The sequence below is a fragment of the Legionella pneumophila subsp. fraseri genome, from assembly GCF_000586315.1.
In the GTDB taxonomy this organism is placed as follows: domain Bacteria; phylum Pseudomonadota; class Gammaproteobacteria; order Legionellales; family Legionellaceae; genus Legionella; species Legionella pneumophila_B.
On sequence record NZ_KK074226.1, the window covers coordinates 1 to 115,343 of the forward strand.

Genomic DNA, 115,343 nt, shown 5'->3' on the forward strand with positions numbered 1-115,343 from the left:
ATGCCTAACGGAATTAGTGATCAAGTCCTCCGGAATACGCACCCCCAATCTCTTTGTTAAAAACATTTTTTGCCTTGACCTTGAGATTTTTCGTAAGCCCTGACTATTTAATTATGGCAAAACCCAGCAATTGTTCAAGTTTCATACATGAAAAGCCTTGAAACACTGAAAAGCCTCCACATCAGCTTACTTCATTTTTTCTATGCCAAAGACTGAATAGAATACAAAAAACCAGAGTTGCGATAACAATACCTAAAGCAATGAAAATCGGTATCTTGAACCAAGGAGCGATAAGCATCTTAAAGCCCACAAATACTAAAATAAAGGCAAGCCCATATTTGAGAAAATAAAAGCGTTTGTGCATGTTCACAAGTAGAAAATATAAAGCGCGTAACCCTAAGATTGCAAATATATTAGAAGTAAATACGATAAAAGGATCATTGGTTATGGCAAAGATTGCTGGAATGCTATCCACAGCAAAAATCAGATCACTGACCTCAATAAGAATCAGAACCATAAAAAGAGGGGTCACATAGACAAGTTGATTTTTCCTGAGAAAAAATCGCTCACCATGTAATTCCTCAGTAATCCGCAAATGGTTTCGCATCCATTGCAGTATGGGATTTTTTGCGAGCTCTGGTTTCTTATCAGCAAAAATAAACATCTTGATTCCCGTTATCATCAGGAAAAAACCAAAAATATAAAGAATCCAATGAAATTGATTAACTATCCATATCCCTAACAAAATAAGGATTAAACGCATAACAATAGCGCCAATAACGCCATAGATTAGAACTCGATGTTGATATTTGGCCGGTATTGCAAAATATTCAAAGAGAATAAGAAAAACAAAAATATTATCAAACGATAAAGACTTCTCTATCAGATAACCCGTAAAAAATTCAAGGGCTTTTTCATTGGCTACAGAATAGGTGAAATTCTCGATAAGATACCACCATAGAAGAAAATTGAAAATAATAGCTAAAGTAAACCATAATATGGTCCAGGATAAAGCCTCTTTCGTAGAAATACGATGCGCCTTTCTCCCACCAAACACAAACAAATCAACAAACAGCATAATGAGCACAAATGCTAAAAAACCCAACCACATCCACCACTCACTGATTGAAGTCATTGATTCCTACCATGTCTTTTCTATGGTTTTAATATTTCATCGATATGTTTTCATTATAGTCATAGTAATAGAAATTATGCGCTTCAAAAATATTTGTATTCATTTGAAAGAAATCTAGGGAGGAGGAGAAGAAGAAGGATCCAGAGTAGCTATCAATTGCATTACCCCCAACTCACCATTGGTTTTCCTGCCTACAGTTAATTGAAGATTCAGCAATTGGGAAACTCGCATGGTATCGTTTTTATAAGTTACTTTTAAGGGCAATGCTATAATCCAATGGTTCTCTCTGGTTTCAATGAACTCTGCTACCCCATTAACTTCACTAGTCATAGTGAGTCTTTGCATTTTAATTGCCTCGATATTCCCTGATTTCATCATAGCAGAATTAAACTCAACCCATCCATTTTCCGTGTAGCATGATTGCAGTCTACTTAGCTGAGACTCAATGGAAGTAAAATCAAAAGCAAAAGATTGTGTTGCGGCATATTCAACCCATCTTAAAATAATACTCTTGTCTGTTTTTATAGTTGCTGCAGGGATTTTATAGTGACAAGAAACCGTTTCTTTTGATTGTGATTGCTCAGGTTGTTTGAGTTGACTGTTCTGAGAATCGAGGAACAATTGAGGCGATAGCTGAAGAGAAGAAGATGCCAGTATCGATTTTAAAGATTGTAATACCCTATTAGAATCAACCCGCTTATTCTTAACCATCAAATTATTTATCATCTCTTGATCTAATGCTAAATTCACATCAAGGCGTTGAATTATTCTCTCATTGTCTTTTTGATAAACAACTTTTATAGGTAATTTAACATCCCATTGATTTTCTTTCACCTCTATAAACTGGGGCTCTCCTTCTATCTGAGCACTTAAAATCGGCTTTTGCTTATTGATTGCCTCAATATTATCTGATTTGTCTCTTATGGATTGTTTATATTGAGAAAAAGCACGCCATAAAGGCAAGGGATTAATTCGAGTAATCAATGAATTAAGTTGTAATTTAGAAGAATACAAACCGATCTGGCTTAACCAGTTTGGATAGAGTTTTCGACTTTTGTTGCCTAAATCACTCAGAGTGATCTTGTTATAATCAGAATCGTTAACAAGGGATCTCTGTTGAGATAAAGCAAAATATGGAGTTTTTGCAGATTCAGGCATATCAAATGATTGCATTCTCACAAGATTATGAGTGGGATTTAAGTTTGGCATTGGTTGAATAATTGCCACTCTTTGCGAAACCCTGTTACTCAAAGCAAGATTTCTTTTAGAATATTCTCCATGATTTGAAAATAAAGGCACAAAAAAGGAATCTGTTATTTTTCTTGCACTATCTAAACTGGCCTTTTTTCTCTCAGCCAGGATTATACCGATATTTTTAATTACTTCACCAGCTGGCGTCACCTTTTGAGCAAGTGGTGCCAAACGCGGAATAGCGATCATTTGCATAATTCCTAAACTATCTTTATTTTTCCAGCCTATGGTCAGATAAATATTAAGAAAATGAGTCACTCTTTTTTTATCATTTTCATAAATAACTTTTAAGGGTAATATAATTTTCCATCGATTATCCAAAGCTTCTATTATTTGAGCCTCCCCATCTCTATAGGCTTTTACTGCCAATTTCTCTGCTTTAATAGTTTCTATGTTATTTGACTTGCGTAAAGCATTTTGCAGTTGCCCCCATCCCTTTTCAGTATAACAAGAGTGTAATTGATTTAATTGGGATTCTATGGACGCAAAATTCAAATTAAAAGACAGAATAGTCGCATATTCAGCCCAATTTAAAATGATATCCGAATCAATATGAGAAATTTCAGGCGAGATTTTATAATCACAATCGATAATATTGTGATAGGTAATATCCTTTTTTTCAAAGGTTTCAGTTCGCGTTGCAGTATCTCTATTAACAACATCCTGAGAATAGGCTTTCATACTCAATAAAATAAGTAATACTCCATAGAATAGATGTTTTGACATAAAACAGATTCCTTATTCTGTATCTACAAATCCCTTACGAACGTGAAAACTTGTCGAATATTTTAATTTATTCTACTGTGTAATAGTTTGGTGGTAACTAGTTAATTTTTCAAATACTTTAATATTGTAATTGCAACATAACCGCAAAAATCATTATTCAGCTCTGGAAATTTTTTCTTTTTAGATTGAAAAAAACTGTCATTTTGCTACTTGAAATTTTGTCAATCGACCCTATTTAAACTTACAACAAACGTATGTTTTTTACAAATCAACTGTGAGACGTGGAGCAGCCTGTAAGGTGCTCGGGTAATATTAATCTTGGCCTCAAAGTTAAGGAGATATATTATGAACACTACCTCATTATCACTAACCCCGTTACTACGACATTCCGTTGGCTTTGAACGATTCAATGATTTGTTTGAATCAATGCGAAATGCCGATGATTCAACCTATGCCTATCCGGCCTATGACATTGAGAAACATGGAGAAGACAGCTACACGATCACAATGGCTGTTCCAGGATTTCAGGAGAGTGATCTGAATATCATGGTGCAAAATGATCAGTTAACGGTTAGCGGTCGCATTCAAGAAAAAAAAGACGAGGGGTCTGAATACTTACACCGAGGCATTATGACACGTGCCTTTGAACACACCTTTCGACTTGCAGATCATATGAAAGTAACTGGTGCACAAATAAAAAATGGACTATTGTCTATTAGCTTGATTCGTGAAATACCGGAAGAAGCGAAACCACGCATCATTCCAATTAAGAGTATTTCTGATCAAGAAAGCAGTAAAAAAGGTAAGACACTCGAACCGGAAAGCAAGAAAAAAATTTCCAATTAAAATAATGTGCCGGGGGATATGGAAAATCCGGCACGGGTTTTAGATGAAATGCCCAGATTTCTCCTGGCAATAATTGATTCAATGTTAACCAGATAAATCTAATAACAGCAATAACTCAATTGACTTAACCCAAATTTAATGGAGGTTACGACTATGGACATTAAAAAACTTGCTCCCTGGAATTGGTTTAAAGAGGAAGAAACTCAGAATAAGAGTGTACCGATTAGCAGCACCACTGGACAAAACTATATTTCTCCTCTGAGCCAACTGCATCAAGAAATAGACAGGATATTTGATAATGTCTTACGAAGCGTTGGGATTCCTAATCTGGATATAGACAAAACACTCCCTCAATCAGCCCAAAATCTGTTGCTTAAACCCTGTATCGATATTGCAGCAACGGATAAGGAATATACCATCACCGTGGAAGTGCCTGGCGTAGAAGAAGATCATATTAAATTAGAATTAAGCAATGACACCTTGATCATCAAAGGTGAAAAGAAACATGAGTCAGAAAAAAAAGACAAAAACATTTATAGAGTTGAACGTGCTTATGGCTCATTTCAACGCGTGTTATCACTTCCCGAAGATGCTAATCAAGAAGACATCAAGGCTCAGATTAAAAATGGGGTACTCACTATTACAATGCCACGTAAGGAGGTATCCAAACCCAAAGGTAAATTAATAGACATAAAAAAAGCAAGTTGATTTATTGCCAAAAATCTATGAGCAATGTGCGCCTTTAGCATCCTCTTTACCTCCGTAGTAAAGAGAGTTGCAAAGGAAAATTTAGAGTTGGATACAAAATCCACTCTGACCTCAGAGATTGCGGTATGTCATTGCAAATTATTAAATTAAGACGATGTTTTACAAAAAAATGACCAGATAAACTATACTTTCAATTTAGAAAGTACATTAGCATTACAGGAGCTTAAGCAAATCACTGAATATGAGGCCATTATGAAGCGCGGTTTATTTGTTCATCTCAAACATGACTTACCAGCATCGATTGTTGTTTTCTTTGTGGCTTTACCTTTATGTCTGGGCATAGCATTAGCTTCACATGCTCCTCTTTTTTCAGGAATTATTGCTGGTGTTATTGGTGGAGTAGTCGTAGGGTTTATCAGCGGCTCAGCGCTTGGAGTGAGCGGGCCAGCAGCAGGACTTGTAGCAATAGTCATTTCCTCTGTAGAGACATTAGGCAGCTGGGAAGCTTTTTTGTTAGCTGGTGTGATTGCTGGAATATTGCAATTAATTGCAGGTTTTCTGCGTGGTGGAATTATTGCTTACTATTTTCCCTCCTCCGTAATCAAAGGCATGCTCACAGGAATCGGTATCATTATTGTTTTAAAACAAATTCCTCACTTGTTAGGGCACGACGTCACGCCACTCCTAATGAGTATGGAAGATGGTGAGTTGGATATCAATGACATTAAAGATGCTCTGGGTGATATTAACCCTGAGGTTGTTCTTATCAGTGTTGTTTCTCTTTTAACCCTGATTTTTTGGGATAAAGTGCTGGTAAAAAAGCACAAACTGTTTGAAATGATACAAGGCCCCCTTGTCGTGGTCATCCTGGGAATTGCTTTGAACTTGTTTTATGAACACCGACTAACAAGTTTTTCCCTTGATCCATCGGAACTGGTTCAACTGCCGAAATTTAACAAAGCATCCGAATTATTTAATTATTTAACACTGCCTGATTTTTCGCTAATTACCAATTTGAAAATATACAAAATAGCAATCCTCATTGCCCTAATCGCCAGTTTGGAAACACTGCTCTGCGTAGAAGCTGTTGATAAACTGGATCCCTACAAGAGAGTAACGTCTACAGACCGTGAATTAAAAGCCCAGGGGGTAGGAAATATACTCTCTTGCTTGATTGGCGGACTACCGATTACACAGGTTATTGTGCGTAGTAGCGCCAATGTCGCTTTTGGAGCAAAATCCAAGCTGTCCGCCATTTTACATGGCTTATTACTTTTTATTTGTGTCATCAGCATACCAGAAATACTCAATGAAATTCCACTTGCATCATTAGCTAGCATCCTGATTCTCATAGGCTACAAACTGGCCAAACCCGCTTTATTCAAACAAATGTATAAAATGGGATGGGAACAGTTCGTACCATTTATGATTACAATTATTGGAATTATTTTTAGTGACTTGCTTTTCGGGATTACTTTAGGCTTTTCAGTAGCTATTTTTATTATCTTGCGCCATCACTTTCTTAATTCACATGATATTATTAAAATCCGTGGCAAAAACAAAACTCACTACTGTCTGAAACTGGCGGAAGAGGTAACTTTTTTAAATAAAGGAAGTATAATCAACGAATTAAAGAATATACCAGAAGGTGCAGAGGTAATTATTGATGGGTCTCGATCCAAAATTATTGATCATGATATTAAAGAAGTCTTTCAAAATTTCATTTTGAATTCAAAAACTAAAAATATTCAAGTTAAATTAATAGGAATTTAAATCATGTGGACTTTAACCAAAGAACAACAACAAGCAATTACTCCAGAGAAAGCTATTGAGCTCTTAAAAGAAGGCAATAAGCGTTTCGTTAGTAACCTTAAGTTAAATCGCAACTTGATCCAGCAAGTCAATGAAACATCTCAAGGGCAATTTCCATTTGCTGTTATTTTAAGTTGTATGGATTCACGCACTCCAGCAGAGCTGATTTTTGACCAAGGTCTTGGAGATATTTTCAGTATTCGCGTTGCTGGTAATATTTTAAATGATGATATTTTGGGCAGCATTGAATTTGCATGTCAGGTAGTAGGTGTCAAACTGATTGCTGTTGTAGGCCATACTCAATGTGGGGCAATTAAAGGAGCCTGTGATGGTGTAAAGCTGGGTAACCTGACGAATCTGCTGAATAAAATCAATCCAGTGATTCAGGAAGCTAAAAAACTGGATTCAAAACACGATGTTCATAGCCCAGAGTTTTTGAATTGCGTTACCAGTCTGAATGTAAAACATACCATGAATGAAATTACACAACGCAGTGACATCGTACATCAATTGCTTGATGAAAAAAGAATTGCACTGGTTGGTGGTTTATATCAGCTTGAGACAGGAGAAGTTCAATTTTTTGATGAGTGATTTCAAGACATCAATAACTTTCAATAATCAGTCCTTTTCAACAATGCCACTGTTTTGAGTCATGGATCAGTGCCTCAATGTTGAAGTATTCTTTAATGATCTGATTTTAGTTCAAGATGAAACAAATACAGGGGCTGCTCTCTTGCCGTTTTGATGTCTAAAGCTTTTACAAGAAATGGATGCGGACTTTAGGCTTGTAGTCCGCCTCCATGAATCAATGATATTTTTTATTCAGGTAATAAAACCAAAATAAAATTCCGAAATAGAGAAAAAGTGGCTTGATAATAAAATTAACAACTAATATAAAACGTAAAAAAAACTCATTAGACAACCACAAGACGCTGCACACAGACAGAAGTGGAAGCGTTGAATAATCAGAAGAAATATACAATATTACTGTTACTGTCTTAATCAAATAAATACCAACCAACATAACCAATAGAGCAATCAAATGCCGTAAGGAATATAAAACCGAGAAAAATGCATTCTTTTTTACAGGATAACTCATTTATGGTTACTCTTGTACCTTGTACCCTTGCTAACTTATAGAAAACATCTCACCCAGATTATTCTTCAATGCATTTTGATAAACTGCTTCAGCAACACTTAAATCCTGTATTGCCAAACCAACGGATTTAAACACCGTGAGTTTATCTTTATAGTCAGTATTCTTTTGTAACAACCATTGGCCAATTTCAATAATGGATTCCTTTTTTAAATGATTGTGCTCGATTGCGCTAATGATTTCACCTGATTCTGCCAAAACAGCGTCTAACTGATCAGCAATCACCACTGCCCGGCCTAAAACATCATCACCAATTTCCTTCATTGAAGGATGATGAGAGCCTATGGCATTAATATGGACATGTGGCGAAATGTCTCCAAAATGAATTAGTGGCTCTGTACTATTGGTTGCTGTACAAACAATATCGGCATCTTTCACTGCCAAGGCAACAGAAGAGCAAATTGTCATATCAAATTGATCTTCAAATTCTTTAGCAAATTTTTCGGCATTTTTAGTATTGCGCGACCAAACAAAAACCTGTTGTATATCTCGTACAGAAGCAACCGCCTCAAGTTGTGTTTTCGCTTGAGCACCTGACCCAATGATTGCGACCCGAGTTGCGCTATCGCCTGCAAAATATTGTGTTGCCAACCCTGAAACAGCGCCTGTTCTTAAGGAAGTGAGGTAAGCAGCATCCATTAATACTTTCGCTTCACCCGTCGTTGCGTCAAGCAACATAATAAAACCGGTGATAGTAGGCTTGTTTTTAGCCAAATTTTCAGGAAAAATGGATACTACTTTTAAGCCTAAGCTTTTTTCCTGGGCAAGATAACCTGGCATAGTCAACATTAATCCATTCTCTTCTTCAATGGCAACACCTGTTCTCAGGGGCAATTTCACCCTGTTATTTGCCAATTGAATAAAAGCACTTTCCAAAGCATTGATGGCTTGCTTCATTGTAATGCTCTGCTTCACGTCTGCTAAAGATAATATCCTGAGACTCATATCAATAAACCTTATACTTTATGTTAATTACGCTATGACTGAATACAATCACATCTTATGGTTTTAAATCAAATAAGGTATTTCCTGTTTTCATGTCAAAGGGAACAGAATAATGCTCATGAATAATTTTCCATTTTCCATTCATTTTGCGGTGTACCATTGTACCTCGCATCCACCCTCCTTGTGTTTCACCCTTTTCGTTAGTTCCTCCGCAATAAGTCAAATAACAGGAAACCGCCAAATTGCCATCTACCACGGTTTCTAATTCATGCACTTCAAATACTGTCGACCCCGGACAGAATGAAAGGCAGGTTTCCCAATGCCTTCTATAATCATCAACTCCCTTAAACTGAAGCTGGGAAACCGCATCAAAAGAACGAATATCTGGTGCATAGTGAGACATAATTTTATTGATGTCTTTGTCACGTGCCGCATTGGCGTAATCTTCAATGAGCTTATGAATTATTGCCACCTCATTTTCCTTATGAGCATTAGAGTTCATGGTTATCTCCTGTAATTGGCTTCTTTACAAGTCTTATTGTAGCAAATCCAGCAAAAAATCTAATGAATTGTTGACCTATAACAGAAACTGCTGATTTTTCAACTCAAGCCAGTTGAAACGTCAAGCAACCCAAGTATAGTCCAAATTATCCACTATGATTAATTACAATAGCAGCAAGCTACATTCTTGAAGACAACTGATTAATAATGGTAAAGTCAATTCTTATAAAATCAGCCTAAAAGTTTCATGATTAAAATAATTCGGGAAATGCCAGGCGGAGTTGCTGCACTTTGCTTAATCCAGGCATTTTCGACTTTTTCATACGCTGTTCAATATTCTTCACTCGCACTTTTTATTACCAAACAACTTGGAATTGAAAATTCATCAGCCAATAGCATAGTGGGCCTATTTTTAAGTTTTAGTTATATTTTTCAACTAATCGGCGGTGTCATCGGGAGTCGTTTTATAAGTAACAGACTGCTATTTATTACAACTATTCTTATTCAAAACATGGGGTTATTCTTTTTAGCCCAAGCACACCCCTCCACGCTTAATATCGGCTTAAGTTTGTTTATGGTAGGTTCAGGTTTGAATGTTACTTCCAGCAACAGCATGCTTACTCAATGTTTTTTACCGCAGGATGATCGCAGAGAAAGCGCATTTTTTCTCAGTTATGCTGGCATGAATATCGGTTATTGCGTAGGCTATATAGCCTGCGGTTTTTTTGATTACTCCAACCAGTATCAATATTTGTTCTATGCAAGCATCCTGACCAATTCCATTGCTTTATTGATTATTATAAAAAATTGGGCATACCTTGGCGATAAAAAGTCACCATCATCCAATCTCAATCAACAAAACCGGTTTTTCATAAAAAATATTCTGGCAATAGCATTCATTACGCTTCTTATTCCCTTTATGTGGGTATGTTTTGAATTTGCAAACTTTAGTAATGGATTGGTAATAATTACCTGTTTATTCATGTTTCTTATCATCTTTATCCTGGGACTAAAACAAAAATCCTCTTCCGATAGGAAAAAAATGATGGCCTATTTGATTTTGGCAATCAGTTCGGTTTTATTTTGGATGATTTATCTAACTGGGCCAATGGGCGTGACTCTTTTTGTCAAAAATAATGTGGATAAACATCTTTTCACATTTGAATTGGCTACTCAATGGATAAAAAACATTAATCCCGTGGTCATTATTTTAGGAGCGCCAATGATGGCCATGCTTGTTAATAAATTAAAAGCCAAAGGTTTTCGCGTCTCTGTTCCCATACAATTTTCTTGTTCCTTCGTGTTTTTAGCCTTGTCCTTTTTATGTCTTATATCTGGAATTATTTGTTCAAATTCCTATGGGTACATCAGCGTATACTGGATTATAAGCCATCATATTTTGCAGGGAATATCTGAGTTGCTTCTTGGCCCCGTTGGTTATGCATTAATTGGAAGAATAGCTCCCCCAAATTTACAAGGGATTTTAATGGGTACCTGGATGTTGGTTACCGGTGTCGCAGCCTCTTTTTCCCAGTATTTCTCCAATGCCATGGTGCAATCAGAATCTGTAGACCCCCTAATTACAAATCAGGATTTTCTAACTGTATTTAAGCAATTGGGACTTTGGTCTTTACTCTGCGCTATCTTGTTATATTTTGTTTCAGGCAAATTAACCCGGATAATAAATGGTACACAAGACAATAAGCCTGTTAATGAGAGCAAGGTTCTTCCAATACCTCACTCCAACTAATCTTTTAATAATCCAAAGTATAGCTTTGCTCATCAGTTTCTTCCAAACGAGCAGAAACATCCATGTAAATTTTTGGATTGTACTGATACAAACGCAAGAATATACTTTGGGAAAATTTTTCCTTTGCCTGTTTCCGCCTGTCATCCTCTTGAATAGAACATACTTCATCAAGCAGCGACCAAAACTCGGCGTAATCCAAATGCTTTACTTCACTTGCTGACAAACTTTTTATATGTTCGTCTACTTTGCCCGCATAGTCACTAATTCGCTGGAGCAAAAGCACATGGCTATTCATAAGCTGCGTATCAAGTGGTGTTAATACATTGTACGACAGGGCTAAAAGCTTATAAAGTTCATTATAAAACACAGCCAAACCCAGGGTATTCTTATCAATCTCAAAGGATAAAATAGTATCTCGAATCTCACATAATCCATTTAAAAAATCGGGAGGAATCTCTGGCTGAGGCGTAATTTCTTTTAACCAGAGTGGAGTTTTTTTCCATTGCGTAATTTGATTGCAAACTAATTGTTTCTCTTTTAACTGGTTTTTAATTTCCTCAAATTTTTCTCTATTAATAGTTAGCATGTTTTTTCTCTTATGAACAATGCAAGCCATACCCAAGAAATTTGGGTATGGCTTCCAGAATTGGGAATATTTGATAAAACTTAAGTTTTTTTCAGGCCAAATGATATATTATTTAACAACTAACATCAAAAAAAGATATCATGATTTTTATTTGACATAAGAGAGTAAACAATCATAAAAAGATTATCGGCATTGAATCCGATTTAAAGCAAAGCAGATTACAACTGCATTCCCATTTTAGGATCTTCTCTTTCAGGCATTTTAAAGCTGGTGAACTCTTCTTTTGACGCCTTGAAGTCACCGCCTTGGTAAACACTTCCATTCCCATTGTATAGTTTTCCATCGCCATTAGAGTAAGCGAGCACTTTATTGGTTGCCCCATCGATAACTATAAAAGATCTGTTTTTCCCAGCCTGATCTTTAAAGAAGTTACCCGCTGCTTCCTGAGACGGGAAAGTTAAATGAGTTTTTCCGTCTTTCGTTTCAGGTTCTTTATACCAACTTTCCTTACTATAAAGCTTTTTGTAGTCTTCAATAATAGGATCAATATCCTTACCCTTCACATCAACTTCTTTTACAGGACCTCTTTTCTTTAATTCTTCTTCCATTTGCTGGCTGGTCATCTGCAAAAATTCCATATACTTTCTCTCAAGCTTTATTCTTTCTTGCATATCTTTCTCATTTAAAACTTGCAAGTCTTCCTGTTTTTTCTTTAATTCAAGTAATCTCTCAAGATCTTTCTGGTTGGTACTCATTCTGGATATCTCCTCGTACTTGTTGAACTAATTTTAGTCTAAAAATTTATTAAAAATTGTTTTGCGTTCATTTTTTTTACAGATTCCTTACAATTACAGGCTGTTCCATTCACCTCAATAGAACATGGATTTTTAACCTTTGACACAAATGACCGGAATTAATTTGGCAACTTTTTTTGCCAAGCCTGACATTTCAGCGGCATCAACAATAGAATGAACGTCTTTATAAGCTCCGGGAGCTTCCTCAGCAACCCCACGGTATGACCCACTGCGAATTAAAATCCCTTGTTGAGCCAATTTATCTACTATATCTTTCCCGTTCCATTTCTTCATGGCCTGATGACGACTCATAGCGCGACCTGCTCCATGACATGCCGAGCTAAAAGATTTTTGCTCAGAACCTTTGACGCCTGCTAATACATAGGAACTTGTTCCCATACTCCCTCCAATAATCACAGGTTGGCCTATATGAGAAACAGCTTTAGGTAGTTGTGGATGACCTGGACCCAAGGCACGAGTTGCACCTTTTCGATGAACAAACAAGCGCTTTTTCTTGCCATCTACCTCATGAAATTCTTCTTTACAAGTATTGTGAGAAACATCATAGATAAGATCAATCTGAGTGCCAGGTAAAATATCCTGAAACACATTGCGCATAAAATGGGTGATGATTTCTCTGTTGGCCAAAGCACAATTAATTCCAGCTCTCATTGCACCCATGTAATTTTCTCCTAGTTTTGAATGAATAGGAGCACAAGCCAATTCCCTATCCGCCAGCTTGATACCATAATGTTGTGACTCAATAACCATGGAACGGAGGTAATCTGTACCAATTTGATGACCCAATCCTCTGGAACCGCAATGGATACTCACTACAATATCTCCTTCATTCAAATTTAAAGCAGTCGCTGTATCGGAACAGTAGATTTGCCTAACTTCCTGTACCTCCAGATAATGATTACCTGAACCCAAGGTGCCCATTTCATTTTTCTGGCGCTTTTTAGCTTGCTCAGAGACACAATCAGGGATAGCTCCTTCGACACAACCACGATCTTCGATACGCTCTAAATCAGCAGCTTCACCATATCCTTGTTTTACTGCCCATTGTGCGCCCCCCCGCATCATATCATCGAGCTGTTTTATCGTTAAATGAATGCCGCTTCTACTGCCTACTCCCGCTGGAATATGTGCAAATAAAGCATCTGCAAGGCTGGCTTTGACAGACTCCAATTCATCTCGCTTCAATCCGGTCGATAAGAGCCTTACCCCGCATGAAATGTCAAAACCAACACCTCCTGCTGAAATGACCCCTCCCTCATCCGGATCAAAAGCAGCGACACCGCCAATCGGAAAACCATAACCCCAATGCGCGTCAGGCATCGCATAAGCGGCAGAAACAATTCCTGGCAAGGTAGCAACATTAGATAACTGTTCGTAAACCTTCATATCCATATCAAGGATCAGTTGTTCTGACGCAAAAATAACTCCTGGCACCAACATCTTTCCATGTTGAGGTATTTGCCATTCAAAATCGTTTATTTTTTTCAAGAGGCTTAAATCCATCACTGTTCACCACATTAATTCCTGTTAAGGAGTTTATACATCAACAACACACTGAGCTATCCAAATATTATTATTTTTGTATACTTTTAATTCAGTATAGGTGGCACCTTTGACCTCGACAACTGGTTGATGTTTTTTTTGATCAACCTTTTCACCCTTAATGACAGCATCCAAAGCGAATCGATTGAGTTTTACTTGAAACTCACGAAACAGCATATTATGAATTTGCATATTATAAATCACGGCATTTAGCCAATCGGTAAATAAAATTTCTTCATTGGGTGCTTCACAATGTATTTTTATTGATAGAGAAGGGTTGATTAGGCTTGCATCAGCAACTACATTCGTTAATGCCAAAGCCCCCATTTCAAAGGCATCTGGGAGAGTAGATCCGATGCCGCGAACTCCAATATCTGCCTCGTGAATGAAATGTTCCCAGTATTTATTTAATGGTAACGGGTTTTGTCTTTTGCTAATAATCGCAACTCCTTTTTAGCTTCCATTAAAATTTCTTTTTGCCTGGTAGCCAATTTGCTTCCAGCTCGATTATAAAAATCCCATCTAACTTAAAGTATAAGTGCCTGGAAGCTCAGTCTCGCCCGTCACCTTGCCGTTTACGACAATGAGTGATATTTTATATAGGCCAAGAGGCAAATCCTTACGCGAGATAGTTCCATTAAATCCCGACAAATCCAAGTGCTTACCATCCTGTTTAAAAGCAAGATTAACGCTTTGTTTTTGCATTTTGTTCATACTGTATAAATAAGTTTGATTTCCCATCGACAACTTTAAAAACACTTCCCCATTTCCAGCATCCAACTCGGGAATATAAGCCCAGCCATTGACTGAGATTGTATCTGGGCCAATCTTGAATTTATCGAGTCCTCCCCTGGCAGCTAAAACCTGTTTGGGTAGCTCAAGATTCACTTGATTTGCTGTCGTTTGAAAATTAACGAGTGGATAGAGCAAATCACGCTCGACTTTTTCATACACAATCAAATCAGGATGGTATTTGTGAATTAAATCAGACAAATTCCAGGAAGTATTCCCGGAGTGAATACGTACTGTATTATAAAAATCATTATGAAAATAAAAGCTTAGAGACTCCGAGAAGCTGTCTCCTATTAACAAACAGGTTTGTTTGTTTTGTAAGGCTTTATTAATATTCTCGTAAGGCGCAACAAGGATTACACCATTTGGGTTCCCTTGGAAAGCATCCAATTTAATCTCTTTTCCATAAATATCTCTACCAAACAAATCAATTTTTAAATGCGAAACATCGGGAAGAGGATTATTGGATTTGATATGCGTCAACTGAAGAAAATTGGTAAGATCAGAATAGGTGGTTTCTCGAGGTATGAAATTAAATTGTAATTGTCTGCTCTGTAATCCTTTTTGCTGCATGTAATCTGATATCGCCTGGTAAGCAACATAAGCGCCAACATAATTCCAGTGACTATCTCCCTTTAAATAAAGATCGCCATACTGTTTGCCAAGAGTATTTTTGGCTTCTATTTCCTTTTGTCTCAAATCGATAAAATCAATACCTCGAGCAAGCATGCCCTCTTGTAAAAGCTCAAGCCTGTTCTTGTTGGAACTTTTATGAATATTAGCCGGCAAATATTCCGGATAAATCTCATGTTTATCTGGAGCAATGACCACTAGAAAAGGAATGTTATTTTGGTTAGCCAGGTGATTCATCTGTTTTAAGACAGATAATTTCAAAAGAATTTCTTCCTCGGCAGGTTTATTTCTCCCTGTGTATTGATCGATAGAAGCCGCGTAATCATTGCCTAAAAACAGCCAATCCTCTTTCCCTAAAATGGCTTGCCCTGGTTTGATGCTAGCTCCTAACTGATATACGACATGACTCCAGAATTTACTCAACGAGGTCATGAACAAAGTATGATCAACGAACCAATTTTCTATGCCCTTGAAATCAGTACGGCCTATTTTTTTTATATTAATGGGTGGGAGTTGATGAGGTTCTCTATTTAACAGGGCTCTTACTTCATCCGCTTGTTTTTCAAAAAACATACCAATCCCTGGTACAAAAATAATTACCAAAAAAGCAAAGATGACCAGTCTGTCAGAAAACTTGGAAAAAATACGCATCGTCAAAACCTAAAATAAAGGAAAGGGTTATAGGAATTAGTGCTTAATAACAATATCGAAACCAGTAAAAGCAGTATTCCAAAGACCTTACTCGATTGTTTGTATGCCACAATCCAGTTTTTATTTCTGCCTAAGATTAGACTATCCTTTATTCTGCTGTTAAATCCTAACGCAAGCACAATACCCACAATATAAGCAAAAATAAGAATAATATTAATGCATGTTGCTATGGAATCGATATTGAACTCAGCAGGAACACACATCGTTTTAAGGAATGCCAGTGCCGACTGAATATTATCTTCCCTGAAAAATACCCATCCGATTGTCACAACAGATAGTACATAACCATGGCGAATGACCGTAGGTAATTTTTTCATCAAATAGCCAAAATGGGTTCTTTCCAGAATAAGGAAAAACCCATGAAATAAACCCCAAACAATAAAGGTATAATTAGCGCCATGCCATAAGCCACACAAGCCAAATACAATGATCAAGTTAATCTGCGTTCGAAATCTGGACTTGTAGCTCCCTCCGAGTGGTATATATAAATAATCTCGGAACCAGCTTGATAATGAGATGTGCCATTTCCGCCAAAACTCCTGTATAGATAAGGCATTATAGGGAAAATTAAAATTTTCCTTGTATTTAAACCCAAACATCAAGCCAAGACCTATGGCCATATCAGAATAGCCGGAAAAATCAAAGTAAATTTGCAAAGCATAGGCTATAGCTCCGAGCCAGGCTACCCAAAAAGTCAACTCATTGGCAGGCAAGTAAAATACATAATCAGCAAGCTTTGCCACTTCATTAGCGATAAGCACCTTTTTTGCCAAGCCAAAACAAAAACGCAGAATTCCATTACGTACCCCTGCACGAGTGATATATCTCTGATAAAAAGAATGTCTTATATCGGCATAGCGAACGATTGGTCCTGCCACCAATTGCGGGAAAAAGGATACGTAACATACGAAAGTAACAAAATTACGCTCTGCTGGTACTTTTTTCCAATACACATCAACAACATAACTTAAGGCATGAAAAGTATAAAAACTTATTCCAAGTGGCAACACAATTTTACTGATTCCCATAACATTTAAGTCAAAGACACTGTTCAGTGAATCAAGAAAAAAATTAAAGTACTTAAAATACATGAGCATGGCCAGTGATGCGCTCACTGAGGTGATCAAATAGATTTTTCGTTGTCCAGGTTTTTTGCTGTCCTCAATCAATAGGCCACATAGGTAATTTATCAAAATACACGCAAGCATAATAAAGATATGATCTTTCTCACCCCAATAATAAAAGGACAGGCTAAAGAGCATTAAAACAAAATTTTGCCACTTGATACTTTTAAAACAGACTAGATAAGTCAGGTTGAGGCACGGAAGAAATAAAAAAAGAAATATTAAAGATGAAAAAACCATTCTATCTCCGTGAAGGCATTTGCGGAATTAATTAAACTTGCATTAACTGCACAAGACGTTAGATTCATCGCGTGAAGCGCATTATAGGGAAGTGTTATCCGTTGTGCAAATAGAATACGATAAAAAGAACCATCTGCAAAATCTGAATTGAAGCTGCCATTATAACATTCATTAGCTATACTTAACCTAAGGCAGCATTCGTTGATGAATTAATAATGCAAGATTCCTTTTTCTCATTTTTATCAAGCCCTATCAATTTACTCTTTCTTTTTGTTGCATTTTTTTTGCTTTTTGTAACACCATGGCTCTGGAACATGGTGAACTCGACTCATAACATTCACAAGCTCTTTGACCTGCTTGGGATTAAGAAAAAAGAAAATTCACTGTTAGTAACAGGACTGTTATTTCTTCCACTGCTACTGATAACAATTTTCATTGAATGGTTTTGGCCTTTGGCAAATATCACGTTGTTTCCGATACTGGCCTCACCCTATATTAAATTTAATATTATTGCAGTCATTTCAGTAGTTATTCTTTTGATTTTAATCCAATTTGATAAAAAAAAATCAATAGGGCTTTGGGTGCTTGCCTATGCAGCTGTACTTTATTTATTGTATCTGATTATCATTATGGCGACTGTAGTGGTCGGGATGAATGCTTTTCCTGCAAGCCATTATATTTTTGCCCCTGAAAGTAATATGACAATCAATAAGACAATCATTTATGGTTTATTAATAACCCATTTAATTTTTGTCTGGTTAACCTTGTCGCTTAAATTCACATGGCGTTTATTGTTGATGATACTCTATACTCTGGCCCTGTCTTTTGCTTATTTCACTTTTATAGTCTCCTGAATAACCTGTTTCTTTCATTGTATTGCTGCGTTGCAAACGTTTCTGCAGTGCAAAAACTCCGCTCATCAAAACGTTTTCACTTTACCCTAACAGAACTTACGATAAACCCCAAGGTCGAGGCAAGTGGTCTACCATTGCTTTCATGAACAAACCAAGGTATACCTGGTTTACTAGATACGGTTATCGACACAGAACAATAAAAAATTTTTACAGGATGTAGCATTCATGAACCGCATGGCACTTTTCATCATTTTTATTATTCATTGTTATTTTTCTCAATCATTCGCCGAACAGGAAAAACCATACAATGAACTGTACGTCAAGCAAGCAAACCTGAAACAATATCCCAAGGAAATCAATAGTTATCCGCCTAGTGTAGAAATCACTATTGGTGATTTGCATGGAAATGCATTGAAATTGCTCTATTTTTTAATTCGCAATGATGTGATTAAAATGGATAAAGAGGACTATAAGTTATTTGTGACTATCTACCAAAAAAATCCTAATGAACTGACAACAAAAGATTTATCCTTTTTCCAAATCATAATCAATTCCGCTGAAATCAATACCCAACACAAGATACGTTTTCTGGGAGATGATCTATGTGATCGCGGTATGAATGACTATTACACTTTGGTTATTTATAAAAAGCTCGACCAGGCCAATGTCCCTTTTGATGTGATTCTATCCAACCACGGCAACTTTTTCTTAACAGCCTATGAAAGACCTGAACAATCTTTTAACTATAATCCTTACGGTGAAGGTGAAAACGAATCCACAGTCCAATCCATGCTGAATATGGGAAGGCTGATTGATAGGGGATTGATTGATAAACAGGACATTTTGGAAATGATTCAATATCATTACTTAAAGCATATAGTACTTCCCGGTTATACGCATAATAAAGATAAAAATGAGCTTACCATTTATACTCATGCGCCAATCGATTTAGGAATAATCTCAGCATTAGCCAATGATCTGCAAGTTCCTTTTAAAGACTCTAACTTGTATGAATTAACCAAAAGCCTTGACGCAATTAACTCCAAAATAAAACAATGGATACTCTCTAACACGTTCACTAGACATTACAAGGATCTTAACGAAGCACACAATCAGACCAACACGCCAAGCCCAATTAAGCAAATATTGTGGAATCGTGATTATTCTATCCTCGATCGCCACGCTAATCCCAATAAAAAACCCTATGGCATTAATTATGTTCATGGCCATGACTCTATGCCCAATGTGTTTGATCTGGATAACTTATTTGGAAAAGGTGAGGATTTTTACCAAGGGCCTTACGCTGTGCATATTACACACAGCTAGCTGTGAGTAAACTCAACCCTGTCATTAAACAGGGTAACAAATTGAAATTATAGCCCCAGCCACCGAATAAAGCGGTTTGTTGTTTTTAAATTGAGTGCTGGTTTTGATTCAAAATCTATTCTATAGCTTTTAGCAGGTTCCTGCGTAACACGAGACGTATCAGAATTGGGCTGAACGTCCTTAATCTTACCCATATTGACGATTTGCATTTGGGTTTCATAATACCCATGTTCCATAATAATGACAGGTATTACAAAATGGATTTCTCCCAAACCTTCCCTATTTCCCTGATGAACCAGTTTGTTAAACTCTTCTTTACTCAAAGCAATGTATTCTGCGTTGTTAATTTGACGTCTTAACATACGGGATAAAGGAGGTTGAGAATGAAAAATACGCTCATAAGCATCTGCTGACATAGTAATGATAGGTTCATTCTCTTCACGACTATTATTTTTATTAAGATCCACAAACAAAATATCTTCCCGTATTTCATCATCAACAGGAGTTTGGGTCTCAGAAAGCCTGTTAAAAATGACTTGATCAGATTTCTGTTTACCGCAATTTAAAAATTTTGACTTATTAAACCACTCATCGCTGGGATAATAAATAACCAGTAAAGAATTATCTTTTATAGTATCAATAACTTGCTTTTTAATTGGCAAAGGTAATGCAGGGCAACCCCAACTACGGCCAGGCCTCCCATATCTCTTGATGAATTGTTCATCCATATACCATCCGCCATGCATAACAATATAACGATTAAAGGCGTTATCATTAAACTTGGTATCCAAACCCACTAATCGTAAAGACAATCCTTCTCGACCATAATAGGCTTGTTCTGTTTTATAAACACCAATACTGCTGGCTTTACTATCAAATTTATTCGAAAATTTATCCGTTAAAAGAGTTCCTGATTTTATCCCATGTGATACATAAGTATGAAATAATAATTCTTTCTTATCCAAATCAAACACCCACAACCGTTTTTGATTCGAAGGCATGGAATAATCAATAATAGTCAATATATTATTTCTATCCACTTGATAAGCATTAGCGCATTGAATGGTCGTTATCACTTTATCAATAACGGCAGGTTGAAGAGAAGTTCCCTCTTTTTGTAGCATTGTTTTTATTTCATTCAAAGGCATCTTGATTGACGGTATTTCACTATATAAAAGATTCCCTTGAGGCTCGGCTTTTGACACTGCAATCGTAGACGTTGAAAAATTAAATGATGTTACTGCTAATAACCATAGCAGATAAATAATCATAGTTTTTCCTTGTGATTGAATTGATCTTATATTTTTATTCCCCGTACTAATTAATATAGAACACGATAAAACATCATGTCCAATTTTCAATTAAAAGATATTTTTTTAAGACAAATAGATTTGCGTAAAACTCTAAGGTCAAGGCAAAAAATATTTTTAATGAGGGGGTTAGATAAACTAAATGAGTGTTCCTCCGGGTACTGCTGCTTGTCAGCGATACCAACCAAGCGCTCTCTGGATGCCTCAGACAAGCTGAGGCACGTAGGCTACTTATAGAATCATTTAAAAATCAAGTGACTCTATCTATTTCATTCCAGGCATCGCCGCTGTTTCGAGAATAACTAAATTGACTTGAATCCATTCAAAACGATCTTGCCTCTGGAAGTACCACTTTCCAGTAAAGCATGCGCTCTTCTTAAGTTTTCAGCATTGATTGACCCCAGGCACTCGGCAATTGTTGTCTTGATTTTACCGGCATCCACCAATCTGGCCACCTCTGTTAAAATATCATGTTGCTTGATCATATCAGGGGTTTTAAACATAGAGCGCGTATACATCATTTCCCAGTGAATAGAAATACTCTTTAATTTAAATAGCTTAATATCCAAATCCTGAGGATCATCTATCAAAGCAAATTTACCTTGAGGTTTCAGGATATCAACCAAAGATTTGGCATGTTGATCGGTATGGGTCAAACTGATCACATAATCCACCTCAGAATAATGTAAATTCTGCAATTGAGCCTTCATGTCTTTAGTATGATCAATGACATGGTGAGCCCCGTTATCCATGATCCACTGAATTGATTCAGAACGTGCCCCTGTACCTATGATAGTTAACTGGGTAAGTTGCCTTGCCAGTTGTACCAAAATAGAACCCACACCCCCAGCCGCTCCTGTAATTAATAGAACCCCTTTATCTTCTGCTGATAATTGCAATCTATCAAATAAAAGTTCCCAAGCAGTTAAACTGGTTAATGGGAGTGCTGCAGCCTCTTGAAAGCTTAATGATTTCGGTTTTTTGGCCGCAATGCGTTCATCGACCAAATGAAACTCACAATTAGACCCTGGTCTGGTTAAGTCACCGGCATACCATACTTCGTCACCTGGTTTAAACATAGTCACTTCCGATCCAATTTCAGCGACTACCCCAGAAGCATCCCAACCTAATATTTTGGGTTGCTGAGACTCCGGCTGAACATTACGGCGCACCTTAGTATCTACCGGATTCACTGCAACGGCTTTGATTTCAACTAAAATATCGTGGCCAGTTGCTTTGGGGACAGAAACATCCAGGTCCATTAATGCGTTATTATCTGTAATGGGTAAAGACTGGTAGTAACCTATTGCTTTCATAGAAATTATTCCTTTAAAAATACCGGGAATTCATTATAGGGTCAGAAAATTTTCTAAACAACAGCACACGCCACTTCTCATATAAACAGGACTTATGAAAAACCCAAGGTCGAGGCAAAAAATGTTTTTAATGAGGGAGTCCAGATAAACTAAATGATCGAATTAAAAACTTTTTTCACAAAGAGATTGGGGGAGGGTCGTAAGTCCTGATGAAAAAGAAATCACAAGTGTATCAATCGTAATCTATAATTTAAGGGAGTTTGTGAAAAACCGGGGCTCTCAATAATCTTATTGCGAAGTCAACAATAGAAACAGGGAACATGATGGTCATATTAAAAAATCTCATCTTGACATTAATCAGCTCTGCATTACTTGTTACACCGTGTTTTTCTGCAGGATTAAGATTGGAAAGTACAGCATTTGCAGCAAATGCTGTCATTCCTCAAAAATTCACATGCAGCAGCTTAAATTATTCTCCTCCATTAATATGGCATGATCCGAATCTGGGCACTCAATCTTATGTGTTAATAGTGCATGATCCTGATGCCCCTACAGGTAATTGGATACATTGGGTCTTGTTTAATATCCCTGCTCAAGTGAAACAACTCGCTGAAGGCGCAGCAACTCCGGCTGGAGCAACCAGTGGGTTAAACAGCTGGAATACGACAGGTTACAGTGGTCCCTGCCCGCCTACAGGTACACACCGTTACTATTTTACACTCTACGCTTTGGACACTTACCTTAGTCTTGGCCCGGATGCCACTTCCCAAGATGTGGTGAATGCCATGAAAGGCGATATCATAGATACGGCTGAATTAGTAGGACATTATAGTAAGAATGCATCTCAATAACATTGCAACAATGCTTTCCTCGCTCGCTCCAGCAACAAATACAAGAAATGGCATAAAAAATATACCTGGGTGGTTATAGCCACCTGTCAAAAGCAGCCTTTATTAGTTATAGAAGTCTCATATGAGATTTATTATAAAGAGCTTATCGGCGATTGAGTTGATTTTGCCTGATTAATCATTGACAATAATTTCTTATCTTCTTCATTGAGCATGCGGTCTGAATAATCAGGATTTGGCACATACCACCATTTCTTGCTAAAGTATTCCTGTAAATCGGGTGATTGAAATGGACGCCCATATTGCGCATAAATAGTATTTCGTAAGAATCGTAATTCTTTATGACTTAATCTGGCTAGTTTGCTTAATGCGTCATCTGAATTCAGCCAAGGGTAAATCACCTTATAACGAACATAGCTAATCCCCGTAAATAAACAAAGTGACAAATCTGCTTGGGGTTGAAAATGCCGTAAATCCCATATGTATTTTCTATCCGCTCGTGAGCCTGAAATTTTCATTCCTGATGGAGCGGGATTGAGGTATTCTGCCTTTGGCTCTATCTCAGAGCATAAACGTGTTGGTGTATTGGGAATCACTTCAAGCCTTGTATGTCCAATGCTGCCATCCTGCCAAAGCGCACCTGTTTTTAAAACGTAACGAACCCAATGATACCCCATCACATCATAAGTAGCTCCTGTCGAATAATCATGATGAATATTGACTGTTGCTAACGGTGGAAATGTGGTTTTCCAGAAATAGGCATCCTCATAATACAGGCCTTTATTGTGATCTGGAGCGATATTACCGCGTTGTGCTGGAACTTGCCTGTCATTGACTGTAACTTGAAAATCATAAACCAATGCTTGACCAACATTGGTCTGTTGTCCTGCTGGTAAGGCAATTTCTGAATTGCCGTCGTTTATAGGAAATGGAAAAGCCATTGAAATAGTCACTTCTTTATTTAAGGTATTTTTAAACGTGAAATTACAATTATAATGCCAGGAACCATTCATCTGAGGCTCATTTAAATTCTTTCCACTGATCCTGATGAACTCACTGACCATTTTTATGTGCGGCTGAGAAACAGGAATTGGCAAAGAACCCTCCCCACCCACAGCAGTATCATTAGCCAACAAAACCTGATTTGGTAAAAATAGACAAGAGGCCACAGTGAACATCTTTTTCTTAGACAAGTAATGATCAGTCATCATGAGGCTGCCCTGGTTCCAAAATAATATAAAGTATAGTTAAAAATAGAAGGATTTTCTTACTTATGAGAGACAGGAAAATACCGGAGATAGCTCACATTGATTCAATCACTAGTATGGCTCAATCTTAGAATCCTAAATCAATTGGCTGACAACAATAGTTCTTGCCCCTGCTTGCTTTCTGAATTCCATTAAATAAATGCCTTGCCAAACACCTAATAGCAGCTTATTTTCCTGAAATGGGATGGTTAAAGAAGATCCACACAAAATGGACTTAATATGAGCGGGCATATCATCTGGCCCCTCTATATCATGATGATAATGCTGATGTTCAGGAACAAGTTGAGTAAAGAACTGGTTGAGATCAAGCAATACATCAGGAGAAGCATTTTCATTTAAAGCAAGTGCCGCGGAGGTATGCTGAATAAACAAATGCAATAATCCAGTACCTCTCAGAGTAATTTTTTGCATCACTTCATTAGTGATTAGATGAGCACCATAAGGTTTTGGAGGCAGTTGGATTATGTCATGTTGTACCATAGACCCTCGACTTAATTGGATAATGGAGAAATTGTATGAGTCAGGACTAAATGACACCCTATCCTGATCTCTACTTACATTATAAAGTAGTACCTTCTGTCTTGATAGTCACCAACTTAACAAATCTCTGGATTAAAATCTCCCACTCGCCTATTCTAAAATATAAGAAATGAAGCCAGTTATTTAGGAATGGATATGGCCAAGGATAAAGGATTTTTTAAGAAAGCAAAAATGGAGAAAAACAAAAGACTTGTCACTCCATACAGTGAAGAATGCGCTATCCAAATTCCCTCTGAAATAGACAATGAGCAAATGCAACGCATGCCAGCAGGCGGTGAAGAAGATCAATACTTACGTATAAAACATATGTCAGCGCTTATAAAAAAATATGGGGACTTACCTATTATTACAACTCAGGAAACCAGGTTACCATACTACTGGCTAGACTTATTTGCAGCGATAGATGAAGGGGATACACCAAAAGCTCACGCACTTTTTCATCTGCTGCCACAAGATGATATTATTTTACGCGCATTGCGAGCCGTTCATTCCGAAGATTATCTGTATCAACTCATTAAATACTGTATTCAGGCGAAACATTTTGGCTTTAAACAACTAAATGCGGATCTGGTTGTTACTCCAAAAACCTTTGAAATTTTAATTAGGGATTGCGCAACCACTCTATTCAATCCGGCAAAAGCTCATTTCTCTTTTGGTTTGCCAAGCCATCATGCCTACACCCAAATGGGAAGCGGTTTTTGTCTTATCAACAAAACAGCCATGCTGATGAAACAGGCTGAGTTGAGTTCAGCTCAACCACCCAAATTTGTCATTATAGGAACTGACGTTAATCGCGACAATGGCTTATGTGACATTTTAAGACACTCATTTTCGCATCTATCCATTTGCCACATCGATGTGTTTGATTCCAGAGTATACCCACAACAAGATTTTGCCTACATTAATAATGAATTCAACTCTGAAGGCGTAGATATAGGGAAAAATATCCATGTCTGGCATCACAATAATTTAAACTATTATGCCGTGGATCTCAGCTTAACATCCAGAAAATCAGTAGGCGTACATCCTGCTCTTCTTTTTGCTCTGGAGCAACTAAAAGAATCGATCAGGGAGGCTAAAGCAAAAGGGCAAAAAATTGCATTATATCTCCCTACCGGGTGGGACTCTCATGAAGATGAAACAGCGTATTGTGGTAAATTTGTTAATGGCCGGATGATGGGAAAAACTGCTGCCCATCAATTCCGCTTTAATGACGGTGATCTTGGCTACTTCTATGAATCCATATTCACTTTGTATAATGAGAATAAAGATTGCATTGACACCATCTATTGGGGGTTGGAAGGTGGATATGACAGAACCATGTATGAAAGAGAACTGAAAATCCTCTTGCAAGTCATTGAGAAACAATTGCTTCCTAAAGATTCTAACTCGCACAGCATGTCCTATTAATTGTTATTATTTTGAATTCTCACTCCATTTAATTCATACGAAGATTGAGAAAAAGGAATTTTTTCATTTAAAAATTGCATAAAAACACCCCTGAGAATAAGGCCAGTTTGTTTTCCGTTTACCCTCCAATCGCAAATTACAACATTATTGTAAATCTTCTAGGCAAATGATACTCTTTGCGCGGAATTAAAAACAACTCAGGAGTAAACAACATGATGTTTCAATCTAAATTAGCGACTTTTTTTGGCGCTTTAATTCTCGCCGGTTCTGCTTTTGCTTCTCAACAAGGTGCTTGCCCGGATATCAATGTAATCAAGGCGGAAGGTTTGCCTATGGTTGAAGAAATTGGCATGAATTACTATCTGGCTTATAATATCAGTGATTACAGCACCTCTTCTGTTTGGGGTTTTTTCATTGCTCCAATTGAAGCAGATTCCGATGAAGGCGCTTTGGAAGCATCGAATGAAGTGTTAAGCATGATGAATGCTCCTGGAGTTCCTCATCAACAAGACGAAGACATCATTTGCAGTTACGACACAGGCACTCCTAATTTAATTGCCGCTGCTATCAAAGATGGCTCTCAAATTTCTCCAATGAAATTAAAACAATACTTTAAAAGCGCTCGTTAATTAGTCACTATAAATACCCTGTAAGTTACTGAATACCTGGCAGGGTATTTAAATACCCCTCAGAAACATACAATCTATTAGAAAATGCTGATGCTATGCACTGGAATACTGATGCTTTAATGCCTTTTCAATGCTAGGCCATTTAAACTCAAAACCAGCTTCCAAAAGTCGCTTGGGTTTTACCTTTTGTCCATGATTGATTAAACAATCACCCATTTCACCAAATAAAAGATGAATTATAAAAGCAGGAGTCCACAATAGCAGTGGTCTATGCAGAGACTTGGCAAAAGCTTTAGCAAATTCTCTTTGCATGCAGGGATTTGGTGAAGTCACATTCACAGGCCCAGTAATTTCAGGATGATTTAACAAAAACTGATAGGCATTGACCAAATCCTCACTGTCTATCCAGGAAAGATACTGGCGACCATCTCCAATAGTACTCCCTAATCCGCAAATAAAACTGGGGTAGAGCTTCCCCAAAAAACCCTTTCCTTTTTTTAGAACAACCCCAAAACGTGTGGAAGTCACAGCGAGACCCGCTTCCTCTGCCCTTTTTAAAGTTTGTTGCCAACGAATTCCCACTTCACTTAGGTAATCCTTGGGGTGTTCCCAATTAATTTCTGTGTCTTCGGTCAAATCAGTCGCATCACCATTGTCCTGTAAGCCATAAATGCCAACCGCATTGGCACAATAAAAGTGAGGTTTTGCATTTTGCTGCAAAATCCAATGAAGCAATGTTTCTGTTGTTTGAACTCTTGAACTGATTATTTCTTCTTTTATTTTTGGCGTCCATCGTGAAATGGCAATATTGACACCACATAAATTAATTACAGCGTCAAAGCGACTGGCATCCTGGGTATTTAATTCATCCCAGGACAAAGAGGATGCTTTTGTTGTAAAAATCTTTTGTATTACGTCTTTATCACGCCCCAGCACGGTAAAATGGTGCTTCTCTCCCATTCCACGAACTAACTCTTGCCCTATTAATCCGGAACCTCCCGCCAGTAAGATATTCACAATGAACCAAGCTCCTTTCAGGTCATCTTATTTCATTAATATAAACTTATGAGTACTGTTTGTCATTAGTACTATGTCTTAATAAAGTTTGGGGATTTGTAATTTTTCAACTTCAACCAGACTTTTAGGGAGAGCAAAAAATGATTTTTTTACTCCATTATCTTCTGATCGATGGCAATGTATTCCGCAATCATTCAACAAGATTTCTTTAAGAAAATCAGTGAATTTACAAAGAAAAATACCTAGTATCAGTCTTAAACCGATAAGACGGTGTTCTTTTTGCTCAAAAGCAGCCTTTGACATACCTGAAAATGGAACCCCATAATTCTGTAACTGACGTAAAATATGCAGATTTGTTCTCTCAACAGCAGAGACACTCATATAGATTGTTTTTAAATGTTCCGGTGGAATATCTTTAATAAAATAAGCAACCATGTAGGATTGATTTTGCTTTATTGACTCCAGCAAATACTCCATCTTTTTTTTATCATCTAAAGGTTTTTTATTTTCATTTAATTGGTTAACCAGTAATTTGACACATTGGACACTTCCACTGGCAATTGCAGAAGGAATGGCATCCTTAAGATCTGAAAATCCGATATGATTTCTTTTAAAATAATTCATTACCTTTGCTAATAGAACAGAATTACCCCCTTTTGCTGCAGCTCGAATGGCTTGAATAGACGAATTAAATGGCAGAGCACCTTTCATGGAAAATAAGGTATCATAAGCCTCCTCTCTCCCGTTCTCCAAGGCCGCGTGAAATAGCCTTTGAAAGAGTTCTGTCTCTCTATTTTTTCCCAGTAAAGCTTTTAATGCGTCCACATTGTTGTACATAACAGCATTTCCAGCAGCCTGCTGCTCATTATCCTTTGCTCCTTTCTCAAGCAAATTTTTTATTACTTCGGCATGACTAACCATTGCAGCATGCTCTAAAGTATTAAATGTTCCACCATGAAATGAAACAGCGACGTCATTAATATTGTTTTCAGTTAAATAACGATCATAAAGCTGAGTCATTTGAGGAAAAGCTCTTGGCTTCTTATTGTCGGGATGACGGATAACATTAATCATCATCCCTAAAAGACCACCCTTAATATAAAATCCATTATGATAGCCGAACACATTGTAATGCAACTCGGAAATCAATTCGTGCTCATTGGAAAACTCTTTAGTACCAGAAGAGTAGTTAGGATCGTATACAATGTATTTATTATTTGTTCTTCTGACGGCTACAGCATGCACAGTACCACTAACACGGAGAATCTCATCCTCTTGCAGGGCCAGATTTTTAAAGATTTCCTCCCAGTTTTTATCATGAGTTGCAATTGCAAAATCAAAGGAAGAAACCAAGGGTTTATTGTTTATTGTCAAGGCACACATGGAATTAGCCTGACTTAGTTTTTTATTAAATTGATGTGGGAATAAAGTGAGAACGACATCATAGACAAACTGATTCACTGCAGACTCTATTGCTGTGTCTGGTTCCATTCTGACTATCTGATCAAGCAATTTAAAAAAGCGCTTTTCTTTACTTTCGAGAACGTATTTTGCATACACAGTAACCAAGCCATTGCAAATTCCTTCTTCATTCATGCTAACTGGCAAGTTATGCCATTTGAGATACCGATTTAATCGATCAATTACTTGACCTTGATCAACCGCTTGGCTCATATCATTGTTCTAATCCCTGATTAATTAAACGGACTGAATATTACCCCAGATGAGATCTCTTCATGTTCAGGCAACAGGTTAACAAGTACTTTATGAAGAGTTTCCTTGCTGAGATTTTTCTGTGGTTTCTGCTCCATTCCACCTGTTTTTTTTGTTTCGTCAAACTGATTTTTTAAAAAAACTTTCATCTCTGAGGATAATGAATCATTATTTTCAATTTTTGCTTTTTCAGTTTCAATCTCCGTTTGATACTGTCTTTCAAATTCTCCCAGTTTTTGTTGGGCTTTTCTAGCCTTATCAATCATCCGAGCCGTATCTGACTTAAATATTTCGTGGATATTCTCTGCAAGCCAGTTGGATAATTTTACTACCCAGGTGTCATTTTTCTCAATAAAATCAGACAATTGTCTTCGAACAATCTGATTTCCTTTAAGTTTTTCTACATTATCCTTAAGCTTAATCTCAATTTGATCATATTCATCAAGAACTTTGTTTGTTTCTTTTGTTGCTGTTGCAATTTGTTCCAGATGGTCTGAAGTGGCATTCATTATCAGCTTTTCCAATTCAGGACTATCACCGGATATTTGCCTATATCCCTGAACCAATTCATCACTTTTAATACCCAGTTGTTTTTTTAACTCCATTAACTGCTGTCTTGCCAATTCCTTCAAAAGAGCTTTTGCTTCACTGTCCTGTGTTGAAGGAACATAAGTTGCAACAGTATCCTGAACCGCTTGAGGAGTTACCTGGCGATAAATGACTGCTCCTAGAGAAGTGGCCCAGCTTGCTCCCCATAAAAGGGTCGAAGAAACAGTTTGATAAAAATCCGGGTTCTTGAGTTGTTCTATTTTTCCTGCCAACTGTTTTTTTAATTCCCCACCCTCAGTACTCATGAGAGCATTAAAGTGTTCTTTATGGCTGTCTAGCAAATCTAAAAAATATTGTCTTCCTGTTACTTTTCTATCGTTTTCTTCTACTGCTTTCAGTAAAGCTTCAATTTTTTTAATTTTTTCACTAATTTCTGCCTTTTCTTTCCTTAAAACCACAATATTTGATAGTCCTGCAGTCACCTCTTTGAGGCTAACCTTTAACTTATCCAGTTTTGTTCTTTGCTCTTCATCTTTACTTAAAATTTCTGTGAATCGCTCATTAAAATATTCCTGTATTGTTTTGTCTTCTTTACGAGCATCTGATGATTCACTTGGTTTCTCTGACAGGATTTTATCCAGGCTTTCGACTTTTGCTTCTGTCTTTTCTAATAATTCATTCAGTTTTTGATTGATTTCTTCAACATCGATGAACCACCCTGCCAGTATTGCATTTTTATTCAGTGATCGCTTTGCAATGCATAACAAAGCATACAGATCGGCGCATAATTCTTTAGCCAATTGTGGATCAGAATGATTTTCCATATCCAATAAGTGTTCTGTCGTTTCTATTAAAACTTTTACTCTGTTTTTGGCATCCGACTTGGGATTATCGTACACTTTACTTACAGTATTATTTAATTCAACTAATAAATCCTTTTCCTGACTATCAGAATCTGGAATTTTTTCCAAGACTTCATCCAATTTTAATTTGGCGTAGAGTAAAACGCCCAGAGTACGCCTTTTATGTGCGTCCATTTTTTTAATTTTTTCAGAATCAGGATTAGCCACATCATGTCTAAGCTGAGCTAAAGTATCAAATGATTTAATATATTCCTCCACTAATGGAACAGTTTTAATGTATGCCTGCTCTGCTTTCGCCTTTTCTTGGCGCCATTCATTAAATCGCTCTTCTTTACTCTTCATAATTAACCCTAATTGCCAGTTCGCATTCTTCCAAACAATAAATAGAGAAATACCCGCTTAATCTCAGCTCCAGTATATTCATCTATTATTATCTAAATATTATTCATAGAATTTATCATGGTGGAAATTATATCACCTAATTCATCAATATTCGGTTTATCTTGGCAAAAAAACCACATGGATAATTCATCCAAACTATTTTTTTCTTTGTTTATTTCAATTTATAAAAGTTATTTGATTATTTTATGAATTAAAAATAGGGGGAACTCATATAGTTTCACTTATTTATCTATAATTATAAATAATATCCAACAAAATGTATCTTGAGGTTTATAAACATGGCAATCAAAAATCTAACAAATAACCGAGGCATTGGTGAAATTTTAGCAAATATCCCCCAGGGTGATGTAGTAGTATTGAATATTAATGACATTCTAGTGCGTAACCCAGTGATGGAGCATGGTGACACTCCGCCAGCATTAACTGACAATAATCTTCCGGCCGTACTCAGGTATTTAAAAGAAACTAAACATCCAGTGATACTGCTTACCTCATACGATGAAAAATACAACGAGAAAACCATTGCGCAGTTAAAACATTTGGACTTAAGCTATGATGTTTTAATTCACTCCAAAGACAAAACAGGGACTCTGCTCGAGTACCTAAAGAAAACATCACGCTCTAAAAAGTTACATATTTTTGAGAATGACAAAAGTCAACTTGAGGCAATTGATAAAGCAATTACTGATGCTCAGTTAAATATAAAAACTACTTATTATCATTACAAACCGTGTACACAATTATTAACAGACTCAGACAAACCAGAAGGCTTTCCTGAGAATTTGTCATCTATTGAGCTTGGCGCATCACTTGGCGGTGGAACCTCAAGTACATATAAAGTTAGAGATACTAGTAACCAAAAAGCTTATGTTCTAAAGTTTGGCTCTAGTGAGGTGCAAATAAAAGTTGAAGCGTTGATGAATGTGCTTTATCAGCGTTTGAGAGTACCAGTTGCCCACGTGCAAGCGTATCGTTCTGTAAACCAGGTTTTAGCTAAATCACTAAATTTTGAACATGTTGAAAGAACGGTTCAACTTGCCGAACTGCTTAAACCACATCAAATCCAGGATGAGAAAGCTATTATTGCCCAAGCACGCAGGAATTTTATAGTTCATGCATTCATGGGGAATATTGATGTTGCCAAGTTGGATAACTTTATTCAAACAGAAGATGGTGAAGCAAGATTAATCGACTCAGGTGCCTGTTTTATATTTAGAGCCCTTGGTGATTTGCGCGAAGAGCTGTCAGCAGAAGTTAGTGAAATAGACTCGATGCGTAATCATGAAATCAATCTTTCTGGGGCTCTATGGTTTGGCGATTTAAGTCCCGAAGAAATTAAAAGACAGGTTCATGACTTGATAAATCAGCGTTCTACAATTGAGAAAACCATATGGGAAGTAAGCCAACAGCTTGAAATTACCTCTTTTGTTCAACGTCAATTACTTTCTGGTTTTTCCAATCGCCTTGATAACTTGGCTCAACGCTATGGATTTGCAACACAGCGTTTTGCCAAACGTGACAAAGCGGCTATAGCATGAAAAACTGCAGCAGGAGTCATGCATATCCAAAAGGATGAAAATGGTGAATTATTTGTTCTGTTATCAAAACGTGCACGTCATAATTGGTGTGATAATTTTGGCGGTAAGAGTGATATCGAGGATGTATCCCTTGCAAGAACTGCGCAAAGAGAGGCAAAGGAAGAGTCCAATGGGGTGCTAGATTATAGCGATAGAGAGCTAGCTGAGGCCCCGTTTCACGACATTATCACTCAAACCTCAAATAGTGAACAATACTTGTATCGAATGTATTTTATTGAAGGCATTAATCCGGTTGATACTACACAACTACTTGATAAAGAACACGAGTCATTTCATTGGGTTCCCTTAATAAATTTACAGAATGCATTAAAAGAAAACAGTGCTATTGTTGAAGAAGAACAGATAACCATTCAAGTTAAAGACATAAACAATCAGGATGTGATTATTTTTCCGCCTCTTTATGCTATGCTGCGTCAGGGACCGGTCAATGCCTTGATCGATGACCTATTATTAAATAGTAATTTTCGTACACAGAGCACGCAAGGCTTGGCTGAGGAACCAGATAGCTCTGAGCAAAGCAAGAAAAATACTTATCGACCAATTGCATCTCCTGAACAAGTTGAGACAGAGATAATAGCAACCTCTATCAAAAAAGCAAAAGTGCTCGATGAGATCAAAAAGAAAGGGCATGTTTCTTCAAAAAAACCTAAAACACTCATCAAAAAAGACTATCAACCAGCAAATACTGGCGAACGTATTCTTTCTCAAAGCGAATTACATCTTAAAGTAGTTATGGGAGATGATTTTCGTGTTCAAGAATCAACTGCAGAGAATATAAAAAAGTTTTTAGATAAACATAACAAGGGATTATCAGAAGAAGAAAAGCAGCAGCTAATTAATCAAACTGCCGAGATGATTCAGTATGAAAAAGACCATCCCGAGAGAGTCTTCTTCTATCATGGCACGAATAGCGATATTGCTTACGCTTACGCTGTCTACACAGCAATTTATCAAATTCTTGCTGCAAACAGCGGTATCGGTGCTTTACGTATGGATAATCCTCTTTTTCATAAATGCCTTACTATTGAAGAATTCATCAGTCACTTTAAAGACATTTCTGAAAGTGGAAAGGTTAGTAATTATGATAGTGGTTATATGGAATCTGCAATATCCGCTAATCTTTTTTTATTTGGAAGTCATAATGTGGAGGGCTCCAACACAATTGAATATTACACTAACAATGAATCAGCTACCAAAACTAATTTACAGAACATGCTGTCTGCAAGTATTCAATCAATGGGAGTGGGTGTGGGCATAATAAATCAACTAATAGCCTTGGCAAAAGAATTTCCATACCAAGGCCAAGGAGCTTTATATCAAGTGAGCTTACCTTTAGAGTTAGTAGATAAGTACGCCTATTTAGCAGCTCCAGGAGGACGTTTAAATCCTCTATTAACAGAAAGAGGTGAAACAACTAACATTTCGCAGTTATTGAATGAAATGACCAGAGGTCGAGTTGATAAACAATATATAGAAACTCTTCAGGCACGTTTGATGACACCACCTGATGCGCCTATTACCATGCGGGATTATCATTGGGGTAAACCCGGCAATCAGGAAATGCAAGATCACTTTAATCATAAAATTCAAAAACTGGCTGAAAATATTGTATTTGACATTATGAAGCATCAAAACCAATTGAATAAATTAAACTCAAAATTGCCTTTGATGCGTAATCTGCGTGATGTTTACGGACAAGCAGGATTAAATATTGGCAGCAACAAGATAACAGACGAACTTGTTATTCAATTGCTTGAATCCGGGGATTTAGAAAGTATTATAAGGATTACCGAAACTAACCCTGAATTTAAAGATAAGTTACTAAAATCAAATAAAATTTCTTATAGTGAGAAAACTTCCCATAAAAATGAAAACAAAACACTACTAGAAAGACTGTTGAAAATTCCTAATTGCCAGGAGACAGTGCGAGCTATCTATGGCGAACAATTTTACGAGGGAAGATTAGACAAACTACCCTTTATTTCAGTTTTTTTTGTGATAGAAAAAGATAAGAGAATGCAATTTGCCATTGACCATCAAGATAAAATCAAAGATGCGCAAACATTGGCTCATGTCTTAAAGGAACTGCCTGAAGAAAAAAAACTGGATTTTGCAGGGAAATGTAAAGATTTAATCGGTGATAGCAAAAGCCTTAACGCTGTGTTGGAGAATTTACCTCTTGATCAAAGGTTAGATTTTGCAAACCAGTGTAAAAAGAAAATTAGAGATGCACTTGATCTTGCTAATGTATTAACCAAGCTACCTGAAAACAAAAAGCTTAAGTTTGCAACCACATGTGAATATAAAATTGGAGACGCTACCGGACTTGCATCGGTTTTATTTCGTTTACCTGAAGGTGAAAGGTTTCAATTTGCAATCGATTGTGAAGATAGGATAAGAGATAGCTCTGAACTTTATGAAGTATCACTTAATTTACCTGATGAGCAACGGCTCGAATTTATAATGAGATCAGAAGATAAAATCAACGATGCCAAGGACATTAGGTCTGTTCTATTGGTGTTACCTTATTATCAAAGACTGAAGTTTGCAAGCAGACATGAGAATAAAATTAAAAATGGCTACGACTTAGGATCTTTTTTATATGGTTTGCTTCAGGATGACAAAATAGATTTTGTACTTAAACATGAAAATAAAATTAAGGATGCTCAAGGGCTTGCTTATATTTTGAATAATCTGCCCCAAGAAAATAAAATAAATTTTGCACACAGACACGAAGATAAAATTAAGGATGTCGCAGGGCTTGTCTCTGTTTTGATTGAACTACCGCAAGATGAAAAAATAAGTTTTGCAATTAAGCATGAAGATAAAATTAACAATGCGGCAGAGCTCGCTTCCGTTGTATATGAATTACCGTTGACTAATAGGCTCGATTTTGCAATCAAACATGAGAATAAAATTAAAGACGCTCAGGAGATAGCAATGGTTAAAGATGTGCTGCCTAAAGACAAAAAACTATACTTTACAGCTAGAAATGAAGATAGAATTAAAGCTAATGAAAAACAATTGTCTTTATCCAATAACGCAAAAATCCATATGAGTATTGTCAAGATACCTGCCGATGAAAGGAAAGAAAACATTTTGGCAGTCTACAGGGTATTAAAAAATGATGATTTTTTGAGAAATCAAGATGGCACAGTATCAACTATTATCAAACAGATAAAAGAAATTGTGAGAGAGATTGACTCGTCAGAAGAAGTAAATATAACCAATGCCATTATGGAAATCAAAAAAATGATAGTTAATAACAGAGATAATAATCACAGCGACAATGCTAATTGCATCATCAACGCATTTGCCAAACCAAGTTGTTGTGATTTTCGAAAAATCCGCGAAGTTTTGTCAACAAACCCTGCAATTTATGAAATAATGAATAGGAAAGAGTTTGTTGCGAAAAATGAATAGACTAATTCAGTCAGACCAAAATACCGCCTCACCAAATCCAGACAAACCTATAGATATAGCACTACCTTTGCAAAATCAAATTCACTATAAAGATTGAGCATATCCATTGACACTTCTCTAAAATTAAGAGCTAAACACAACCCCTTTAATATTTAAACCTCAAACTTCTGAGTTTAACATGGGTAATTTAAAATCAAGTTTTTATTTTTTCTTATTGAAAAGAGGTAAGAAATCCTGAATTAATTCCATTACTGAAAATACTTCACAAATTCATAATCATGACTCTGCAAATTATTACCGCTGCATACGGGACTTGCCCATTGGTCAGCACAAGGTTTATCCCGATTGAAAGACCACATGGATAATCCTCCCAACGAGTTTTTCTGTGCAAACTGTTTTAATTGGGCCGCATTAGATAAGGTAAATTGCTCTGTATTCACATCATTCACACCGATCATTGGCGTCACTTCAATCATATGCCATAAAGTCTCTGGCTTTTTATCCGGATAAATTTCCTGCAAAAATTGATGAAGATTCGTTGCCGCGGATATCGCATAATCTCCCATATCGCCACTATAAGCTGGTCCATAATCCATGGCCATTATGTTCACACTAAAATGAAGACCAAGAGTAGCCGCTGAGGTGATTATCTCTTTTCCAACAGAGGTTAATCCTTCTGGCATCACTGGGAGAGTAAAGCTTAACAAGACATCTGGATGCTCCTGTTGGAATAATTTCAAAGATTGTAACAAGTTAGGAATATTGGCTGTTCCATTTTCTATATCAAAATCCAGAACATTCGCATGATATTGATTAACCACTTGATTAAACGTATCAATTAATTGATTTTTATCACAATGATAGGAAATATCTGTGCCACTCGCCCCACCGAATGAAACGGTGAGTTGCATACCCTCTTTTGACAAAGTTTCGAACTGTTTTTTACCCCACCCTTTTGCCACACTATAATTTTGCTGGGCTCCCCAAGCAGGTTGGCATTGACCACTGTCTGTAATAAAAGCCAAATGATAAGCGTTGATCCCTAATTTTTTTGCTGGGGAAATCAAATCCATTGGCTCCATATCCTGTGATTGCGAATCCCAATGAGTATTAATCGTTAAATCAACATAAGGACTAAATATAGGGGCAGAGGGCGAAACCGCTGCAACATTACTGGATAATAACATGCCATTTAATAAACATAAAAACCGGCTATATCGCATTCAATAGTTCCTTAAAACCTAAATTGTGTTTATTTTTACATCATCAGGGCGATTAATCAATCATTTTGTTAATAAATAAACAAGTTGACAGGGTATAAAGGTTTGCACTACCTTTTATCAGACCTTAACCATCGCTTCATCCAAAGAAATGGTTAAAATTTTTATTCTCTTTTTTCAGGTTTTGCTCTTAACGGTAAGGAAATGTTCATGAAGAATCTCTATATAGATCCTGATATTACAAAAGCCTCCACAATCTCTTCTGAATTTTATACATCAACGGAATGGTTCGAAATTACAAAAGAAAAAATATTCAGTAAAACCTGGCAATTTTGTATCAGTACCGAAGAACTAAAAACCCATAGACAATTAATCCCTTTTACCTTGCTGCCTGGATTTCTTGAAGAACCCTTACTGTTTGCAAAAGATGAACTGGGTACTATTCGTTGTTTGAGTAATGTATGTACCCATCGAGGTAAAATTCTCATCGAAGAACCTTGCATGGCACATAAAATCAAATGCGCCTATCATGGCCGTCGGTTTAATTTTTGCGGCGAATTACTTCATATGCCTGAATTTGAACTCACAAAAGATTTTCCGTCAAGCAATGATAACTTAAGTCAAATTTCAACGGGTATTCTTGAGCCTTTTCTTTTTGCTTCGCTCTCACCCGTTATCTCATTTCATGAAGTTTTTGCAGAAATTAAAGAAAGGTTGTTTTGGCTCCCTATGGAAAAAATGCGATTAAGCAAAGAAAGATCCAGAGATTATCTGCTCAAAGCGCATTGGGCCTTATATTGTGAAAATTACCTGGAAGCATTGCATATCCCTTTTGTACATCCGTCACTAAGAAAAGTAATTGATTGCAACACCTACACCACAGAACTCTTCCGCTACTGTAATCTGCAATTGGCTTTGGCAAATCCTGACGAAGTCAGCTTTGATTTACCCAGAGGGGCACAAGATTATGGCAAACAAGTTGCCGCCTATTACTTTTGGATATTCCCCAATACCATGCTTAATTTTTATCCCTGGGGTTGTTCTGTTAATGTGGTCAAACCTCTCAGTCCTGAGTTAACACAGGTTTCTTTTTTATCTTTTGTTCTTGATGAATCCAAGCTTGGAAAAGGGGCTGGTGGAGAACTTGATCAGGTTGAACTAGAGGATGAAAGAGTAGTTGAATCTGTGCAAAAAGGGATAAAATCTCGCTATTATGATTCGGGGCGCTTCTCCCCAACAAAAGAACAAGGCACTCATCATTTTCAAAGATTACTTTGTGAGTTTCTAAATGAATGAGAGTAGGTCTGGCACAGGCGCAGATTGGGAACGAAAAAATATTTTTAATAAACAATTCAGATCAATTAAGTAACTGAGTTAGAATTATTTTTAGATAAAGATTAGGGCATTCTACTAAACTCTGAATCATGAATATAACCCCTAGTGGAGAAAGACAGGATGGTTGCTCAAAGACACCTTTATATTTTTACCCTGATTGGATTACTTCTAGGGGTAACAGTGGACATACTGACACGCAATCACAATACGACCGCATTTATATATAGTGTTGTCACCATCTTTGGTATTTTATTTGCGCTTACCTATAACAACGTCAATTTGTCTCGTCTGATTGGCACCAGCTTTCTGCTTGCTTTCTTTTTATCGATACCCTTGTTTCCATTGAAAATGGACTACTCTATGAGAGATTATTTCCATTTCTTTACCTTTTTTGTTGGCTTCCCATTTTTTATCTACGTCGCTCATTGCTTCCATTACGCGTTCCATCACGACAACACTTGGCGGGTAAGTTACAGCAGTTTATTTGCTGGGGTATGGAATACCATTCCCCTTTTGTTTATTGCCTTCGTGTTTTCCTCATTGGCCAATTTGCTGATTGTACTGGGATCTTTTGTATTTAAAACTGTTGGAAATAATTATTTGTGGGATTTGTATTTTTATAATCATCATTTCAAATTAATCAGTAATACAACCTTATTTTTTATGGGTTTAGGTGTTGGACAACAAAATCTCAACATCATTCATAACATGCGTTTTTTACTACTTAGAATCATGTATTACCTGTTTCCCCTCTTGGCAGCAATAAGCATCCTTTATTTTATATTATACGCATTTCATTCTTTTTCGAGCGGTCAGGAACACATCAATCCGTTAATAGTACTCATTCCACTAACTACAGCTGGTATCATATTCTTCAATGCCTATTTTCAGGATGGAACTATTAAATCAGACTACCCTTCCTGGTTAAAATTATCTTTAAGAGTCTATCGAGTCATTCTGTTCCTCCTGGCTTTAATGATGGCCTATAAAATCCTTTCCGATTTCTCGCTGGATACTAATACATTCATTTACTTACTAGTTGCCATACTATTCAGTTTGACTTACGCTATCACTGCATTCTTGAATGAAAACCAGGAAAAACAATGGATTTATATGGGGAATATAAGTACTGGAATATTTTTCATTGTCACTCTGTTTCTCTGTAACCTACCCTATATTCCGGTTGAATTCACAATTGGTGGAGGAAAGGCTATCAATTTCATCGTTTCAAATCCTTCATAGAAACTAATTCTCTGTACATGAAAAAAAAACACCAGTCATGTACAGAGAAAATAATACCAGACCTCTTGTCTACTGCTGACTTTCAGGAAAAATCACTCGAAATCCTGGTTCTAAAATTTGACCTAAGGGGTTTTGTGATAGTTCATTACTAAAAACAGCTTTTCGCAACTCGATTAACTGTTGAAAATGTTTCCTTAATCCTGATCGGGTTGATATAGACTGGTTAAGAAAATATTCATAAATTTTTATTTTTTTCATTAGATCTTTTGAATCCAATTGCCCATTACTCATATAATCAGCTAACTGACGTGCCCCTTTAAATTGATCCTCATTGTTTCTTAAGTTGACCAAAAATTGTTCCATCCATTCTTTGCCATTAGTTTGGCTGGATTCCGGTATTAATTTTAATAATTCACATCGTTTTGATGAAAACAAAGGATTGGTAAAATCGATCATCAGCACAGATTGTGCAAATTTCTTGGTAATTATATTGTGTTGGATAAGTTGCTTAATCGCGTTGAGATCAGCCTCCCCCTTGACTGGTGTAAGCCAGGCATGATCAGCGTCTTGTAAAGAAGTTTCTGGGAAACGAATGTTAAACTCTTTCAATAATTGATTATAATCTTCAATTGAAATAGTTAAATCAATATTGCCTAATAATGGATTCAGCCAAAAAGCTGATGGAATGGATACAACTGTTTCTGATGAGTCAGTACTGGACTGGAGATTTATTTCGGTAGTACAAAATAAAGGCCGTAACTGCTCCTGAAATGACAGTTTTCCTTGAAATACCTGCATTTTTTTACTATTAAGCAAATGCTGCATTCCTGTTATCACGTCACTGGCAAATAAACTGGCATCACTGACCTGTTCCAATAATTGCCCCACATCTCTATCAGGCTTATTGGGAAGCAAAATAAGCGGACGTTGATTAGTCCACCAATCATTATGAGGAAGGGCCTGTTCCTTAAGGATCGGCCCGCCGGAGTTGTGGCAAGCTGAACATCGCATACGACTGCCAAAATGATTTTCACCCTCTGGACTTATTCTATATAACCAGGTGTTATCTTTATAAGCATCCTTCGAGTTTCCTCGATAAAACCAACGTACCCCCCCATTTTCTATACCTCGCAATTCATAAAAATTATAAAGCGCCTTTCTAGTATCCCAGCTGATTGCTTCAATTAATAATTTACCTTTCCTGGGTTTTTGATCCAAAATGATTAGGCCATCTTTTAACCGAGTAAAATACCCCAGAAATAACTCCCCCTTTGCAATCAATTGGTCAGTAGCTAATGCACCATACACGGATTCAAAAAAACTGAAACTACCTTCAGTTGGATTATTTCTTCCTCGATTAGCGACCATTCCTATGACTTCTTTTAATCCCTTCAATCTCATAGAACTTCTTAATTCCTGTATGGATTGAGGGCAAATTTCAGCATTGGATAACAGAGAATACAAAGGATCGGATAACTTTTTATTAACAGGTTGTTCGTTAAAATAGATCACACAATTAGCATGAGCGAGTGAAGAAATAAGCAGCAAGACGTAAAAGATTTTTTTCATTCTGGAACATCCGTTTAATCAAAGAAATAATCAGCTGGGTTATAGCCTGATTGCAACAATCTGGATTCATTAAGTGATAACCAAGAAAACAATACACTAAATTCTGATTTTTATTAGTCCAAACTTGAGATAAAACATCTCATTCTATTCAGGAATAGGTCTAACATTGCCAATTTTTGCATTTTCCTCAATAATCTGGTTAACAAAAGCATTCCCATAACCTATCCAGGCCCCTTTTTTAATTGTTGTTCCTGGGCCAATTTTAGTCGTCATTCCAACAAAAACATTATCTTCTATCACCACAGGCGATAAAAAAAGATAATTTCCTACATCAGAATGGCAACTGATAGAAACTTGACTGGCGAGAGTGACATCCTTACCAATTGAAATGAGAGGGCAATCCACAAAATCGATATCAAATGAGTTCATAACGTAAAATGACACCTTAATTCCCAAAGCACGCCAATACAAATATTTAATAACATTAAAGGATTGTAATAAATGGACCAGACCAACGATTTTCGCTGCCCGAGAAAGTGCAAAATGACAAAACCAGGCGATCATGGTCTTGTTTAATTCCCGTTTATATCGACCTGGCTTAAGTTTTGGGAGGCTTATCCTGATAAGCGCAATGATAAGAATAAAAGAAAAAATTAATACAAACGGTGAACAAATTAAAACAAGCCAGGTTTTTGAAAAACCATAATACAAAAACAAACCAGTTAAGCTAAATGCTGCCACGCCTGGCATTAAACTAAGCAATATAGAAATCAAATCAATAAAAATCAATAAAGAAACAGTCAACTGGCTTTTTTTGACAGGTGCTTTTTTATTCTTGACTGTCGTTTTCTTGCGCTCTGTCATCACGTGATTTCCTTAAAAATAATAGACAATTCATTTGCCAGCTGTTGAGTCTGTTTTATTTAAACCTGGAGTTATACTAGCAAAAATAAACAAAAGATTGGAAGATACATTCTTAAATTCAAAGAGATCTCTTCATTCTGATAAAATTAATTTTATACTTTTCTATTTTTGGGGTTATCGAACCCGGGGTTATGCAAGAGTTCTTTCACATGCCCCCGGATAACTCACAACAGTTTCAGTATCCCAAGCTCTTGAAAACAGGTAACAACATTTATTTTTTGGCCTTGTAATTATCCGTATATTGTTGCCCTAAAGTTCTAGCCTTACTCAGATCCTCTGGATTCATAGATTTCTCAAGATCACTGGCATTGGTCGCTGCTTTTTCAAAGCCATTATTCTTGGCTGCTGTAAACCAAGCATAAGCTTTTACAGGATCAGCTGCAACACCAATACCATCTCTGTAATAGACACCTAATTGATTTTGAGCCTTACCATACCCTTGTTCAGCTGCTTTTTGCATCCAGTACACCGATTGCTCAAGGCTTTTTCCGACTCCATCACCATAAAAATACATATCAGCTAAATTAAATTGTGCATTAGCATTCCCGAGGTCTGCGCTTTTTTGATACCAAAAAGCCGCCTTTTGCAGATCCGATTTACCTAATTTTCCAGAGTCATATAAATAGCCTAACTCCAATTGTGATTTGGCATGACCTTGATTCGCTGCTTTTTCAAAATACTCAGCTGCCTTCTGATAATCTTTAGGAACCCCATCCCCCTGTTCATACATCAAACCAAGATTATATTGTGCACTGGCATTACCTAAGTCAGCTGCTTTTGTATACCAATTGAGGGCCTGAGTCTTATCCTTTTTCACCCCTGTACCGGTATCATAATTATAACCAATGGCCAAAGCCGCATTAGAGTTGCCTTGTTCTGCTGCTTTTTTATACCATATCATAGCCGTATCGGAATTCTGAGGTACACCAGTTCCCGTATCATACATATAACCCAAACCATATTGGCCATCTGCATTATTTTGATCAGCTGCTTTCTGGTACCATTCAAAAGCCTTTTTATAGCCCTCAGGTGTATTAAGGTACCAATAGAACCCTGCTAATAATACCTGGGCGTCGACATTGCCTTGATTGGCTGAGGCAAGTAATAATTGCTCTGTTTTTTCTGGACTATAGGTTACACCTTGGGCATTATAATACATTTTACCCAGCAAATATTGAGCCTTGGCATCCCCTTTATCCGCTTCAGGAGACAGCAAAATAAATGCTTTTTCGTAGTACCCTTTGTTATAGGCCTCTTCACCTTCCTGAGTTGTAGCGATAGCTGAAGAGTTAATCACTGTCAGTAGAGAAAGAGATAAAATATATTTTTTCATGTCCATGATATATACCTTAATTTTAAGAGCTATCGCTTTAAAGTATATGACATAAATTCAACAATGTATAAAATGCTTTCTCATTTTGTTTTTTATATCTTTCATCAAGATATTAGATGCAAACAGCGTCACATATGTCGCCTGTATAAAACTGCAACACAAGCTATTTTATTCTTGACATAACCGACATAAAACTCCAAATTACACTGATTCTCCACGCGAGACATAAAAAAAGACGTATTTTTATGAATATAAGGTAATTTGACATTTGATGTGGGTTATATGGTAGTCAATTATTTTGATGCACTTCATCGAAGTGATGTGAATTTAGTCCCTGTGGTTGAATATAGGGATAATATCAATTTCGGATTACATGGCCCTTACGCTGATGTAAAATGGATTGGTTATATGTAAGTAATGCAAGATTATCAATTAGCCAAATTGAATTACCATAATTTGGCTAATCATCCATGTTTCAATTGAGGTAATAGGCTATTCATTGACAAATCATTCGAATAGCCAGGCATTTTTTCCTTATTAGTTCTGACTGAATTTGTAATTTGAAAAAAATCTGGTTTAAAAGGGCTTAAAGCCTCTATCCCCATGCCTAATAAAGAACCAATGAACCCCATATTGGCAAATCGCTTGATGGTAGCACCTTGTTGATTTGTTCCAATGAGTATCTTATTGACGTAACTAAAACAATCATTATCACCTGGTTTCATTTTGGTTAATATGAAAGACGCTGTCGGAGCATTGGTTTCCTGAAGTTTTTTATGATAGGCCCGCATTTCTACAATCTTTTTACCACTTACTGTTCTCATTTCGCTTTGAGCTGGAATTTCTTTGGTATCGGTTGGCTGAGGGGTAAACTCTATTAAATACTCACGATTTTTAATAGTTATTTTTATATACGCATGGTGACCCACACACCCATGAAGCAAAGATTCACCAATAAAACTGGCTAGAAAGGAGTTAATTTCATAATCGACCTTATGGTTTAGAAATTCCTCATACTCGCTATCATCATTGAAAAGTTGCTTAATTTCACTTTCTGCTTCACCAAGATAAAATGAAAATGGTTTCATTTTATTTCGACTAAACATGCAAAAGGAATATTCTTGCTTGATATTGTCCAAACTCTCACCCAAACCATCAAGGCCAAATTTTATTTGTCGCTGTACCTCATTTTTAAATAGCTTTTTAGGTGCCCTGAAACCAAAAAGTCCACCAAGAACTGTACCGGTAAATGTTCCAACAAGAAAACCGATAACCGGTTTGTATTCACATAAACCGTTAACAAAACCCATTATTCCTCCTAATAATCCACCGACTACGCCTAAAGCTAAAGCCGAAATAATACCGCTAATATGCAGTAAAATAATCATCACTTGAGCGGTGAAATGATGAGTCTTGGCTACTCGTTGCAATTCGGAGAAATGAAGAACCAATTCTTTCAGCAATTGGCTTGATGGGCATTGATTATCTAAAAAATTGGGGGTTTTTAATTCTTTTAGCTTATGCAAGGTATCCAACAATTTTAGCAATACTGCTAAAAATTCGTGTCTGGACGGGACATTTTGGGATTTTATCGACTCTAACAGAATGTACAGATAATATTTAAACTCTCCTGCAGGCAAATCGATAACACGCTGTCTGGCAAAATCTATCTCTAGGAAATAATTTTTCTCATCTATCATGACATAACAAACCAACAGGGAATCATACTGGAAAATACATGGCTCAAAATAATACTGTGATTATACTATTTGATCAACAATGGGGCAATGACTCTGGAAACAATGTCCATTACGATTATTGATAACTACCCAGATGCTTTATCTCTCAGCAATAACCTCCTGAGAGATAAATTTCGGTTTGGTTTGCCCATGCATGCCAGCTAATAATTTCTCCTTAGACAGTTGCAACAGGGTCACAGGTAAAACCTCTTCCGTTTCAACACTATGGGCATAAGTCGGACTAATATGGATTAATTCCTCATGCAATTCTTTCAGTGATAGCTCAGAAATCTCCGCCTCATCATCAGTAACCAAAACAATACGATTGCCCACACTATTGCGCGCAAAATACCAATAAGGCTCTATATTAAGATGCGTTGCCAGCACCGCGCTTTGCAATTCTTTACCGGTAATTGAGCATGTTTCCAATTTCAAGAGTTGCGTTTTATAACAAAACTCAAGTTTTGGTGAGCTGTTCAAATAACCGGTACACTTCACGATATCCTTGAGCCTGTAGCGGACAAATCCCATAGCCGTTGTCAAAAATACTTCGTATTTTTTCCCTACTTCCAACTCCCAACATTGTAAAAGATTCTCTTTCTCAATCGCCGCTCCCTCTGGAATAAACTCCACGATATGGGCACCAGGATGTAAAATTCCACCGACGCTATTTGTTTCTATCGGAACTGTTAGCCAACCCTCGGTTGCGGAATAAGTGCCATCAACCAATTTAATCTCAGGACCCAGCAGTTTTTGTAATTGCTGAGCAGGATATTCACAAAGCCCGGATGTCCAACAACCAGCCATTTCCAGAGATGGCCACAGTTGTTTGAATGAGAGATTATCAGCCTTGGCTAAAGCCTGCAAATGTCTTCGTCGTTCCCTGGTCATTTTGAGAGGTGGAAGATGTGATGGAAGAGGTTTATCATCCAATAAATGAGGAAGATAGTCTTTAAAACCGTCGATACAGCGCTTATAAAAAGCATCTATTACCATAGGCGTCACAGCAAATACAGCGCTTAAATCAGAAGCCAAACCGTAGATAGGTCCCCATTGTTCGTAAATCTCATGGCTGGCAAAGACCTCATCAGGCATGGCATAAAATCGTTTAATAAAGGAAGGCAAATGGCGATAATTAAAATTACTAATCCACCCCGTAGGAATACCAGCAGGAGTAGTTTTATGAGTATCTACTGCGACAAGATACAACATTTTTTCCTTAAAAAAACCAGGAAACCGTTGAGTCAGGCTGTAAATATACGGGGCCATCGTACGCTGAAATTGTTTCTGAAATGATGCCGTTATAGGGAAAAATTTTCTGACCCCTGATGTTCCTGAAGTTTCTGACCAAAAAATCAATTCCTCACCATTAAAAGGTTGAATGGTAGAATGCTGCGCTGCCAACAATCCTTCCTGATACTCTTCATATTCTGTAATTCCAAAGTCATTAAGAACCACAGACGATTGATCTTTTAATAATTTCTGCCAATAAGATGATTTTTTCAGCAACGGAACAATTTCCGAATTCCATAAACGATCTCGAGCCTCTTTAGGATGTTTGGTATCATTCAGAAAAAATTGATATTTTTTCTTTGTCATGGCAGCAATTAAAAACCTCTTCCAATTCATCCCTCATTACTCCGCTATATGTATTGGCATAATAGAAAACAACTGTTTTTTTTGAAAAAAAGAATACAAACGCTCACTCATAGCTTCTTGCAACACACTATCAATCATTGAACCTGAATTCAATCGCTTAAGAATTAACTGCATCGCCAAATCCAGCCACTCTGTATTTTGCAAACCATCAGAAAGTGTCCCCTGATTATAGTGCCAGAACTGCAAACAGCAACTGGCTGCAAAGATCCAGCAATATTTTTCTGCCAAACGAAAAACATTCAAACTGCGAGGGTCAAATAATTTCAGATCATGTAAATGGATGACTTCCTGATCCAGTTTTTCAATTTCATGACGTATTGTAGTAATAAGCGGGTTGATTGGAGTGGAGTTTAAGCACATGATGCCAGCCAATACATCATCCTCTTCATGAGTAAACAAACCCAAACCATCTTCCTTAAAAGGAGGACAAGACAAACGAACATTAAAAATTTTCTCAATTTTTTCGGAATGCTCTGCCCGGTTTTTACCCCGCATGCCTGCCTGGGGCAGCAAATTACCTGCAATAAGGGATAAATTAACTTGAGTACTTCCATCAAACAAGCCAACCACTTGAATGTCGCGTCTTATTTTCTGAAAAATAGCCCATTGTGTAGTACGCAGATAAGCTCTGGCACCTAAAATGATGGCGCACTGCTCTACTATATCTTCTCCAATATGCGGAATAAGAAATTTGATAATTGCTGACCAAAGGCTCATTTTTTCCGGTATTACCGTACAGGCGCGAACCATAACCTGAGCTGTACAATCCGCGATTAATAAAAGAGTAAATAACTCACCCAGTCGTTGTTTTACTGCTGGTATTTCAAACACTGATTTGCCATACAGTTGCCTTTGTAAGCTGTAAGACAATGCCAGCCTCAAAGCAGAATCAGCTCCTCCAATCGCCAAACAGGCACATAAGGTACGCGAAATTTGGAATACCTTATAGATGATTTCCAAACCACGTTGTTCCTTCCCTATTAATGCGTCCTTAGACACGTTCACTTTATCAAAAGAAAAACCACTGATATCTAACCCTCTGACTCCATGAGTTGGCAGCTTAGGTGTGGGAGAAATGCCCTTTTCAGCTGATTTTTTATCGATATAAAACAAAGAAAAACCTAATAGCCCTCCCTTCTCATTAGTACGACACAACACCACAGCATACTCACTCAAGGTTGCAAAATTAACACACCATTTTCGTCCCGAAATTTCCCAGCCCTCTTCAGTTGGCTTGGCATTCATCTTATTGGAAGTCAGATCGGTTCCATGCTCTTCTTCTGTCAAAGCCAAAGCGCCTATTTTTCCCTGGAGAAGATACTCGCTCAAACGTTTCTTTTGCCTGGAACTTCCGGCCATCCATATTGGCAATGCAGCAAAAAAAGCCAATCCAAATATAATAGCCATAGTGATATCACGTCTGGCCAACAACCTGGTTAAAGTATATAACTCATCAAGGGAGTTCAACTTACCCCCTAAATATTGGGGTATGGTATAGTCCAAATAACCCCATTGTTTAATGAATTCTATTGGTGACGAAGCTAATATTTCCTGCTCGTCAGCGAGCAAAATTTGTTGAAAACTAACAGGAGAACTGTCATCCCAAGGATTACCCAAGCATGACTCGAAAAATTCAGACAGTTGTATCAAATTCTCATAAGAAGTCATTATTTTCCTTATACAATAGAGTGTTTTGCCAAAGGCATGGTTTCCATACTTCTATATAAAAACTCTAAATGAGACGCCAGGCGACTGCGAATTTGAGCCGGTTGGATAATTTCATCAATCAAGCCCAGAGAATAAGCCTCCATGAGAGAATCATCAATCTGAGATTTTTCTGACAATTGAGACTGTGATGATTCCTGTGCTGCTTGACCATCCATAGCTTGCACCTTACTGGTCGTTTCCTTACCCATGACACCGAGATTTGCTGTTTCCAGAGCCAAAACCAAATCGCCATTTTGCGATTTGGTTTGCATCATAAGAAAAGCAGCCGCTCCATAACATTTACGAACGATAACACTTAATCTTGGCACTCTGGTTTGCATCGCCACACAAAATCTTGCTCCATGTTGCAATAATCCTTTTTGTTCCTCTCTTTTGCCTGGCATAAAACCGGGAACATCGATGAAAGTCAAAATCGGTATAGAATAAGCATCACATATTCGTATAAATTTGGCTGCTTTTTGAGCTGCATCAGAATCGATGGCTCCGCTATAACGAATGCTTTGATTAGCGACAACCCCTACAGCAAAACCGTGCAGGTGTACAAAAGCACAAATCATTGCCTGCCCATAAGTCCTTTTGTACTGGATAACGTTTGAATTATCCACTACAGCCTGAATTAAATTGAGCATATTAAATGGTACTCTGGGATTTGCAGGAATATCCGGAATGGGATGATTAGGCTCTATTATAGAATGAACGGGCGGGCGCTCATTGGTATGTAGAGGAAAAAAACCAAGCATGGCTTTCACATGATTTATTTGTGCTGTAACACTATCATCCACGAAATCAGCAATGCCCGTTGTCGTTGCATGCAATGTTGCACTCCCCAGTTCGCTCATAGTCACTTTTTCACCAATGGCTTGTTGCACTACCATAGGGCTGGTCACCATAAGATAACTTCTATGCTTGTTAAAAAATAACAAATCCATTAACACAGCAGAATAAGCCGGTGCTCCAAGAGTGGGGGCAAGTATCACCGCAAATTGGGGAATAATTCCAGACAATCTAATATTGCGAGCAATAATTTGCGTGTATTCATCACCACTTAATAAATTTTCTTCGAGAGAAACACCTGGAGATGCTAAAAAGGCAACGATAGGAATGCGTAATTTTTCCGCTTTATCCATTAAATGAATAATCTTTCTAGCGCCTTGGCGGGTAACATAACCCCTGTTAACTGAAGAATCATGGGCATAAATCGCTACTGGCCTTTGATTCACTTTGGCTAATCCGGTAATCACCTCAGCGCCAGAAAGGGAATAAGGTTTATTATCCGGAATATATTCAGAACCTATTGGTAAAAAGCTTTGTTCATCAATTAAATTGTCTATCCATTTAATTAACGTTTTATCTGTATGTTGGGAAGACATGCCTCTTTCCTCTTGCAATATTTAAATCCTGGAACCCGAGACTCTCTGATTTGGAAATTTGATCCATAGTCATAATAACTTAATTAGCAAAATAGGCTACTCTTAATTGTATAAGTTTAGAGCTCTTTATACGAAAAAGATAAAAATTCTTGATCTGGTTGAGTAGAAAGAGTGTAATTTCAATGACCATCACTTTACATGCTCCAGACAAGATAAGGCCATTTTATGAATATTTTAAAACCTGATATACAATTTGAAATTACTGGCACATCAAGAATTTTGCCTGAATCGGGCCCTATCACAAATTTTGAAATTTTAAAAAATTTTCCGAGAACTGCCGATAAATCTCAAGGTTTTCTCGAAAAATTCGCAGAAAAAATAGGTGAAGAATTTGGCTTTCATACTCGCTACTGGTGCCACAAACCTTGGGAATCACTCGATAATTCAAGAGAGCTCACTTCTGAGTCATTGGCTATTCAAGCAGTAGAAAAGCTTATTGCGCATTATAAACCGGAAGACATAGACGCATTTCTCTTAGGCTCCACAACCAATAAACGCTTTACAGGCTCCCAAGCGGCTGCTGTACTTGGAAGTCTGGGATTAAATGCGCCCGCTTACGATTTAAAAACCGGTTGCTCTACCTCTTTATCAACCTTGCATTTTGCTTACGCATTGATGGCTTTGGGCTATCAAAAAATTTTGGTTTGTTGCTCTGAAACGCTTTCCAAAGTGATTGACCCTGAAAATGAAAAAACCTGGATAGGTTTGGCTGATGGGGCAGCCTCCTTACTTTTGGAAAAAAATAATGAGGGGTCTTTTACCATTGAAAAGAGTTTTTTTTCTACCGATGGTCAATACGTAAACGCATTCACGACTCAAGGCGTATTCCCGCCAACTCATGAGCAAATTGATTCGGTTGGTTATCATCTAGTCGGTGATGAAACCCTGATGAAAGAATTAGCCTATTCCAGATACATGCAAATGCTTGATAATTTATTGCCAACAGAAAAGGAAAAAAATGAGATAACCTGGATAATTCCACATCAGGTCAATCGAAAATTAATAGATCAAGTACTTCATGAAAATCATTTAAACAACAAAATAATAATTTGGGATGCGGATACCATAGGCAATATAGGCGGTGCATCGGTTCTCTATACACTAGCAAGGGCAGTGGAGGAAAAATTGTTTGATAGATCAGGAAAAATTCTCCTGATGAGTGTTGGTGGTGGCCTGTCCTATGCGGGGCAAGTGCTAAACTATCAAAAAGCCTCATTTAGCAATTAAGGTGTTTTATAGTGAAAAAAGAATATTTGCAGTGCCAGTCCCTGGTTGATGTCGTCAGGTTAAGAGCTTTACATAGCCCTAACAAGAAAAGCTGTACTTTTCTGAACAAAGAGTTAGAAGAGATAATGACTTATGAGCAACTGGATCAACACGCCAAAGCTATTGCGGCAACTTTGCAAGCGGAAGGAGCACAGCCTGGTGATAGGGTATTGTTATTATTTGCACCTGGATTGCCCCTTATCCAGGCCTTTTTGGGCTGTCTTTACGCAGGTTGCATTGCTGTACCAATTTACCCACCCGCTCAAGAAAAATTATTAGATAAAGCACAACGCATTGTTACCAACTCAAAACCGGTCATAGTACTGATGATTGCGGATCATATCAAAAAATTCACTGCAGACGAATTAAATACAAATCCCCAATTCCTGAAAATTCCTGCTATTGCGCTTGACAGCATTGAGTTAAGCAAAAGTGGTAGTTGGCAACCAACTTCCATTAAGAGCAATGACATTGCGTTTTTACAATACACTTCCGGCTCAACCATGCATCCTAAAGGGGTGATGGTAAGCCACCATAATTTGCTGGATAATCTGGGTAAAATTTTTACTTCTTTTCATATGAATGATGAAACCATTATTTTCAGCTGGCTGCCCCCCCATCATGATATGGGTTTGATTGGCTGCATTCTGACACCCATCTATGGTGGAATTCAGGCAATCATGATGTCTCCCTTTTCATTTTTACAAAACCCACTTTCCTGGTTAAAGAATATTACCAAATACAAAGCAACTATCAGTGGCAGCCCCAATTTCGCTTACGATTATTGTGTCAAACGAATCAGGGAAGAAAAAAAAGAAGGGCTGGATTTAAGTTCATGGATAACCGCGTTCAACGGCGCTGAGCCAGTGAGAGCAGAAACCATGGAACATTTTTATCAGGCATTTAAAGAGTTTGGATTTCGTAAAGAGGCCTTCTATCCATGCTATGGCCTGGCCGAGGCCACTTTGTTAGTGACCGGAGGAACACCAGGAAATCCATACAAAACGCTAACTTTGGCCAAAGAGCAATTTCAGGATCATCGCGTGCATTTTGCAGACGATAACAGTCCGGGCAGTTACAAATTAGTCAGTAGTGGTAATCCTATTCAAACAGTTAAAATTATAGATCCTGACACCTTGACCCCATGTGATTTTGACCAGGTTGGTGAAATTTGGGTACAAAGCAACAGTGTCGCCCATGGCTATTGGAACCAACCCGAAGAAACAAAGCATGCATTCCAAGGGAAAATTAAAGAAAATGAGAATAGCCCAATCTATTTAAGAACTGGGGACTTGGGCTTTCTCCATGACAATGAGTTATACGTTACTGGGCGGATTAAGGATTTAATTATTATTTATGGTAAAAATCATTATCCCCAGGACATAGAGTACACTCTAATGCATTCTCCTCTCCATCACGTATTAGGGAAATGTGCTGCTTTTGTGATTCAGGAGGAACATGAATACAAACTGACTGTGATGTGTGAAGTAAAAAATCGCTTCATGGATGAAGTAACCCAAGACAATTTATTCAATGAGATTTTTGAACTGGTTTACGAGAACCATCAATTGGAGGTACATACTATCGTTCTGATTCCACTCAAGGCAATGCCGCATACTACCAGCGGAAAAATTCGCAGGAATTTTTGTCGAAAACATCTTTTGGATAAAACTCTGCCAATAGTTGCTACCTGGCAACTCAATAAAATTGAGGAATAAAATCATGCAGTTTTTGGCGCCAGATGTTCCAAATAAGATAGCAATTACTCAGGACAATCGAGCAATAACCTTTGATGAATTAACCCATGAAATTTTAGACCGTTCAAAGCAAATTCTGAAACTTCCAAAAACCGTCATTATCCTTCATGCAACACCCGATATTGAATTTATTATTACACTATTAGCCTGTTTAGAAACAAATCGACCCATTGCCCTGTTCCCCAACTCCATTTCAGAGGAAGAAAAACAAATACGACTGTCTCTTTTGGGTAATGCCATATTGATCAATGAAAAAGGGGAATTGCAGGAAGCATATGAAAATAAAACAATTAAGCCCCATCCTCAGACAGCACTTATTCTCTTCACTTCAGGAAGTACAGGAAAAGTTAAAGCAGTTCAACTATCAAGCATCAATATAAAAGCCAACTGCCATGCTGTTATTAAGGCGCTGGAATTTAAAAAAGTTCAAGATCAATTGCTATTTTTACCTTTATCCTATTCTTTCGGCCTTCTGGGCCAATTATTACCTGGTTTAATGTTTGGCCTGAGCACCCGACTCATCACTCATTTTACTGACATTAAAATGCTAATGGAACAAGGTACTATCCCTCAAATGTGGAGTGGCGTGCCCTCTCACTGGGTAGCTATCAATGCCATAGCAAAACGATACCCTGACAGCGCAGCCAAAATTAACGCGATTGTTTCTGCTGGTGCTCCTTTATCTACCGCGCTCAGGGCGGATTTGAAACAAATATTTCCTAACGCTATCATCTATAACAATTACGGCTTAACTGAAGCGTCTCCTAGAGTGCTGACTTATTCCAGTAAGGATCCTTTATTCACAGAAAATTATGCAGGTTATCCTGTTGGCGATTGGAAGGTCAAACTGTCTTCTGAACATGAATTATTAATTAGCGGCACTCAAATGATGCTGGGTTATCTTGGTGAAAAAGTCAGCACTAAAATACAAAATGGTTGGTTATCTACAGGAGATATTGCAGAAATATTACCCAATGGCTTAGTAGTAATTAAAGGCCGTCGAGACAGTATTGTTAATATTGGGGGAGAAAAAGTTAACCTCTCTGAGATAGAGCAAAAAATTTGCCAAATTGATGCGATAAAAGAAGCCATTGTTATCCCTCAGGAAGATAGGATATACGGGATACGATTAGTTGTTTGTATTGAAAAAACAACACTGCATTCTCCAATTTCCAAGCAATATTTAACAGAAAAAATACAAACACATTTGCTACCCAGGAAATTACCTATTCAAGTACATCTCATGCCATCCCTGCCCAGAAATAAACATGGGAAACTGGACAGGAACGCACTGGTTTTGGATATTGACGACCTTGATAAGAAGGAAAAAAATAATGCTGAGTAATCGAATTGAACAAGTACTGGAACGAATTGGGCTTACCAGTCTTCCTGAAAACAAACAGGCGAAACTTGAGCAGGGGGGCTTGGATAGTTTGATGCTGGCCTTGTTAATCATTGAGTTGGAACGGGAATTTGAAATTAAAATCCCTGTCATTCCACTGGAAAAGGAGCGTTACGAATCGATCAATACTATTGAACAATATCTCATTGAGCTGGGGGCAAAATGAATATCCTGATTACTGGCGGCTCCTCTGATATTGCCCAAGCCATAGCGAAACGACGCAGTGAATCAGGCGATAAAATCATCATTACCTGTTCTAATGACACCAGTCTTAATAAAACTCTTGCAATATACCGTCAACAAAACATTGAAGTGACGGGTTTCATTTATAACTTTTCAGACCCTCAAGCTTGTGAAAACGATTTGGAACTGATTTTAAGAGAACCACTTGATGGCATCATATTAAATGCGTTCACTCGGGTCACCCAACTGCGTAAATTACATGCATTGCCCTATCACGCTGTTCGTACTTACCTGGATAACAATCTCAATGGCAACATTTGGCTTATTCATCGTTTATTACCTGCCTTGCTAAAAAATAAATTCGGGCGACTAGTCCTCATTTCAAGTCTTTCAGCGACAGCTGGAACCAGTCGATATCCGGTTTATTGTGCAGCAAAGGCTGCTCTGGAAGGATTATTCTTAAATTTGGCTGTTGATTATAGTGCTAACAATATCTTATCTAATATAGTACGCGTAGGCTTAATTAAAACCTCCAGAACAGAGCAATTTTGGAAAAATCCAGCCTATCAGGAAAAAGTAATGCAAATTATTCCACAGGGTACTATGGGTGAACCAACTCAAGTCGCGGAAGCTATTGATCCTCTTTTGTCAAAAACCTCTTTTATGACGGGATCAGTACTAACAGTCAGTGGTGGCCTGCCTTTAATGCGTTCAGAAGGATTGTTGTCATGAATTTTTTCCGCTGTGAAAAACCCATCTACATAAAAGGCCCTTATGTCGCGCTTCCCGAGAGAGTCATGAGCAACCAAGATGTTCTCAATTGGATGAACAGTACCCAAAATCCAGCCGTGATTGGGTTTTCGACTGGAATTAAAAACCGGCATTGGGTGAATGAGGATCAAGCTTGTAGCGATCTGGCTGTACAGGCAGCTGAGCGATTGTTTATAGAAAAACCCAAGGAAAAACAGAAAGTGAATCAAGTGATCCTGGCCACTATCTCCGGGGATTATCCCTCCCCGCCAAGCAGCCCTCTCGTACAATACAGACTTGGCTTACAAAACGCCGGAGCTTTTGATCTAGGGGCTGCCTGTGCCGGATTTGTTGTCGGTTTGCATACCAGTGCTGCTTTAGCACAGACCAATGATGGTTCGGTATTACTCATAGCCAGCGAAATTCGCTCCAAATTTTTAAATAAAAACAATTTTGCAACCAGTGTTTTATTCGGTGATGGAGCAGCAGCATGTTGTGTTTCTCAAGATAAAGAAGAAGCAGACTTTCGTTTTATAGCGTCTGCGTTGTTTGCTGACGGTGAAGTATACGATGCCGTCTCAACTCCGGCAGGAGGTTCCCGCTTGCCCGCCGCAGTTTGCAATGATCATGAGCAATTTTACATTACCATAAAGGAAAGTACCGCTTTATTTGTAAAAGCGGTACATGGTATGGCAGACAGCGCCAAGGATTTTCTAAAAGAATTAAATCTGACAATCTCTGATATCCAATGGCTTGTCCCTCATCAGGGAAATAAAAATCTGGTTTTGTCGGTAGCAAAACAATTAGGTTTTCCTGAAGAAAAAACGATAAAAACTGTTGAGGAAACAGGAAATACCTCAGGATCCAGTGTAGGCATCGCTTTGGATCGACTGAGATCGGATGGCAAAATACAATCCGGAGAAAAGGTACTTTTGGTAGCAGCAGGTGGAGGAGGAATCGCAGCCTGTTCTTTATTGGAAGTTATCTGATTTGATCATTGTTTGTTGAGGCATTTTACTCATAGCTGTCAAGCTAAAATTAATTACACTATCCGTTCAGGCTGAGGAGGCGTTTACGCTGTCTCAGCCTGAACGGATAATTAATCTATAAGAATAAGCAATTTTAGATTGGCGGCTCTTGATCAAAATGCCCCAACTCTTACTACAAAAAAATGGAATAACCGGTAACAATCAGGCTTGCGTAAAATCATACAAATCTTTATAAGTATGAAAATTCATCGCATCTTCTTCACTAACCTCTAATTGATATTCTTCACTAAGGATAGCCAAAAGCTCAACAATTTTTAAAGAATCCAAATGCAAATCTTCTATTAGTGCTGTATCATCATGAATGTCATCGGCTTTGGAGCCAGATAATTTACTGATAATTTTTTTCAACTCTTCATCGGTAATTTTCATTAATACCCCTTAATTTGAAATAGCGTCATCTTGCAATCCAAGATAATACCATGCCACTAAAGAACTTAAACCTAAAATCAGTAATATCATAGCTAAAGAATATTGACCATACCCTTTAATTCCTGCAATAAACCCACTGGCCAGTGCTGCACTTAAATCCTGCATACTGGCATATAAAGATCCAACTGTTCCAGCCATTTGCGGAAAAGGATGAAAAGCGCCGGCAAAAGCATTAATAAATGTAAATCCGGCACCAGCACTGAATAATGTAATTGGAATCATAATAAAATAGATTTGCGACCAACCCAGTATCGTAATAAGTAACAGGCTTAAACCACCGGCAATCATAAAAAGAACACCGGTACAAACCATAAAGGATATTCCTTTACGCATGACCAGCAGACTGTTGACAATCCCACTAAAACAGATGGCGCCCGCAATAAAAAAGGTTAAACGGCCAAATTCCAAAGGACTCAATCCCAAGGTATTTTGAAATAAAAATGGCGCAATCGTAAGATAAGAAACCATTCCAGCAAAGGCGAAGCAAGCACACAGTGTATATCCCACAAAGACCTTGCTACGTAATAAAGTGAAATAATTCTTCGCCATCACTTTGATTTTTGTAGCTTCAGGATTTAAGTGTTTATTCGTTTCAGGAAGAATACTAAATGCCAAAAGCCAAACAAGGATTCCAAAAACAAATAAGAATAAGAAATTGGCTTGCCATCCAGCCATCTCTTGAATAAACCCTCCTAAGGTGGGTGAGGCTGCCATAATAAAAATACTGACAACCCCGACATAAGAACCAATTTTAGCCAGTAATCGATCGGTGAATAAATCTCTGACCAAAGATCGCCCCACTGAATTGCAACAACCAATTCCAAATCCCTGCAAAAATCGACCCAAAATTAACACACTGGCGTTGGGCGCAAAAAAACAAAATAAACTACCCAATATACTTAGTCCAACACCGAACATTAATGGAGGTTTGCGTCCTATTTTGTCTGACAAGGGGCCATAAAAAATGTGAGATATACTTAAACCCAACATAAACATAGAAATAGTTAACTGAATCGATGCTTCTGTGCTGTTCAATGCTGTAGTAATAGCCGGAAGAGAAGGAATGTATTGATCGGTTGTGGTTTGCATCAAAGCCATCAACATTAATATGACAAATATTAACCAAGGATCTATTTTTGGGGTATCGGTTTGGCCTGGATGTTCCTGATGCATCAAATATCCTTTAGAATGATTTCTAACGAGGCTGATAACAATATCATTATTTACAAGCAAAACAAAAGTATTAGAAAATAAGGCATAGGCCACAACGTCTGCAAAATAAAAAATACCCATTGCGAAACGTCTATCACTGTTCAAAGGATATTTATGGATATAAATTTAATGGTTTTTGCCTCACCTCTTTTCCTAATCCTCATAGGAATTGAATACTGGGTAGCCTATTACAAAAAATCTGGTGTCTATCAATTAAACGATTCGGTCAATAATTTCAGCAGTGGTATTCTTGAAGAAATTGGCGCTCTCCCCATCAAGGGTGTGATTATTTATGGTTACTATTATTTATATGAGCATTACGCTATTTTTAACATTAATCCTCAATCGATTTTTTCCTGGCTATTTTTATGGCTTGGAGTTGATTTTTTCTATTACTGGTACCATAGAGTAAGTCACAGAAACACTTTCTTCTGGATTGGTCATTCGGTCCATCATCAAAGTGAGCAGTTTAACTTATCTGTTGCCTTAAGACAGGGTTACTTCCAAACGTTAACTTCATGGGTGTTTTATTTGCCCTTGGCACTGATTGGTTTTCCGACCTGGATGTTTGTCATTGTCGCTTCTATCAATACCATCTATCAATTCTGGATTCATACGGAATCCATTAGGAAAATGGGTTGGTTTGAAAAAATATTTAATACCCCCTCTCATCACAGAGTTCATCATGGCAAAAACCCTCAATACATAGATAAAAATTATGCGGGAAGCCTGATTATTTGGGATAAACTGTTTGGTACTTTTGAACCAGAAAAGGAGCCGGCTGATTATGGGGTCACCGAGCCCCTGGATTCATGGAATCCTTTTTACGCCAACATCAAAGTGGTTAAAGATATTCTGTATTATGGAAAAGGGCTTAAAAACAAATGGGACGTATTACGTGCGTTCTTTATGCCGCCCGAGTGGGTCATCCATCGCTTGCAACAAGAAAACTTTCCTGTCTCGAAAAAAATAACGGTTAAAAAAAATACACGGTCACCTGCAGTTTATATGTTAAGCAATACTGCACTTGCAGTGTTCTTATACACTTATCTATCTCTTATTTTTGATCCTGCTATTATCACATCATGGCTGATTGGAGCATTAATTTTACTGACGCTTTATACTCTTGGTCGCGTTGCAAATGGCAATACCAGTATTCTTTATTTAGAAATAGTACGTGCAACATTAGTGCTTTTAATACTATTGTTATTAAAAAATACTCTGTTGCTGTCACTAGGTTTCAGTGTTTTGTTTTATGTCATCAATTATGCCTTATGCACTACTTTTCCTTATAAAAGAACAGCATCTTCTTTCTGAGAAGCAGACATTGTTCGATGAGGAGGAACCCTGTGGGTACTGGAGATGTATGGTTTTCTCAGAATCAGTCTTGCAGGTAACATGAATTGTTTCTTATAAAGATCCTCTTTATAATCAATGCCTGAGTTGAAACATTCCGCTAAGGATAGCCTGATGCATACTATTGCAAATGAAACACCTGTTCAAATAAATCACCCATTTGATCCGGTAACCAATGTTTTAAAATGGATTTTACTAGTTACCGCCATTCTTTGTTTTCTAATCCTCATATGGGGAACTGTTAAAACCTATCAATTAGTACCTCCTTTACCAGACCGTTTTGTAGCCTCCACAGGCGAAACGGTGATGACATCACAAGACATTGTGGAAGGAAAAGCAGGTTTTCAACGTGCTGACTTAATGGACTATGGCAGCTTATATGGTATGGGTTCCTATTTTGGCGAAGACTATACAGCAAAATATCTGGTGCGTTTGGGAGAATTGGTCCAGGAAGAATTGGCCCAAATTCGTTTTAATAAAGCCTATTCCGCATTAACAGAAAGCGAACAATACGTTATTAATAAAGAAATGCAGAATTCACTGCAACACCTTGATCTTAATACAAAAACAAGCATACTGACAACAGCGCTCACTACCTCAATACGACAATTACAGGCTGAAATCAGCCAATCGTTACTAAACCATAATTTTATGGCGGGTTATACTCAAGCTTATAGTTTAAATCCTGATACCGCGCTTAAAACTGCAAACTTTCTTATTTATTCCTCTTTGACAACGATAGCTCGCCGTCCAAATCAAAACATATCTTATACTAATAATTGGCCATACGAACCAAGCGTTGGCAATACCCCTTCATCAGGAACATTTTATTGGACCTGGATTTCATTTTGCTTTGTGTTTATGGGATTTGGTACGGTTCTCTACATTTATCACCGCTATTTAAGTGATGTTGATCATGGCCCCATGGAACCTGTTTTTTCAGGTTTCAAACCCCTGACTCAAAGCCAACGTAAAGTAGGTCAATATTTCCTTGTAGCCGCGTTATTTCTTTTGCTGCAAATCGCGGTCGGAGCCATCATGGCTCATTATTATGCTGAGCGCGAAAGCTTCTATGGTATTAATGTCAATACTTGGCTGCCTTTTAATTTCCTTCGAGACGTCCATATCCAAACTCCCATTATCTGGATTGGGCTTTCATGGATAAGTGCAGGCATATTTATGGCGCCAGTCATTAGCGGTAAGGAAGCCAAAGGACAGGGATTTTTAGTTGACTTCCTGTTTTATGTCACCTTGCTTGTAGTGGGTGGAGCTATCGTTGGCAATTACCTGGGGATTATGGGGTATATTGATAAAGCCTGGTTTTGGTTGGGCAATCAAGGCTTATCTTACATACAATTAGGAAGACTATGGCAAATCGGGTTTTGCATTGGATTGTTTCTTTGGAGCTTCATTGTTTTCCGCGGAATGTGGCCTACATGGGAAGGATTAAAAAAAGCCACCATTGAGTTCTGGACAGGTCGAATCAAACTTGAAAACCTGTTTTGGGCCAGCACTATCAATGTTGCTGTTTTATATTGCTTTGGGATGATCCCATTAACAGGTATTGAAAAATCGTTCACCATAACAGACTTCTGGCGTTGGTGGGTTGTTCATCTATGGGTTGAACAATCCTTTGAGTTTTTTGCTGCTTGTGCCACCGCCTACGTACTTATGGGAACTGGTTTGGTTTCCAGAAAAGCCGCAGAGAGAACAGTATATTTTGAATCCATTTTAATCTTCCTGGGTGGAGTAATAGGTACTGGTCATCATTGGTACTGGACAGGTACTCCCGAAATTTGGATTCCGCTAGGATCCATGTTTTCCTTTATCGAAGTCTTGCCGTTGGTTCTTCTTATTATTGATGCAATTCAGCATCGACAACTGATTAAAAAGCAGGGAGCATTTACCTACAATCTTGCTTATCTTTACATATTGGGGGCTGCGTTCTGGAATTTTGTTGGTGCCGGTGTGTTCGGAGGAGGCACACTTAATGCGCCACTGATTAATTACTATGAGCATGGAACATTCTTGACTTTAAATCATGCCCATACTGCTTTATTTGGTGCATTTGGGCTTCTTGCTCTCGGGCTAATCTATTTTTGCCTAAGATATGCTGCTGGTGAAAATAAGACATGGAATGACCGCTTGGGTGTTTGTGCCTTCTGGTTATATAACGCTGGTCTCTTTTTATGGATTGTCCTGAATTTTTTCCCAATTGGCTGGTCGCAGTTAATGGCAGTATATGAACATGGACTATCCTATGCCAGAAGTCTTGAATTCTATAACACCACATTATTATGGCAATGGCTTCGTTTTCCAGGAGATGTCGTATTTGCCTTGGGCGCTCTTCTTATGGCTTATGATTTTATTGTTAAAATTGGACCTTTTTTCCCGAAATTTGCCCGTAATCGTCGTTATATAGTAGGCTCGCCAAAAACAACGGCTCCTGGTGCATGACAAATGACCTGGAAGACAGACCCAGAGTATTTTGTTTTGATTATTTTGAGAAACCAAGTTTACAAATGAATGTCGACATCCAGTTGATGGGGTGTCGCATTACCATGAAAATTACTTCTGTTAATTACATTACACTTGCGCCAAATAAGGTCGATCGAATTCTTTAGCTAGCTCCGCCTCATCTTCTTGTTCCACAGGCAAGAAGCCTGAGGTTTGCGCGTCCCACATGGATTTATATAATCCATTGTTTTCTATCAACTCTTGATGTGTACCGTCTTCTACTATTGCTCCTTTATCAAAAACCAGGATTCTATCCATGTTAAGAAGGGTTGAAAGCCGATGTGCTACAACTATGGTTGTTTTTCCCTCGCATAATGGTTGCAAGGATTCTTGAATACATTCTTCAGTCAAGGAATCCAGTTGTGAAGTGGCTTCATCTAAAATCAATATAGGAGTATGATGCAAAAACGCTCTTGCTATAGCGATTCTTTGCCTTTGACCGCCTGACAACTTAGTACCTCTCTCCCCTACTATAGTATTAAAACCCTGAGGCAAATTCTGAATAAAATCCATGCAATTTGCTAAAGAAGCTGCTGTTACTACTTCATCCTTGCTTGCATCCTCTTTGCCATATTGAATATTTTCCAATAAAGTACGATGGAATAAATTGGTATCCTGAGGAATCATACTGATTGATTTTCTTAAAGAATATTGTGTGATCTCGCTAATGTCTTGATTATCAATCAATATCCTTCCACTATCCACATCAAAATAGCGAAGAATTAAATTAATAAATGTTGTTTTACCGCCCCCGGAATAGCCTACAAGCCCAACTTTTTGTTTAGCCGGAATGACCAACGATTTATTGGCAAATAATTCCTGACCATCTCTATGACGAAATGTCACATTTTCAAACCTGATTTCGCCATGAGTGACTTTCAACTCTTTTGCATTGGCTATATCTTGAACTTCTATAGGTTGGGATAATATGGCGAGCGCCTGCTTGACTATCCCTATTTCGACAAACAAATCACAAAGCGAATTACTTAGACTCCACATTTGATTCATAATGGCAAATGAAGTGGCAAATATAAAGACCACGTCACCTGTGCTGATTAAGTTTCTCTGCCAGAAGGTGATTACTGAGTAAATCATGGCGATTAACATAATACTGACAGGAACATCGACTAAAAGACGAAAAAAATTGATGAAAAGAACCAATCGCTTATTACTTTGAACTTCTTTACTTTGTGTTTTCCAAACGTATTTTTTTTCATACTCATTTTGGACAAATAATTTTACGGTATTAATATTATTCAAAGAATCAACGATTTTTCCTTTTAAAATACTTTTATCTTCAGCATTCACTCTTGCCAGCTTATTGATCTCTTTAGCTGAATAAAAACTGATAAATAATTGGATTATGATCCAGCTTAACAAAATGAATGCAAACCAGGGATTAATGGTTAACATTAAAACGATTGAAACTACAATTGCCGCAAAAGTAGTGTTTACATTACAAGATACGATTTTACGAATGGCTTCCAGTGATCGAGGTATATCACTTATCTTATTAGCTAGGTTCCCCGCTAATTGATTAGAAAAAAAATGATGGGAATGCTGGATTAAATAACCGAATAGGGTCATGCGGATATTGGCTTGAAATTGAGGAACAAGGTAGGCTTGCCACCAATTATGCAAGCGCAACACCAGAATCACACCAAACCAGGCAACTCCACCCAAATACAAAGCCGGTGCGATGTCTTGAAATATACTTTCTTTTCCCCCTTTATGGTTTGTTATCCCATCAATAATCATTTTTAAAGCATAGGGAATCACATTCGTTTCAAGCACCATCACCACTGGTGCTATGAAAAATAAAGCATAAAGCCAGGGACTTTTTTTTATAAAATGCCAGGAAAATCTCAGGATAGTCTTGGGCAATTTTTGTAAGTCAGACATATTCACATCCTTGTAAAAAATCTGGAACTTCTTTTTTAAGATATCAAAGTCAAAGATAAAGAGTAAGTGTCTATAACCAATTAGATGATAAATTGATGAGTTTTTGCGCTTTTAATGATCACTTGGTGAATTTTTTGCACAAAGATATGCCTTTCTAAAATTTAAGGAATACTAAGCCATAAAATAGAAAGACAGCATATTACACCCAAAAACCATACAGTGGAGCGCAGGGAAGAGCAATTCAGCAAATAAAACAAATGGTAAAATAGCCGGGAAATAATATAGGCGATAGCGAAATATTGGGTCATTAAAGTAACTGAATTAGTCGCCAAAGCAGTTAAAGAGGCTGTTGCAAATATCAGTAAAGATTCAAAAGCATTTTGATGTGCTGCCAGTGCTCTTGCGCCAAACCCTTGCAAACGAGCTTGTTGCTCTCTGGGATAACGATTATCATAGCCACCTGCTTTATGCATGGCATAAGCGACGGGAACTTTTGCCAGATAAGGTAGCAATACAGCGATAAACAGGCAAACGATTACAGTAAACATAGTTTTAGAATCTTTCTGATTTGATATTAAAAATAACTGAATGACATATTAACCAGGTGGCTTTCTCAATTCAGTCGGGTGAATTTCATTGTAATCCACTTTGAATAGCTTTTAAATGACTTTCTGGTCAGATTCATGGAGTTACGACATTGGCCAGAGTCAGCTGTATATATATTAATACAACTGCTATAATTTTATTCTAATCTGGCATTCTGGTATGATGAAAATGAACGAGTATATTGAGCTTTATGAACGCCACAAATATGAGGGAAATAATACAATAGATGCTCTGATTCTGACTTTGAATAGTTTAAAACAGAGCAGGGAAAGCTGGGGGCAGGATAACAAGCTTGCCAAGTATTTAGGCTTTGGATTGCGTAATGCTAAACACCCTTTTTTTCAACCCAAAGTGACGCAAAAAAATTTACAAGTAATAGAAACTGTGATCGAAAAATTAAATGCTTTAAAAGAGAGCCCGGATTACCAACAAGAAGGAGAGACATCAACAACTCGCCTGGATATTTTAGGGATATTAGGAGAGCGATTTAACGAATTATCCAAGAATGGTAAAACTCGTGAATTATTTAATTATGTCATGTTTCATGAGGGTTCAATTGATTTCTCAATGAGAGAGAGCACTCTTGTAGAACCATCACCTTTAGAAATTCTTACTGGAAATGGAGAGCCTTACGAAGATGAACAAACGTGGGAACCTCCCTATATTCATCAACTACTCGATTCAAAAGGAATACCACATACAATTTTTGACTCTTTAGAAAACAATGATTTAAATCTTGAAAATGATCTGGGCGATCATGTGAAGTGGGCTTATGACAATATTTATCGTCATTCCTATCCTGACTCGCACCAGGAGTCGACTATAGCAAGATTTCATCACGGCATACAACATGTTACCCGAGCTGCAAACTATGCACCTGTATTTGCCAATTTATACAGGAGACATGGTAACGAGGAAGCCCAAAATTTAACAGCAACAGACATCAAACTCATTCAAATCGCTTTGTTATTCCATGATTCGGCCCGAGAAGGAGATGATGAAGATTTATGGGATCATGAAAGTGCTATCTTTTTATACTATTATCTGACACGCGTTTTACATATTGATGCAGAAACTGCAAAATTTGTAGCTGAGGCAACCGCCAACAAGGATCCGAGTCCCGAGAATGGCTATTTTCAGCTCATTGAGGACGAATATGGTCAATTATTCTGGCAGTTTGCTAAGTATGAAGAAGGACATTTTCCTGCAAAAAATATCTATCAAAAAATAATTCATGATTGCGATTGTCTTGATATCATCAGGGCAAGAAATCAATACGATGCCACCTATCTTGATTTTTATAAGGAGATAGCCAGCAAAAACAATCTTGCTTTAGAGGAGATGGCCGAACTTGTCATAGAAGCCAGAGGCCTTATCTATAGCCAGGGTGATTCCTACATTACTAAAAAAGAAGAAATCAAAACAGGTTATGAAAATGAGGAAGCTCATGCCCGCATAATCAGGGATATGCAGTCAGAAGCTTATCCTATACTCAGCACATTGTATGGCAAACTGTTATCTGTAGAAGAATTGCAGGCTATTACCTTGGTTAATCTTACTCCTTTCGATGAAACAGCAGGAATGGCTGGAGAAAATCTGCCTGCGGCATTGAGAGAGGGGAGAATTCTGGCTCGTGGTATTACTACACCAAGTGCCATGCCTACACTTAGGCCCAATAAACCAACTCTAACAGATGAAACATTGGCCGAAAGAGAAATGCGAAAATCCATGCGATCTGACAATATTAACATCAAAAGCAGAAAAGAAGCACCCAATCTCAAATACAAAAACCCGCTGCGCTCAACCTCCATACTCGGTTATGGAAGTGGAGTCTATCCAGCTGCAGGCATGTTGATCTTCAATCCGGATATAGGCCAAATTAAGAGAATTTCAGCTGAGGATTTTGATAGCGGCCGAGGTCAAAAAAACCATCTGGCCCATTTACAAGAAAAAGAATACAAAGAGTCTCGTGAAATTCTGGAAAGGGAACTTGATGATCTTCATCATAAAATGAAATTGGGCTTATTTGGCAAGAAAACGCAACTTGGCTCAAATTACGTTGAACTTTTATATGACATTAACAAATACGATGCCATTTTCTTTACTAATGACCCAACCATAGGAAATGAAATTGCCTATAATGATTTCAATCCAGCCCATCCCCTGTCCCCTCTCTTGCAAGCCATTTATTTACAGAAGCAGTATGCAAGACAATATGAAGAAACTCGTAAAGCTTATTATGAACGCTATGGACAAGAGAGGGGTGAAACACTATTCCTCGAACGCTTTGGCCCTAACCAATTTTTACCAATTTACGAATATTCCGGCTTAAGGAATAAGTTAACGCCTTGTGATACAGAAAAATTAACAGATGAGAATATTGTTAATATGTGGGTGGAGATGTGTTCTGATTTCATGAGAAATGCTCTGTCCCATATGGGTAGAGATAATAGCTATGATTTTTACGATGAACTTCTTTATAACATGAGTATTGAAGACATAAAAGTTTTAAGCATGTACAAAACAAAAGGAAATATATTGGCAAAAGTGAATCAACCAGCTGATTTAAGCTACAATGTTGAATTAAGGGAGAAAATTACTGATGCCATTGCCAAAGCTAAAGAAAAAATAATAGCAGAATATGAAGAGGCTGTTTTCAAAAGACTTCAAGACAATCAATTATCGCCATTTTCAAAAGAAGCATTTTTAGCACTAGAATATAGCCCTCATTTGAGAGATTTGTGCTCTGATAAAATAAAGGATGATCTATTACGCTTTATATACTCCCCAGATGGAGTCATTTCTTACAAATTATCAGATATTGCCTCAACCTCATTAAGAGAAAAAACAACGACGCTTGATATTCAACATTGCAGCACTAAGGAAAGGAATTTCTTGTGTAAAAATCAATTTTTACAAGCCTTTATTCTATGTCAGCAATTAGGTTTAGAGGGAGAAATACAATTCTTGCACAACAAAGTGAATGAATTGGCAATACAAGTTATTAAATGATCAAAGTGCTTTCATCACAGGGAGAAACTATGAATTGCAATCAGACTTACATCAGATGATTAACCTAAACAATATAATGACTTTAATAGATAAGGACAATCACCTAAGGGATAACATTGAATCAATCTTATTGGAAATAGTTTCTAAACTGATAGACACCTACACAAATGAAAGGCTGAATTTATACGACAGCTACATGCTACTTAAGACACTCCAAGATGCAGGCATTCCAGATGTCAAATTAAAACATTACTTTAGGCCTGTATTAAACAAAGCGAATGAGACCCTCCATGAGAGGAAACCCCATGAGTGGAATCATTATTGCGCCATTGCCAAGTTGGTAGGAGATGAAGCGAAACCTTATATTTATAGCTGGTTGAATGATTACGACAAGCCATTCTATTCCGAGATTAATTCCATGCTTGATACATTTAAGAGTGCCGGGATTGTTTTTGATGATGAAAATTTGGATGTATTCAAATCATTATTGGAAAAAATTCATTACAATGATGCGGCCTTCAACTACGTTCGCTTATCATATTGGCTTAGGGTGATGAATAACCTGCAATCCTTAGCTCCTGAAAGCCATTATTCAGAATCCCAACTGGAAATATTAAAAAACCAATTTGATAGAGTCATTGAAAAGCTTATCAAGACTACAAAATCAGAGTATGAACATGCTTCCTACTACTCACAAGAACAAAAATGTTACCGTCAATTAACATCGTTTGCTGAAGAAATTAACACCATTTTGGCCTCTGATTTCTGTTTACCAGTCCCTGACTCGCTGATTAGGGAATTCAATCTGACTCTGATTGCCTTTAGTGAAATGGACTTAAGCCAAACTAAAGTGGATGAATCAAAGTTTCATCTTTTAAAACAACTTCATAATAAATTGCCAAATCCGGAAAAAAGAGAGCATGCGATGGAAAAGCTCACTGAATGTATGGATTCAAAAAAACAAGTTGAAAAAGATCAAAAGCAAAACATTTCAGCAGCGGGCCTCTAGCCTGATAATATCAGACTGCGTCGATTCTGATTTGTACTCTTTGCGTATTTAAAAAAGCATATCAATTCATAGTGCGATGTTAACATCTTTTGGTTTGTAAAATTTATACCATATTTTATGCATTATCATGATTTAAGGATTTTTTATTTAAGATTGATGTTCTTGGCATGTACCGTTACTATTAATCTCATAACACTCTGTAAAAACGGAAATAACGGAGAAGTAAAATGAGTGATATCAGTCGTGGCGATATTCGGGTGAAGGGTTTTACTGATTCAGAAATGGATTTTCAATTAATCCGGCAACTGGGCTCCAGCAGCTATAGAGCAGCGTCAGTCGGTGAATGTTTAAATATTGCAAACACCATGAAAAATGAAGACCCTGAGGAATGGGTCAGACAGTTTGAACGGTTAGCCGAGTGGCAAAAAAAAGACGGTTTGGAGCGCATGGTAAAAAACCACATCATAAGCGGTCGAGAACAATTATTCAAAGCCTCCAATTCTTTTCGTGCTGCTGAATATTACTCCCCTCCTTCCTCAGAACATCACAGAAAATTAGGATTGAATTCAGCAGATTGCTTTTGCACAGCCATCTCAAGCATGGATATCCATTTTGAAAACCATTCCATTCCTTATAAAAACATCAATCTCCCCTGCTATTTTATCTCCCCTGCCAATGATGGAGAAAAACGAGATACCGTCATGATAGTCAGTGGCTTTGATGGAACTTTGGAAGAAGAGTTCCTCATGCGCGGATTAGCTGCGGTAGAACGTGGGTATAATGTGATTCATTTCGCAGGCCCCGGCCAAATGGATGTCTTTCGAAAATATCCGGACACTTATTTCGAGCCTGATTTTGAGCAAGTGGTCAAGAGAATCATTAATTATTTTGAGTTCAGGCAAGAAATCAATATGGCCAAACTGACATTGATGGGCATTAGTTTTGGAGGCTATTTTGCAACCCGTGCAGCGAGTCATGAACCAAGAATTAAGGTTTTAATTGCCAACTCCCCTATTCTGGATTTACATGCTTATATGTGTTCCTTTGTAAAAATGGACCCTTGTGAAATGCCTGATTCAGAAGATTTCGGTATCGATGACTTACCCTCTATACCCAATGAAGTGATGCCTCGCCAACTCAAAGCCCAAACAGAACATTTAATCAAAAGATTTGGGCAACCTACTTTTAAGGCAACATTTAATTATTTAAGAGAGTTCACCGTAGGTGATTCATTAAATCATATTAAAATCCCTTGCCTTGCATTATTAGGCAGTGGCGAAGGAGGAGAGCCTGGAAAACAATTCGCGGAGTTTTGCAAAATAACGAATTCTGCACACTATGAATTTAGTGATTTTGAAGGGGCTGGAAGTCATTGTCAGGTAGGCAATGTTTCTTATTCCAATGCTGTGGTTTATGATTGGTTAGATAATTTATAAATAATAGTGTGCCTCTGCTTATATAAAGAGATAAGAAATAAAGCAACTGATTTATTCGAGCACTGTTGAACCAAAAGGAATTAAGTATCATGTCACCAGATGATTCAAAGAAAAAATCAAAAGGACACATTGTCTTGTCTTCACACCCGGCACGTCATACACAAGCCCCATTAAAAATCAAATGGGGTGAAAAAAATCCTAAAGACAGAGGACCTGTTATTGCCTCTCTCACCAACATCAAAAATCGAAATGCTGTTGGAACTCACTCAGGGTCTTATTCTGTTTACAGAGCCTTGGCAGTAGCCGCTGGTCTGCTGGATCCCGAACACGTTCCTGATCTGACCGACACCATGCCCCCTGTCGATATAGGGCCTCATAAACAATGGAGTGAAACAGGTAAAATTGTCTCCCTCGATCCCTGGGGACATCTTGTGGCTTCTGTTTTCTCAGAGGAAATAAAAGCTGGATATGACATCAGACCAACAATTGCAGTCACAAGAGCACATATTAATATCCCGGAATTGCATATCGCCATGCAAAAAGGCAGATTAAAACCTGATGGAAAAATTTTAAGTGAAACAGGGGATGTTGTGGTAACCAAGGCCGCGATTGAACCAGTGTGGTACTTGCCTGGAATCGCAGAGCGCTTCCAGGTTTCAGAAGCATTGCTAAGACGCACTCTTTTTGAACAAACAGCAGGAATGTTCCCTGAACTGGTAACCCGCAGTGATTTGGATGTTTTTTTACCACCTATTGGCGGCTTAACTGCTTATTTCTTTGGTGATGTGACCACTATTCATAATCCGGAAATCGAATTAACTTGCCGTATTCATGATGAATGTAACGGCTCAGATGTCTTTGGCTCTGACATATGCACCTGCAGACCTTATTTGGTTCATGGAATTGAGTTATCCATTGAATCCGCACAAAAAGGAGGAGCAGGCCTTATCGTTTACAATCGCAAAGAAGGAAGAGCGCTGGGGGAAGTCACTAAATTTCTCGTTTATAACGCCAGAAAAAGACAGAAAGGTGGCGACACAGCCGCCAAATACTTTGAAAGAACGGAATGCGTTGCCGGTGTTCAGGATATGCGTTTCCAGGAATTAATGTCCGATATTCTTCATTGGCTAGGGATCACTAAAATTCATCGTTTTGTTTCTATGTCCAATATGAAATACGATGCTTTGCTCAAATCCGGAATCAATGTCATTGAACGGGTAAAAATACCAGATGAACTGATTCCCCCAGATGCCCGGGTAGAAATAGATGCCAAGCGTGCTGCAGGATATTACTCGCCTGAAGGAATTATTGATATCAACGAATTGGCCAAATCCAAAGGACGCGCCCTTCATGAATAATCAAGAGCAACAAATACAAAATGTTCTGAATATGCTTCGTGATCCTCACACCATCCGTGCACAGTCACATCGTATTTTAAATTTGGCGAAACAGAATCAATTAGAGCATTTTTCCCTGAACCCAGAAAAAATGACAACGACAGCATCGTATATCGTAGACATTATTACCAGCCGTTATCCTGAGCTTGATATTCCATACCACAGCCGATGGCGTCATTTTGAAATGGATGGCCTTCCCCGAATTCATAATTTACTCAAACAATTGGGGCCAATTTCCCCCTCAGAATGGGGAAAAATACTCTACGAACTGGTCATCATCAGTGTTTTCCTCGATGCAGGGGCAGGCCCCCTATGGCGCTATAAAGAAGCCATCACAGAAAAGGAATACAGTCGCTCTGAGGGATTAGCACTGGCCAGTTTATATCTTTATGAAAACGGAGTATTTAGTGCCGACCCAAACAACCCTTTCCGCGTGGACGCCGAGCGTCTGCTTAACTTTAAAGAAACGGAGCTCATAAAAGGTTTTCAGGTCACCCCAACCAATTTGCTTGAAGGAATACCCGGACGAGTATCCTTGCTTAATCGTCTTGGAGAAATTATTCATCGTAAGGAACACTATTTTAATCATCAGGGGCGCCTTGGTGAGTTTTATACTTATGTTGGATCTTTGCAAAACAACAACATACTGTCTGCTACCCAATTATTTCAGGCCGTGTTAGAAGCTTTCAATGATATATGGCCTGTTCGATTGATATATCATGGTGTATCTCTAGGTGATGTTTGGATCCATAACGCATTAAAAACTGAAGAACCAGGCTCTGAATACATACCTTTTCACAAATTATCGCAATGGCTCACTTATTCTTTAGTAGAACCACTGGAACAAACCGGTATTCATGTCACTGATTTGAATGCACTGACCGGCTTGCCTGAGTATCGAAATGGTGGTTTACTAATTGACACCGAACTATTAAAAGTAAGAAATCATGAAATTCTGGAGCAACCTCAAGACCCCGGCTCAGAACCCATAATTGAATGGCGTGCTTTAACCGTGGCCTTGCTCGATGAGTTAGCTTTATTAATCAGGCAACAGCTCAACATGAACGCAAAATCTCTTCCTTTAGCCAAAATACTGCAAGGAGGCACTTGGGAAGCGGGGCGACAGATTGCTCAAAGAAAAAGAATTAATGGAACACCCCCAATACAAATTATCAGTGATGGCACGGTATTTTAATAAGGAATAATAATGGACTTCAATCAAGTAATGGTTATAAATCATCCCCTCATTCAGCACAAACTCACCATAATGCGGAAAAAAGAAACCAGCACTGTAAAATTTCGAACACTGATGCACGAAGTCAGCATGCTATTAGCTTATGAAGTTACTCGGGATTTGGAAATAGAATATGAAGAAATAGAAACTCCTCTCGCTACTATGCAGTCACCTGTTTTGAAAGGGAAAAAACTTGTTTTTGTCTCGATATTACGCGCGGGTAATGGTTTACTGGATGGCATGTTACAACTAGTTCCTACTGCCCGAATTGGTCATATAGGTCTCTACCGAGATCCTAAAACGCTCGAAGCAGTCGAATATTACTTCAAACTACCTGAACATACAGAAGACAGAGATGTGATTGTTGTTGACCCCATGCTGGCAACAGGAAATTCAGCCATTGCTGCGGTTAAAGAGGTCAAAGCCTTACATCCCAAATCAATTAAATTTCTTTGTCTACTGGCCGCTCCTGAAGGAATTTCCAATTTTCATGGAGAACATCCTGATGTTCCAATATTCACCGCAGCCATAGATGAGCAACTGAATGATCATGGATACATTGTCCCTGGTTTAGGCGATGCAGGAGACAGACTATATGGCACAAAATTAGCTCATTAATGCTGCATTATCCTTATTTCAACGATACCGAATCAGCCTTTAGTGAGCTTAAATAGTAATTAAGAATGTCTTGCCCTTTCAGTAATGACTGCTTTCATCTTTTGACAAGGGCATGCTGAAAAATTACCACTAACTGTTCTGTGGACCCCTCTGAGTGTTTATGCGGGACAACAGATGTGATGTATCAAGATTCTGAAGAATTTTGGCAGGGAAATGCTAAGAAACAAACACCAGCAAATATAATCTCTTGGCATATCCCTTATTGCATAAAGTCATATCTACAGGACTTACGATAAACCCCAATCTCTATGTTAAACAATGTTTTTAATACGGTCATTTAGTGTATCTAAACTCCCTCATTAAAAACATTTTTTGCCTCGACCCTGGAGTTTTTCGTAAGTCCTGATCCAATCACTCTACGAGGGAGCGAAGAATGTTAGAACTGAACGACAAAGAAAACGCAGTCATTAAGGCTATACATCATAATCATAAGAAACGACTTGAAAGCCAAATGATAACGCGTTTTGGGGTATATTTTGAGCAATCAAACCATCCTGAAAAATTATATTCCTGGATAGAAAAAATTGAAGACACACGCCTCTTAGCTAATCACTATCTGGATACTATCGCTCTAAGTCGAGCTCCAAGCACCATATCGTCATTAGAAAAGGAAACGGCAGGCTCTTCCTATTACATTGAAAAGGCAAAACTGCTTATTCCAGAATCCATAAGGAATTTTCTTTCTGAAATCAACTCTTCCAATGACAATACCTTATTCAATTTTGTAGCTGCAGAGGTCTTTTCCCTTGCTTTAGGCAAATCAATTACCGACCTGTTATTTGATTACTTCAATAATGAATTTTTAGGAGCGCCAGAGAATGTTCAAAAAGAGTTTAATGAAACCCTGGAAAAACAAACTGAATTATCCAATTTGATAAAGAAAGAATGTGAGCGCATCTCCATAGAAATTATCAAATTATTCCATTTTAGAGAAATGCTGCTGCTTGGAAAAATAAGCAAATCACCCATCGAACCCAATTCCAGAGAGGAATTCATTGCCAAAGCAAAGATTGCAAACCAGTCTGGCGAATCCATTCATATAGCTATCGAAATCTATTTTGCACGTGAATTAAGTCGTATTTTTAACTCAGGTTTTAAGTCACTTTATCAAGTCCACGATGTGGAAATTCAAAGTGAACATCAATCGCCTCTGGTCAAGTGGATCAATCAAATGTCAGAGTCTGAACAGGTTCGCTTGGCCTTTACCCAGGAAATCCAGTTGAAATTCATGCTCCTGGCAAGAGATTTTTTACTGGAAAAAATGAATCAGAAAGGAATACTCGCAAGATACCCTATTATTTTTTCACTCTTTGCGGGAGTCATTATTGCTCCAATAGTCGGTGTGACTATGAGTATTATTACTGGCGGTACTTTTCTATGGGCTATAGCAGCTCTGGCTTTGCTGGTTTTTGCTCTCTCTTGTATAGCAACACACCTCCTAATCAATAAACTCAGCGTATTAACCTATCAACGTTCTTCTGATAATAGAACTCATATTCAGCAATCTATCGACATGATAAATGGAGAGTTTTTACGTTTGAAAAAAGAAAGTTTATTAAAAAAAGAAACAACCAGTGAAATTATTGAAAATACAAGGGATTTTCAAAAAATCAATCAGAATTTTCTTTTAGTCACGATTGGTAAAAAGGTAGCCAGAGGCTCAGTATCGGGATGGCTAAGAGAATACGCTTCTCGATACAGGCACAGTAAAGCCATCGAAATCGATTTGGGAGACGAGTACAAGGAATTAATTACTCAAAGCAGGATACAAACTCAAGAGCTCATTCGTTCGATTAATAAAAAGAAATCCAATTTATTATTCAAATGGATTCACGATACCATGACTTATTTGCAGGATGAAAAAAATCAATCCGTGATTGAAGAATTTGAATTAATCCCCAAAATCAAAGAGCAAGTCCTTGAGATTGTCTGTCAACTCAATTACATCCCCCCTATGTTATTGAAATTCTATTCTAACTCCAGAGAGAAAGGTGGCCTGGGGGGTAATGAATCCGATTTTTCTCATATAAAACGTTTGACCCCTATCGATGCGCCAGACAAACCCAAGCATAACCCCTATCATTATCTCTGCGATACAGCCCTGAATTTATTTAAAAAACATGAGCCTTTATATACTTCGACTTGTATTTTTTTAGGAGACCCGGAATATCGACAAATGTTAGGTATCGCCAGAAGAGATGCAGGAGAACCTGTAACGGCGGAAAACATCAATCGTTATCTTGATAACTCCTATGCCTTTTTATTATCGCTTTGCCATAAAATCAAACCTGGATTAGGACTGGATCCCTTGCAACAATCAGCACACGTCACGGATGAATTCGTTCTCTACAGAATGCTGTTATTAAAGCAGTTGGCAGCAATTTCCGAATCTGATAGCAAAGAAATAAGCAATGAAATCAAATTTAAGATTAGACTTTTTATTCAAAAATACTTTAATCAGGATACCAAAGTCATTTTTGATGATCTTGAAAACCAAATGTTTTTGCTAAACAAGGAAGCCCCCAACTCCCGTATCTATAAAAACAGCGATCATTTTGAGGTAATTGATACGGAATTGGATAACATTTTTCAAGCCATCACTCTTGATATGGCTTATAACTCCAATAATTTCAGATTCATTGATATTCTTGACTACTTCATTAACAAATTTATTAAAGAACACGACTCCCAGTCCGCAACAGTATTTGCTTATGGAAAAGCAGAACAGGAAATCAACCCTCAGGGCACAAAATATTATCTTAAAACTCTTGCTGAATATTGCAAAAATACGGCTGAATTTTTAAAAAGCGCTCAAACCAATAAAACATTGACAGCCACAAATCTTCTTGATTGTTATCGATACAATATCAGCTTGCAAGTTTGTAGAACACAAATTCGGATTATCTGTAGCATAAAGGAAATCAATAAGCTAAGAGTGACGAATGAGACTACTGAACAAATAGCCATTCTACTCAAGTCCTTTCAACAACTTACAGAATTTGCAAAAATCCATTGTTACTCATTAAAACCTGACTCCTCCTGTTATCGATTATTTAAACTGATTGAAAACAAAGCCTTGCAATCTACTTTATCCAGAGATTGGATAAGACGACTTGATGCAAAAGAAGCACTCATTTACATGATGGATGATCTGCCTAATCAATTAAAACTTTCTTCGAATTATAACGTTTCCAGTTTATTTTTTAGTCCGATAAATGAAGATAAAAGGGGAAAAATCGAAAACTCGGAAGAAATTATAGCGAGACCAGCTAAGCTGATTTAAGGGTCTTCTTTAAAATAAGTAGAAACACAATAACATGGAGACTGGATACCCAACATAAGGACATCCAGTTTTTAATGAGGCAGTTTAGATAAACCAAATGACTGAATTAAAAATATTTTTTAACAATGAGATTAGGGTTTTTCGTAAGTCCTGTAGAAATCTTACATCCCACTAGCATAAACACTTTTGGTTTCCGATTGTCCCTTTTCTTGCAATTCAAATTGCGTTTTCTGGTAATCCAAAGATTGTTGCCACCTGGAAATAATAATCGTGGCGATTGCATTAGCCATCATATTAATAATTGACCTGGCTTCATTCATAAATTTATCGATACCCAAAACAAGAACAACACCTGCGGCAGGAATATGTCCTATAGTCGCTAATGAGCTGGCTAACACAATAAATCCACTTCCCGATACCCCAGCGGCTCCCTTGGAACTAATGATCATGACTCCCAGAAGCGATAACTCCTGCCAAATCGTTAAATCAGTATTGGTAGCCTGTGCAATAAACATGGCTGCCATGGTTAAATAGATTGCCGTCCCTGCCAAGTTAAAAGAATATCCTAAAGGCAGAATCAAACCGACTACAGATTGCTCACATCCCAATCGTTCCAGTTTCTGCATCAAACTCGGCAATACGGTCTCGGAGGAAGCGGTACTCCATACAATTAAAAGCTCATCCTTTAAATACCGTAGCAAATGCCAGATATTAATTTTGCAGTACCATTGCAAAAGACTTCCCAAGATAATCAATATAAAGAAAATGGAGGTCAGATAATAACAAGCCAATAATCCAATTAAATTAAACAAAGGGCCAACTCCAAATTTCCCAACGCTGAACGCCATAGCAGCAAAGGCAGCTACAGGCGCCATATACATTACAAGATGAATGATTTTAAAAAAGACATTAGACAGGATTTGCATCCCATTAACCAAGGATTTGCCCATATTGCCTGTAAGAATCAGACCTATAGCAAACAATATCGAAATAAAAATAACTTGCAGCAGCTCGCCATCGACAAAAGCGCTAATAAACGTTCTGGGGATTATATTAATCAGCAGATCAGTAACATTAGTTACCTTGTGTGCACCCTCTAGGTAAGAACTCGCTTCTTTGACATCCAGAGAATTGGGATTCACATTTAAACCAACACCTGGCTTAAAATAATCCGTGGCCAGAAGACCTATCAACAAAGCCAGGGTTGTAATGAAGGTAAAAAAAAGCAATGCCCCACCTGCCAAGCGCCCAACTTGCCTCATATCATTCATTGCTGCAATCCCGGAGACCAGAGTGAGAAATATAATAGGCGAAATTAACATCTTAATGATTTTGATAAAAACATCGGCAATGGTTTTTAATTGAATCCCTACATCAGGCAAAAAGTATCCAAGTAAAATACCAATGAAAACACCCAGAAGAACTTGTACATATAATTTTTTAAGAAAATTCATTTTTATTCTCCAGGTCGTTTACTATAAACAACTATTCAAAAGCAAAGCTTGAAGCACTAAAAATTCTTTCCCTAGACAAATCATTATTACATGAATAGTTTAAATTATTCTAGATATGATCAATATTGATATATTTTTTCAATTTTAACTATTATTACAACAATTTGAAGATATTTTGAAAAATAAAATTGCAGATCGATCACTTCAGGTTAGCTTGATACATTCTTATTACTGGATAAACCCGGAGCAGCCTAGGCCAGATCTGGACAATCGTTAAGAAATGAGTCAGATGAAAGGAGTAAATTATCTATATCCAGAGTTTAGGGATTATTGTACAAAAACAACCCATTTTCATCATTGCCATTACTGATATCACAAAGCCAATCGATAATTAACACGCTTGTGCCTAAAGCCGGATTATAGAAATTGACATGCAAAGTAGCAGTGTTATCTTCAAAGACATTCAAACGGCCAGAAACCGATAAAAACACGCCAGGCGAATGTTCAAATATCTTGCTTGATACAGTAGTGACCGTATCTCGCAATTGATCATTAATCCTGGTTCGAAAATGCAAATACTCCGTAAAGTTGAATCTTGTGGAAGCGCCATCCAAATTTTGTACTAATTGAGTTTGCAGTGCGGGATCTGTAATTTGGCATCGATCCAATCTTATAATGGCCTTGACATCATCACCTTGTTCAACTGCTTTAACTAATTGCGCAAAATTAGTCAACAAGGAAGTGTTAGTTGACAAAGAAGTAATTGCATGGGCATGGCCTATAAATAAAGACAAATAAATTAACAAAAGAAAGCTATTCCATTTCTTCATAACGTCCCCTCTTATTGATTCATTATTTGCTTAATCTATAAGAACAAATATTACATAAAGTGTATAATCAATAATTTATATTTGCCAGAAAATTTCATTTTCTTTTAAGAAAATTGGGGATTTTATGTAAGTCGTGTAGAATTTAGTAAGCTTTTTTAAAAGGTAATAAAAGCAATAATATTTTGGGCTGATGAAAAAGTAAGCATTCACGGGGATAAATTTCGAGGTCGAGTTAAAAAGATCAAAATTTTTCATAAACTCTATATTTTCAAAATGGGTATCCTTTTGTTTCTTTAGAGTAACGTGAGTTATGAATAAAGATTATATAAGAACCAGTCGATACCTAGAGAGCCGTTCAGGCTGAGGAGATGCATAAGCGGTTTGAGATAACAACTGATTTTATCCATAACTCACGTTAGTATAGATACCCTGGAATTCACGTCATACATTTAATCCAAAGAGACACTATGCAAAACATACAGCACCTGATTGACTACATTCTTCATATCGATGTTTATTTAAATGCCTTTGTATCAACATACGGTTTTTGGACCTATCTTGCGTTATTTGCTGTCATCTTTTGTGAGACAGGCCTTATCGTCACACCTTTCTTACCGGGAGATTCCCTATTATTTGCTGCAGGAAGTATCGCCGCTCAACCAGGAAATCCTATGAATATCATGCTGTTGTTTGTTTTGCTTTTCATGGCTTCAATATTAGGGAATCAAGTGAATTTTCTTGCTGGACGCGTAATAGGTCCTCGTATCTTCAGTGCCAAGCGCTCCTGGTTACTGAATCCAAAACATCTGCATGATACTCATGTTTTTTATGAGAAACATGGTGGTAAAACAATAATACTGGCACGTTTTATTCCCATAATACGCACATTTGCACCATTTATTGCAGGGGTTGGTAGTATGCGATCAATGCATTTCACGATTTTCAATCTGATCAGCGCCATACTTTGGATTGGAAGTCTTCTAAGCCTGGGATATTTTTTAGGCTCTATTCCATTAATAAAAGAGAATTTCTCATTAGTTATCTATGGGATCATAGCGATTTCAATTTTACCGCCTATCATTGCATTAATTAGTAAAAAATCAACGTCCTCAATCAAAAAATAATAAACTAAGTGACTGAATTAAAAACATTTTTTAACGAGGAGATTGGAGATTTTCGCAAGTTCTGACTTTATGAGGATGTAAAAGGCTAAACATGCCTTTTACATCCTGCTCTTATTAGGGAACGTATCTGTTGGCAAACAATTGCACTTCTAAAACAGAAGCTAATTTATTTAAAGAAGAAGTAAAATGCCTGGACAAATATTGTAAATCTTTTTTATTGTCATGATCCCCTTGTAATTCATGCAGTAACATTGTTCTATAAGAATGCGGGTGCGTATTTCCATTCCTGCTGTCATTTAAATAATGAACCAAAGCTTCTTTGGCTTGATTGTAATCTGTTATTTTAGAAAATGTTTTACAGAAATTATTAGCCCGATCCCGGCCTGTTTGACCATGGTAATGAAAGAAGCAAAACCAGATACTTTCACTGTGAGTTGTATAGGCGAGCGTCGCATTGGCAACGATTCGTTTTAGTTGCTCCAATTTTCTCTGATCTTCACTAACTACCGGCCTATCATGGAAAATACCTTTACTGATTGGTTTATTGGCTTCATTTCCTTTCCTGTTATGAGGATTAGTTAATGTATCAAAAGGAGGTACTATAAAGTCTCGATCCGATTTTTTTCCGAGAAGATCCTCGGTAACTGTTGGTTGATCCATTGTTCTTTTAACTCCACTTAAAGGGGAGTTACGTGCCAGAAGCATTCCTGTAGTGGCTCTCGCCGTCGTAATTTGGGTAGTCCAATGTGTATTATTGCTATTAGTTAAAGTAAGAGTATGTCGTTCTGGAATATCGACAAATTCTTGAATTGGACTATCATTCCTTAGCACATGAAGATTCACCTCAAACGCTTCGGCTAAATAATCTAAATCCAAATGAGTTCCCCAGAAAAAATCCTGAGTGATGTTATTCATAGCAGTAATGATAGGTGACTCACTCCTTGGCTCTGTTTCCAGAGTGATATTGGCTGGATTCGTGGTTTCGCCATACAATAAATTCAAAAAGAGAGGAACCAAAACATCATTTTCATGCCCTGGATGTACACTGTCTCGATCGATCTCTGCCATTTTAATCAGTATAGGAACAGAATCTGCAAAAGGATTGAAACGAGAGTCCGTATCCTGAGGATCACCATAATATAAGGCTGCAAAATTAACAAAATTGCTGTTTCCAGTTAAGCGATTATAATTTCCATTTCTGAATACACAAACATTTCTTAATTCCCGTATTTGATATTGATAGGTCACTATTCTTAAGGAGCTTTGCAACCTGTCCAGTAATTCTTTATTGGGATCTTCAAGATTAAGTTGCAAAATCTCGTCGTATAGCCCTGAAATTGACCTATCGAGACCTACCCATCGATCAAACATGGTTCTTCTATTATATTTTGCCTCTTCCTGAATTATATTCACCAAACCCATTGCAAAGGCATAAAAAGCACAATTGCCAAGGCCAGGATTATCAATGGTTCTTTCTCTTAAGAAAACGCCAGGCTCTTCAATCAAATCCAATTGCTCAGATGTTGGTGCACTGACTTGTTTATCACCTCGATAAGCTTCCAAAGACGTCATTTTCAAACGTGGAGGTGTCGCATCCAGAAAGCGTTCGTTATCTTCTTCATTACACAACACATTCCAATGCTCTTCCTTGTTCTCTAATCTGATTTTGATTCGGCTGTCCGTAATGTCTTCTTCTCTATTCTCAACCAGACTGATCGATAAAGCATCTGTCATACCCTTTAATTCATTGCAACTATAACCCCTTTGAAAAGCATGAGGATCTGAACTGATTTTTTTCTTTAAAGCAGATAGTAATTCTTTTGCTCGTTCTGTCAGAAATTGTTTTACATTTTCACGGGTCAATTCAAGTGTGTAGTCTTTAAGAATTTCTCGTAATTTATCCAATAAGGGAGCCCTGTCTTTTTTCAAATCCAGATTTTCCAATTTGGGAAAAAGAGCCTCGCCCAAATCTCCTGTGTTCTGCAATTGAAACCAGGCTTGTCCATTTTCAATATTGGCCTTATTTTTCCATACAAGATTGGTTAATTCATTGAGAATTTCTTCATCCAGATGATGTTGATATCTCTGATTCAAATTAAATAATACGGGTGCCAAAATCAGCTCAATGTCTCTGGTATCGTTGTAATAGGCTAACCACTCTTTTAAAGTTTTCCAGCTTTTGGGATTAAATTGCGGGTGATGTTTGGCAAATTCATCCAGTAAGGCCTGATAGCCGGGTGTATCCGACAGCGAATCCAGTCTTCCGCTCAAGATCTCGATACTCAGCCCAATAGCCACTGCATTAAATAGACAAGCACCATCTCCAGTAGCCTTAATTGTCTTTGCCATACATACTCCCGATAGTTCTGGTCAGTGAATAAAATTAATGTTCACATATTGTACTCTAAGGGGGTATAATAATCAATTAAAAACAGCTCATCAGGCTTTTAAAAAATTAATTATCCACTGGGCAATAATCGTGTCATCCTCATGTAATTCAAGGGATTTCATCCCTTTTGCAAATTCAATTTCATTGACCGAATCCTCACGAGAGACCATCAAATCACGAGAATAAGATTTAGTAAACTCAGGGTGCCCCTGCACACTAAAGAAAGAACCAATTTGCATCATATAATTTGGACAAAAATCGCTTCCTGCCAATATCTCCGCACCAGTTGGTAATTCAATCACCTGATCTTGATGGCTAACCAACAAATTGAAGCAATTTAGAGATGGTTTCATCCATTCTTTAAATTGATAAATTTGATTTTGTGACATACCTACCCCCCAACCCTTGGGAGATTTAATCACTTTTCCACCTAAGGCTTTCGCTATTAATTGATGCCCAAAGCAAATACCGATTAATTTTTTTTGGGAAGCATGCAAAGTACGAACGAACTCTTCAAGCTTCCTTATCCAGGGATAATCATCATTCACCCCATGTCGACTCCCTGAGATCAGATAAGCGTCTACGGCATGGACATCTGTTGGCAGCTCCCCATGCTCTGCATCAAATACAGTAAATTCAAGAGTAGCATCTGCCGGGCGTAATAGATTGGCAAACATCTCAGGGTATTGACCATGATCTTCGACAAATACTTCACTTACCTTATCACAAAGCAAAATACCAAGATTCATTTAACTCACCTAATTAATTATTGGAAAATTCTTGTCAGCTGGATTAGGCTTCATTTCAATATACAAATCCTTTCTATCTGATGCCTACCCAACTTAACTGCCCGCTTCGGCACTTTTTCCTTTAAAACGATTATTCACCAATCGCTTTGTTCAATAATTCTTTGTATTGTTCGAATGTAAAAAGAACAGGATTGGAAGCTGCTGCTGCATCCTCAGTGGCCATTTTTGCTAATCGGTCTACCTGCGAATGATCAATACCTAAGTGACTTAAGGTGTTTTCGATTCCCAATTCCAATCTCATTTGCTCTATCCAATCCAAGAAACCATCAAATCCATTGGATATTGACAAATAACTTGCCAACCGCTCTATCTTGTTTTCAATTTCACTACGATTAGCCAATAAAACATAGGGCATCAAAATCGCATTAAGCCGCCCATGATGGACATCATAGATTGCGCCTAATGGATGAGCCAAAGCATGCATCGCTCCAAGACCGCGCTGAAAAGCGGTAGCTCCCATTGCTGAAGCAACGAGCATATGGGTTCTTGCCTCCAGGTCACCACCGTCCTTATAAGCCCTAATTAAATTCTCCCTGATTAATCTTATTCCTTCCAAGGCAATACTTTCTGCCATAGGATGATAATACGGGGCACAATACGCTTCAAGACAATGGGAAAGTGCATCCATACCTGTAGCTGCAGTAAGTGATTTGGGAAGTCCAACTGTTAATTCTGGATCCAGAATAACCATGGCAGGCAACATCTTAGGATGAAAAATAATTTTTTTAACCTGTTTTTCAGTATCGGTAATTACAGAAGCTCGCCCTACCTCTGAACCAGTTCCTGCTGTTGTTGGAATGGCAAGAACTGGAGCCATGGCTGAAACATTCACGCGGGTCCAATTATCACCTGCGTCTTCAAAATCCCACAAAGATCGCTCCTGGCCAACCATTAAAGCAATGGCTTTGGCGGCATCCAAAGCCGAACCACCTCCGAAAGCAATCACACCATCATGTTGGCCAGCTTTAAAAGCATAAACTCCATTCATGACATTGTCACCGGTGGGATTTGTTTTAATTTGGCAAAATAATCCTGTTCGCAAACCGGATGTCTGAGCCTGTTGTATGATTTTACTCACCATTGACGACGAAGCCAATCCTGGGTCTGTAACTAACAAAGGAGCATCCATACCCAACTCACGACATGCTTTCACTAATTCATTGATTCGTCCAGCCCCGACAAGGATTCGTGTCGGGTAATTCCAATTGACAATGAATGATTGGTTTTTCATGTGTGATCTTCCTTTAATTTGAAAAAGACCATTGTAACTGATAGCGAGTACCTTTTTGCATGAAAGATTAGTCTTTTTTATAATTTCATTTTTGATCTTTGAGACACAAGTAATCGTATGTATCAGGCTTTAAGTCTCAATTCCAGTTCTAATATGAAATGATTTGGGGCGCGTTAAATACTCATAGCCTATGGTAGATAAAGTGCACCCCCTGCCCGATTTTTTTACTCCTGTCCAAGCCAAACCCGGATCAAGATAGTCACAACGATTGATAAAAAAAGTACCCGTTTGTAATTGCTCGCCAATCGCTATTCCTTGATGAATATCCTGAGTAAAGACAACAGCTGTCAAGCCATAGTCACTGTCATTCATCCTTTCGATTGCCTCTTCATCACTATCAACCGACATGATCCCTACGACTGGACCAAACGTTTCTTCTGTCATAATTCGCATGCGATGGTTAACATTGGTTAAGATTTGCGGTGCAAGATAGGGTGTACCAGGCCTATCCATTGCAAAATCCAGGGTATTTATATGAGCTATTGCCCCTTGGGCTATCGCTTCTTTGATTTGCTCTCTGACAAAGTCAGCTGATGCAGCGCGTACGAGTGGACCAAGAGTGGTTTCAGGGTTATCAGGTCGTCCCAATTTATATTGTCTAACCAAATTAACCGCTTTATTAACAAATTTTTCGTATATCTCTTTATGAACATAAATCCTTTCTATACCACAACAGGATTGACCTGAATTAAAAAATGCACCATCTATGACTGTTTCTACCGCATGATCCAAATCAGCATCTGCCCTGATATAAGCCGGGTCTTTTCCACCTAATTCCAAATTCACCGGAATAAAACGCCCTGCTACTGCCTGTTCTACTCTTTCACCGCCGGCAACTGAACCTGTGAACGCTACAGAATTAACCACTGGTGATCGCATCAGTTGTTCCGTATCTTCATGCGTCAAATGCAAATATTGAAAAACCCCCATAGGTAAACCTGCTTTTTTGAATGCTTGATCGAAACGTTCAGCTACTAATGGCGTTTGCGCAGAATGCTTCAAAATCACAACATTACCCGCCATAAGTGCAGGAATAATCGCATTGACCGCTGTGAGATAGGGGTAATTCCATGGTGCTATAACCAACACAAGTCCTAACGGCTCTCGTTTGATGTATCTTATAAATCCTTCTTTTTCAGGTAATTCCACAGAAGCCAGTGATGATTCGGCCTGTGCAATCATATATCTTGCTCTCTCTTCAAACCCATTGATTTCACCCTCTGCATAGCGAATTGGTCTTCCCATTTGCCAACAAATTTCTTCTGCAATGTCTACTTTGCTAGCGACTATTTCATTGACAGCAGCCAAACAATACTCCTGGCGTTCGGCCAGAGAAGACAAAGACCACAATTTTTTTGCTACTTGTGCTTTGCTTAAAACAGTTTTTATCTCTTCTTGATTCGCATACTCTCTCTCAACATAAAGAGAGTTATCGACAGGAGAATAGGTTTTTAAGGTAGCAATCATTTTTAATCCATAAGTTTTATAAAATCCGTCGTTTCAATTAAATAATTTCAAAATACCTGTCGAGTTCCCAATCAGTAATATGTTTTCTAAACTCTCTCTCTTCCCATTCTCTTGAAGCAGCAAAATGCTCAACAAATTCTTGACCAAATAATTCATAAGCAGCGGAAGAGTTTTTTAAATTTTGTGCCGATTCCCATAATGTGCGAGGCAACGCCAATACCGGACTATGATTTTGCTCGTAGGAATTCCCTTTTACCTCAGCCTCAGGCTCCAACTCATTCTCAATGCCATATAAACCCGACCCTATGGCAGCAGCCAACGCAAGATATGGGTTTGCATCTGCAGAACCCAGCCGATATTCAATACGCTGTGACTTATCACTGCCTGGAATCACTCGTAAAGCAGTGGTGCGGTTCTCGACACCCCATGTTGCCTCTGTTGGGGCCCAATAGCCGGGAATTAGTCTGGAATAGCTATTCACAGTCGGGGATAACATGGCTAAAAATTCAGGCATCAATTTTTGTTGCCCGGCTAAAAAATGGCGTTGAGCTTTGCTCATGTTATATTCTCTGCCCGATTCATAAAATGCAGATTTGCCGCCATCTCTATCTCGTAAAGACAGATGAATATGACCACTTTGCCCAGGGTAATCTCCTGACCATTTAGCCATAAAAGTTGCCATTTTATTATTGCGTTGCGCGAGAATTTTCATAAATGTTTTAAACAAGGCTGCTTTATCTCCCGCTGCCTCAGCCTCATCAACGGCTATTGCGGCCTCAAGGACTCCCGGGCCTGTTTCGGTATGCAAACCTTCAATAGGGAAATCCATTTTTTCTGCCATAGTGAGAATTTGATGATAAAATTCAGCATGTACCGTATTACGAATAATCGAGTAGCCAAAATTATCAGGAGTAATAGGCTTCAGGTTACGAAATCCTTTCGCACGCACGCTGTCAGGCGTTTCATCAAATACAAAAAATTCATATTCTAATGCAGCATAAACATCATACCCCATGCCCGCTGCTTTATTGATTACGCGACGCAAGATCCCGCGAGGGCAAATGGCTTCTGCTGCTTGTGAAAACTCAGCCATAAACAGCAACTGATTTTCTTCAAATATTATTTCTCGACAAGTTGAAGGAATAATTCGCACTGAGGCGTCAGGATAACCTGTATGCCAACCAGTATATTTCACATTATCATAGAGCTTATCTTTAGAATCCCATCCTAAAATGACATCACAAAAAGCAAAACCATGCTCCAAAGCTGAAAAAAACTTGTTACTGCTCATGTACTTGCCCAGCATCACTCCATCGATATCAAAAAGACCAACCTTAACATGAGTCAATTGTCTTTCTTCCACGATGCGTTTTGCATCTTCTATGGTTCTGATCTCTCTTGGGTTTAGCATGGCATATCCTTATGTCGTTCTGTCAATGTAAGCTTTTTTACCTCTCAATGCCTAATTATGATGAAGACGACACTGAGACAATAACCCATTTTGAATCCAGTTTTTTAAATAAGACGCTGCTTTCATTCCAACTTCTTCAGCAGGCATCCACTGGCATAAGCCCTCACAAAGTACTCCAAAGGAGGCTCCTTGAATCAGAGCGTCTAAAGCCCAGGCCTCTTCTTCTGACAAACTGTAATATTGAATGATATAATTTTGACCTCGCCATAACACCCAGCCAGTAGCAACAGAACCCTCTTTCAATTCTGGAATCTCAAGGTTATTGACCAGGGCTTGCCACAATGGAAAAACATTCCAATAAAAATTAAGCCTATGGACTGACGAATGAAGCACAAACCCCATTTCAGCCCAAGACTCAGGTGGCACTGCTGCCATTTCTTCTACATGAAGCACCGCATCCTCTGCTGCATCGAAGGCTAAAGTCATTTTCCATTCCAGTTCAGCCAGTTCATACAAATAATAGCAAGACTTTGCATAGTACTTTTTTATCAATTCAGGCAATTTATCACCATACCATCGGATTGAACGATAAGCAGATGGGTAAGAATCAATATAACGAGTACTTAACTTTTCAAATTCCTCAGTACCTAAATACGCATATAAAGAAGGGTAATTTGCTGCCAAACATTCAATTAATCTCAATCGATAACCGTCTTTATAAATATTCAAACGAGTTTCTGTTGAAACCAACTTTGTTGGCACTATGGATTCTTTAATTGAGTCCTGTCCGGAATAAATGAATTCTTGAAATTGGGTTTGTAAGGTCAGGAGGGAATTCATACGACTACCTTTTCTTTCGCAGCTTGTATGGCAAGGCGTTTTGCATGATTAATTTCACATAAAAGCTCGCTAAAATCTGGCATGTTATCATCACGCTCAATCATAGTAGATACAGGGCCAAGCCTCTGTATGGTTGCCTCATAAAGATCCCAGACTGGCTCAATTACAGGAGCATTGTGGGTGTCTATAATGTAATCACCGTGATTAGTGTGGCCCGCCAAATGGATTTGAGCTACTCTTCCAAACGGCATGGAATTAATATAATCCATGGGATCGAAATGATGATTGAATGAACTGACATAAACATTGTTAACATCCAACAACAAATAACAACCCGATTGTTTTACTATTTCCAGAATAAAATCCCATTCTGACATTTCTGACTGTTTGTAGGTAAGATAGCTTGATACATTTTCAATCAAAAAAGGACGTTTTAAGAAATCTTGTATTTCTTGAATACGGGATACGATGTGCTGAATAGCTTCTCTTGTATAGGGAACCGGTAATAAATCATGTGTATTTAATCCATGAACGCCAGTCCAGCATAAATGATCTGAAATCCAGGCTGGTTCAATACGGGAGGCTAATTCTTGTACCTGCTTTAAATAATCCCAATCCAACGGATCAGTACTTCCCAGGGAAAGAGAAACACCGTGCATGACAATAGGATAGTGTTCGCGAATTTTGTCCAGATAATAGAGAGGCTTGCCCCCGGGAATTAAATAATTTTCAGTTAATATTTCAAACCAATCCAAATCAGGTTTGCTCGTCAGGATTTCTTCATAATAATTTGGCCGTAATCCTAGACCAAAACCTAAATAGGGTAATTTTTGAGCTAATTTATTGGGGAGTACTTCCATATCAGACCATAAAAAAGAATGGGAACCAGGCATGTTTTTCTACATGCCTGGTAAGATGCGACTGAAATAATTGCTATTACTCAGCAACAGTACCACCTTGTTTTTCGCAATCTTCTTTAGACATCTCAAGAATGCCTTTGCCTTTGCAAGAATTTTGACCTTTGCAAGCGTTATCAGCAGTTTTACAGCTGCCTTGACCTTTACAAGCATTAACCCCTTTACAGTGAATAGTGGTAGCTGTAGCATCAACAGCAAATGCAGGAGCCAAAGCAAACATAGAAGCAGCACCAACTGCTAAAGCAGCGCCTGTTAATTGTAATTTATTCATAGCAATTCCCTTTAATAAAATGAAAAAGATTATAAACCCGGCAAATCTGAATTATTTTGCCAATAGCATTTTAGGAATCAATAATCAAAAAAGTCAAGATTATCCAAACCGATAAATAATTATTTTTTCAAATAGTTAAGTAAATATATTTGAGCACACCACAAGTTTCTGAAAATACTTTACATCATCAAAACCCGGTCATTAAACCAAACAGGCTCAGCGTCTAATGGAATCAATTTGAAATTTTGTAGATTCTGGATCATCAGATTCAATTCATGCCCAACTGTTTCAACTAAAGCTGATTTTTAGGGTACTAACCACTTTTGCTCAGAATATTAAATTAAGTACTATTCTTAGGATTTATCAATCCAAATTTACCTTTTGAAGATAGTTAGGTATCTTACAATTCCACCCCAATTCCGTTTCAATATGTCCCTTTAATCCCAATGCCGCTTGAGGCTCGCCATGGGTAATAAAGACCTCCTTTGGGGCCTTCTCAAAATGCCTTAGCCAAATTAATATTTCCTCATAATCTGCATGAGCGGAGGTATTGGTTAGCATCGCTACCTGAGCTCTGACTGGGTAATCATCGCCATGGATTTTAACGGTCGGTTCGTGATTTAACATTTTTTCACCTCTCGTGCCAGCAGCCTGGAATCCGGTCAAAAGGATAGTGTTTGCAGAATCAGGAGCATATACCTTCAAATGATGCAAAACCCTGCCTCCGGTCATCATACCACTTGCGGAAATAATAATTTTTGAGCCATGTTCCCAGTCCACTGCCATTGACTCATCAGGAGTATGGACATAAGTCGCTATTTGGCAGACAGCTCGGCACTCCTCTGCACTTAAGCGATGCTCGTTGTGATGTTTTAATAATAATTCAGTGGCATTAATAGCCATAGGGCTATCGAGATAGACTGGAACATCCGGAATTAATTTTTTTTGTTTTAAAATATACAAATAGTACAACATACTTTGTGCTCTACCGACTGCAAAAGCAGGAATTAGTACTGTCCCCCCTCTTCTGCAAGTCGTATTAACTACGTCAGCTATAAACGCTAAAGGATCGGTTTTATCATGCAAGCGATTCCCATAGGTTGATTCAATCACCAAATAATCGGTAGATTTCATTAACTCGGAAGGCTTCATAACAGGATCATTGAGTCTTCCAATATCACCACTAAATAATAACTTGATTTGCTTTGTTTGAAATTGAATAAATGCAGACCCTAATATATGCCCTGCCCTATGCCAACTCACTTCACAATCATCCATTAAAGGATAGGTTGTGTCATATTCTATAGATTCAAAATACTTTAAAGTATTATTTGCATCTTCCTGAGTATATAAAGGTAAAGCCGGATGATGCTTGCTGTATCCGTATTTATTGGCTCTTTTGGCATCCTCCTCATGCAAAAAACCACTATCAGGCAATAAGATAGAACATAAATCGGTTGTTGCAGCAGTTGCATAGATGCGCCCCTTAAAGCCTTGTTTCACCAATAATGGCAAATAACCGCTATGATCAATATGTGCGTGGGTCAAAACAACAGCATCTATCGATTTGGGAGATACGGGAAGAGGGGACCAGTTTCTAAGCCTTAATTCTTTTAATCCTTGGAAAAGTCCGCAATCTACCAAAATCTTTTTGTTATTTGATTCTACCAAATATTTGGAACCGGTCACTGTGCCGGTAGCGCCTAAAAAGGACAATCTCATAATAATACCTTGTTGTATATCATTCGCAGTACTGTAATGAATAACACCACCTATTGCCAATTTATTTTAAGTCATTTGCAGTTTCAAATTGTCAATCTTTATTCCGCCCATTCTTTTGCGCTTACGGGGTGGACACTTTTATAAAACTGTTTTTTAAATTTTTTATCCACTTGTCTCGATTCTCTTTAGTCATATCCGATTTTTTAATTGCATAATGAAGTACATAAATTCCATCCTTGCCTTTGGTAATTTTCAAGATTTCGTCTTGTTGCAGATTAGCAGGCTCTTGAACTTTAAATTCAAAAATGAGTAGTTCGGGTTTTTCCTCAATGACATTGACAATATATTTTACCCCTGATTGATTCAGGTTATATAAAAATTCATTGCCAAACTGCGCTGGTGTCATGTGAGTTAAACCTGGCATAAATTGTGTGGTAATCAACTCTTTCCAGTTATTAATGTCATCTCCAACAGGAATATACTCAACGGTAACTACCTTATCCGTTTTCTTTCCCCACGCGATCTTCCATGGTCGGTCATCAAAACGGACTATTTGCTTCTCATAATTGATAACTTGTGAATCAGTTGAAGAATCTGTCAAAGGAACAACACTGCAATAGAGTTCTCCTTGATAGGTTACAAATTCCACACATTTAGGATTATTTTCTTTATTGACTTTGATTAAGCCTTCTGGAAGAGATGGGCTATAAGGCTTTGCATAGCAAATAACCGAGCCTAGCAACCCAAGACATAAGCCAATAAAATAGTTCATGCTCTTAATCCAAAAAGTGGATACTATTTAATTGTAGACGTTCGAATCCATAACCTACAATTTTCATTAGATATACTGGTATATAATTATATATAAGAGAGCTAATAAGGAGATTGCCATGAATGGTTGCAAAATCAGCCCTGTTGGTCTAGGTCTTTCATTAGGAATTCTGTGGGGGTTATCGTTATTAGCCATGGGATTAATCGCCTATTTTTATACCTATGGCAGGCCCTTTGTTGAAGCAGTTGCCACCTTATACCTTGGTTATGAACCTTCTGTCCTGGGAAGCTTCATTGGAGGTGTCATTGGCTTTATTGATGGGTTCGTCACAGGATTTCTTATCGCCTGGCTTTACAATTGTTTTAGTTGTTGTTCTTGTTGCCGAGGCAAAGAAAATAAAAAAGAATAAGCCTGCTAATAATGAGAGGTCATGGGGTCAATGACGTTAAAATCAACGTCATTGACAAGAGCAATTATTTATGGGCGAATAATAATACGGTTCTCTACTGACTGAACCCCTTGGACTTGTCTGGCAATTTGTTCGGCGATATCGCTCTGGCGAATTTTTTTCACATAACCACTTAATATCACCACATTTTGATTGGATTCCACATGAATTTGATTGATCACAGGATCATTACTTTCCATTAGCGAATCCTTTACCGACTGAGCCAAAGTCATACCTGATGGATTAGACGGAATAAACATGTTACTCACAGTATTGGTCTGACAACCTGCTGTAAACAAAATCAAAAACACAATGATTACACTGGATAAACATTTTAGCATCACAACCTCCAAGATAGAGTGGATTTATTTACACTGCATTAAAAGAACCCAATAATAGCACAACTCCCCGTATTTCTATAGTCAAGCCCCTGCCTATAAAGCATCGTTTGCCAAGAGAAACTTAAGTCTTTTCAAACGATAACTCAGATTAAATTGTCATTTATGGAATGCTGCTATACTATTTTTTATAAATCAAACACCTACAGGACGCAAGGTATGAAAAAAACAACCGAAAAACCTATCAACAAAACAAAAGAAATGCCTGCATCCTCAAAAAAAGAAATCCTAAATCCACTGGAACAAACACCTTCTCCTGAACAATCCGATCCCATTTTCAGATTCATTGATAAGTTATATCAAGCTAACCTGGGAAAGTTAACTGCTGGTATAAGTCCTGCTGCGCTAGGTACAGCCTATTACTCCTGGTTTGCTCAATTGCTACAATCACCTGGTTCAATGCTACGACTGGCTTATTATCCGCTGTTGCATGCCAACGATTATCTTTCCAACCTTTTCAAGTATGACAAGCCCAGAGATGGCAAAGACGTACGTTTTCATACAGAAAACTGGAGTTATTATCCCTGGCGGCTTTGGGCTGAGCAATTTCTCCAATTTGAAGATTGGTGTTTACAAGCCTCAAGCAAAGTTCCAGGTATACCACTTCATGTCAAAAGAACAGTAACCTTTTCCACCAGACAGATTCTTGACGCCTTGTCACCTTCCAATTTTGTTTTGACTAATCCTGATTTGCTTCAGGAAACAATTCGTTCGAACGGCCAAAATTTAATTCACGGAACAGAGCTTGCCTTTCAGGATTTTGTAGAAAAGATAACCGGCTCACCTCCTGCGGGAGTCGAGAATTTTATCCCGGGGAAACAAGTTGCTGTAACAAAGGGGAAAGTCGTTTATAGCAATCATTTAATTGAATTAATCCAGTACACACCCCAAACAGAAAAGGTATACAAAGAACCGATCTTGATTTTACCCGCCTGGATCATGAAATATTATATCCTGGATTTGCTGCCGGAAAACTCTTTAGTAAACTGGCTGGTTAGACAGGGACATACCGTATTTATTGTATCTTGGCGCAATCCAACAAAAGAAGATAGAAATCTTGGACTGGATGATTATTATAAGTCGGGCGCTATGGATGCCATAAATGCAGTGAGCAATGCCATTCCACATACCAAAATCCATTTAATGGGTTATTGTCTTGGGGGCACCCTGGCTCTGTTAACCGCAGCAGCGATGGCTCATGATCACGATAACCGTCTTAGAACATTATCCTTGCTCGCTGCTCAAGGCGATTTTATTGATGCCGGAGAGCTACTGCTCTTTATAACCAAAAGTGAAGTATCCTTTTTAAAAAGTATGATGTGGGAGCAAGGATATCTGGACACAAAACAAATGTCAGGAACTTTTCAAATGCTCCGTTCGTACGATTTGATTTGGTCTAAAATGGTTCAGGATTACATGCACGGGACTCAAAGAGGGATGATCCCTTTACTGGCATGGAACGCCGACGCAACCCGTATGCCATACAAAATGCATAGTGAATACCTGGAAAAACTGTTCCTTAATAATGATTTTGCCGAAGGCCGATTTATTCTGGACGGAAAACCTGTCGTAGGAGAAAATATTAGGATACCTGCTTTTGTTGTAAGTACAGAAAAAGATCACGTAGCCCCCTGGAAATCAGTGTATAAAACCCATTTGTTAATCAATTCCGATATTACTTTTGTCTTGACTAATGGGGGTCATAACGCTGGAATTGTCAGCGAACCGGGGCATGAGGGACGTTATTATCGTATTCGGGAAAGAAAAATGGATTCAACCTATCTTGACCCAACAAACTGGCTAAAAAAGGCTGAATTAAGAGAAGGATCCTGGTGGATTGCCTGGCACGATTGGTTAGTTAATCACTCATCCCAAAAACAGGTGTCTGCGCCCAAACTGGACAAAAATTTGCCCAATGCTCCTGGAAAATATGTATTACAAAAATAAAGGAATTAGTAATGAATAATGAATTTCTTGAAAATGTCACTTATGAAGAACTGACTATAGGGCGCAAGGCCAGCTTAAACCGTACATTAACTCAGGATGATATTAATTTATTTGCTGCAATGTCTGGAGACATCAATCCCTCTCATGTCGATCCTCAATTTGCTAAAAGCGATGTATTCCATGGTGTAGTCGGACATGGTATGTGGTCAGGAGCTCTAATTTCTACCTTGTTGGGCACTGCCCTTCCCGGGCCTGGAACTATCTATCTTGAACAAGATATTCAATTTATAACTCCTGTCCGCATTGGAGATAATCTTACAATTACCATCATTGTTCGTGACAAACATCCAGGCAAATCGATTGTTCATTTCGACTGTATGGGGGTGAATCAAAAAGGAGAAACAGTAATTAAAGGCCTTGCCAAAGTCATTGCCCCGACTAAAAAAATGAAGGTACCCCGAACTGTTTTGCCTCTGGTGCAAATCCATCACAATGATCACTTTAATAAAATCATTGAAGCCTGCAGTAACTTGCCCTCAATCAAAACAGCAGTGGTTCATCCCGTCACTGCCAATGTCCTGGAAGCAGTTTATGACTCAGTCAAGGCCGGTTTAATTACTCCTGTATTAATAGGTCCTATGGCAAAAATCAAATGTGCCGCAAGTGAGGCTAAAATCGATTTATCCGATTGGGAAATGATTGATACAGAACACAGTGATGCTGCTGCTTTTAAAGCAGTTGAATTAGCGGCATCCGGGAAAGTGGATTCTATCATGAAAGGCGCCCTGCATACTGATGAGTTAATGTCTGCAGTGGTACCTGTCACTTCTGGACTAAGAACCAAATACCGCATCAGTCACGCCTATGTTATGGATGTTCCAACTTACCATAAACCTTTAATCATTACCGACGCAGCCATTAATATAGCCCCAAACGCAGCGGATAAGGCAGATATATGTCAAAATGCAATCAATCTCTGGCGTATTTTATATGGAGAAGAAATAAAACCCAAGGTAGCTATCCTTGCGGCCGTTGAGATGGTAAATCCAAAGATGCAGGCAACAGTTGATGCCGCTGTCCTGTGTAAAATGGCTGACAGAGGTCAGATAATCGATGGCATACTGGATGGTCCCCTCGCCTTTGATAATGCCATCAATAAACAAGCCAGTAAGGAAAAAAACATTATCTCTCCTGTAGCCGGTGATGCCGACATTTTGCTCGTACCGGACATTGAATCAGGAAATATGCTAGCCAAACAACTCACTTTTCTCGGACATGCTGACGCAGCAGGAATAGTTCTCGGAGCAAGAGTCCCTATCATTCTGGCCAGCAGGGCTGATTCCTTAAGAACACGTTTGTTGTCGTGTGCAGTAGCAACCAAGATTGCAGCGGCCCGTAAAGCAGGCAAAATAAAATGAGGCATTCTGCACTGTTAATTATCAATTCAGGCTCCTCAAGTGTTAAATTTCAAGTATTCTCCAATACAGAGAAACTTGATCTTCTCGCCAAAGGCAAAATTATTAATATTGGAGGAGAACCATCTTTTACCGCAGTTAACGAAACATCGGAGCACCAGAGAACTCTAATCACTTTGGAAAAGGACATGACGTATGAGCAAGCCATTTATCTTATACTGGACTGGATTAGCCAACAGCAGCAAAACTGGGAAATTCATGCTGTCGCCCATCGGGTCGTTCATGGCGGAGAATATTTCACTCAAAGTGTCCTGGTTACTCCGCAAATCATCAGCCAATTGGAAACACTGAATTCTCTCGCGCCCCTACACCAGCCTCATAATTTGGCTGCCATAAAAATCATTGGTCGGATTAAGCCAGAATTACCTCAGATTGCATGCTTTGATACCGCCTTTCATGCTCAACATACTCCATTATTTACTACTTGTGCTTTGCCCGAATATTTAAGACAACAAGGAATTAGGCGTTATGGATTTCATGGCCTTTCCTATGAATGGATTTCTCTCGTTCTCAAAAAAGACTACCCTGATTTGGCTAACAATCGAATTATTATTGCCCATTTAGGCAATGGCGCCAGCTTGTGCGCTATAAATAGGGGAATCAGTATAGACACCACCATGAGTTTGACAGCGCTGGATGGTTTACCAATGGGAACTCGTTGTGGCAGTTTGGATCCTGGGGCTGTTATTTACATGATGAGAGAATTGAATCTTCCGCCAGGTAAGGTAGAGGAAATACTTTATAACGAATCCGGCTTGCTTGGTTTATCAGGAAAAACCAATAATGTGCTGGAATTACAATCCAGCCCTGATAAAAATGCTCAATTTGCTTTGGAGTATTTTTGCCTGAAAACAGCTCAATTTATTGGAATGATGGCCATTTCGCTAGGTGGAGTAGATGGTATTGTATTCACAGGAGGAATAGGGGAAAATTCAGAACCGATTAGAGCAAATATCCTCAAGAGGCTAGAGTGCTTACACCCTTTTTCTGTTATCGTTATTCCTGCGAATGAAGAAAAAATGATGGCTATGCATACCTTGACAGCCCTCAGGACGTAAAAGCGTATTTTTTACTGGCATAGGTAATGAGTATAAAAAATGGATAAAGACTACTATAAAATCATGGGAGTCAGTCAGGATGCTTCTGAAAAAGACATCAAAATGGCTTACCGAAAATTAGCCCGCAAATATCACCCCGATATTAGTAAAGAACCAGATGCTGAAGAACGATTTAAAGAAATGGCAGAGGCCTATGAAGTACTGAAAGACCCTAAAAAAAGAGCCGAATATGATCAATATCTGAAATACAAAGAATTCAATCCCCAAAGCGATGGATTTACCGGGCGAAGAGCTCAAGAACAACCCTTTCAGGAATTTCATTTTGACAGCGATTTTTTTGAAACCTTGTTTGGACATTCGCGCTATCAACAGCAACCGATGACTGGTCAAAACTATCATGGCAAAATCACTATCAGTCTGGAGGAAGCTTACCATGGAGCTGTTAAAAACTTACAAGTTCCTGTTGAACAAGGCACAGAGACTAAAATACAGACCCTGAAAGTTAAAATCCCTGCAGGAGTTAAATCAGGACAACAAATTCGCTTGGCAGGACAAGGAGGCAGTGGAAGCGGAGGAGGGGCTCGCGGCGACCTGTATCTAACAGTCGAGGTGATAAAACATCCCATATTTGATGTCATGGAGAATGATATTTATCTCACATTACCTATCACACCGTGGGAAGCTGCTTTAGGAGCTACGGTTGTCATACCAACCCTGGCAGGAAAAATCGATTTAAAAATCCCTCCGGGCTCACAAGGCGGGCAAAAACTCAGAATTAAAAATCGCGGATTACCAGGTTCACCCCCTGGTAATCAATATGTTCTATTAAAAATTATTACCCCCCCTGCTCAAACTGAAGAAGCAAAAGCTTTATATAAAAAAATGGCGGAGGTAATGCCTTACAACCCTCGTAAGACTATGGGAGTATAAGCATGAGCAAAAACAATCTTTTAATTGGCATGCTTATCGAAGAAACCACAACGATTTCTTTTATTGAAGTATGCCAAAAGTATCATATTCCTGAAGAATTATTCATTGAAATGATCGAACAAGGTTTGTTTCCAGATCAACCGTCTGATCCTGAAAAAATTGCATTAGGCCACAAGGAATTGCGTCGCCTTGAATCCGCCTTTCGATTACATAGAGATTTAGGCATTAACCTGCCTGGAGTCGCTTTAGCTCTTGATTTACTGGAAAAAATTGATCAAATGCATCATGAGCTTGAAATTTTACGCAAGCATTTTTAGGCATCAGAATCTTTAGGATTATAATCAGGTATCTCTTTAGGACGATAACCTTTAATCGTTCTAAAAAACTCGATAATGTACTGAAAATCCTTTTTAATATCTCCTGTGGTCCAAAAAGGTTCATGGATACGGATTTCTTTAGTGGAATAATCAGGCCCCACCATCACTATAGGAATACCTGCTTGCCGAGCAATATGATAAAATCCCTCTTTCCATCTGGTCACCGGACTTCGGGTACCTTCAGGAGCCAGGCCCAGCTTTAATTCATCGCGTTGGCGAAACAACTCTACAACTTTCTCAACCCTGTTCCCCTTTTTAGAACGATCAACCGGAGTGCCTCCAACTGCACGCAAAAAATAGCTCAAAGGGAAAAAAAATAACTGATGTTTCGCTAAAAAATTGATTTTAACCCCAACAACAAAACGGGCACACAGGCAAATGACAAAGTCCCAATTGCTGGTATGCGGAGCAACAATCACAATATATTTTTTTTCATTCGGTAATTCACCAACTATCTTCCAACCGATTAATTTAAAAATAAAACGACATATTTTTTGCATGACAAAAATCCATTTTTGTTTTAACCAAAGTATACTTGATTTTGATATCTATTTAGAAGAAATTGTTATTTCACATGATCAAGGTACAATATCCCTTTTTTCGAAACCACTTACCCTATGCTCTATCATGATCCATTGATTTCAGAACACACCATGAAATGGGTGCGGACATTCATTATCAATTACACGATTTGCCCTTTTGCAAAAGGCCCCGTAAACAAAGGCACTTTAAGAATAATTACTTCAGATACCCTCAAAAAACACCAGGCACTTAAAGATTTAATCACTGAAATTCAATTTCTGGAAGCAAACCCTGCTGTTGAAACGACTCTGCTTATTTTTGCTCGAGCATTTAAAGACTTTTTTTCTTATCTGGATTTCATAAGCCTTGCTGAACAATTAATGCAAAACTTAAATTATGAAGGGATATACCAACTCGCTACTTTCCACCCGGATTATTATTTTGCTGATACTTCTCCAGATGACGTTGCCAACTACACTAATCGTTCCCCTTATCCCATGATCCATTTATTAAGGGAAGACAGCCTGGACAAAGCAATCGCGGCGTATGGCGATACCCACACTATACCAGAAAAAAATATAGCAACTATGAATGAGCTTGGTTTAGAAAAAATGAAACGGTTATTGGCTTCCATTTCTATACCCTAGTATACAACAGGACTTCTGAAAAAGACCTTGCTTTATAATTCATTCTTATAAATGACCCCATCTTTCATAATCAATTTAAGGTTTTCATCCGGGCGGAGCAGAACATTTAAATTGACTAAAGGATTACCATCTACTACTAACAGATCAGCATAAGCTCCTTCGCTTATGACGCCAAGTTTTCCCTTTTGCATTAATAATTCCGCATTGACAACGGTAGCTGAACGAATGATATTGGCTGCTGAATCAAGCTCCTTGCGCATTTCAAATTCTCTTAACTGATCTCTCTGTGCCTCAGGACCCCACAAATCTGTACCAAAAGCAATAGGAATCTTATATTTTAAGGCATATTCATAAACCTTTTTGCCTTTTTCAATAGTATTTTTCAAATTGGCTACAATAGCTTCAGACAACCGGTTTTGTTCAGCACTTTCAATTCTTTGCACCAATGAAATAAATGTCGGATCGTAAAACACACCACTTTCCGACATTAATTCTACAGTTGATTCGCTTACAAAATTAGCGTGTTCAATGGAACGCACACCCGATTTAATACACTTTCTTACTGATTCATCGCTATAAGCATGAGCCATAACATAAGTATTTCTTGCTCGTGCCTCTTCAACAATAGTCGATAACTCCTCCTCGGAATATTCATACAGTGTTGGATTGCTAAGGGAAGGGAAAACAACCCCGCCTGAAGCAAATACTTTTAATTGTGTTGCTCCTTTCCTTAACTCTTCTCGAGCAGCCTTTCTCACTTCATCAACCCCATCTGCAATAACCGACATCGTCGAGAAAGAACCAACATGCCCACAAGGATCAATCTGTTCATTGGGTTTTCTAAAGTCAGCTCCTCCACCCGTTTGAGTTAATGCCCTCCCGGAATAAAATAATCGAGGCCCTGGAATACTCTTATTATCCAGTAATTGTGCTATTCTAAAATCAGCGCCTCCAGCTTCTCGTAAAGTCGTAAAACCATAAAACAAGCTGTTTTTAAGATAAGTAGCGGCAGCCAAAAATATCTCTGCTTCGGAATAGAAGATATTTTTTGGGCTTAGGGTCAATCCGGTAACATGAGCGTGAGCATCGATTAAACCAGGCATTAATGTCTTACCTTTGACATCAATAACTCGCATTCCTTCGAGAGGTTGAAGCGGTGTTTGCGACACCTGGGAAATCAAATCATTCTGTACCATAACATCAAAATTTTTTTGAATCTCTGTAGACTCTCCCAAAATAACATTGGCATTTTTAAAAAGAATTGAGTTCATTTTAATCTCGAATTCATTAATCTAACTTACTCTATTTATAGTCTATTTTGGCAACTCCGACTCGCTCTCATTTTCCTTTACCCTACTATTTCAAAAGTATTTAATTTAACAGGACCCCATAGAAAATTAATAAAACCCGAGTCCACATTATTGAAATAATGTACTAATATTTATCATATAGAACTTATTATAAGGTGCATCATGAACACACAAGATCCGGCACTTTCGATCTCAAATCCACGGTTATTATCAGCAATCTATTTTGGCTTGTTATCGGTCGTTGGCACGATACTGATCAATGCATTCCTCACTTCGATTGGAATTGAAGAAATTATTCCGGTCTATCAATCGGTCATTCTTGGCATGGTTGTAGCTTCCTGCACCGGGGCCATTTTTGGGGAAGCCATCGTTCACTGTAAAAAACCATATAAAAGAAAAACCTTTTGGCTAGGATTCAGTATGGTCATAGCCTCACTGCCTGTCTTTGATCTCGGCCTTGTCTTCTTGATGTCAGAAGCGAATGCCAAGCTTTTTGAAGTAACCGATCTAGGCAGCATGGTTTTGTTCTATCTAGTTATTTTGGCCTATAGTTATGTGCTTTTTGGAATTTTGCTGGCTGTTGCATCCGGACTAGCTGCTATGTATTTAAGAGGGCAATTAGTATACGATATCCTGCATACCCAAACCCGACGTCAACAAAAACAGAAGCATGTATTGGCAAAAAATAAATCAGAAGGACCTGCCCATAAAGTTCACCGATGAACTTAAGTCAGATGAGCTTTATAATCTATTGTCTCAAGGAGCAGTCGTTATTACTCCTAACAATAGATTAAGCGGAACCATCCTTCAGAATTACTTCACTTATTGTTCCAGAAAAACAATTACCAAGCCAATATGCTTGCCTTTTAATACATTTATAGTTAACTCTTTTGAACAACTCAAATTCCAAAAACCAGACCTGGAACATCCCATACTTTTAAACTCGGCACAATGCCAACATTTATGGCGAAAACTAATTAAATCTCATCCTTCTATCATTTACACGGAAGGGTTGCTTAAAACAATAATGCAAGCATGGGAATACTGTGAGCAATGGCAACTTACACCTGAAGCGCCTGCTTTTCACTACACGCCGCAAACACAACAATTTCAACAATGGTGGCAATCTTTTAATAAAATACTTAAAGAAATTTCTGCCATCCATCAGCATCAATTAATTCCCTACTTGCTTGATTCCAATTATCAAGGGCTTGTAAAAACCGTTGTCTGGTTGTGCTTTGATGACTTTAATCCACAACAATTATCCCTGCAAAATTATTTGAACGCGCAGGGGGTAATTCAATATGGTTATGATTTAGAAGAAAACCAGGAGACTCCGGAGGTTTTCTCAGCTAAAGACAAAAAAACAGAATACCAGGAGTTGATGACTTGGTTGGAGAAGAAAATTCAACAAGGAAAAAAGCAAATCGGGGTTGTTGTGCCTAATCTTGAACAAGAATCATCGGTTTTGCAACGAATTTTACGCGACTGCTTTGAACCCAATTTATTTAATATTTCTTTAGGCAAACCACTAAGCGCATTTCACTTGATCTCTCATGCCCTCATTTGGCTGAGTCTTGATCACAATCTCTTAAATAATCATCAAGCAGCTTTGCTGCTCCAATCACCCTACCTTGGCAAGGCAAAAGATGAGTTTCTTCAAAGATCGGATTACTTACAAGAAAGCAAGTTGTTGCAAGACCAATCTTTTCCCACAAAATTATTTATTGAGGACATTGCCTACCACACGCCTAAACTGGCTGAATTGTTAAAAAACATGAATTTTTATCCGGAAAAAACTACCCTGGATGAGTGGATTGAGTTATTTCAGGAGAGGTTAAATGGCATTGGTTTTCCTGGAGATTATGTTTTGAACTCAGAGGATTATCAATGCTTTAATCGCTTTACAATGATTTTTGACGAATTCAGACAATTAAGTCTCATAAGCAGCTATTTGACTAAAAAAGAGGCATTTGAAGCATTAAAACAACTCATAGACAACACTATTTTTCAACCACAAAAAAGCAATTCACCAATTCAAATTTTGGGATTGTTAGAGGCATCAGGTTGCGAGTTTGACAGCCTTTGGGTAATGGGATTGAGTGATCGATGTTTACCTCAACAAACACGTTTATCGCCCTTTATCCCATTTGAATTACAACGTGAACTGGGCATGCCTCACAGTATCCCGGCAAGAGAGCTCCAATATGCCAAGCAAATTTTGCAAAGACTGCAACGAGGCAGTGTGGAAACCGTTTTTAGTTATCCACAATTTGAAGATGACACGCCTAATTTACCCTGCTCATTGATTACTCATTATCCTGCCTACCTCAGCCGGCCTGCTGACAATAAAACAAATGTTAAAAGTTGTTTGGTTCCTCTTGAAGAAAACTATGAAGTGCCTGTAAAACCTGATGAATCCATTTCTGGCGGAACCGGCTTACTAAGCAATCAGGCCAAATGCCCTTTTAAAGCATTAGCACAACACCGACTAAAGGCAAACCCTGTTCTAAAAACTACAGATGGAATGGATGACAAGGAAAAAGGTCAATTAATCCATAAGATACTGGAGTTACTCTGGCAAAGATTAGAAAATCAGGAACAATTAATTAAATTAAAACCCGCTGAACTTGAACGATTCATTGATCAAGCAATTCAAGGCGCTTTAAATCCGATTAGGCAACGACACTCCCAGGCTTTTCCTGACTTGGTTGCCAATGTTGAATATATGAGATTAAAACGAATTATCTTGTCTTATCTGGAATGGGAAAAGCAACGCCCTCCTTTTAAAATCACAGGCCTGGAAGAAAATCATTCGATCAATTTGGCTGGGCTCGATTTTAAAGTAAGAGTGGACAGACTGGATGAAGTAGGTAACAAACAATGGGTCATTGATTATAAAAGCACTCTCCCTGGCGGCAAACCATGGAATGAAGAAAGACCAATGGAGCCTCAATTGCTACTTTATGCGTTGCTTAACGAACAAATCAATACTTTGTTATTGATTCAATTAAAAACCGGAAAAATCAAGCTCAGCGGTTTTAGCGAAGAAAAATGGGAAACCAAAGAGATTAATACTTTGAAAGAGGATGAAAATTGGGAAGACTATCGACAACGCTGGCTAGAACAATTAACTCATTTAGCTGAAGAAATTAAGTCTGGCTATTGTCCGCCACGCCCTCAAAATCTGACCATTTGCCAACGCTGTGATTTTCAGAACTTATGCCGCTTCCAGGCTAAACAATAAACCAGTTTTAATTTATCGGGACTACTTATGCATCATTTAATTCTTGGTTATGGCTATTGCGGTTATTACCTGGCCCAAGAGCTTCTTGGGCATCATCAACAGGTAACCGTAGTATCACGACAATTAAAAAAGGAATTGGAACTTTCAAAACTACAGCATATAAGCCATGATCTCGAATACCCATTTCATTGGAGCGAGCCCGACTCCATTATCTACTATCTAATTCCCCCGCCTTCTCAAGGTACCTGCGATACTTTCTTACAACAGTTTTTAAATCAAAGTTCATTAAATGCAAAGAAAATTATTTACTTTGGTTCAAGTGGAGTCTATGGAAACCATCAAGGAGCCTGGGTTGACGAATTATCAGCTTGTATTATTGACTCCCCGCGTCAACAAAGACGATTGGATGCAGAACAACAATGGCTGGCCTATTGTCAGCAACACAATAAAGAGCTTTCCTTATTGCGTATTGCAGGCATCTACGGACCGAACAGAATCCCAGTCGATGCAGCCAAATCGAAAATTCCAATAATAAAACCAACTGAAGCCCCTTTTACCAATCATATTTTTGTCAAGGATTTGGCTTTAATAGCTTATTTGCTTGGCCAAAAGCAAACAACATCGGCTGTCTATAATGTTGCCGATGGCAACCCAACACATATGGGCGCACTACAACAAACGGTAGCAAACGCATTAGGAATCGAATCAGCATCCTATGAGTCCTTTGAGCAAGCCTGGGAAAAAGCAAGCCCTATGAAAAGAGAATTCATGCGAGCGTCCAAACGACTGAAGATTGACATGTTAAAAGCAGCATTAGGTGAAGATATTCAATTTACCAGTTTGTATGATGCAGTAAAACAGAGCTTATGATTTTCTGTTTTTGTAAAAAACTATTCTTGATAAGTTAAACTTTAATTTTCTTTAAAATATGGTATTATGCTGCCACATTGGTTATATATAATCCAATAATTCGTTATAAATCAATAGGATTTTAAATTTATAATTACAATTGAGGTAAACTATGCCTTCTTACAACAATGCCCGGCTCTTGGAAAAACGCTTGCAAAATTGTGATACACAATTAAATCAATTTTTTAATGGCCAGGAATTATCAATAAAGTTTCTCCAACAATTAAATCAAATCAAGTATTTTTATAATTCAGCTTTCAACAAGACCGAAAATGAAGACGATGGCCTCGAAGTCGTTGAGGAGTACGAAAATTTCATTTCGTTGGTCTCACAGGTAAAATCTGGGCAAGTTAATGCTGACAAAGCGTTTGAAACAATAAAAGATACGACAGAATCCAGGCAAGCAGACGTTATTATTGCTAATTTCTTTAAAGTTTGTGAACTCATGTTCTGGGCTACTGCAGCATTTTTTAGTTATGTAGCCTGTGTATCAGTAGGTATCCCCTTAACTTTTTGTGATCCTCTCTTGGGTATCGCAGTCTCCTTATCTACCTTTTTGATGGCAATTAGCACAGCAAGCAAATTTTTAGACTGTTTCGATGAGTTCCAATCATTAGATAAGATTAACGAGCATGATCAAAATCAAAAGGATACCGTACGGTTTTTCAGTAAAACGTCAAACTCCACTTCATCAGTACGCAATAAAGAAGCTGAAGTAGAAGAAAGCTCTCAAAGATTATATCCGAATTTACAAACCGTCTAAATTAATAAACAATACCACATCAGACCAAAGATTATTTTGGTCTGATGTTTTGGTTTGCTTTAAAGAGCATAATCAAAATTAAGGCAATACTGAGTCAACTCATATTTAAATGTTCTCTAAACAGCCGTTCCGATAGGAGGCTACTCTGTTACAAATTAATCTCTGAAATCTCTCTATTCATCCTTAATCACCAAATAAATCATAACGGCTAAAATAGTAATGAAGATATGAAAAGCTGTGGTAAGGGCTGAGTTGAGCGTGGGAGACATCCACATACCAAACCACTCTCCTCCTATGGACATAAAAATCACTTGCCAGGTTACAAAACCCAACGTAAGACCTCCAATAGCCCAGTTCTTGGAATGATTAAAAACAGAAGCACTTTCATTTCTTGCCTTAAACAATTTCCACGCACCAATTCCACAAAATATGGCGGTTAATAATTCCAGGATAACAATGATAATAAATGCAACATAATGCAGAACTGGACTAGTAATTGCTCGATAGGTGATGGTGGAATCAGGAAATATATCACTCATGGTTAATACTTTTACCACAGCAGGAAAATTGGCGGAATAATCAGTGATGTTTCCAAATGCCGTAAGTAAGCAAAAAAAGGAAACAGCAACAACAAGCAACACTTTTGAGAATCTGATAATCATCATTTCATCCTTTGAAACAAGTTAAAAAATATGTATCACCTAATTGATAAGAACGTTCGTGGAGAAGATGCTTATGTTCGTTTCTCACCAAGCCAGGTTCGCTTTCTTCAAGCTTCGCTAACCAAACCAATGAATCAAAAAATCTTAGCCCAAACCCTTACCTACTTTATCATCAACTACCCGTTCTCTTTGAGTATTTCTGGCAAAACGTAACAATAAATGATTCGCTCTGATCGTCGCCTCGTTCAGAGCTTCCTCCGGACTCATCAAATCTGCAAACATTGCCTCTAAAACTTCATCATTAATTCCACGAATTTGATTTTGCGGGCCCATGTGTTTATAAGGTTTCTCAGTTAAATTGTCCTCGAGATCTGTTCTGGCTAATAATAAAGCGGGATGTTGACTTGATTGCACAATATTAGTGTAAATTCCTTTTAACCCCAACGGCAAATAACCCGTATGCTCATGCCAGCGCTTTTGCACTTCAGGTTTTGCAATAAATGCAAAAAATCTGGCAATTCCTCGATATTGCTCTTCTGTTTGTCCTCCTACAGCCCATAGAGCAGCACCCCCTGCCACATTCGCATGTCTTATCGGACTGGCACCCGTATCCAAAGGCATTGTTGCAACACCCAAATGAAAAGGAACAAGGGCAGACAAACTATTATAAGCCCCCGATGATTGACTAAATAAAGGACAAACACTACTGGTAAATAAAATGGTAGCATCATCAACACGACCACCATAACGAAAATAATGCAGATCATGCCAGCGCTTTAGTCGTTGAAAATGAGCCATTAATTGGGGAGTATGGAAAGCAGCACGAGCAGGATTACCTTGAGTAATGGGCAACCCATGGATAGCAAGAAAAGATTCAAATAACACCCATCCAGGATAAGCCGTAGTATAAGTACAGTCATAACCGGCTTTTTTAATTTTTTCTGCCATTATTTCCATTGCTGACCAGGTTTGAGGGAAGTTATGCTTGCCATATCCCACCTTGGCTAAAATGTCAGCATTATAGTACAGAACTGGTGCCGAGAGATTAAAAGGCATCGCCATTAATTGCCCATCCCTGCTATAAAACTCACGCACTGATTGAATAAAATCACCTTTAGGCAAACTGATCCCCTGCTCACTCATCAACAAATCAACGGGTTTGATCACACCAGGGGGAGCTAACATAATTGAAGTGCCTACTTCAAAAATTTGAACTATTGATGGTGCTTGACGAGCTCTGAATGCAGCAGCAAAATTGGTAAGAGTTTCCGTATAATTTCCTTTGTAAATCGGTTTGACTCGATATTGATTCTGACTTTTATTAAAATCATCAGCAAGCAAACGGACTTCATCACCCAAATGCCCTGCCATCGCATGCCAAAAAACCAGCTCAACTGGTTTGGCCTGCACAGGAATGACACTCAGAAAAATTAACAAAAGCAAAAAGAGTATTTTCATTTTAACAAGTCTGGATAATCACTAAAGAGAGCATCTACACCCCAATCAAATAACTTTTTGGCCAAACGTTTACGGTTTACAATATAGGCACATACTACATAGCCTTGATCCTTAACTGCCTTCACTCGATCAGCGGTTAATATCTTTCTATTGAAATGTATTGAATAACACTCCAATTGTTTTGCCTTCTGTAACCAATCTTTATCCCACTCATGCAGCAAGAGCCCTAAAGGCATTTCTGGAGCAATACTGCGGCATAATACCAAAGCATCCCATTCAAAACAGGAAACGAGAGGTAATTCTTTATTTTGGGGCCAATGCCGATGTATATGACTTAGCACTGATACAGTAGTTTGCTCAACCGTTCCAGGATAAGGTTTTATTTCTATGTTCGCCTGGACATCGGAAAAAGATAACCACTTTAATACGTCAGTAAAGTGTGGAATCTTTTCTCCCTTATACTGCTTCGAATACCAAGAGCCAGCATCAAGACCACGGAGATAATCTGCCTCCACCAGTCCCACCTCTCCTTTTCCATTCGTGGTTCGTTTCAAATTGTCATCGTGAATGATAAAAGGTTCACCATCAAGGCTGCACATCACATCAAACTCAATGAAACGACAACCTAAAGACAATGCTTTATTAAAAGACGCCATCGTATTTTCTGGAGCATAACCCGATGCTCCCCGGTGACCGATAATTTTTTCAAGGATCAACTAATTAATCTCCCTGTTTGCGACTGGATGCTGCTTCTACCATAGCGGTCAATATTAATTCATTACTCACTGTCAATGGTGCCGGAGCAGCAGCCATCGCTAAAGCATTCATTTCTTTCGCTTGATAGGCTCTTGGTTGCTGGGGAATGTTGTCACCCTCGAAAAAAACCAGGTTACTCACAGAGTAATTTTGCTTGGGATAGGCTTTATTCATACGATCAATTTCATCATTCACTTGCTGATAAAGCTGTTCACGAATCTTGGCACGTACGACTTGAGTCTCTTCCAAACTGGGTTTGAACTCCACACCACTGATCTCGTACTTGGCTCCAGGCTTACTGACCGATTTGGCATTCTGATAAATATTAGTCAGAGCAGATTGATCGACTCTTGCCTGAGCTTGTACATAAAGTTTCTCAAGGCCAGAACTATCCTGAGAACGGTCAAACTGCACCAAATGCCACTCCCCTTTAGCAATTTTGTTTAAGCTATCCATTATGTCAGCACGTGCTTTCACCAAATCAGCATTACTTAGAGTGGCATTGATACTGACATTGAGTAACGCTGTTTGGGTAGTAACCCATTTTTTAGCAGAAACTTGAAAAAAAATCTTATCAAGCACCAAATCTGGTGTCTCATTATCAGCCCAAACAAAAGGAGTTAAGACCATTAAACCCAGCATCCAGGCAATTTTTCTCATAATATGCTCCATTCATAATGTTTCTATTGGAATTAGTGTATACCAGCAAACCAGAAGACACCACAGCAGTTTGAACCATAATGACTTAAATTAATGAGCCGATTATCACTCTAAAACAAATCCTATACAGCATTACCAACAAACAGGATAAAAAAGCGCAGTGTACATTGAAGTACATGAGCATTTTTTAGAATGTTTTTTTCTCAAGATGCGCCAAATACGGCCGTTTGCTAAGAATTACATTGATTTAATTGACGAATAGATCTATAACTTCTCCCAAAATTATTGCAAGAGGAGCTTAAAAATGATGTCTGTTGACAATATTAAAAATGATAACCAGGTTTTGGCTGAAGAAGATTTCCTCGAATACGCATTGTCTCATGGATTTGGTGATTTACATTTTAAGGTGGATCCGCAAACGGGTATGAAGGCTATGATTGCAATTCATAGTACCAAGTTGGGGCCTGCTTTGGGTGGTTGTCGATTTATTGAATATCCTAGTACTGCTGCTGCTTTGAAGGATGCTATGCGTCTTGCCAGAGGCATGAGCTTTAAGGCTGCTTCAGTCAATTTACCTTTGGGTGGTGGAAAATCGGTTATTATTAAACCTAAGGGCTTATTTAATCGAACAGAGTACATGCATCGGTTTGGTGAGTTTGTCAATGAATTAAATGGCAGGTACATCACTGCTTTGGATAGCGGTACTGAATTAAGTGACATGGATATTATTGCTGAGCATACTGACTATGTTGCCAGCTTATCCAGATACAATGGAGATCCTTCTCCTTCTACTTCCAAAGGTGTGTTAAGAGGAATTCAGGCTGCTGTTGCCTTTAAATTAGGTAAAGACTCTCTCAATGGTCTGCATATTGCTATTCAGGGTCTTGGCCATGTCGGTTATGCTCTGGCAAAACAATTACGCGAATTAGGAGCGACATTAACTGTTGCTGATATTTCACCTGCTGCTGTTAACATGGCAGTTCAAGAGTTGGGAGCCAAAGCAGTTAGCACTGACATTATCCATAAAGTACCATGCGATGTATTTGCTCCTTGTGCTTTAGGTGCGATTATCAATGATCTCACTATTCCTCAGTTACAAACCAGTATTATTGCTGGAGCTGCCAATAATCAGCTCGCACACACTTACCATGGCAAGATTTTACATGAAAAAGGTATTTTGTTTGCTGTGGATTATGTTATTAATGCAGGTGGTTTGATATTCGCTGCCTCTAAATACTTGCAAACCCCTGAAGATAAGGTAAGCGAGCAAATTGATAGTATTTATACCTCTCTGACTGAAATTTTTACTCGCTCAGCTAAAGATAATTTACCTACCAGCGAGATTGCTGATACTTTGGCTAAGGAAAAATTGGCTTAATTTGGATACCGTTTATGAAACATTTATCCCTTACTCCAGAGTTGTATGAATACCTGATTGATGTTTCCTTGCGTGAACATCCTGCTCTTACGGCATTACGCAAAGAAACATCCTCTATGGAGCTCGCCAATATGCAGGTAGCTCCTGAGCAAGCTCAATTTATGCAGATGCTGATACGTTTGATTGGTGCAAAGAAGGTATTGGAACTTGGGACATTCACAGGTTATAGTGCCTTGGCCATGTCCCTTGCTTTGCCTGACGATGGGCAACTGATCACCTGTGATATTAATGAGGGCTGGACAAAGTACGCTCATCCTTATTGGCGTGAGGCAAAGCAGGAACATAAAATTAAATTACGTCTTGGACCTGCCCTAGATACTTTACACTCACTACTTAATGAAGGAGGAGAGCGTCAATTTGATTTCATTTTTATTGATGCTGACAAGACCAATTATCTGAATTACTATGAACTGGCTTTAAAATTGGTTACACCTAAAGGATTAATTGCCATAGATAATATTTTTTGGGATGGAAAAGTAATTGACCCGAATGATACCAGTGGGCAAACCAGAGAAATTAAAAAATTAAATCAAGTGATTAAAAACGACTCAAGGGTCTTTGTCAGTTTGTTAGCTATAGCTGATGGGATGTTTCTGGTGCAACCCATTTAATCTGTAAAATCCCCGGCAAGCAATACATTGCATTGCTATGTAAATAAATACAAGGAGAATCTGATAATGCAAAATAACAACCCCTGCGGATTAGATGGCTTTGCCTTTTTAGAATTTTCAGGCCCTGATAGGAACAAATTACATCAACAATTTTCTGAAATGGGGTTTCAGGCCGTTGCCCACCATAAAAATCAGGACATTACCCTTTTCAAACAAGGGGAAATACAATTTATAGTGAACGCTGCCCCCGATTGCCAGGCAGAAGCACATGCTTCAACTCATGGCCCAGGCGCTTGTGCAATGGGCTTTAAAGTAAAAGATGCCAAAGCTGCTTTTCAACACGCTATTGCGCATGGCGGAACTGCATTTCAGGATGCTCCTCATGCCAATCACAGTTTGCCAGCCATCCAGGCTATTGGTGGCAGTGTTATTTATTTTGTGGATGAGGAACACCAACCTTTCTCTAATGAATGGAATATTACCTCATCAGAACCCGTTGCTGGAAATGGCCTGACCGCAATCGACCATCTCACCCATAACGTTTATCGCGGTAATATGGATAAATGGGCCAGTTTTTATGCTTCCATTTTTAACTTCCAGGAAATTCGTTTTTTCAACATCAAAGGAAAAATGACTGGTTTGGTCAGTCGAGCATTAGGTAGCCCTTGTGGCAAAATCAAAATTCCTTTAAACGAATCCAAAGATGATTTGTCACAAATTGAAGAGTTTCTTCATGAATATCATGGCGAGGGTATTCAACACATTGCTCTCAATACCAATGATATTTATAAAACAGTCAACGGCTTAAGAAAACAAGGGGTCAAATTCCTGGATGTGCCGGATACTTACTATGAGATGATTAATGACCGCCTCCCATGGCACCAGGAGCCACTGAATCAACTCCATGCCGAGAAAATTTTAATTGACGGAGAAGCAGATCCCAAAGACGGCTTATTACTGCAAATATTCACTGAAAACATCTTTGGACCAGTCTTTTTTGAAATTATTCAACGCAAAGGCAATCAAGGATTTGGTGAAGGAAATTTCCAGGCTTTATTCGAAGCCATTGAAAGAGATCAAGTTCGACGTGGTACTTTAAAAGAATTGACCTAGACAAACCGTTGAAATGTAATGATGCTGTTTTTCAGGCATAAGCCAGGAGATCCAAATGAAACTCGCCAGTTTGAAATCAACTCGTTCTCGCGATGGAGAACTCTGCATTGTCAACAGATTGCTGACTACTGCAGTCCGCGTTCCTCATATCGCATCAACACTTCAATATGCTCTGGATCATTGGGATGTTGTTGAACCTAAGTTACAGATGATTTATCAACAGTTAAATGATAATCAAATTGAAGACTCCTTTGCTTTTGATCCCGAGCGATGCGCCTCGCCATTACCTCGCGCCTATCAATGGGCCGATGGCAGCGCCTATGTAAACCATGTCGAATTGGTTCGTAAAGCCAGAGGAGCAGAAATGCCCGCTGATTTTTGGACCAATCCACTCATGTATCAAGGTGGATCTGATGCTTTTCTAGGGCCTCGTGATCCAATTTTGGTAAGCTCAGAGGCCTATGGGATTGATTTTGAATCCGAGGTTGCCGTTATCACTGATGATGTTCCCATGGGGATTGATCATATAAACGCTGCCCATCATATCAAACTGTTGATGCTGGTTAATGATGTCTCTCTACGTAATCTTATACCCGATGAACTGGCAAAAGGGTTTGGATTCTTCCAATCAAAACCTGCCAGCAGCTTCTCCCCGGTAGCGATAACCCCAGATGAGTTAGGTTCCTGCTGGGATGGTCAACGCGTGAATTTGCCATTAATTAGCCATTTGAATGGGCAATTATTTGGCCAACCCAATGCCGGCATTGATATGACCTTCTCTTTTCCTGAACTGATACAGCATGCGGCTAAAACAAGGTTTTTAACCGCAGGTACGATTATAGGTTCTGGAACAGTATCTAACCTCGACCGCAGCAAAGGTTCTTCTTGTATCGCTGAAAAGCGAATGCTGGAAATGATCGAATTCGGACAGGCAAAAACACCGTTTATGCAATTTGGAGACCGAATTCGCATAGAAATGCTCGATGGTCAAGGGTATTCCCTATTTGGCTCCATTGACCAAATAGTGACGAAATACGATAAGGATTCCTTATGATATTGTATGACTATTTCCGCTCTACCGCATGCTATCGAGTAAGAATCGCTCTTAATTTAAAAAAAATTGCTTATGAAAAAATTGAAGTGCATCTGGTTCATAATGGTGGCGAACAGCATAGCCTGAAATATCACCAAATTAACCCTCAGGAGCTGGTTCCCAGCCTGGACATTAATGGTCATGTGCTGAGTCAATCGATGGCAATCATTGATTATTTGGAAGAAGTCTATCCAGAAATACCATTGCATCCTAAAGATCCTTTTATGAAAGCCACTCTAAAATCAATGGCTTTAATTGTTGCTTGCGACATGCACCCTCTTAATAATTTAAGAGTGCTGAATCGTTTAAAAGAACAATTTAAAGCGAATGAAGAGCAGGTACGTGAATGGTATCATCATTGGCTAAAAACAGGATTTGATGCTTTTGAGGAAAAACTTGGAACTATGAAGCGCGACAAGCCAGTCTGCTTTGGACGTGAAATTAGTCTGGCCGATGTTTGTTTAATCCCCCAGGTTTATAATGCCCACCGATTTCATTTTGATATGAGGAGTTACCCAATAATTAATGAAATCAATGAGTATTGTCTAACTCTACCGGCATTTCATGATGCGGCACCAGAAGCCAGGTCATCCTAAAACCATGCTCTTCTCAACTCCACCGTGATCACCCCATTAGGGGTTTTCTCCAACATACTCCAGGCGGTTTTACATCGTTGCAGGTAACCAATTAAAACATTTTGATTGCTGCAACGGTACCTTACAGGCATTGAATCATATTGTTCGTTAGAGTTTATAGCCAAACAATACTCACCATTAACCAATTCAATAGCCCAGGGAAAAGCACGAGACATATCCAAGGTCTTATGATGTTCGTTATTCAAAGGTACCGCTACGTTAATTTGTACACTATCACCAACCCATGGAGATTGAGGGCATACAGCTTCCATTTTTTTACTACCTGCTTTCACAAAACAGGGATCAAATAATTGGCCTTCAGCCTGACAACGCCACGCATCTTCGCGTATAATTATGCGGGATTGTTCATAACATTGACCAGACATTATTTTTTTTACTACGGGTGGAGCCTGTTCAAAAACTTCACCAAAAGGTCTGTACAATTTTAGAACGGTATCGCTGGCACTGGCTAAAAAAGAAAAAAAACATAGCGATACGAGTAAAACTCTTTGCAGCATGGTGTTCCCCCACGGATTTTATTTGGTGTATCATCACATTTTAATTCAGGGTTTAGGAAATACTGCAAACGAGAG

General features: G+C 38.2%; 94 protein-coding genes and 1 pseudogene. 46 read left to right on the forward strand and 49 right to left on the reverse strand.

From position 1 onward, the window contains the following. Positions 1 to 181 precede the first annotated feature (181 nt). Together CC34_RS0112575 and CC34_RS0112580 are read right to left on the reverse strand one after the other, a co-directional pair. Positions 182 to 1,135 carry a TerC family protein gene (locus tag CC34_RS0112575; protein WP_027227232.1) on the reverse strand — a complete coding sequence of 318 codons (954 nt, stop codon included), beginning with the start codon at positions 1,133 to 1,135 and terminating at the stop codon, positions 182 to 184. Between the two features lie 114 nt (positions 1,136 to 1,249). Then, the gene (locus CC34_RS0112580; protein WP_027227233.1) at positions 1,250 to 3,112 is read right to left on the reverse strand and encodes a DotI/IcmL family type IV secretion protein; all 1,863 of its coding nucleotides are present in this window, start codon (positions 3,110 to 3,112) and stop codon (positions 1,250 to 1,252) included. Positions 3,113 to 3,457: 345 nt separating this feature from the next. On the opposite strand from CC34_RS0112580, the gene CC34_RS0112585 reads away from it, so the two are divergent. From CC34_RS0112585 to CC34_RS0112600, 4 genes are all read left to right on the forward strand, one after another. After that, the gene (locus CC34_RS0112585; RefSeq protein ID WP_027227234.1) at positions 3,458 to 3,958 is read left to right on the forward strand and encodes an Hsp20 family protein; all 501 of its coding nucleotides are present in this window, start codon (positions 3,458 to 3,460) and stop codon (positions 3,956 to 3,958) included. Between the two features lie 153 nt (positions 3,959 to 4,111). Beyond that, positions 4,112 to 4,666, forward strand: coding sequence for an Hsp20/alpha crystallin family protein (locus CC34_RS0112590; protein WP_027227235.1), 555 nt, complete (start codon positions 4,112 to 4,114; stop codon positions 4,664 to 4,666). A gap of 252 nt (positions 4,667 to 4,918) precedes the next feature. Next, positions 4,919 to 6,439, forward strand: a complete 1,521-nt coding sequence (locus CC34_RS0112595) for a SulP family inorganic anion transporter (RefSeq protein ID WP_027227236.1) — start codon at positions 4,919 to 4,921, stop codon at positions 6,437 to 6,439. A gap of 3 nt (positions 6,440 to 6,442) precedes the next feature. Beyond that, positions 6,443 to 7,069, forward strand: coding sequence for a carbonic anhydrase family protein (locus CC34_RS0112600; protein WP_027227237.1), 627 nt, complete (start codon positions 6,443 to 6,445; stop codon positions 7,067 to 7,069). Positions 7,070 to 7,607: 538 nt separating this feature from the next. Here the strand turns inward: CC34_RS0112600 and CC34_RS0112610 are convergent. Both CC34_RS0112610 and CC34_RS0112615 read right to left on the reverse strand, forming a co-directional pair. Next, positions 7,608 to 8,579, reverse strand: coding sequence for an ornithine cyclodeaminase family protein (locus CC34_RS0112610; RefSeq protein WP_027227239.1), 972 nt, complete (start codon positions 8,577 to 8,579; stop codon positions 7,608 to 7,610). 55 nt (positions 8,580 to 8,634) lie between these two features. Then, positions 8,635 to 9,081: a YybH family protein gene (locus CC34_RS0112615; protein WP_027227240.1), complete on the reverse strand. Its 447-nt coding sequence runs from the start codon at positions 9,079 to 9,081 to the stop codon at positions 8,635 to 8,637. A gap of 246 nt (positions 9,082 to 9,327) precedes the next feature. Between CC34_RS0112615 and CC34_RS0112620 the strand changes: the two genes are divergently transcribed. Further along, positions 9,328 to 10,830, forward strand: coding sequence for a peptide MFS transporter (locus CC34_RS0112620; protein ID WP_028379604.1), 1,503 nt, complete (start codon positions 9,328 to 9,330; stop codon positions 10,828 to 10,830). 4 nt (positions 10,831 to 10,834) lie between these two features. Here CC34_RS0112620 and CC34_RS0112625 read toward each other — a convergent pair whose 3' ends face one another. From CC34_RS0112625 to CC34_RS0112650, 6 genes are all read right to left on the reverse strand, one after another. Continuing rightward, complete coding sequence (locus CC34_RS0112625; RefSeq protein WP_027227242.1) at positions 10,835 to 11,416, reverse strand: hypothetical protein; 582 nt, start codon at positions 11,414 to 11,416, stop codon at positions 10,835 to 10,837. A gap of 218 nt (positions 11,417 to 11,634) precedes the next feature. Continuing rightward, the gene (locus CC34_RS0112630; RefSeq protein WP_027227243.1) at positions 11,635 to 12,171 is read right to left on the reverse strand and encodes a hypothetical protein; all 537 of its coding nucleotides are present in this window, start codon (positions 12,169 to 12,171) and stop codon (positions 11,635 to 11,637) included. 132 nt (positions 12,172 to 12,303) lie between these two features. Next, positions 12,304 to 13,734: an RtcB family protein gene (locus CC34_RS0112635; protein ID WP_028379605.1), complete on the reverse strand. Its 1,431-nt coding sequence runs from the start codon at positions 13,732 to 13,734 to the stop codon at positions 12,304 to 12,306. A 33-nt stretch (positions 13,735 to 13,767) separates the two neighbouring features. After that, positions 13,768 to 14,214, reverse strand: a complete 447-nt coding sequence (locus CC34_RS0112640) for an archease (RefSeq protein ID WP_308471470.1) — start codon at positions 14,212 to 14,214, stop codon at positions 13,768 to 13,770. 81 nt (positions 14,215 to 14,295) lie between these two features. Next, positions 14,296 to 15,849, reverse strand: coding sequence for an alginate O-acetyltransferase AlgX-related protein (locus tag CC34_RS0112645; protein WP_028379606.1), 1,554 nt, complete (start codon positions 15,847 to 15,849; stop codon positions 14,296 to 14,298). A gap of 2 nt (positions 15,850 to 15,851) precedes the next feature. After that, complete coding sequence (locus tag CC34_RS0112650; protein WP_231957892.1) at positions 15,852 to 17,078, reverse strand: MBOAT family O-acyltransferase; 1,227 nt, start codon at positions 17,076 to 17,078, stop codon at positions 15,852 to 15,854. 410 nt (positions 17,079 to 17,488) lie between these two features. On the opposite strand from CC34_RS0112650, the gene CC34_RS0112655 reads away from it, so the two are divergent. Then, the gene (locus tag CC34_RS0112655; protein ID WP_028379607.1) at positions 17,489 to 18,127 is read left to right on the forward strand and encodes a hypothetical protein; all 639 of its coding nucleotides are present in this window, start codon (positions 17,489 to 17,491) and stop codon (positions 18,125 to 18,127) included. A gap of 225 nt (positions 18,128 to 18,352) precedes the next feature. Further along, positions 18,353 to 19,453, forward strand: a complete 1,101-nt coding sequence (wipC, locus tag CC34_RS0112660) for a Dot/Icm T4SS effector WipC (RefSeq protein WP_028379608.1) — start codon at positions 18,353 to 18,355, stop codon at positions 19,451 to 19,453. 47 nt (positions 19,454 to 19,500) lie between these two features. Here wipC and CC34_RS0112665 read toward each other — a convergent pair whose 3' ends face one another. Together CC34_RS0112665 and CC34_RS0112670 are read right to left on the reverse strand one after the other, a co-directional pair. Next, a complete protein-coding gene (locus CC34_RS0112665; protein ID WP_027227250.1) occupies positions 19,501 to 20,724 on the reverse strand; it encodes a murein L,D-transpeptidase catalytic domain family protein in 1,224 nt (407 codons plus the stop codon). A 341-nt stretch (positions 20,725 to 21,065) separates the two neighbouring features. Then, on the reverse strand, positions 21,066 to 22,079 hold the full coding sequence (locus tag CC34_RS0112670) for a zinc-binding alcohol dehydrogenase family protein (RefSeq protein WP_027227251.1): 1,014 nt from the start codon (positions 22,077 to 22,079) through the stop codon (positions 21,066 to 21,068). Positions 22,080 to 22,402: 323 nt separating this feature from the next. Here CC34_RS0112670 and CC34_RS0112675 point away from each other — a divergent pair, with 323 nt between their 5' ends. Continuing rightward, positions 22,403 to 22,930, forward strand: a complete 528-nt coding sequence (locus tag CC34_RS0112675; RefSeq protein WP_028379609.1) for a YbhB/YbcL family Raf kinase inhibitor-like protein — start codon at positions 22,403 to 22,405, stop codon at positions 22,928 to 22,930. 131 nt (positions 22,931 to 23,061) lie between these two features. Here CC34_RS0112675 and CC34_RS0112680 read toward each other — a convergent pair whose 3' ends face one another. Next, positions 23,062 to 24,138, reverse strand: coding sequence for a YARHG domain-containing protein (locus CC34_RS0112680; protein ID WP_027227253.1), 1,077 nt, complete (start codon positions 24,136 to 24,138; stop codon positions 23,062 to 23,064). Positions 24,139 to 24,270: 132 nt separating this feature from the next. Beyond that, positions 24,271 to 24,675, reverse strand: a complete 405-nt coding sequence (locus CC34_RS0112685) for a secondary thiamine-phosphate synthase enzyme YjbQ (RefSeq protein ID WP_027227254.1) — start codon at positions 24,673 to 24,675, stop codon at positions 24,271 to 24,273. Between the two features lie 195 nt (positions 24,676 to 24,870). Here CC34_RS0112685 and CC34_RS0112690 point away from each other — a divergent pair, with 195 nt between their 5' ends. After that, a complete protein-coding gene (locus CC34_RS0112690) occupies positions 24,871 to 26,145 on the forward strand; it encodes an arginase family protein (protein ID WP_028379610.1) in 1,275 nt (424 codons plus the stop codon). 212 nt (positions 26,146 to 26,357) lie between these two features. Further along, entirely contained in the window at positions 26,358 to 26,774 is a 417-nt protein-coding gene (locus tag CC34_RS0112700; RefSeq protein ID WP_027227256.1) for a DUF4949 domain-containing protein, read from the forward strand. 93 nt (positions 26,775 to 26,867) lie between these two features. Here the strand turns inward: CC34_RS0112700 and CC34_RS0112705 are convergent, their stop codons facing one another. From CC34_RS0112705 to CC34_RS0112715, 3 genes are all read right to left on the reverse strand, one after another. Next, positions 26,868 to 27,791: a TIGR01777 family oxidoreductase gene (locus CC34_RS0112705; protein WP_027227257.1), complete on the reverse strand. Its 924-nt coding sequence runs from the start codon at positions 27,789 to 27,791 to the stop codon at positions 26,868 to 26,870. A 78-nt stretch (positions 27,792 to 27,869) separates the two neighbouring features. After that, positions 27,870 to 29,465, reverse strand: a complete 1,596-nt coding sequence (locus tag CC34_RS0112710; protein ID WP_028379611.1) for an ankyrin repeat domain-containing protein — start codon at positions 29,463 to 29,465, stop codon at positions 27,870 to 27,872. Positions 29,466 to 29,485: 20 nt separating this feature from the next. Beyond that, entirely contained in the window at positions 29,486 to 31,258 is a 1,773-nt protein-coding gene (locus CC34_RS0112715) for a hypothetical protein (RefSeq protein WP_028379612.1), read from the reverse strand. 338 nt (positions 31,259 to 31,596) lie between these two features. Here CC34_RS0112715 and CC34_RS0112725 point away from each other — a divergent pair, with 338 nt between their 5' ends. Further along, a complete protein-coding gene (locus tag CC34_RS0112725; RefSeq protein WP_028379613.1) occupies positions 31,597 to 32,856 on the forward strand; it encodes a serine/threonine-protein kinase in 1,260 nt (419 codons plus the stop codon). A gap of 18 nt (positions 32,857 to 32,874) precedes the next feature. After that, the gene (locus tag CC34_RS0112730) at positions 32,875 to 36,339 is read left to right on the forward strand and encodes an NUDIX hydrolase (RefSeq protein ID WP_028379614.1); all 3,465 of its coding nucleotides are present in this window, start codon (positions 32,875 to 32,877) and stop codon (positions 36,337 to 36,339) included. A gap of 248 nt (positions 36,340 to 36,587) precedes the next feature. Here the strand turns inward: CC34_RS0112730 and CC34_RS0112735 are convergent, their stop codons facing one another. Continuing rightward, on the reverse strand, positions 36,588 to 37,562 hold the full coding sequence (locus tag CC34_RS0112735) for a chitinase (RefSeq protein WP_028379615.1): 975 nt from the start codon (positions 37,560 to 37,562) through the stop codon (positions 36,588 to 36,590). Positions 37,563 to 37,769: 207 nt separating this feature from the next. Here CC34_RS0112735 and CC34_RS0112740 point away from each other — a divergent pair, with 207 nt between their 5' ends. Both CC34_RS0112740 and CC34_RS0112745 read left to right on the forward strand, forming a co-directional pair. Then, positions 37,770 to 38,855 carry an SRPBCC family protein gene (locus tag CC34_RS0112740; RefSeq protein ID WP_028379616.1) on the forward strand — a complete coding sequence of 362 codons (1,086 nt, stop codon included), beginning with the start codon at positions 37,770 to 37,772 and terminating at the stop codon, positions 38,853 to 38,855. A 159-nt stretch (positions 38,856 to 39,014) separates the two neighbouring features. Next, the gene (locus tag CC34_RS0112745; RefSeq protein WP_027227262.1) at positions 39,015 to 40,136 is read left to right on the forward strand and encodes a hypothetical protein; all 1,122 of its coding nucleotides are present in this window, start codon (positions 39,015 to 39,017) and stop codon (positions 40,134 to 40,136) included. Positions 40,137 to 40,205: 69 nt separating this feature from the next. On the opposite strand, the gene CC34_RS0112750 is transcribed toward CC34_RS0112745, so the two are convergent. The 3 genes from CC34_RS0112750 to lpnE form a co-directional block, all read right to left on the reverse strand. Beyond that, positions 40,206 to 41,705: a hypothetical protein gene (locus tag CC34_RS0112750; RefSeq protein ID WP_028379617.1), complete on the reverse strand. Its 1,500-nt coding sequence runs from the start codon at positions 41,703 to 41,705 to the stop codon at positions 40,206 to 40,208. 144 nt (positions 41,706 to 41,849) lie between these two features. Continuing rightward, a complete protein-coding gene (locus CC34_RS0112755; RefSeq protein ID WP_027227264.1) occupies positions 41,850 to 42,569 on the reverse strand; it encodes a hypothetical protein in 720 nt (239 codons plus the stop codon). 271 nt (positions 42,570 to 42,840) lie between these two features. Continuing rightward, positions 42,841 to 43,968: a Dot/Icm type IV secretion system effector LpnE gene (gene lpnE, locus CC34_RS0112760; RefSeq protein ID WP_027227265.1), complete on the reverse strand. Its 1,128-nt coding sequence runs from the start codon at positions 43,966 to 43,968 to the stop codon at positions 42,841 to 42,843. 255 nt (positions 43,969 to 44,223) lie between these two features. Here lpnE and CC34_RS1000000117580 point away from each other — a divergent pair, with 255 nt between their 5' ends. Next, the gene (locus tag CC34_RS1000000117580) at positions 44,224 to 44,376 is read left to right on the forward strand and encodes an Lpg1974 family pore-forming outer membrane protein (protein ID WP_331708813.1); all 153 of its coding nucleotides are present in this window, start codon (positions 44,224 to 44,226) and stop codon (positions 44,374 to 44,376) included. A gap of 50 nt (positions 44,377 to 44,426) precedes the next feature. On the opposite strand, the gene CC34_RS0112770 is transcribed toward CC34_RS1000000117580, so the two are convergent. From CC34_RS0112770 to CC34_RS0112785, 4 genes are all read right to left on the reverse strand, one after another. Continuing rightward, positions 44,427 to 45,662 (reverse strand): hypothetical protein, encoded by a 1,236-nt coding sequence (locus tag CC34_RS0112770; RefSeq protein WP_028379618.1) that lies wholly within the window; start codon positions 45,660 to 45,662, stop codon positions 44,427 to 44,429. 138 nt (positions 45,663 to 45,800) lie between these two features. Further along, a complete protein-coding gene (locus CC34_RS0112775; RefSeq protein WP_027227267.1) occupies positions 45,801 to 47,330 on the reverse strand; it encodes a GH3 family acyl-acid amido synthetase in 1,530 nt (509 codons plus the stop codon). A gap of 6 nt (positions 47,331 to 47,336) precedes the next feature. Then, positions 47,337 to 49,028, reverse strand: a complete 1,692-nt coding sequence (locus CC34_RS0112780) for an acyl-CoA dehydrogenase family protein (RefSeq protein WP_028377861.1) — start codon at positions 49,026 to 49,028, stop codon at positions 47,337 to 47,339. Between the two features lie 8 nt (positions 49,029 to 49,036). Then, positions 49,037 to 50,458 carry an acyl-CoA carboxylase subunit beta gene (locus tag CC34_RS0112785; RefSeq protein WP_028377860.1) on the reverse strand — a complete coding sequence of 474 codons (1,422 nt, stop codon included), beginning with the start codon at positions 50,456 to 50,458 and terminating at the stop codon, positions 49,037 to 49,039. A gap of 225 nt (positions 50,459 to 50,683) precedes the next feature. Here CC34_RS0112785 and CC34_RS0112790 point away from each other — a divergent pair, with 225 nt between their 5' ends. The 6 genes from CC34_RS0112790 to CC34_RS0112815 are packed head-to-tail and all read left to right on the forward strand — an operon-like array spanning position 50,684 to position 56,865. Continuing rightward, on the forward strand, positions 50,684 to 51,745 hold the full coding sequence (locus CC34_RS0112790) for a 3-oxoacyl-ACP synthase III family protein (protein ID WP_028377859.1): 1,062 nt from the start codon (positions 50,684 to 50,686) through the stop codon (positions 51,743 to 51,745). Between the two features lie 11 nt (positions 51,746 to 51,756). Continuing rightward, a complete protein-coding gene (locus CC34_RS0112795; protein WP_028377858.1) occupies positions 51,757 to 53,502 on the forward strand; it encodes a fatty acyl-AMP ligase in 1,746 nt (581 codons plus the stop codon). A gap of 4 nt (positions 53,503 to 53,506) precedes the next feature. Continuing rightward, positions 53,507 to 54,886: a class I adenylate-forming enzyme family protein gene (locus CC34_RS0112800; RefSeq protein WP_028377857.1), complete on the forward strand. Its 1,380-nt coding sequence runs from the start codon at positions 53,507 to 53,509 to the stop codon at positions 54,884 to 54,886. Next, on the forward strand, positions 54,876 to 55,109 hold the full coding sequence (locus tag CC34_RS0112805; RefSeq protein WP_027222332.1) for an acyl carrier protein: 234 nt from the start codon (positions 54,876 to 54,878) through the stop codon (positions 55,107 to 55,109). Before CC34_RS0112800 ends, CC34_RS0112805 begins: the two co-directional genes overlap by 11 nt. After that, positions 55,106 to 55,858 (forward strand): SDR family NAD(P)-dependent oxidoreductase, encoded by a 753-nt coding sequence (locus CC34_RS0112810; protein WP_028377856.1) that lies wholly within the window; start codon positions 55,106 to 55,108, stop codon positions 55,856 to 55,858. Before CC34_RS0112805 ends, CC34_RS0112810 begins: the two co-directional genes overlap by 4 nt. Beyond that, positions 55,855 to 56,865 (forward strand): 3-oxoacyl-ACP synthase III family protein, encoded by a 1,011-nt coding sequence (locus tag CC34_RS0112815; RefSeq protein WP_028377855.1) that lies wholly within the window; start codon positions 55,855 to 55,857, stop codon positions 56,863 to 56,865. Before CC34_RS0112810 ends, CC34_RS0112815 begins: the two co-directional genes overlap by 4 nt. A 201-nt stretch (positions 56,866 to 57,066) precedes the next feature. Here the strand turns inward: CC34_RS0112815 and CC34_RS0112820 are convergent, their stop codons facing one another. After that, positions 57,067 to 57,294, reverse strand: a complete 228-nt coding sequence (locus CC34_RS0112820; RefSeq protein ID WP_027227276.1) for an acyl carrier protein — start codon at positions 57,292 to 57,294, stop codon at positions 57,067 to 57,069. Between the two features lie 9 nt (positions 57,295 to 57,303). After that, positions 57,304 to 58,527, reverse strand: coding sequence for a multidrug effflux MFS transporter (locus CC34_RS0112825; protein WP_028377854.1), 1,224 nt, complete (start codon positions 58,525 to 58,527; stop codon positions 57,304 to 57,306). 153 nt (positions 58,528 to 58,680) lie between these two features. Between CC34_RS0112825 and CC34_RS0112830 the strand changes: the two genes are divergently transcribed. Together CC34_RS0112830 and CC34_RS0112835 are read left to right on the forward strand one after the other, a co-directional pair. Beyond that, positions 58,681 to 59,883, forward strand: a complete 1,203-nt coding sequence (locus CC34_RS0112830) for a sterol desaturase family protein (RefSeq protein ID WP_028377853.1) — start codon at positions 58,681 to 58,683, stop codon at positions 59,881 to 59,883. Positions 59,884 to 60,036: 153 nt separating this feature from the next. Then, positions 60,037 to 62,379 carry a nitric-oxide reductase large subunit gene (locus CC34_RS0112835; RefSeq protein ID WP_028377852.1) on the forward strand — a complete coding sequence of 781 codons (2,343 nt, stop codon included), beginning with the start codon at positions 60,037 to 60,039 and terminating at the stop codon, positions 62,377 to 62,379. 129 nt (positions 62,380 to 62,508) lie between these two features. Here CC34_RS0112835 and CC34_RS0112840 read toward each other — a convergent pair whose 3' ends face one another. After that, positions 62,509 to 64,341 carry an ABC transporter ATP-binding protein gene (locus CC34_RS0112840; RefSeq protein ID WP_028377851.1) on the reverse strand — a complete coding sequence of 611 codons (1,833 nt, stop codon included), beginning with the start codon at positions 64,339 to 64,341 and terminating at the stop codon, positions 62,509 to 62,511. 161 nt (positions 64,342 to 64,502) lie between these two features. Beyond that, entirely contained in the window at positions 64,503 to 64,889 is a 387-nt protein-coding gene (locus tag CC34_RS0112845) for an MAPEG family protein (RefSeq protein ID WP_028377850.1), read from the reverse strand. 220 nt (positions 64,890 to 65,109) lie between these two features. On the opposite strand from CC34_RS0112845, the pseudogene CC34_RS01000000116590 reads away from it, so the two are divergent. The 6 genes and pseudogenes from CC34_RS01000000116590 (at position 65,110) to CC34_RS0112875 (ending at position 76,996) form a co-directional block, all read left to right on the forward strand. After that, a pseudogene (locus tag CC34_RS01000000116590) lies at positions 65,110 to 68,968 on the forward strand (lpg2239 family Dot/Icm T4SS effector). 227 nt (positions 68,969 to 69,195) lie between these two features. Further along, a complete protein-coding gene (locus CC34_RS0112855) occupies positions 69,196 to 70,404 on the forward strand; it encodes an alpha/beta hydrolase family protein (protein ID WP_028377848.1) in 1,209 nt (402 codons plus the stop codon). An 89-nt stretch (positions 70,405 to 70,493) separates the two neighbouring features. Further along, positions 70,494 to 71,762 (forward strand): GTP cyclohydrolase II, encoded by a 1,269-nt coding sequence (locus tag CC34_RS0112860; RefSeq protein ID WP_027227283.1) that lies wholly within the window; start codon positions 70,494 to 70,496, stop codon positions 71,760 to 71,762. After that, complete coding sequence (locus CC34_RS0112865) at positions 71,755 to 72,996, forward strand: URC4/urg3 family protein (RefSeq protein WP_028377847.1); 1,242 nt, start codon at positions 71,755 to 71,757, stop codon at positions 72,994 to 72,996. Before CC34_RS0112860 ends, CC34_RS0112865 begins: the two co-directional genes overlap by 8 nt. A gap of 12 nt (positions 72,997 to 73,008) precedes the next feature. Then, positions 73,009 to 73,653, forward strand: a complete 645-nt coding sequence (gene upp / locus CC34_RS0112870; protein WP_027222345.1) for a uracil phosphoribosyltransferase — start codon at positions 73,009 to 73,011, stop codon at positions 73,651 to 73,653. 433 nt (positions 73,654 to 74,086) lie between these two features. Continuing rightward, a complete protein-coding gene (locus tag CC34_RS0112875) occupies positions 74,087 to 76,996 on the forward strand; it encodes a hypothetical protein (RefSeq protein WP_028377846.1) in 2,910 nt (969 codons plus the stop codon). Between the two features lie 161 nt (positions 76,997 to 77,157). Here the strand turns inward: CC34_RS0112875 and dctA are convergent, their stop codons facing one another. Both dctA and CC34_RS0112885 read right to left on the reverse strand, forming a co-directional pair. Further along, the gene (dctA, locus tag CC34_RS0112880; RefSeq protein ID WP_027227286.1) at positions 77,158 to 78,450 is read right to left on the reverse strand and encodes a C4-dicarboxylate transporter DctA; all 1,293 of its coding nucleotides are present in this window, start codon (positions 78,448 to 78,450) and stop codon (positions 77,158 to 77,160) included. 320 nt (positions 78,451 to 78,770) lie between these two features. Further along, positions 78,771 to 79,280, reverse strand: a complete 510-nt coding sequence (locus CC34_RS0112885; RefSeq protein ID WP_028377845.1) for a VirK family protein — start codon at positions 79,278 to 79,280, stop codon at positions 78,771 to 78,773. 467 nt (positions 79,281 to 79,747) lie between these two features. Here CC34_RS0112885 and CC34_RS0112890 point away from each other — a divergent pair, with 467 nt between their 5' ends. After that, complete coding sequence (locus CC34_RS0112890) at positions 79,748 to 80,404, forward strand: DedA family protein (protein ID WP_027227288.1); 657 nt, start codon at positions 79,748 to 79,750, stop codon at positions 80,402 to 80,404. Between the two features lie 114 nt (positions 80,405 to 80,518). Here the strand turns inward: CC34_RS0112890 and CC34_RS0112895 are convergent, their stop codons facing one another. The 10 genes from CC34_RS0112895 to CC34_RS0112940 form a co-directional block, all read right to left on the reverse strand. Then, entirely contained in the window at positions 80,519 to 82,753 is a 2,235-nt protein-coding gene (locus CC34_RS0112895; protein ID WP_027227289.1) for a hypothetical protein, read from the reverse strand. A gap of 90 nt (positions 82,754 to 82,843) precedes the next feature. After that, positions 82,844 to 83,542: a glutamine amidotransferase-related protein gene (locus CC34_RS0112900; RefSeq protein ID WP_027227290.1), complete on the reverse strand. Its 699-nt coding sequence runs from the start codon at positions 83,540 to 83,542 to the stop codon at positions 82,844 to 82,846. A 130-nt stretch (positions 83,543 to 83,672) separates the two neighbouring features. Continuing rightward, complete coding sequence (locus tag CC34_RS0112905; protein WP_028379619.1) at positions 83,673 to 84,833, reverse strand: iron-containing alcohol dehydrogenase; 1,161 nt, start codon at positions 84,831 to 84,833, stop codon at positions 83,673 to 83,675. A 129-nt stretch (positions 84,834 to 84,962) separates the two neighbouring features. Continuing rightward, complete coding sequence (locus tag CC34_RS0112910; RefSeq protein WP_027227292.1) at positions 84,963 to 86,360, reverse strand: aldehyde dehydrogenase family protein; 1,398 nt, start codon at positions 86,358 to 86,360, stop codon at positions 84,963 to 84,965. A 37-nt stretch (positions 86,361 to 86,397) separates the two neighbouring features. Beyond that, the gene (locus CC34_RS0112915; RefSeq protein WP_028379620.1) at positions 86,398 to 87,771 is read right to left on the reverse strand and encodes a glutamine synthetase family protein; all 1,374 of its coding nucleotides are present in this window, start codon (positions 87,769 to 87,771) and stop codon (positions 86,398 to 86,400) included. 51 nt (positions 87,772 to 87,822) lie between these two features. Then, positions 87,823 to 88,611 carry an HvfC/BufC N-terminal domain-containing protein gene (locus CC34_RS0112920; protein ID WP_027227294.1) on the reverse strand — a complete coding sequence of 263 codons (789 nt, stop codon included), beginning with the start codon at positions 88,609 to 88,611 and terminating at the stop codon, positions 87,823 to 87,825. Further along, a complete protein-coding gene (gene bufB, locus CC34_RS0112925) occupies positions 88,608 to 89,471 on the reverse strand; it encodes an MNIO family bufferin maturase (RefSeq protein WP_027227295.1) in 864 nt (287 codons plus the stop codon). Before bufB ends, CC34_RS0112920 begins: the two co-directional genes overlap by 4 nt. 76 nt (positions 89,472 to 89,547) lie before the next feature. Next, entirely contained in the window at positions 89,548 to 89,799 is a 252-nt protein-coding gene (bufA2, locus tag CC34_RS0112930) for a BufA2 family periplasmic bufferin-type metallophore (RefSeq protein ID WP_010947964.1), read from the reverse strand. Between the two features lie 363 nt (positions 89,800 to 90,162). Continuing rightward, a complete protein-coding gene (locus CC34_RS0112935; RefSeq protein ID WP_028379621.1) occupies positions 90,163 to 91,521 on the reverse strand; it encodes an MBL fold metallo-hydrolase RNA specificity domain-containing protein in 1,359 nt (452 codons plus the stop codon). A 121-nt stretch (positions 91,522 to 91,642) separates the two neighbouring features. Continuing rightward, positions 91,643 to 92,293 carry an HI_0983 family protein gene (locus CC34_RS0112940; protein WP_027227297.1) on the reverse strand — a complete coding sequence of 217 codons (651 nt, stop codon included), beginning with the start codon at positions 92,291 to 92,293 and terminating at the stop codon, positions 91,643 to 91,645. A gap of 118 nt (positions 92,294 to 92,411) precedes the next feature. Between CC34_RS0112940 and CC34_RS0112945 the strand changes: the two genes are divergently transcribed. After that, complete coding sequence (locus CC34_RS0112945; RefSeq protein ID WP_027227298.1) at positions 92,412 to 92,702, forward strand: bacteriophage holin; 291 nt, start codon at positions 92,412 to 92,414, stop codon at positions 92,700 to 92,702. 68 nt (positions 92,703 to 92,770) lie between these two features. Here CC34_RS0112945 and CC34_RS0112950 read toward each other — a convergent pair whose 3' ends face one another. Then, positions 92,771 to 93,082 (reverse strand): BON domain-containing protein, encoded by a 312-nt coding sequence (locus CC34_RS0112950; RefSeq protein ID WP_027227299.1) that lies wholly within the window; start codon positions 93,080 to 93,082, stop codon positions 92,771 to 92,773. Positions 93,083 to 93,298: 216 nt separating this feature from the next. Here CC34_RS0112950 and CC34_RS0112955 point away from each other — a divergent pair, with 216 nt between their 5' ends. From CC34_RS0112955 to CC34_RS0112975, 5 genes are read left to right on the forward strand one after another with little or no spacing between them, the layout of a single operon-like run. After that, complete coding sequence (locus tag CC34_RS0112955) at positions 93,299 to 95,086, forward strand: PHA/PHB synthase family protein (RefSeq protein WP_028379622.1); 1,788 nt, start codon at positions 93,299 to 93,301, stop codon at positions 95,084 to 95,086. Positions 95,087 to 95,097: 11 nt separating this feature from the next. Continuing rightward, a complete protein-coding gene (locus tag CC34_RS0112960; protein ID WP_028377836.1) occupies positions 95,098 to 96,504 on the forward strand; it encodes a bifunctional enoyl-CoA hydratase/phosphate acetyltransferase in 1,407 nt (468 codons plus the stop codon). After that, on the forward strand, positions 96,501 to 97,619 hold the full coding sequence (locus CC34_RS0112965; protein ID WP_028377835.1) for an acetate/propionate family kinase: 1,119 nt from the start codon (positions 96,501 to 96,503) through the stop codon (positions 97,617 to 97,619). Before CC34_RS0112960 ends, CC34_RS0112965 begins: the two co-directional genes overlap by 4 nt. A 39-nt stretch (positions 97,620 to 97,658) precedes the next feature. Further along, positions 97,659 to 98,549 (forward strand): DnaJ C-terminal domain-containing protein, encoded by an 891-nt coding sequence (locus CC34_RS0112970; RefSeq protein ID WP_028379623.1) that lies wholly within the window; start codon positions 97,659 to 97,661, stop codon positions 98,547 to 98,549. A 2-nt stretch (positions 98,550 to 98,551) separates the two neighbouring features. Then, complete coding sequence (locus CC34_RS0112975; RefSeq protein ID WP_028377833.1) at positions 98,552 to 98,866, forward strand: chaperone modulator CbpM; 315 nt, start codon at positions 98,552 to 98,554, stop codon at positions 98,864 to 98,866. Here CC34_RS0112975 and CC34_RS0112980 read toward each other — a convergent pair. Then, a complete protein-coding gene (locus tag CC34_RS0112980; protein WP_011947124.1) occupies positions 98,863 to 99,426 on the reverse strand; it encodes a lysophospholipid acyltransferase family protein in 564 nt (187 codons plus the stop codon). The genes CC34_RS0112975 and CC34_RS0112980 overlap by 4 nt on opposite strands. Before the next feature lie 117 nt (positions 99,427 to 99,543). Between CC34_RS0112980 and CC34_RS0112985 the strand changes: the two genes are divergently transcribed. Next, positions 99,544 to 100,095 carry a DUF1415 domain-containing protein gene (locus tag CC34_RS0112985; RefSeq protein ID WP_027265229.1) on the forward strand — a complete coding sequence of 184 codons (552 nt, stop codon included), beginning with the start codon at positions 99,544 to 99,546 and terminating at the stop codon, positions 100,093 to 100,095. 32 nt (positions 100,096 to 100,127) lie between these two features. On the opposite strand, the gene CC34_RS0112990 is transcribed toward CC34_RS0112985, so the two are convergent. Then, complete coding sequence (locus CC34_RS0112990; protein WP_028377832.1) at positions 100,128 to 101,366, reverse strand: metal-dependent hydrolase family protein; 1,239 nt, start codon at positions 101,364 to 101,366, stop codon at positions 100,128 to 100,130. Positions 101,367 to 101,567: 201 nt separating this feature from the next. Between CC34_RS0112990 and CC34_RS0112995 the strand changes: the two genes are divergently transcribed. The 4 genes from CC34_RS0112995 (at position 101,568) to CC34_RS0113010 (ending at position 106,324) form a co-directional block, all read left to right on the forward strand. Then, on the forward strand, positions 101,568 to 102,128 hold the full coding sequence (locus CC34_RS0112995) for a hypothetical protein (RefSeq protein ID WP_028377831.1): 561 nt from the start codon (positions 101,568 to 101,570) through the stop codon (positions 102,126 to 102,128). Beyond that, the gene (locus CC34_RS0113000; RefSeq protein ID WP_028379624.1) at positions 102,076 to 104,652 is read left to right on the forward strand and encodes a PD-(D/E)XK nuclease family protein; all 2,577 of its coding nucleotides are present in this window, start codon (positions 102,076 to 102,078) and stop codon (positions 104,650 to 104,652) included. Before CC34_RS0112995 ends, CC34_RS0113000 begins: the two co-directional genes overlap by 53 nt. Before the next feature lie 27 nt (positions 104,653 to 104,679). Beyond that, positions 104,680 to 105,522: an SDR family oxidoreductase gene (locus tag CC34_RS0113005; protein ID WP_028377829.1), complete on the forward strand. Its 843-nt coding sequence runs from the start codon at positions 104,680 to 104,682 to the stop codon at positions 105,520 to 105,522. A 151-nt stretch (positions 105,523 to 105,673) separates the two neighbouring features. Beyond that, entirely contained in the window at positions 105,674 to 106,324 is a 651-nt protein-coding gene (locus tag CC34_RS0113010; protein ID WP_027265225.1) for a lpg2271 family Dot/Icm T4SS effector, read from the forward strand. Positions 106,325 to 106,497: 173 nt separating this feature from the next. On the opposite strand, the gene CC34_RS0113015 is transcribed toward CC34_RS0113010, so the two are convergent. From CC34_RS0113015 to CC34_RS0113030, 4 genes are all read right to left on the reverse strand, one after another. Further along, positions 106,498 to 106,986: a DUF2165 family protein gene (locus tag CC34_RS0113015; RefSeq protein ID WP_015444155.1), complete on the reverse strand. Its 489-nt coding sequence runs from the start codon at positions 106,984 to 106,986 to the stop codon at positions 106,498 to 106,500. Positions 106,987 to 107,130: 144 nt separating this feature from the next. Further along, positions 107,131 to 108,444, reverse strand: coding sequence for an extracellular solute-binding protein (locus CC34_RS0113020; protein ID WP_028377828.1), 1,314 nt, complete (start codon positions 108,442 to 108,444; stop codon positions 107,131 to 107,133). Then, on the reverse strand, positions 108,441 to 109,160 hold the full coding sequence (locus tag CC34_RS0113025; RefSeq protein ID WP_028379625.1) for a glycerophosphoryl diester phosphodiesterase: 720 nt from the start codon (positions 109,158 to 109,160) through the stop codon (positions 108,441 to 108,443). Before CC34_RS0113025 ends, CC34_RS0113020 begins: the two co-directional genes overlap by 4 nt. A gap of 4 nt (positions 109,161 to 109,164) precedes the next feature. Next, positions 109,165 to 109,860 carry a hypothetical protein gene (locus CC34_RS0113030; RefSeq protein ID WP_028377827.1) on the reverse strand — a complete coding sequence of 232 codons (696 nt, stop codon included), beginning with the start codon at positions 109,858 to 109,860 and terminating at the stop codon, positions 109,165 to 109,167. Positions 109,861 to 110,164: 304 nt separating this feature from the next. On the opposite strand from CC34_RS0113030, the gene CC34_RS0113035 reads away from it, so the two are divergent. The 5 genes from CC34_RS0113035 to maiA all read left to right on the forward strand — a co-directional run bounded on the left by CC34_RS0113035 (position 110,165) and on the right by maiA (position 114,711). Then, positions 110,165 to 111,238, forward strand: a complete 1,074-nt coding sequence (locus CC34_RS0113035; protein ID WP_028377826.1) for a Leu/Phe/Val dehydrogenase — start codon at positions 110,165 to 110,167, stop codon at positions 111,236 to 111,238. Between the two features lie 14 nt (positions 111,239 to 111,252). Further along, positions 111,253 to 111,909 carry a class I SAM-dependent methyltransferase gene (locus CC34_RS0113040; RefSeq protein ID WP_027227316.1) on the forward strand — a complete coding sequence of 219 codons (657 nt, stop codon included), beginning with the start codon at positions 111,253 to 111,255 and terminating at the stop codon, positions 111,907 to 111,909. Between the two features lie 66 nt (positions 111,910 to 111,975). Further along, positions 111,976 to 113,022, forward strand: a complete 1,047-nt coding sequence (gene hppD, locus CC34_RS0113045; RefSeq protein WP_028377825.1) for a 4-hydroxyphenylpyruvate dioxygenase — start codon at positions 111,976 to 111,978, stop codon at positions 113,020 to 113,022. A gap of 55 nt (positions 113,023 to 113,077) precedes the next feature. Next, the gene (locus tag CC34_RS0113050) at positions 113,078 to 114,076 is read left to right on the forward strand and encodes a fumarylacetoacetate hydrolase family protein (RefSeq protein WP_028377824.1); all 999 of its coding nucleotides are present in this window, start codon (positions 113,078 to 113,080) and stop codon (positions 114,074 to 114,076) included. After that, complete coding sequence (gene maiA / locus CC34_RS0113055; RefSeq protein WP_028377823.1) at positions 114,073 to 114,711, forward strand: maleylacetoacetate isomerase; 639 nt, start codon at positions 114,073 to 114,075, stop codon at positions 114,709 to 114,711. Before CC34_RS0113050 ends, maiA begins: the two co-directional genes overlap by 4 nt. On the opposite strand, the gene CC34_RS0113060 is transcribed toward maiA, so the two are convergent. Continuing rightward, on the reverse strand, positions 114,708 to 115,268 hold the full coding sequence (locus CC34_RS0113060) for a hypothetical protein (protein ID WP_028377822.1): 561 nt from the start codon (positions 115,266 to 115,268) through the stop codon (positions 114,708 to 114,710). The genes maiA and CC34_RS0113060 overlap by 4 nt on opposite strands. Positions 115,269 to 115,343 lie beyond the last annotated feature (75 nt).

Bases quoted from the DNA above. Each gene is read 5' to 3' on its own strand.
- CC34_RS0112575 (WP_027227232.1), bottom strand. From the start codon at position 1,135: ATGACTTCAATCAGTGAGTGGTGGATGTGGTTGGGTTTTTTAGCATTT.
- CC34_RS0112580 (WP_027227233.1), bottom strand. From the start codon at position 3,112: ATGTCAAAACATCTATTCTATGGAGTATTACTTATTTTATTGAGTATG.
- CC34_RS0112585 (WP_027227234.1), top strand. From the start codon at position 3,458: ATGAACACTACCTCATTATCACTAACCCCGTTACTACGACATTCCGTT.
- CC34_RS0112590 (WP_027227235.1), top strand. From the start codon at position 4,112: ATGGACATTAAAAAACTTGCTCCCTGGAATTGGTTTAAAGAGGAAGAA.
- CC34_RS0112595 (WP_027227236.1), top strand. From the start codon at position 4,919: ATGAAGCGCGGTTTATTTGTTCATCTCAAACATGACTTACCAGCATCG.
- CC34_RS0112600 (WP_027227237.1), top strand. From the start codon at position 6,443: ATGTGGACTTTAACCAAAGAACAACAACAAGCAATTACTCCAGAGAAA.
- CC34_RS0112610 (WP_027227239.1), bottom strand. From the start codon at position 8,579: ATGAGTCTCAGGATATTATCTTTAGCAGACGTGAAGCAGAGCATTACA.
- CC34_RS0112615 (WP_027227240.1), bottom strand. From the start codon at position 9,081: ATGAACTCTAATGCTCATAAGGAAAATGAGGTGGCAATAATTCATAAG.
- CC34_RS0112620 (WP_028379604.1), top strand. From the start codon at position 9,328: ATGATTAAAATAATTCGGGAAATGCCAGGCGGAGTTGCTGCACTTTGC.
- CC34_RS0112625 (WP_027227242.1), bottom strand. From the start codon at position 11,416: ATGCTAACTATTAATAGAGAAAAATTTGAGGAAATTAAAAACCAGTTA.
- CC34_RS0112630 (WP_027227243.1), bottom strand. From the start codon at position 12,171: ATGAGTACCAACCAGAAAGATCTTGAGAGATTACTTGAATTAAAGAAA.
- CC34_RS0112635 (WP_028379605.1), bottom strand. From the start codon at position 13,734: ATGGATTTAAGCCTCTTGAAAAAAATAAACGATTTTGAATGGCAAATA.
- CC34_RS0112645 (WP_028379606.1), bottom strand. From the start codon at position 15,849: ATGCGTATTTTTTCCAAGTTTTCTGACAGACTGGTCATCTTTGCTTTT.
- CC34_RS0112655 (WP_028379607.1), top strand. From the start codon at position 17,489: ATGCAAGATTCCTTTTTCTCATTTTTATCAAGCCCTATCAATTTACTC.
- wipC (WP_028379608.1), top strand. From the start codon at position 18,353: ATGAACCGCATGGCACTTTTCATCATTTTTATTATTCATTGTTATTTT.
- CC34_RS0112665 (WP_027227250.1), bottom strand. From the start codon at position 20,724: ATGATTATTTATCTGCTATGGTTATTAGCAGTAACATCATTTAATTTT.
- CC34_RS0112670 (WP_027227251.1), bottom strand. From the start codon at position 22,079: ATGAAAGCAATAGGTTACTACCAGTCTTTACCCATTACAGATAATAAC.
- CC34_RS0112675 (WP_028379609.1), top strand. From the start codon at position 22,403: ATGGTCATATTAAAAAATCTCATCTTGACATTAATCAGCTCTGCATTA.
- CC34_RS0112680 (WP_027227253.1), bottom strand. From the start codon at position 24,138: ATGATGACTGATCATTACTTGTCTAAGAAAAAGATGTTCACTGTGGCC.
- CC34_RS0112685 (WP_027227254.1), bottom strand. From the start codon at position 24,675: ATGGTACAACATGACATAATCCAACTGCCTCCAAAACCTTATGGTGCT.
- CC34_RS0112690 (WP_028379610.1), top strand. From the start codon at position 24,871: ATGGCCAAGGATAAAGGATTTTTTAAGAAAGCAAAAATGGAGAAAAAC.
- CC34_RS0112700 (WP_027227256.1), top strand. From the start codon at position 26,358: ATGATGTTTCAATCTAAATTAGCGACTTTTTTTGGCGCTTTAATTCTC.
- CC34_RS0112710 (WP_028379611.1), bottom strand. From the start codon at position 29,465: ATGAGCCAAGCGGTTGATCAAGGTCAAGTAATTGATCGATTAAATCGG.
- CC34_RS0112715 (WP_028379612.1), bottom strand. From the start codon at position 31,258: ATGAAGAGTAAAGAAGAGCGATTTAATGAATGGCGCCAAGAAAAGGCG.
- CC34_RS0112725 (WP_028379613.1), top strand. From the start codon at position 31,597: ATGGCAATCAAAAATCTAACAAATAACCGAGGCATTGGTGAAATTTTA.
- CC34_RS0112730 (WP_028379614.1), top strand. From the start codon at position 32,875: ATGCATATCCAAAAGGATGAAAATGGTGAATTATTTGTTCTGTTATCA.
- CC34_RS0112735 (WP_028379615.1), bottom strand. From the start codon at position 37,562: ATGCGATATAGCCGGTTTTTATGTTTATTAAATGGCATGTTATTATCC.
- CC34_RS0112740 (WP_028379616.1), top strand. From the start codon at position 37,770: ATGAAGAATCTCTATATAGATCCTGATATTACAAAAGCCTCCACAATC.
- CC34_RS0112745 (WP_027227262.1), top strand. From the start codon at position 39,015: ATGGTTGCTCAAAGACACCTTTATATTTTTACCCTGATTGGATTACTT.
- CC34_RS0112750 (WP_028379617.1), bottom strand. From the start codon at position 41,705: ATGAAAAAAATCTTTTACGTCTTGCTGCTTATTTCTTCACTCGCTCAT.
- CC34_RS0112755 (WP_027227264.1), bottom strand. From the start codon at position 42,569: ATGACAGAGCGCAAGAAAACGACAGTCAAGAATAAAAAAGCACCTGTC.
- lpnE (WP_027227265.1), bottom strand. From the start codon at position 43,968: ATGGACATGAAAAAATATATTTTATCTCTTTCTCTACTGACAGTGATT.
- CC34_RS0112770 (WP_028379618.1), bottom strand. From the start codon at position 45,662: ATGATAGATGAGAAAAATTATTTCCTAGAGATAGATTTTGCCAGACAG.
- CC34_RS0112775 (WP_027227267.1), bottom strand. From the start codon at position 47,330: ATGAATTGGAAGAGGTTTTTAATTGCTGCCATGACAAAGAAAAAATAT.
- CC34_RS0112780 (WP_028377861.1), bottom strand. From the start codon at position 49,028: ATGACTTCTTATGAGAATTTGATACAACTGTCTGAATTTTTCGAGTCA.
- CC34_RS0112785 (WP_028377860.1), bottom strand. From the start codon at position 50,458: ATGTCTTCCCAACATACAGATAAAACGTTAATTAAATGGATAGACAAT.
- CC34_RS0112790 (WP_028377859.1), top strand. From the start codon at position 50,684: ATGAATATTTTAAAACCTGATATACAATTTGAAATTACTGGCACATCA.
- CC34_RS0112800 (WP_028377857.1), top strand. From the start codon at position 53,507: ATGCAGTTTTTGGCGCCAGATGTTCCAAATAAGATAGCAATTACTCAG.
- CC34_RS0112805 (WP_027222332.1), top strand. From the start codon at position 54,876: ATGCTGAGTAATCGAATTGAACAAGTACTGGAACGAATTGGGCTTACC.
- CC34_RS0112810 (WP_028377856.1), top strand. From the start codon at position 55,106: ATGAATATCCTGATTACTGGCGGCTCCTCTGATATTGCCCAAGCCATA.
- CC34_RS0112815 (WP_028377855.1), top strand. From the start codon at position 55,855: ATGAATTTTTTCCGCTGTGAAAAACCCATCTACATAAAAGGCCCTTAT.
- CC34_RS0112820 (WP_027227276.1), bottom strand. From the start codon at position 57,294: ATGAAAATTACCGATGAAGAGTTGAAAAAAATTATCAGTAAATTATCT.
- CC34_RS0112825 (WP_028377854.1), bottom strand. From the start codon at position 58,527: ATGCATCAGGAACATCCAGGCCAAACCGATACCCCAAAAATAGATCCT.
- CC34_RS0112830 (WP_028377853.1), top strand. From the start codon at position 58,681: ATGGATATAAATTTAATGGTTTTTGCCTCACCTCTTTTCCTAATCCTC.
- CC34_RS0112835 (WP_028377852.1), top strand. From the start codon at position 60,037: ATGCATACTATTGCAAATGAAACACCTGTTCAAATAAATCACCCATTT.
- CC34_RS0112840 (WP_028377851.1), bottom strand. From the start codon at position 64,341: ATGTCTGACTTACAAAAATTGCCCAAGACTATCCTGAGATTTTCCTGG.
- CC34_RS0112845 (WP_028377850.1), bottom strand. From the start codon at position 64,889: ATGTTTACTGTAATCGTTTGCCTGTTTATCGCTGTATTGCTACCTTAT.
- CC34_RS0112855 (WP_028377848.1), top strand. From the start codon at position 69,196: ATGAGTGATATCAGTCGTGGCGATATTCGGGTGAAGGGTTTTACTGAT.
- CC34_RS0112860 (WP_027227283.1), top strand. From the start codon at position 70,494: ATGTCACCAGATGATTCAAAGAAAAAATCAAAAGGACACATTGTCTTG.
- CC34_RS0112865 (WP_028377847.1), top strand. From the start codon at position 71,755: ATGAATAATCAAGAGCAACAAATACAAAATGTTCTGAATATGCTTCGT.
- upp (WP_027222345.1), top strand. From the start codon at position 73,009: ATGGACTTCAATCAAGTAATGGTTATAAATCATCCCCTCATTCAGCAC.
- CC34_RS0112875 (WP_028377846.1), top strand. From the start codon at position 74,087: ATGTTAGAACTGAACGACAAAGAAAACGCAGTCATTAAGGCTATACAT.
- dctA (WP_027227286.1), bottom strand. From the start codon at position 78,450: ATGAATTTTCTTAAAAAATTATATGTACAAGTTCTTCTGGGTGTTTTC.
- CC34_RS0112885 (WP_028377845.1), bottom strand. From the start codon at position 79,280: ATGAAGAAATGGAATAGCTTTCTTTTGTTAATTTATTTGTCTTTATTT.
- CC34_RS0112890 (WP_027227288.1), top strand. From the start codon at position 79,748: ATGCAAAACATACAGCACCTGATTGACTACATTCTTCATATCGATGTT.
- CC34_RS0112895 (WP_027227289.1), bottom strand. From the start codon at position 82,753: ATGGCAAAGACAATTAAGGCTACTGGAGATGGTGCTTGTCTATTTAAT.
- CC34_RS0112900 (WP_027227290.1), bottom strand. From the start codon at position 83,542: ATGAATCTTGGTATTTTGCTTTGTGATAAGGTAAGTGAAGTATTTGTC.
- CC34_RS0112905 (WP_028379619.1), bottom strand. From the start codon at position 84,833: ATGAAAAACCAATCATTCATTGTCAATTGGAATTACCCGACACGAATC.
- CC34_RS0112910 (WP_027227292.1), bottom strand. From the start codon at position 86,360: ATGATTGCTACCTTAAAAACCTATTCTCCTGTCGATAACTCTCTTTAT.
- CC34_RS0112915 (WP_028379620.1), bottom strand. From the start codon at position 87,771: ATGCTAAACCCAAGAGAGATCAGAACCATAGAAGATGCAAAACGCATC.
- CC34_RS0112920 (WP_027227294.1), bottom strand. From the start codon at position 88,611: ATGAATTCCCTCCTGACCTTACAAACCCAATTTCAAGAATTCATTTAT.
- bufB (WP_027227295.1), bottom strand. From the start codon at position 89,471: ATGGAAGTACTCCCCAATAAATTAGCTCAAAAATTACCCTATTTAGGT.
- bufA2 (WP_010947964.1), bottom strand. From the start codon at position 89,799: ATGAATAAATTACAATTAACAGGCGCTGCTTTAGCAGTTGGTGCTGCT.
- CC34_RS0112935 (WP_028379621.1), bottom strand. From the start codon at position 91,521: ATGAGATTGTCCTTTTTAGGCGCTACCGGCACAGTGACCGGTTCCAAA.
- CC34_RS0112940 (WP_027227297.1), bottom strand. From the start codon at position 92,293: ATGAACTATTTTATTGGCTTATGTCTTGGGTTGCTAGGCTCGGTTATT.
- CC34_RS0112945 (WP_027227298.1), top strand. From the start codon at position 92,412: ATGAATGGTTGCAAAATCAGCCCTGTTGGTCTAGGTCTTTCATTAGGA.
- CC34_RS0112950 (WP_027227299.1), bottom strand. From the start codon at position 93,082: ATGCTAAAATGTTTATCCAGTGTAATCATTGTGTTTTTGATTTTGTTT.
- CC34_RS0112955 (WP_028379622.1), top strand. From the start codon at position 93,299: ATGAAAAAAACAACCGAAAAACCTATCAACAAAACAAAAGAAATGCCT.
- CC34_RS0112960 (WP_028377836.1), top strand. From the start codon at position 95,098: ATGAATAATGAATTTCTTGAAAATGTCACTTATGAAGAACTGACTATA.
- CC34_RS0112965 (WP_028377835.1), top strand. From the start codon at position 96,501: ATGAGGCATTCTGCACTGTTAATTATCAATTCAGGCTCCTCAAGTGTT.
- CC34_RS0112970 (WP_028379623.1), top strand. From the start codon at position 97,659: ATGGATAAAGACTACTATAAAATCATGGGAGTCAGTCAGGATGCTTCT.
- CC34_RS0112975 (WP_028377833.1), top strand. From the start codon at position 98,552: ATGAGCAAAAACAATCTTTTAATTGGCATGCTTATCGAAGAAACCACA.
- CC34_RS0112980 (WP_011947124.1), bottom strand. From the start codon at position 99,426: ATGCAAAAAATATGTCGTTTTATTTTTAAATTAATCGGTTGGAAGATA.
- CC34_RS0112985 (WP_027265229.1), top strand. From the start codon at position 99,544: ATGCTCTATCATGATCCATTGATTTCAGAACACACCATGAAATGGGTG.
- CC34_RS0112990 (WP_028377832.1), bottom strand. From the start codon at position 101,366: ATGAACTCAATTCTTTTTAAAAATGCCAATGTTATTTTGGGAGAGTCT.
- CC34_RS0112995 (WP_028377831.1), top strand. From the start codon at position 101,568: ATGAACACACAAGATCCGGCACTTTCGATCTCAAATCCACGGTTATTA.
- CC34_RS0113000 (WP_028379624.1), top strand. From the start codon at position 102,076: ATGTATTGGCAAAAAATAAATCAGAAGGACCTGCCCATAAAGTTCACC.
- CC34_RS0113005 (WP_028377829.1), top strand. From the start codon at position 104,680: ATGCATCATTTAATTCTTGGTTATGGCTATTGCGGTTATTACCTGGCC.
- CC34_RS0113010 (WP_027265225.1), top strand. From the start codon at position 105,674: ATGCCTTCTTACAACAATGCCCGGCTCTTGGAAAAACGCTTGCAAAAT.
- CC34_RS0113015 (WP_015444155.1), bottom strand. From the start codon at position 106,986: ATGATTATCAGATTCTCAAAAGTGTTGCTTGTTGTTGCTGTTTCCTTT.
- CC34_RS0113020 (WP_028377828.1), bottom strand. From the start codon at position 108,444: ATGAAAATACTCTTTTTGCTTTTGTTAATTTTTCTGAGTGTCATTCCT.
- CC34_RS0113030 (WP_028377827.1), bottom strand. From the start codon at position 109,860: ATGAGAAAAATTGCCTGGATGCTGGGTTTAATGGTCTTAACTCCTTTT.
- CC34_RS0113035 (WP_028377826.1), top strand. From the start codon at position 110,165: ATGATGTCTGTTGACAATATTAAAAATGATAACCAGGTTTTGGCTGAA.
- CC34_RS0113040 (WP_027227316.1), top strand. From the start codon at position 111,253: ATGAAACATTTATCCCTTACTCCAGAGTTGTATGAATACCTGATTGAT.
- hppD (WP_028377825.1), top strand. From the start codon at position 111,976: ATGCAAAATAACAACCCCTGCGGATTAGATGGCTTTGCCTTTTTAGAA.
- CC34_RS0113050 (WP_028377824.1), top strand. From the start codon at position 113,078: ATGAAACTCGCCAGTTTGAAATCAACTCGTTCTCGCGATGGAGAACTC.
- maiA (WP_028377823.1), top strand. From the start codon at position 114,073: ATGATATTGTATGACTATTTCCGCTCTACCGCATGCTATCGAGTAAGA.
- CC34_RS0113060 (WP_028377822.1), bottom strand. From the start codon at position 115,268: ATGCTGCAAAGAGTTTTACTCGTATCGCTATGTTTTTTTTCTTTTTTA.